General features: G+C 67.1%; 100 protein-coding genes, 2 tRNA genes and 1 other RNA gene (1 of these 103 running past the window's edge). 48 read left to right on the top strand and 55 right to left on the bottom strand.

Annotated features, from left to right (window positions below; genetic code table 11):
- Positions 1-114: 114 nt before the first annotated feature.
- Positions 115-1,203, bottom strand: coding sequence for an NADH:flavin oxidoreductase/NADH oxidase (locus ACYQ6W_RS10825; RefSeq protein WP_459675273.1), 1,089 nt, complete (start codon positions 1,201-1,203; stop codon positions 115-117).
- Positions 1,204-1,396: 193 nt separating this feature from the next.
- Between ACYQ6W_RS10825 and pdxY the strand changes: the two genes are divergently transcribed.
- The 5 genes from pdxY to ACYQ6W_RS10850 all read left to right on the top strand — a co-directional run bounded on the left by pdxY (position 1,397) and on the right by ACYQ6W_RS10850 (position 5,327).
- Positions 1,397-2,245: a pyridoxal kinase PdxY gene (gene pdxY / locus ACYQ6W_RS10830; protein ID WP_459675274.1), complete on the top strand. Its 849-nt coding sequence runs from the start codon at positions 1,397-1,399 to the stop codon at positions 2,243-2,245.
- Between the two features lie 101 nt (positions 2,246-2,346).
- Positions 2,347-2,697, top strand: a complete 351-nt coding sequence (locus tag ACYQ6W_RS10835; RefSeq protein ID WP_459675275.1) for a RidA family protein — start codon at positions 2,347-2,349, stop codon at positions 2,695-2,697.
- Between the two features lie 556 nt (positions 2,698-3,253).
- On the top strand, positions 3,254-3,901 hold the full coding sequence (locus tag ACYQ6W_RS10840) for a CHAP domain-containing protein (RefSeq protein ID WP_459675276.1): 648 nt from the start codon (positions 3,254-3,256) through the stop codon (positions 3,899-3,901).
- A 175-nt stretch (positions 3,902-4,076) separates the two neighbouring features.
- Positions 4,077-4,541: a TspO/MBR family protein gene (locus ACYQ6W_RS10845; RefSeq protein WP_459675550.1), complete on the top strand. Its 465-nt coding sequence runs from the start codon at positions 4,077-4,079 to the stop codon at positions 4,539-4,541.
- A gap of 84 nt (positions 4,542-4,625) precedes the next feature.
- Positions 4,626-5,327 carry a hypothetical protein gene (locus tag ACYQ6W_RS10850; protein WP_459675277.1) on the top strand — a complete coding sequence of 234 codons (702 nt, stop codon included), beginning with the start codon at positions 4,626-4,628 and terminating at the stop codon, positions 5,325-5,327.
- 51 nt (positions 5,328-5,378) lie between these two features.
- Here the strand turns inward: ACYQ6W_RS10850 and mscL are convergent, their stop codons facing one another.
- Positions 5,379-5,876 (bottom strand): large-conductance mechanosensitive channel protein MscL, encoded by a 498-nt coding sequence (gene mscL / locus ACYQ6W_RS10855; protein WP_459675278.1) that lies wholly within the window; start codon positions 5,874-5,876, stop codon positions 5,379-5,381.
- A gap of 137 nt (positions 5,877-6,013) precedes the next feature.
- Here mscL and ACYQ6W_RS10860 point away from each other — a divergent pair, with 137 nt between their 5' ends.
- Positions 6,014-6,553, top strand: coding sequence for a hypothetical protein (locus ACYQ6W_RS10860; RefSeq protein WP_459675279.1), 540 nt, complete (start codon positions 6,014-6,016; stop codon positions 6,551-6,553).
- Positions 6,554-6,557: 4 nt separating this feature from the next.
- Here the strand turns inward: ACYQ6W_RS10860 and ACYQ6W_RS10865 are convergent, their stop codons facing one another.
- The 6 genes from ACYQ6W_RS10865 to thyX form a co-directional block, all read right to left on the bottom strand.
- Positions 6,558-7,010 carry a hypothetical protein gene (locus tag ACYQ6W_RS10865; RefSeq protein WP_459675280.1) on the bottom strand — a complete coding sequence of 151 codons (453 nt, stop codon included), beginning with the start codon at positions 7,008-7,010 and terminating at the stop codon, positions 6,558-6,560.
- Complete coding sequence (locus ACYQ6W_RS10870; protein WP_459675281.1) at positions 7,007-7,609, bottom strand: hypothetical protein; 603 nt, start codon at positions 7,607-7,609, stop codon at positions 7,007-7,009. The genes ACYQ6W_RS10865 and ACYQ6W_RS10870 overlap by 4 nt, the downstream gene beginning before the upstream one ends.
- A 2-nt stretch (positions 7,610-7,611) precedes the next feature.
- A complete protein-coding gene (locus ACYQ6W_RS10875) occupies positions 7,612-8,490 on the bottom strand; it encodes a transglutaminase family protein (protein WP_459675282.1) in 879 nt (292 codons plus the stop codon).
- 12 nt (positions 8,491-8,502) lie between these two features.
- Positions 8,503-11,007 (bottom strand): circularly permuted type 2 ATP-grasp protein, encoded by a 2,505-nt coding sequence (locus tag ACYQ6W_RS10880; RefSeq protein WP_459675283.1) that lies wholly within the window; start codon positions 11,005-11,007, stop codon positions 8,503-8,505.
- A gap of 38 nt (positions 11,008-11,045) precedes the next feature.
- Positions 11,046-14,408 carry a transglutaminase family protein gene (locus ACYQ6W_RS10885; protein ID WP_459675284.1) on the bottom strand — a complete coding sequence of 1,121 codons (3,363 nt, stop codon included), beginning with the start codon at positions 14,406-14,408 and terminating at the stop codon, positions 11,046-11,048.
- 135 nt (positions 14,409-14,543) lie between these two features.
- Positions 14,544-15,482, bottom strand: coding sequence for an FAD-dependent thymidylate synthase (thyX, locus tag ACYQ6W_RS10890; RefSeq protein ID WP_459675285.1), 939 nt, complete (start codon positions 15,480-15,482; stop codon positions 14,544-14,546).
- A gap of 6 nt (positions 15,483-15,488) precedes the next feature.
- On the opposite strand from thyX, the gene ssrA reads away from it, so the two are divergent.
- From ssrA to ACYQ6W_RS10905, 3 genes are all read left to right on the top strand, one after another.
- Positions 15,489-15,814, top strand: a transfer-messenger RNA (tmRNA) gene (gene ssrA / locus ACYQ6W_RS10895).
- A gap of 143 nt (positions 15,815-15,957) precedes the next feature.
- Positions 15,958-16,482: an SspB family protein gene (locus ACYQ6W_RS10900; protein WP_459675286.1), complete on the top strand. Its 525-nt coding sequence runs from the start codon at positions 15,958-15,960 to the stop codon at positions 16,480-16,482.
- A gap of 70 nt (positions 16,483-16,552) precedes the next feature.
- Positions 16,553-17,224, top strand: coding sequence for a DUF4396 domain-containing protein (locus ACYQ6W_RS10905; protein WP_459675287.1), 672 nt, complete (start codon positions 16,553-16,555; stop codon positions 17,222-17,224).
- A 27-nt stretch (positions 17,225-17,251) separates the two neighbouring features.
- Here ACYQ6W_RS10905 and ACYQ6W_RS10910 read toward each other — a convergent pair whose 3' ends face one another.
- Positions 17,252-17,584, bottom strand: coding sequence for a BrnA antitoxin family protein (locus ACYQ6W_RS10910; RefSeq protein WP_459675289.1), 333 nt, complete (start codon positions 17,582-17,584; stop codon positions 17,252-17,254).
- Positions 17,585-17,765: 181 nt separating this feature from the next.
- Here ACYQ6W_RS10910 and ACYQ6W_RS10915 point away from each other — a divergent pair, with 181 nt between their 5' ends.
- From ACYQ6W_RS10915 to queG, 5 genes are read left to right on the top strand one after another with little or no spacing between them, the layout of a single operon-like run.
- Entirely contained in the window at positions 17,766-18,161 is a 396-nt protein-coding gene (locus ACYQ6W_RS10915) for a VOC family protein (protein ID WP_459675290.1), read from the top strand.
- Positions 18,161-19,198: a tRNA preQ1(34) S-adenosylmethionine ribosyltransferase-isomerase QueA gene (gene queA / locus ACYQ6W_RS10920; RefSeq protein ID WP_459675291.1), complete on the top strand. Its 1,038-nt coding sequence runs from the start codon at positions 18,161-18,163 to the stop codon at positions 19,196-19,198. The genes ACYQ6W_RS10915 and queA overlap by 1 nt, the downstream gene beginning before the upstream one ends.
- The gene (tgt, locus tag ACYQ6W_RS10925; protein WP_459675293.1) at positions 19,195-20,316 is read left to right on the top strand and encodes a tRNA guanosine(34) transglycosylase Tgt; all 1,122 of its coding nucleotides are present in this window, start codon (positions 19,195-19,197) and stop codon (positions 20,314-20,316) included. The genes queA and tgt overlap by 4 nt, the downstream gene beginning before the upstream one ends.
- The gene (queF, locus tag ACYQ6W_RS10930) at positions 20,309-20,791 is read left to right on the top strand and encodes a preQ(1) synthase (RefSeq protein WP_459675295.1); all 483 of its coding nucleotides are present in this window, start codon (positions 20,309-20,311) and stop codon (positions 20,789-20,791) included. Before tgt ends, queF begins: the two co-directional genes overlap by 8 nt.
- Positions 20,788-21,852, top strand: a complete 1,065-nt coding sequence (gene queG / locus ACYQ6W_RS10935; protein WP_459675296.1) for a tRNA epoxyqueuosine(34) reductase QueG — start codon at positions 20,788-20,790, stop codon at positions 21,850-21,852. The genes queF and queG overlap by 4 nt, the downstream gene beginning before the upstream one ends.
- Here queG and ACYQ6W_RS10940 read toward each other — a convergent pair.
- The 6 genes from ACYQ6W_RS10940 to ACYQ6W_RS10965 all read right to left on the bottom strand — a co-directional run bounded on the left by ACYQ6W_RS10940 (position 21,828) and on the right by ACYQ6W_RS10965 (position 28,875).
- Positions 21,828-22,943, bottom strand: coding sequence for a Rieske 2Fe-2S domain-containing protein (locus ACYQ6W_RS10940; RefSeq protein WP_459675297.1), 1,116 nt, complete (start codon positions 22,941-22,943; stop codon positions 21,828-21,830). The genes queG and ACYQ6W_RS10940 overlap by 25 nt on opposite strands.
- Before the next feature lie 159 nt (positions 22,944-23,102).
- A complete protein-coding gene (locus ACYQ6W_RS10945) occupies positions 23,103-24,794 on the bottom strand; it encodes a flavin monoamine oxidase family protein (protein ID WP_459675298.1) in 1,692 nt (563 codons plus the stop codon).
- 29 nt (positions 24,795-24,823) lie between these two features.
- On the bottom strand, positions 24,824-25,117 hold the full coding sequence (minE, locus tag ACYQ6W_RS10950; protein WP_459675299.1) for a cell division topological specificity factor MinE: 294 nt from the start codon (positions 25,115-25,117) through the stop codon (positions 24,824-24,826).
- Entirely contained in the window at positions 25,114-25,929 is an 816-nt protein-coding gene (minD, locus tag ACYQ6W_RS10955) for a septum site-determining protein MinD (RefSeq protein WP_459675300.1), read from the bottom strand. Before minD ends, minE begins: the two co-directional genes overlap by 4 nt.
- A gap of 37 nt (positions 25,930-25,966) precedes the next feature.
- Positions 25,967-26,662, bottom strand: a complete 696-nt coding sequence (gene minC, locus ACYQ6W_RS10960; protein ID WP_459675301.1) for a septum site-determining protein MinC — start codon at positions 26,660-26,662, stop codon at positions 25,967-25,969.
- A 269-nt stretch (positions 26,663-26,931) separates the two neighbouring features.
- Entirely contained in the window at positions 26,932-28,875 is a 1,944-nt protein-coding gene (locus tag ACYQ6W_RS10965) for a transglycosylase domain-containing protein (protein ID WP_459675303.1), read from the bottom strand.
- A 202-nt stretch (positions 28,876-29,077) separates the two neighbouring features.
- Here ACYQ6W_RS10965 and ACYQ6W_RS10970 point away from each other — a divergent pair, with 202 nt between their 5' ends.
- Both ACYQ6W_RS10970 and ACYQ6W_RS10975 read left to right on the top strand, forming a co-directional pair.
- Positions 29,078-29,989 (top strand): NAD(P)-dependent oxidoreductase, encoded by a 912-nt coding sequence (locus ACYQ6W_RS10970; RefSeq protein ID WP_459675305.1) that lies wholly within the window; start codon positions 29,078-29,080, stop codon positions 29,987-29,989.
- A 43-nt stretch (positions 29,990-30,032) separates the two neighbouring features.
- Positions 30,033-30,119: transfer RNA gene (locus ACYQ6W_RS10975), tRNA-Leu, on the top strand.
- A 15-nt stretch (positions 30,120-30,134) separates the two neighbouring features.
- Here the strand turns inward: ACYQ6W_RS10975 and ACYQ6W_RS10980 are convergent.
- The 3 genes from ACYQ6W_RS10980 to ACYQ6W_RS10990 all read right to left on the bottom strand — a co-directional run bounded on the left by ACYQ6W_RS10980 (position 30,135) and on the right by ACYQ6W_RS10990 (position 33,992).
- A complete protein-coding gene (locus ACYQ6W_RS10980) occupies positions 30,135-31,487 on the bottom strand; it encodes an APC family permease (protein ID WP_459675307.1) in 1,353 nt (450 codons plus the stop codon).
- 19 nt (positions 31,488-31,506) lie between these two features.
- On the bottom strand, positions 31,507-32,391 hold the full coding sequence (locus ACYQ6W_RS10985; protein ID WP_459675308.1) for a sugar phosphate isomerase/epimerase family protein: 885 nt from the start codon (positions 32,389-32,391) through the stop codon (positions 31,507-31,509).
- A 119-nt stretch (positions 32,392-32,510) separates the two neighbouring features.
- Positions 32,511-33,992, bottom strand: coding sequence for a mannitol dehydrogenase family protein (locus ACYQ6W_RS10990; RefSeq protein ID WP_459675309.1), 1,482 nt, complete (start codon positions 33,990-33,992; stop codon positions 32,511-32,513).
- Between the two features lie 118 nt (positions 33,993-34,110).
- On the opposite strand from ACYQ6W_RS10990, the gene ACYQ6W_RS10995 reads away from it, so the two are divergent.
- Entirely contained in the window at positions 34,111-34,893 is a 783-nt protein-coding gene (locus tag ACYQ6W_RS10995; RefSeq protein ID WP_459675310.1) for an SDR family oxidoreductase, read from the top strand.
- A gap of 39 nt (positions 34,894-34,932) precedes the next feature.
- Here ACYQ6W_RS10995 and ACYQ6W_RS11000 read toward each other — a convergent pair whose 3' ends face one another.
- From ACYQ6W_RS11000 to ACYQ6W_RS11010, 3 genes are all read right to left on the bottom strand, one after another.
- Positions 34,933-35,142, bottom strand: coding sequence for a DUF2934 domain-containing protein (locus ACYQ6W_RS11000; protein ID WP_459675311.1), 210 nt, complete (start codon positions 35,140-35,142; stop codon positions 34,933-34,935).
- Positions 35,143-35,203: 61 nt separating this feature from the next.
- On the bottom strand, positions 35,204-36,406 hold the full coding sequence (locus tag ACYQ6W_RS11005) for a multidrug effflux MFS transporter (protein ID WP_459675313.1): 1,203 nt from the start codon (positions 36,404-36,406) through the stop codon (positions 35,204-35,206).
- A gap of 81 nt (positions 36,407-36,487) precedes the next feature.
- On the bottom strand, positions 36,488-37,381 hold the full coding sequence (locus ACYQ6W_RS11010) for an SMP-30/gluconolactonase/LRE family protein (RefSeq protein WP_459675314.1): 894 nt from the start codon (positions 37,379-37,381) through the stop codon (positions 36,488-36,490).
- A 131-nt stretch (positions 37,382-37,512) separates the two neighbouring features.
- Here ACYQ6W_RS11010 and ACYQ6W_RS11015 point away from each other — a divergent pair, with 131 nt between their 5' ends.
- Positions 37,513-40,152 (top strand): MGH1-like glycoside hydrolase domain-containing protein, encoded by a 2,640-nt coding sequence (locus ACYQ6W_RS11015; RefSeq protein ID WP_459675315.1) that lies wholly within the window; start codon positions 37,513-37,515, stop codon positions 40,150-40,152.
- The gene (locus tag ACYQ6W_RS11020; RefSeq protein WP_459675317.1) at positions 40,149-40,502 is read left to right on the top strand and encodes a hypothetical protein; all 354 of its coding nucleotides are present in this window, start codon (positions 40,149-40,151) and stop codon (positions 40,500-40,502) included. The genes ACYQ6W_RS11015 and ACYQ6W_RS11020 overlap by 4 nt, the downstream gene beginning before the upstream one ends.
- Positions 40,503-40,509: 7 nt before the next feature.
- Here ACYQ6W_RS11020 and ACYQ6W_RS11025 read toward each other — a convergent pair whose 3' ends face one another.
- Both ACYQ6W_RS11025 and ACYQ6W_RS11030 read right to left on the bottom strand, forming a co-directional pair.
- Positions 40,510-43,227: a bifunctional diguanylate cyclase/phosphodiesterase gene (locus ACYQ6W_RS11025; RefSeq protein ID WP_459675319.1), complete on the bottom strand. Its 2,718-nt coding sequence runs from the start codon at positions 43,225-43,227 to the stop codon at positions 40,510-40,512.
- Between the two features lie 839 nt (positions 43,228-44,066).
- Positions 44,067-44,297, bottom strand: coding sequence for a DUF1902 domain-containing protein (locus ACYQ6W_RS11030; protein ID WP_459675322.1), 231 nt, complete (start codon positions 44,295-44,297; stop codon positions 44,067-44,069).
- Positions 44,298-44,523: 226 nt separating this feature from the next.
- Here ACYQ6W_RS11030 and ACYQ6W_RS11035 point away from each other — a divergent pair, with 226 nt between their 5' ends.
- Positions 44,524-45,213 (top strand): hypothetical protein, encoded by a 690-nt coding sequence (locus tag ACYQ6W_RS11035; RefSeq protein WP_459675323.1) that lies wholly within the window; start codon positions 44,524-44,526, stop codon positions 45,211-45,213.
- Between the two features lie 84 nt (positions 45,214-45,297).
- On the opposite strand, the gene ACYQ6W_RS11040 is transcribed toward ACYQ6W_RS11035, so the two are convergent.
- The 10 genes from ACYQ6W_RS11040 to ACYQ6W_RS11085 form a co-directional block, all read right to left on the bottom strand.
- Positions 45,298-45,374 (bottom strand) — tRNA-Arg (locus ACYQ6W_RS11040).
- Between the two features lie 83 nt (positions 45,375-45,457).
- Positions 45,458-46,570 carry a 3-isopropylmalate dehydrogenase gene (gene leuB / locus ACYQ6W_RS11045; RefSeq protein WP_459675325.1) on the bottom strand — a complete coding sequence of 371 codons (1,113 nt, stop codon included), beginning with the start codon at positions 46,568-46,570 and terminating at the stop codon, positions 45,458-45,460.
- A gap of 104 nt (positions 46,571-46,674) precedes the next feature.
- Entirely contained in the window at positions 46,675-47,295 is a 621-nt protein-coding gene (gene leuD / locus ACYQ6W_RS11050) for a 3-isopropylmalate dehydratase small subunit (RefSeq protein WP_459675327.1), read from the bottom strand.
- 2 nt (positions 47,296-47,297) lie between these two features.
- Positions 47,298-48,710: a 3-isopropylmalate dehydratase large subunit gene (gene leuC / locus ACYQ6W_RS11055; protein ID WP_459675328.1), complete on the bottom strand. Its 1,413-nt coding sequence runs from the start codon at positions 48,708-48,710 to the stop codon at positions 47,298-47,300.
- Positions 48,711-48,859: 149 nt separating this feature from the next.
- Entirely contained in the window at positions 48,860-49,264 is a 405-nt protein-coding gene (rplS, locus tag ACYQ6W_RS11060; RefSeq protein WP_459675330.1) for a 50S ribosomal protein L19, read from the bottom strand.
- 26 nt (positions 49,265-49,290) lie between these two features.
- On the bottom strand, positions 49,291-50,052 hold the full coding sequence (gene trmD, locus ACYQ6W_RS11065) for a tRNA (guanosine(37)-N1)-methyltransferase TrmD (protein ID WP_459675332.1): 762 nt from the start codon (positions 50,050-50,052) through the stop codon (positions 49,291-49,293).
- The gene (rimM, locus tag ACYQ6W_RS11070) at positions 50,049-50,621 is read right to left on the bottom strand and encodes a ribosome maturation factor RimM (protein WP_459675334.1); all 573 of its coding nucleotides are present in this window, start codon (positions 50,619-50,621) and stop codon (positions 50,049-50,051) included. Before rimM ends, trmD begins: the two co-directional genes overlap by 4 nt.
- A 27-nt stretch (positions 50,622-50,648) precedes the next feature.
- The gene (rpsP, locus tag ACYQ6W_RS11075) at positions 50,649-50,996 is read right to left on the bottom strand and encodes a 30S ribosomal protein S16 (RefSeq protein WP_459675335.1); all 348 of its coding nucleotides are present in this window, start codon (positions 50,994-50,996) and stop codon (positions 50,649-50,651) included.
- A gap of 71 nt (positions 50,997-51,067) precedes the next feature.
- The gene (ffh, locus tag ACYQ6W_RS11080; RefSeq protein ID WP_459675336.1) at positions 51,068-52,471 is read right to left on the bottom strand and encodes a signal recognition particle protein; all 1,404 of its coding nucleotides are present in this window, start codon (positions 52,469-52,471) and stop codon (positions 51,068-51,070) included.
- 316 nt (positions 52,472-52,787) lie between these two features.
- Positions 52,788-53,735 carry an aldo/keto reductase gene (locus tag ACYQ6W_RS11085; protein WP_459675338.1) on the bottom strand — a complete coding sequence of 316 codons (948 nt, stop codon included), beginning with the start codon at positions 53,733-53,735 and terminating at the stop codon, positions 52,788-52,790.
- Positions 53,736-53,961: 226 nt separating this feature from the next.
- On the opposite strand from ACYQ6W_RS11085, the gene ACYQ6W_RS11090 reads away from it, so the two are divergent.
- The 9 genes from ACYQ6W_RS11090 (at position 53,962) to ACYQ6W_RS11130 (ending at position 62,885) form a co-directional block, all read left to right on the top strand.
- Positions 53,962-54,855 carry a proline iminopeptidase-family hydrolase gene (locus tag ACYQ6W_RS11090; protein ID WP_459675339.1) on the top strand — a complete coding sequence of 298 codons (894 nt, stop codon included), beginning with the start codon at positions 53,962-53,964 and terminating at the stop codon, positions 54,853-54,855.
- A gap of 40 nt (positions 54,856-54,895) precedes the next feature.
- Complete coding sequence (locus ACYQ6W_RS11095; RefSeq protein ID WP_459675341.1) at positions 54,896-56,560, top strand: ABC transporter substrate-binding protein; 1,665 nt, start codon at positions 54,896-54,898, stop codon at positions 56,558-56,560.
- A gap of 151 nt (positions 56,561-56,711) precedes the next feature.
- Positions 56,712-57,752, top strand: a complete 1,041-nt coding sequence (locus tag ACYQ6W_RS11100) for an ABC transporter permease (RefSeq protein WP_459675342.1) — start codon at positions 56,712-56,714, stop codon at positions 57,750-57,752.
- A gap of 6 nt (positions 57,753-57,758) precedes the next feature.
- Positions 57,759-58,733 (top strand): ABC transporter permease, encoded by a 975-nt coding sequence (locus ACYQ6W_RS11105; RefSeq protein WP_459675344.1) that lies wholly within the window; start codon positions 57,759-57,761, stop codon positions 58,731-58,733.
- Positions 58,723-59,766: an ABC transporter ATP-binding protein gene (locus ACYQ6W_RS11110; RefSeq protein WP_459675346.1), complete on the top strand. Its 1,044-nt coding sequence runs from the start codon at positions 58,723-58,725 to the stop codon at positions 59,764-59,766. The genes ACYQ6W_RS11105 and ACYQ6W_RS11110 overlap by 11 nt, the downstream gene beginning before the upstream one ends.
- Positions 59,763-60,761 carry an ABC transporter ATP-binding protein gene (locus tag ACYQ6W_RS11115; RefSeq protein ID WP_459675348.1) on the top strand — a complete coding sequence of 333 codons (999 nt, stop codon included), beginning with the start codon at positions 59,763-59,765 and terminating at the stop codon, positions 60,759-60,761. Before ACYQ6W_RS11110 ends, ACYQ6W_RS11115 begins: the two co-directional genes overlap by 4 nt.
- Positions 60,762-60,771: 10 nt before the next feature.
- Complete coding sequence (locus tag ACYQ6W_RS11120) at positions 60,772-61,701, top strand: heme-dependent oxidative N-demethylase family protein (RefSeq protein ID WP_459675349.1); 930 nt, start codon at positions 60,772-60,774, stop codon at positions 61,699-61,701.
- Positions 61,637-62,509: a nitrilase-related carbon-nitrogen hydrolase gene (locus ACYQ6W_RS11125; protein WP_459675350.1), complete on the top strand. Its 873-nt coding sequence runs from the start codon at positions 61,637-61,639 to the stop codon at positions 62,507-62,509. The genes ACYQ6W_RS11120 and ACYQ6W_RS11125 overlap by 65 nt, the downstream gene beginning before the upstream one ends.
- A 76-nt stretch (positions 62,510-62,585) precedes the next feature.
- A complete protein-coding gene (locus ACYQ6W_RS11130) occupies positions 62,586-62,885 on the top strand; it encodes a putative quinol monooxygenase (RefSeq protein ID WP_459675352.1) in 300 nt (99 codons plus the stop codon).
- A 13-nt stretch (positions 62,886-62,898) separates the two neighbouring features.
- Here ACYQ6W_RS11130 and ACYQ6W_RS11135 read toward each other — a convergent pair whose 3' ends face one another.
- Genes ACYQ6W_RS11135 through ACYQ6W_RS11145 form a run of 3 tightly spaced genes read right to left on the bottom strand, consistent with a single transcriptional unit; the run spans position 62,899 to position 65,843 of the window.
- Positions 62,899-63,402, bottom strand: a complete 504-nt coding sequence (locus ACYQ6W_RS11135) for a CinA family protein (protein ID WP_459675353.1) — start codon at positions 63,400-63,402, stop codon at positions 62,899-62,901.
- A gap of 16 nt (positions 63,403-63,418) precedes the next feature.
- Entirely contained in the window at positions 63,419-63,874 is a 456-nt protein-coding gene (locus ACYQ6W_RS11140; protein ID WP_459675354.1) for a phosphatidylglycerophosphatase A family protein, read from the bottom strand.
- Between the two features lies 1 nt (position 63,875).
- Positions 63,876-65,843 (bottom strand): lytic transglycosylase domain-containing protein, encoded by a 1,968-nt coding sequence (locus ACYQ6W_RS11145; RefSeq protein ID WP_459675355.1) that lies wholly within the window; start codon positions 65,841-65,843, stop codon positions 63,876-63,878.
- A gap of 198 nt (positions 65,844-66,041) precedes the next feature.
- Here ACYQ6W_RS11145 and dapA point away from each other — a divergent pair, with 198 nt between their 5' ends.
- The 7 genes from dapA (at position 66,042) to folD (ending at position 71,784) form a co-directional block, all read left to right on the top strand.
- Complete coding sequence (gene dapA, locus ACYQ6W_RS11150; RefSeq protein WP_459675356.1) at positions 66,042-66,920, top strand: 4-hydroxy-tetrahydrodipicolinate synthase; 879 nt, start codon at positions 66,042-66,044, stop codon at positions 66,918-66,920.
- Between the two features lie 4 nt (positions 66,921-66,924).
- Positions 66,925-67,419 (top strand): SsrA-binding protein SmpB, encoded by a 495-nt coding sequence (smpB, locus tag ACYQ6W_RS11155; RefSeq protein ID WP_459675357.1) that lies wholly within the window; start codon positions 66,925-66,927, stop codon positions 67,417-67,419.
- Entirely contained in the window at positions 67,416-68,072 is a 657-nt protein-coding gene (locus ACYQ6W_RS11160) for a phosphatase PAP2 family protein (protein WP_459675358.1), read from the top strand. Before smpB ends, ACYQ6W_RS11160 begins: the two co-directional genes overlap by 4 nt.
- Positions 68,069-69,250 (top strand): bifunctional diaminohydroxyphosphoribosylaminopyrimidine deaminase/5-amino-6-(5-phosphoribosylamino)uracil reductase RibD, encoded by a 1,182-nt coding sequence (gene ribD, locus ACYQ6W_RS11165; RefSeq protein ID WP_459675359.1) that lies wholly within the window; start codon positions 68,069-68,071, stop codon positions 69,248-69,250. Before ACYQ6W_RS11160 ends, ribD begins: the two co-directional genes overlap by 4 nt.
- Positions 69,247-69,921, top strand: coding sequence for a GTP cyclohydrolase II (locus ACYQ6W_RS11170; RefSeq protein ID WP_459675360.1), 675 nt, complete (start codon positions 69,247-69,249; stop codon positions 69,919-69,921). The genes ribD and ACYQ6W_RS11170 overlap by 4 nt, the downstream gene beginning before the upstream one ends.
- Positions 69,922-70,030: 109 nt before the next feature.
- The gene (purU, locus tag ACYQ6W_RS11175; protein WP_459675361.1) at positions 70,031-70,903 is read left to right on the top strand and encodes a formyltetrahydrofolate deformylase; all 873 of its coding nucleotides are present in this window, start codon (positions 70,031-70,033) and stop codon (positions 70,901-70,903) included.
- A 14-nt stretch (positions 70,904-70,917) separates the two neighbouring features.
- The gene (folD, locus tag ACYQ6W_RS11180; RefSeq protein ID WP_459675362.1) at positions 70,918-71,784 is read left to right on the top strand and encodes a bifunctional methylenetetrahydrofolate dehydrogenase/methenyltetrahydrofolate cyclohydrolase FolD; all 867 of its coding nucleotides are present in this window, start codon (positions 70,918-70,920) and stop codon (positions 71,782-71,784) included.
- 6 nt (positions 71,785-71,790) lie between these two features.
- On the opposite strand, the gene ACYQ6W_RS11185 is transcribed toward folD, so the two are convergent.
- The 6 genes from ACYQ6W_RS11185 to ACYQ6W_RS11210 all read right to left on the bottom strand — a co-directional run bounded on the left by ACYQ6W_RS11185 (position 71,791) and on the right by ACYQ6W_RS11210 (position 79,854).
- Positions 71,791-73,032, bottom strand: coding sequence for an arsenic transporter (locus ACYQ6W_RS11185; protein WP_459675363.1), 1,242 nt, complete (start codon positions 73,030-73,032; stop codon positions 71,791-71,793).
- 84 nt (positions 73,033-73,116) lie between these two features.
- Positions 73,117-74,850 carry an NADPH-dependent assimilatory sulfite reductase hemoprotein subunit gene (locus ACYQ6W_RS11190; RefSeq protein ID WP_459675364.1) on the bottom strand — a complete coding sequence of 578 codons (1,734 nt, stop codon included), beginning with the start codon at positions 74,848-74,850 and terminating at the stop codon, positions 73,117-73,119.
- A gap of 12 nt (positions 74,851-74,862) precedes the next feature.
- The gene (locus ACYQ6W_RS11195; RefSeq protein WP_459675366.1) at positions 74,863-76,671 is read right to left on the bottom strand and encodes a diflavin oxidoreductase; all 1,809 of its coding nucleotides are present in this window, start codon (positions 76,669-76,671) and stop codon (positions 74,863-74,865) included.
- Positions 76,668-77,258 carry a precorrin-2 dehydrogenase/sirohydrochlorin ferrochelatase family protein gene (locus tag ACYQ6W_RS11200; RefSeq protein WP_459675367.1) on the bottom strand — a complete coding sequence of 197 codons (591 nt, stop codon included), beginning with the start codon at positions 77,256-77,258 and terminating at the stop codon, positions 76,668-76,670. Before ACYQ6W_RS11200 ends, ACYQ6W_RS11195 begins: the two co-directional genes overlap by 4 nt.
- A gap of 125 nt (positions 77,259-77,383) precedes the next feature.
- Positions 77,384-78,394 (bottom strand): alpha-E domain-containing protein, encoded by a 1,011-nt coding sequence (locus ACYQ6W_RS11205; protein WP_459675368.1) that lies wholly within the window; start codon positions 78,392-78,394, stop codon positions 77,384-77,386.
- Entirely contained in the window at positions 78,391-79,854 is a 1,464-nt protein-coding gene (locus ACYQ6W_RS11210) for a circularly permuted type 2 ATP-grasp protein (protein WP_459675369.1), read from the bottom strand. The genes ACYQ6W_RS11205 and ACYQ6W_RS11210 overlap by 4 nt, the downstream gene beginning before the upstream one ends.
- Before the next feature lie 224 nt (positions 79,855-80,078).
- Here ACYQ6W_RS11210 and ACYQ6W_RS11215 point away from each other — a divergent pair, with 224 nt between their 5' ends.
- Positions 80,079-80,705, top strand: coding sequence for a hypothetical protein (locus ACYQ6W_RS11215; RefSeq protein ID WP_459675370.1), 627 nt, complete (start codon positions 80,079-80,081; stop codon positions 80,703-80,705).
- A 160-nt stretch (positions 80,706-80,865) separates the two neighbouring features.
- The gene (locus ACYQ6W_RS11220; RefSeq protein ID WP_459675371.1) at positions 80,866-83,340 is read left to right on the top strand and encodes a DNA translocase FtsK; all 2,475 of its coding nucleotides are present in this window, start codon (positions 80,866-80,868) and stop codon (positions 83,338-83,340) included.
- Between the two features lie 41 nt (positions 83,341-83,381).
- On the opposite strand, the gene ACYQ6W_RS11225 is transcribed toward ACYQ6W_RS11220, so the two are convergent.
- Genes ACYQ6W_RS11225 through ACYQ6W_RS11235 form a run of 3 tightly spaced genes read right to left on the bottom strand, consistent with a single transcriptional unit; the run spans position 83,382 to position 87,782 of the window.
- Complete coding sequence (locus ACYQ6W_RS11225; RefSeq protein ID WP_459675372.1) at positions 83,382-83,762, bottom strand: response regulator; 381 nt, start codon at positions 83,760-83,762, stop codon at positions 83,382-83,384.
- Between the two features lie 26 nt (positions 83,763-83,788).
- Positions 83,789-85,861 (bottom strand): NAD(+) synthase, encoded by a 2,073-nt coding sequence (locus tag ACYQ6W_RS11230; RefSeq protein WP_459675373.1) that lies wholly within the window; start codon positions 85,859-85,861, stop codon positions 83,789-83,791.
- A 49-nt stretch (positions 85,862-85,910) separates the two neighbouring features.
- Complete coding sequence (locus ACYQ6W_RS11235; protein WP_459675374.1) at positions 85,911-87,782, bottom strand: ABC-F family ATP-binding cassette domain-containing protein; 1,872 nt, start codon at positions 87,780-87,782, stop codon at positions 85,911-85,913.
- Positions 87,783-87,902: 120 nt separating this feature from the next.
- Between ACYQ6W_RS11235 and ndk the strand changes: the two genes are divergently transcribed.
- The gene (gene ndk, locus ACYQ6W_RS11240) at positions 87,903-88,325 is read left to right on the top strand and encodes a nucleoside-diphosphate kinase (protein ID WP_459675375.1); all 423 of its coding nucleotides are present in this window, start codon (positions 87,903-87,905) and stop codon (positions 88,323-88,325) included.
- A 60-nt stretch (positions 88,326-88,385) separates the two neighbouring features.
- Here the strand turns inward: ndk and purN are convergent, their stop codons facing one another.
- Both purN and purM read right to left on the bottom strand, forming a co-directional pair.
- Positions 88,386-88,970 (bottom strand): phosphoribosylglycinamide formyltransferase, encoded by a 585-nt coding sequence (gene purN, locus ACYQ6W_RS11245; protein WP_459675376.1) that lies wholly within the window; start codon positions 88,968-88,970, stop codon positions 88,386-88,388.
- Complete coding sequence (gene purM, locus ACYQ6W_RS11250; protein WP_459675377.1) at positions 88,970-90,046, bottom strand: phosphoribosylformylglycinamidine cyclo-ligase; 1,077 nt, start codon at positions 90,044-90,046, stop codon at positions 88,970-88,972. Before purM ends, purN begins: the two co-directional genes overlap by 1 nt.
- A gap of 180 nt (positions 90,047-90,226) precedes the next feature.
- Between purM and ACYQ6W_RS11255 the strand changes: the two genes are divergently transcribed.
- From ACYQ6W_RS11255 to ACYQ6W_RS11275, 5 genes are read left to right on the top strand one after another with little or no spacing between them, the layout of a single operon-like run.
- Positions 90,227-91,333: an AI-2E family transporter gene (locus ACYQ6W_RS11255; protein WP_459675378.1), complete on the top strand. Its 1,107-nt coding sequence runs from the start codon at positions 90,227-90,229 to the stop codon at positions 91,331-91,333.
- An 8-nt stretch (positions 91,334-91,341) separates the two neighbouring features.
- A complete protein-coding gene (locus ACYQ6W_RS11260) occupies positions 91,342-92,085 on the top strand; it encodes a P-loop NTPase family protein (RefSeq protein ID WP_459675380.1) in 744 nt (247 codons plus the stop codon).
- 9 nt (positions 92,086-92,094) lie between these two features.
- The gene (locus tag ACYQ6W_RS11265) at positions 92,095-94,329 is read left to right on the top strand and encodes an RNA degradosome polyphosphate kinase (RefSeq protein ID WP_459675382.1); all 2,235 of its coding nucleotides are present in this window, start codon (positions 92,095-92,097) and stop codon (positions 94,327-94,329) included.
- Entirely contained in the window at positions 94,326-95,822 is a 1,497-nt protein-coding gene (locus tag ACYQ6W_RS11270; RefSeq protein WP_459675551.1) for a Ppx/GppA phosphatase family protein, read from the top strand. The genes ACYQ6W_RS11265 and ACYQ6W_RS11270 overlap by 4 nt, the downstream gene beginning before the upstream one ends.
- 36 nt (positions 95,823-95,858) lie before the next feature.
- Complete coding sequence (locus ACYQ6W_RS11275; protein WP_459675383.1) at positions 95,859-97,283, top strand: FAD-binding oxidoreductase; 1,425 nt, start codon at positions 95,859-95,861, stop codon at positions 97,281-97,283.
- Between the two features lie 23 nt (positions 97,284-97,306).
- Here the strand turns inward: ACYQ6W_RS11275 and ACYQ6W_RS11280 are convergent, their stop codons facing one another.
- On the bottom strand, positions 97,307-98,521 hold the full coding sequence (locus ACYQ6W_RS11280) for a D-alanyl-D-alanine carboxypeptidase family protein (protein WP_459675384.1): 1,215 nt from the start codon (positions 98,519-98,521) through the stop codon (positions 97,307-97,309).
- 416 nt (positions 98,522-98,937) lie between these two features.
- On the opposite strand from ACYQ6W_RS11280, the gene ACYQ6W_RS11285 reads away from it, so the two are divergent.
- From ACYQ6W_RS11285 to ACYQ6W_RS11300, 4 genes are all read left to right on the top strand, one after another.
- Entirely contained in the window at positions 98,938-99,462 is a 525-nt protein-coding gene (locus ACYQ6W_RS11285) for a phasin family protein (protein WP_459675385.1), read from the top strand.
- A gap of 299 nt (positions 99,463-99,761) precedes the next feature.
- Complete coding sequence (gene clpS, locus ACYQ6W_RS11290) at positions 99,762-100,094, top strand: ATP-dependent Clp protease adapter ClpS (protein WP_459675386.1); 333 nt, start codon at positions 99,762-99,764, stop codon at positions 100,092-100,094.
- Positions 100,095-100,268: 174 nt separating this feature from the next.
- Positions 100,269-102,599, top strand: a complete 2,331-nt coding sequence (clpA, locus tag ACYQ6W_RS11295) for an ATP-dependent Clp protease ATP-binding subunit ClpA (RefSeq protein WP_459675387.1) — start codon at positions 100,269-100,271, stop codon at positions 102,597-102,599.
- Positions 102,600-102,704: 105 nt separating this feature from the next.
- A complete protein-coding gene (locus ACYQ6W_RS11300) occupies positions 102,705-103,253 on the top strand; it encodes a hypothetical protein (protein ID WP_459675388.1) in 549 nt (182 codons plus the stop codon).
- A gap of 86 nt (positions 103,254-103,339) precedes the next feature.
- Here ACYQ6W_RS11300 and ssuD read toward each other — a convergent pair whose 3' ends face one another.
- The 7 genes from ssuD to ACYQ6W_RS11335 form a co-directional block, all read right to left on the bottom strand.
- On the bottom strand, positions 103,340-104,524 hold the full coding sequence (gene ssuD / locus ACYQ6W_RS11305; RefSeq protein ID WP_459675389.1) for an FMNH2-dependent alkanesulfonate monooxygenase: 1,185 nt from the start codon (positions 104,522-104,524) through the stop codon (positions 103,340-103,342).
- Between the two features lie 100 nt (positions 104,525-104,624).
- Complete coding sequence (locus tag ACYQ6W_RS11310) at positions 104,625-105,200, bottom strand: HdeD family acid-resistance protein (protein ID WP_459675390.1); 576 nt, start codon at positions 105,198-105,200, stop codon at positions 104,625-104,627.
- 335 nt (positions 105,201-105,535) lie between these two features.
- Positions 105,536-106,462 carry a Tim44 domain-containing protein gene (locus ACYQ6W_RS11315; protein WP_459675391.1) on the bottom strand — a complete coding sequence of 309 codons (927 nt, stop codon included), beginning with the start codon at positions 106,460-106,462 and terminating at the stop codon, positions 105,536-105,538.
- 61 nt (positions 106,463-106,523) lie between these two features.
- Positions 106,524-107,852 (bottom strand): TldD/PmbA family protein, encoded by a 1,329-nt coding sequence (locus ACYQ6W_RS11320; RefSeq protein WP_459675392.1) that lies wholly within the window; start codon positions 107,850-107,852, stop codon positions 106,524-106,526.
- Complete coding sequence (locus ACYQ6W_RS11325) at positions 107,849-109,114, bottom strand: M16 family metallopeptidase (protein WP_459675393.1); 1,266 nt, start codon at positions 109,112-109,114, stop codon at positions 107,849-107,851. Before ACYQ6W_RS11325 ends, ACYQ6W_RS11320 begins: the two co-directional genes overlap by 4 nt.
- 11 nt (positions 109,115-109,125) lie before the next feature.
- The gene (gene thrC / locus ACYQ6W_RS11330) at positions 109,126-110,532 is read right to left on the bottom strand and encodes a threonine synthase (RefSeq protein WP_459675394.1); all 1,407 of its coding nucleotides are present in this window, start codon (positions 110,530-110,532) and stop codon (positions 109,126-109,128) included.
- Between the two features lie 81 nt (positions 110,533-110,613).
- Positions 110,614-111,210: the 3' portion of a phosphodiesterase gene (locus tag ACYQ6W_RS11335; RefSeq protein WP_459675395.1), read on the bottom strand. It continues 198 nt past the right edge of the window; only the last 597 of its 795 coding nucleotides appear in the window; its start codon lies off the right edge, out of view; it ends in the stop codon at positions 110,614-110,616.

Consider the following 111,210-nt stretch of genomic DNA (forward strand, 5'->3'; position numbering starts at 1 on the left):
AGCGCCAGGCGCGGCGGCGTCAGCGTGCGGATCGTCGTTCTGGTCCTCATGGTCTCAATCCTTGATGCAGCCCCGTGGCAGATAATTGCAGTTTGTTAATGAATTGTCACGGGGCTATTCGTGGAGAATGGCCCGGCCATAGGGCGCGGGCAGGCTCACCTCGACGCCGAGGCGATGGGCGGCACGCAGCGGCCAGCCGGGATCGGCCAGCACTGCGCGGGCGAGCAGCACGATGTCCGCTCGTCCATTGGCCAGGATTTCCGCGGCGAGGCTGGGCTGATCGATCAGCCCGACCGCACCCGTCGGGATGCCGGCCTCGCGCCGAAGCAACTCGGCGAAAGGCACCTGGTAACCGGCATGAAGGGATGGGATTTTCTGCTCGGGGGCGATGCCGCCGGCCGAGCAATCGATGAGGTCGACATCCCCGCGCGCAGCGAGCAGACGGGCGATGGCGAGGACGTCGCCCTCCGGGGTTAGCCCGCCGGGGATGAAGTCGGAGCAGGAGAGCCGCACGAAGAGCGGAAGTTCTGCTGGCCATTCGGCACGCACCGCGTCCAGCACCTCCATCAGCATGCGCGCGCGGTTCTCGAGCGAGCCGCCGTAGCCGTCTGTGCGCTGATTGGTGATGGGGGACAGGAAGGAATGGAGCAGATAGCCGTGCGCCGCGTGGATTTCGGCGATCTTGAAGCCCGCAGTCCGCGCGCGGCGGGCGGTCGCCGCGAAGGCGCCGACGATGGTGGCGATGTCGGTGGGGCTCATGGCCTGAGGCGCGGGGTCCTTGCCGGCGAAGGCGAGGCTGCTCGGCGCCTGGGTGTGCCAGCCGCCTTCCTCCAGCGGAATGTAGCGGTCCCCTTCCCAGGGGCGGGTGCAGCTCGCCTTGCGGCCGGCATGGGCGATCTGGATGCCGGGCACCGCGCCGCATTGGGTGATGAGCGTGGCGAGGCGGGCGAAGGCGGCCTGCTGCGTCTCATTATAGAGACCGAGGTCGGCCGGGGTGATCCGCCCTTCGGGCACCACCGCACTCGCTTCCGTAAAGACGATGCCGGCGCCGCCTGCTGCCCGTGCCCCGAGATGCTGGACGTGCCAGTCGTTGGGTACGCCCTCTGTCGCCGAATACTGACACATCGGCGAGACGGCGATGCGGTTGCGGGCAGTGACGGAACGCCAGGTGATCGGCTGAAACAGCAGCGGTGTGCGGGGCATGCTTTCCTCCAGAGACCGCCCCGACAACCGGGCGGCCCCCGCCATATGGGCGCCGGGTTCTCTGTGTCATGCCCCTGCGCGGCAAAGCTGAGACGGTCGTGAGGCCTCTTCATGGCGAAGGGTGGCGCCTCTAAGGTGCGGCGCCCGCCGGCACCCGCTCTCTGCCGCGCCAGGCACAGTCGAGGCACGCTGCATGAACATTCTTTCGATCCAGTCCTGGGTCTCCTATGGCCACGTTGGCAACGCCGCGGCGGTCTTTCCCATGCAGCGGCTGGGCGCCGAGGTCTGGGCGGTGAATACGGTGCAGTTCTCCAATCACACGGGCTACGGCGCCTGGCGCGGCGCCGTGACGCCGCCCGAGACGATCCGCGAACTCGTGGCGGGCGTCGAAGAGCGCGGCGCCTTGTCCCGGTGCGATGCCCTGCTGTCGGGCTATCTCGGCGATCCCGCCGTCGCCGAGGCGGTGCTGGAGGCGCAGACGCGCGTGAAAGCAGCTAATCCTGCAGCCCTCTACTGCGCTGATCCCGTGATCGGCGACGAGGACCGTGGTGTCTACGTCCGGCCCGGCATCGTCGATCTCATGCGCGACAGGATTGTCCCGGCCGCCGACATCCTGACTCCCAATCTCTTCGAGTTGAAGCAGCTGACCGGCCTGCCCTGCGGCACGTTGGAGGAGGTGAGGGCCGCGATCCGGACGTTGCAGGCGCGGGGGCCGCGCCGCATCCTGGTGACCAGCCTGCGTTGCGCCGAAACTCCAGGCGACGCGCTCGACATGCTGGCCGCCGACGGGGCGGATCTCTACAGGCTGCGAGCGCCGCTACTGCCTCTGGCGGTCAATGGCGCGGGCGATGCAGTGGCGGCCCTCTTCCTCGTCCACTGCCTCAAGACCGGGTCCGTGGCCGAGGCCCTGGGCGCCGCAGGCTCGGCGATCTTCGGGATCCTCAAGCGGACGCTTGAACTCGGCCAGCGCGAGATCGCGCTGATCACGGGCCAGGATGAACTGGTGAGCCCGACCCAGGTCTTCCGCCCGGAGCGCGTGTGACGGAGCGGCAGGGGCCGCTTCGCGCTACCGCCCCTTCGGGGCTATAGGTCGGGCGCCTGGCCAATCTCGGCCACGAGCCGTCTCAGTCGAGGATTTTCCCCATGAGCAAGATCATCCGCACCAATCCTGGCCTCATTCTCGCGGCCGCCGTCGAGTTCCATGGCTTCGTCTACCTGCAGGGTTGCACTGCCCAGGACCTGGACAAGGACGTGACCGGCCAGACCGAAGAGGTTCTCGCGCAGATCGACGACCTCCTCGAGCAGCACGGCACCGACAAGACCCGCCTGCTCACGGCCCAGATCTGGCTGAAGCACATCAGTGACCGCCCGGCGATGAACGCGGTGTGGCAGGCTTGGCTGCCGGAAGGCATGGCCCCCGCCCGCGCCTGTGTCGAGGCGAACATGGCGGACGAGAAGCACCTCGTCGAAATCATGGTCACGGCCTGCAAGTAACCCTGGCGGCGGGGCGGGTGCGCCCGCTCCGCCCGCGGCCCCCGGAGCCGCGACCGCGGCCCAGGCCGCCTGCCCCTCTCGCGCGAGATGTCGAATCGCCACGCTCTCGCGTCCCCGGCCTCGCGCACTTCTAGGATTTCTGTCCTAAAAACGCTGCACCTCCATGGCACAATTCGACGAATTTGCGCCTTGACATGCATTTTTCTCGTTGGGCGGTTGTGTTGCCGGCAAAGCTCGGGTAGCCCCAGATCACGAACTGCTGATTGCGCTCTTCGAATTGGTACGGAACCAGATGCAGAACATCGCCCGCAAAGTATGTGTTTTTGCATCATTTCTTGTTGCGAGCACGACCCTCGTTTCCATCTCCGCCGAAGCCAGCACGCATAAAGTCCAGCACCACAGCCATGTTGCCGCCGCGCACAAGACGAGCGGCAAGAAAGTCGCCAGCACCCAACACACGAAGGCCACGCACAACCGTGTCGCTTCGGTGACTCATCATACGGCGTCGGCAAAGAAGGAACGCGTCTCGTCCGCCAGCAATCGTCACGGCAAGACGTTGATCCACACGGTGTGGCGGACGCGCAGCCACGGGCATGGCACGCGGATCAGCAGCGGGGTCTATCGCAACTATCTCGAATGCGTGCCCTATGCGCGCCAGGTGTCCGGCATCCAGCTGTCGGGTGATGCCCGCTACTGGTGGAACGAGGCGCCGGGGCGCTATGACCGTGGCCAGGCGCCGCAGCCGGGCGCGGTGCTGAACTTCCGCGCCAATGGCCGCATGCCCCGTGGCCATGTCGCCGTGGTGCAGCAGGTGGTGAACCGCCGCGAAATCCTGATCACCCAGGCCAACTGGGGCGGCCCCGGCTTCACCCGCGGTGGCGTCTCATCGGACATCTCCGTCGTCGACGTTTCGCCCCGCAACGACTGGACGGCGGTGCGCGTCGCCCTTGGCCACTCCTCGACTTATGGTTCGGTCTATCCGACCTACGGCTTCATCTATCGCGACTCCGCGCCGGCTCTGCGGATGGCGGAAGCGGGCCCCGCGCCCATGCTGAACCTCGGCAACCAGCCGCCTGCTGATCTGCGCAATGCGGCCGACCGGCACCGGGCCAAATCCCTTGCCGGCACCATCCAATACGCCTCCGCCCCGTCCTTCGACGGACCGGCGATTGCGACGAGCGCGCCTGACCGCAACCTGCGCTGAGCGATGCCCCGCCCGGCGGCCTGCCGGGCACTTCCCTCTTTCCGGCGTCTTTCCCCAGCCCCGGCTGCGGCTTAAGCTTCCCCTCGCATGAGAGGGGAGCCGAAGGGGATGTGTCTTCCAGAATCTCCGTGATCCGGGTCGGGACCACCGCAGCGGCGCCCAGTTTCTGGCGCTTATCGGCTTTCTCGGTCTCGCCCTTCTGGTCCAGTTCGCGGGTTCCGGCGTCGCCGCCCAGGGTGCCGATCACTGGTATCTGTCTCTGCAGCGCCCTCCCTTCACCCTGTCCTCCGCTCTGTTCTCGAGCCTTTGGGCGATTGCCGATCTAAGCTTGGGCTTCGCCGCCTGGCTGGTCTGGCGGCGGGTCGATCCCTGGCGGCTGAGCGCGCGCCCGGCCCTTCGTCTCTGGGGCTGGCAGATCGCCCTGATTGCCCTGTGGGCGCCGGTCTTCTTCGGCTTGCGCACGCCGGGTGGGGCGCTGCTGGTCGCGCTGGTCCTGGCGATGGTGTCCGGCGCGACGCTGCACGCTTTTTGGCGGCGGGACAGGCTGGCGGGCGTATTGTTACTCCCGTCGCTCGCCTGGCTCTGCTATGGAGCCTACCTCAATATCGGTTTTTGGTGGCTGAACGCTGGGAGTAGCTAAGAAAAGGCTGCGCCGCGCCGGCCACACAACTCGGGAGGAGCCGCCACGTGCGGCACCCTCCGGCACGGAGCGAACGACGGAATTATGAGCAGTCGGATCATCCTGCGGGCGGTGCCCGGCCTGATCGCGGGTCTCGTCGCGGCCATCGCCCTGCCTGGTCACGCGGCGCACGCGCAGTCCGCCCTGCCTCAGCCGACTGCCATGGGCCCGGTGGTCCAGGGCGGCAATGGCGGCCAGCAGGCCCAGCCTTCGGCGGCCGGCCTGCCGGGCGCACGCAACTCCGGCCCGGTTAAGCAAGGCAACATCGACACCAGCCTCCTGTCCCCGGACGATGAGCTCTTCGACGCGATCAACCGCGGCGACATCAATGCCGCGCGGGACGCGCTAGCGCGCGGTGCCGATCTTCAGGCCCAGGATGCGGTGGGACAGACCCCGGTGGACGTGTCCATCGCCCTTGGCCGCAACAACATCACCTTCCTTCTCGTGACCATGCTAAAGGCCGGAGGCGGCGATCTGTCGGAGCCGCAAGGGCCGATGGCACAGCCGCCCGCCAGCACGCTCGGCATGAGCGCCAAGGAGCAGAAGGCAATCTCGACGCCCGTGTCCTTCTTCAACCCGGCGCCGGCGGCAGCCGCGAAGGCGAAGCAGAAGAGCCGCTACGGAGTGGCGCCAAAGGCGCCCGGTTCGTCTTCCGCCGCGGAGTCCGCGACGAGCTATGGTGCTGGTGGCAGCGGCGCGCCCGTCCCCTCGGCGGGCTTCGTGGGCTTCGGCAACTCGGCCCAGTAAGGCCGAGGCCATCCAAGCCGGGCCAGATATGGCCCGGCATCCCTCCGATCGTCAGTCGGCATTCCCACCGGCAGGCGGCAGCGTCGGCAGCCCCTGCTGCCCGCGCAGAAGATCGCGGATCTCGGTGAGCAGCACTTCGGTCTGGCTCGGCGCCGGCGGCGCCGCCGGGGCCGCTTCCTGCTTGCGGTAGAGCTTCTGGATCATCCGCACCAGCCAGAAGACCGCGAAGGCGACGATCAGGAAATTGATCACGGCATTGATGAAGACGCCGACGTTGATCGTCACGGCGCCGGCCTTCTGTGCCTCGGCCAGCGTCGGCGCGTGCGGCCCCTTCAGCGTGATGAAGATGTTGGTGAAGTCGATTCCGCCCACCAGCAGGCCAAGGATCGGATTCAGGATGTCCTTGACCAAACTGCTGACGATCCCCGTGAAGGCGGCGCCGATGATGATACCGACGGCAAGGTCGATCACGTTGCCGCGCATGATGAAGGCCTGGAAGTCCTTGATCCAGGCGGGCTTGGCGGCGCTGCGAAGATCGAATTGGGCCATGCTATCCTCCATGTTGGGCGCGCGCGGCGCTATCGCTCCAAGGTCACACTCCGGCCATGCTGTGGCCGGCATTCCTGGACAAAAGGGGGTATGACGCCCAAAGGGAAGGGGCTGCTCCCAGTTTTCTAAAGGTGAACATGATAAAAAAGATCACGCACTGGTCCCTCCTGACGATGGCAAGCGCGGTGCTTCTCACCGGCTGCGGCAGCAGCCAGCCCGGTCGAACATCGGGCGGCGTCGCGACCGGCGCCGGTACGGGGGCTGCCATCGGGATCATCGGCGGGCCGATCGGCGTGGTCGTGGGTGCGGCCGTGGGCGCGGGGGCAGGCGCGCTGACCGCCACGAACACGACCCCGCAGCAGGTGAATCTCGGTGACCCGCTCTGGCAACGGAACGAGGGCGTGACCTCGAACTCGTCGCTCGCCACGCCGCAGCCGACGGGCAGCCTGCCGCCTCCGCAGCCGCTTACCCAGCCCGTCTACACGCCGCCGGGGGGCGCCCCCAGTCCGGGCGCGCAGCCGATGCCGCAGAGCGCACCGATCCAGAGCCAGGATCTGTCACCCGCGCAGCCGCAGGCCGCCTATCGCCCGGCGGTTCCGGTCCAGAACGGCGGGCAGAGCCCGACGCCGCTCACCCCGCCACCGCCGGCCCAGAACTACCAGTATCAGGCGCAGTAAGGTTTTACTGGCTGGGCGTCGTCAGGATCGGCGGCTTGGTGAGATCGCTGCCGGAAGGGCCGGCGAGGTCGGCCGGCGGCGGCGGCACCGGCTGGCTCGCGACGGGCGCCGCCGGCGTCGCGGAGACGATGCCGGTATTCGGCGCCGAAGAATCGTAGTGCCGCATGCAGTCGGACATGAGGTCCTGGCGCTGATGCTCGATGGAGAGCTTCGTCGTCTGATTGGTCAGCACCGAGGTTCCGCCGAAGGGCGAGCTGGTCGGATCGGCCTGCGCCAGGGCATCGACATTGGCTTGCTGCACCACCCGATCGGCCATGCGGTGGCAGGCGTCGTAGAGCGCCTGTTCGCTGCGGCTCTGCTGCGGCGCCTCGGTGCAGGCACCGAGCAAGACGAGCGGCAGCAGCAGCAGCGGAAGGCCGCCGAGGGGGCGAAGGCGAGCAGGCGGGGAGAGGCTCATGCGGAAGCTCCAGTGAAGGCCGTGCGCGCGGCGCAACCTGCGGCCGAGGACGGAAGATTGCGGCGGAAGGAGGCTTCGTCGAACCTCGCCTCCTCGGTGAGGTCGGCGCGTGCCGCGGCCCGCAGCAGGCGCTGGTCGATGCGCGCCCCCCGATCGCGGGTGACGTAGCGACGGGCCCAGGGCGCGGTCGTCAGCAGATGCACGAGCGCCAGCAGCCGCAGGCAGAGGGAGAGGCCGCCGAGCGTCCCGAGGTCAGCGCGGCGATCCACCGCCGCTGCCCAGATTCGGGCATCCCGGTCGTCGATGTCGAAATCAGCGACCGCACCATCGGCACTCAGGAAGCGGAAGCTGCGGCGCCTCTCCTCGCCATCGGCGAGGGCCGCGGCGCGCGCGGCATCGAGTGCGCCTTCGAGCGCGCGGACCGGCACCGGCGGCATCGCGGCAGGGGCCATGGTGACGCGGTAGAGTAGGCGGCCGCCGCCATGCTCCATGACCTCGACACACGGGGATGTTTCATGAGCCATGGCCAAGAATGCACCGCGCGCGCCCAGGGCGCCAGCGCGGGACATGTCCGGCATTGCCGCGATGCGCTGGCGCATGGTCAGGGCTCCAGCGGCGCGAGGTCGACGGAGACGGACAGGCCGTGGGCGCCGCCGCCGAGGATGATGCCGCGGAGCGGCGAGACGTCGCCGAATTCGCGGCCCCAGCCCAGGACCACATGCTCTTCCGTGACCACCAGGTTGTTGGTGGGGTCGAGATCGACCCAGCCGTGCTCCTCGCCGAGCCAGGCGCCGACCCAGGCATGGGAGACGTCCGCGCCGACCCGGCGCGCCTGCCCCGCCGGGGGATAGGTTCGGATATAGCCCGAGGTGTAGCGGGCCGGGATGCCAAGCGCGCGCAGCCCCGCGATCATGAGATGCGCGAAATCCTGGCAGACGCCGGCACGCTGCGCCATGACGCGCGCTACCGAGGTGGTGATGGTCGTACTCAGCGGGCGGAAGGCGAAGTCGCGCTTGATGCGGCCGTTGAGGTCGATGAGCCCGGCGAGAATCGGCCGGCCCGCCGGAAAGGACGCGGCGACATAGGGGCCGGCGCCCTGGTCGTTCGGCACCATGGGACCGGGAAAGACGAACTCGGCTGCCGCCCAGGCGCGCGGCCCGGCGGCGCGCGCCTGGGCCACCACCGTTTCCCAAGGCGGCGTCGCTTCCGGCGCAGGCGCGGGCGGAAAGACCACGTCAACCGTCGATTCCGCCGTCACTTCCAGCACGTCATGCGGCTGGTCGATGAAGATCCAGTGGACCTCGTTGCCGAAATGGTCGGTGGCGACACTGGTGCGGTTCGGCTCCGGGTCGCAGAGGATGCGGAGGTCGGAGACCTGCTGCCAGGGCAGCCGCCGCGGCGACAGGTGCAGCATGTGGCTGGCGAGATCGACCTGCTCGGCATAGCGATAGGTGGTCGTGTGACGGAGCTGGAAGCGCATGGGCGGCCCGGATCAGGCGGCGCCGCGCAGCGGCGCAGCCTCGTCTTCCTGCTCGATGCCGACGGCGCGCGGCATGGGCAGCAGGGCGAAGTAACGTCGGAACAGCAGGTCGGAAAGGCCGCGCACGCCCTCTGCGAGGCTCCGCAGCCGGGCAGGCACCTCGATGAGCGCGCTGCCACTTTCGCGTGCCGCCACCACTTCGGCGACGATCTCCTGGGCGAGGCGCTGCAAGCTCTCGGTCTGCGCCATCAGCCGGTCGTCGCCGCCTTCGCCGATGTCGCGCAGCAGCCGCGCGAGGGTCGCGAGTTGGAAAGCGACGGCGCGGGGATTGCCTTCGTCGGCGATCACGAGGTCGAGCACGGGGCCGGCCTGCAAGGTGGTGAAGTAGCGGCTGCGATAGGTGATGGCGGAATCGCAGAGTTCGAGCGCGAGGCGCAGGCCCAGTTCCCAGCGCGGTTCCGGCTGGTCGAGGACGACGGCGAGATTGTCCGCCGTCAATGCCGCCCGCTCCATCCGTCGCCCCATGTCGAGGAAGAGCCAGCTGCCGCCGCGCACCATGTTCTCGGCGGCGAGGCCGGAGACGACGGTGGAGAAGCGCTGGATGCTCGCCATCACCTGGGCCAGACCGTCCAGGCTACCACCCGCATCCGCAATCTCGTCCGCTGCCGTGCGCAGCATATGAGTGAAGGCGGCATACATCTCGCCCGTCAGGCGGTCCCGCACGAGGTCCGTCAGGCGGCCGGCCTGGGCCAGCAGGCGGCCGATCGGCCCATTGTCGCGCAGGCTGGCCGTAATGGTGAGCGCCGAGGGCATGCTGGTGGCGGCGCTATCAGCCGTGCCGAGATGGGAGGCGGCCAGACAGTCGTCGAGCAGTTGCAGCTCCAACTGCTCGCGCGGCATCGGCTGGTTGCGGCCGAGGCGAAGGATGAGCGCCCGCGTCAGGCGCGCCGCGGTCTCCAGACGTTCGATGTAGCGGCCGAGCCAGAACATGTTGTCGGCCGTGCGGCTCGGCAATTCGCCGATGGTGCGCCGGATGGGCAGAGGCGCCTGGCGGGCGGCGGGCGGTCCCACGATGTGCTCACTGCCTTCGGCCAGCACCCAGACATCCTTCGAGATGCCACGAGCCGGCAGTTGCCCGGTGAGCTGGCCCGGTTCCAGGTGCCGGGCGAGGCCGCCCGGCATGGCGTGCCAACCGCGGCCGTTGCGAACCAGGAACATGCGCAGCACGATCGCCTGCGGCACCAAGGTGCTGCCGCGCGCGCAGGGGGCGAGGGAGGGGGACACCGCCGCAAGGGCCGCGAAATCGCTGGGCGCTGCGGCGATCTTTTCAAAGAGTCGGCTGCGCGCCTCGGGCTCCATCTCCGGCGTGTGCCAGGTGCGGCCGGCGCTTTCCGTCGCCGGCTGGATCATCCAGCCGGCGGGATCGGCCAGCACGCGGGCGCGGTCGGCGGCATCCCCCAGCCACAGCGTCTCGACGCTTGGCAGCAACAAAGCCTCGCCCAGCAGATGGGCTGCAATTCCGGGCAGGAAGCGCGGCAGAGCCGGTGCCTCGGTTAGCCCCGAGCCCGGATCGTTGACGACGCGCACGGCCCCCGCGCGCAAGGCATCCATGAGACCCGGCACGCCGAGCAGGCTGTTCGCGTTCAGCTCCAGCGGGTCCAGCATGCGGCCGTCGAGGCGGCGATGCAGTACATCGATCCGGTGCAGCCCGTTGAGCATCTTGAGATAGACGGCGCCGCCGCGGATGGTGAGGTCACCGCCTTCCACGAGCTGGCAGGACAGCTCCTGGGCGAGCAGCATGTGTTCCAGCCAGTGCGGGCTGCCCGGGCCCGGCGTCAGCAGGGCCACGTTGGGATAGGGGCGGCTCGGCGGGGCCGCTTCGGTCAGCGAATCCTGCCACAGGTCGAAGAAGGGGCGCAGTGCGCGCATCTGCACCGAACGAAACATCTCCGGCACGACGCGGGCCAGGATGCGGCGGTTCTCACGTGCCATGCCCGCACCTGCCGCGCCCGACGTACGGTCGCTCAGCACATGCCAGCGCCCGTCCGGCGCGCGGATCAGGTCGGCCGCATAGAAGGTCAGGCGCGGCTGGCGGATGCCGGGGATGGTGTGGCAGGCGCGCAGGAAGCCCGGATTGGCGAAGACGAGATGCGGCGGCAGCAGGCCTTGGGCCAGGCAGTCCTGTGGGCCGTAAAGATCGTCCAGCAGGTCTTCGAGCAGGCGGGCGCGCTGGGCGAGACCCAGCTCGAGACTGGCGAATTCCTCGGCCGAAATGGCGAGCGGAATGGGGTCGCAGCGCCAGAGGTTTTCATGATCCCCGCGCCCGGCGCCGTCCGCGCCAGGCAGGATGCTGCGCACCCCTTCGTCCTCAAAGGCTTGGTCCAACCGCCGCTGGCGGGCGGCCAGACTGTCCGAGAGCATCGAGAGACCGCCGAGCACGCCACGCCAATGAGGGCGGACATGGCGCGCGCCATCCACCATCTCATCGACGCCGCCCTGCAGCCCCAGCGAATTCATCTCGTACCGGTCATGATTCGGTGTCGCTTATGGCCCGATCAGGTGAAGCGGCGCAAATCCAGACTCCGCGGATGTTCGGGCCCTGCGGCGCCCCGCGGTTCGGCCATCGGCCCCGGGTGATGCCGGTTGACGCTGAAGCGCGACCGCCGGCGTGCCTCGGCCTCGTTCGCGTTGACCGGGAAACGGTCGTAGCTGAGCCCGCCCGGATGCGAGACGTGATGGGTGAGGCCGCCGAGGGAGCGGCCGCTCCAGCGATCGTAGATGTCGAAGACCAGCGGCGATTGCGCCCGGATCGTCGGATGCAGGGCGGAGGGTGGGTTCCAAGCCTTGAAGCGCACGGCGCCGACATATTCGCCCAGGGTCTCGGTGGGCATCAGCGGCACGGCGACACCGTTGCAGGCAAGGATGAAGCGCTCCGCCACCCAGCCGGTGACGCGTGCTTGCAGGCGTTCCGCGGAACTGTCGACATAGCGCACCGTGCCGCCGGCCGCCGGATCCTCACCCAGAACGTGCCAGGGTTCCAGCGCATGGGACAGTTCCAGCTCCGTGCCATGCACCCCCACCGAGCCGATGACCGGGAAGCGGAACTCGATGTGCGGCGCGAACCAGTCCGGCGGGATGGAGAAGCCGAGCTGGGCGAGATCGAAGAGCGCGTCTTCCAAATCCTGCGTCACGTAATGGCGCAGCATGAAATCGTCGTGCAGCCGGGCGCCCCAGCGGATCAGCGGCCGCTCATAAGGCTTCTGCCAGAAGGCGGCGATGGCCGAGCGCATGAGCAGCACCTGGGTGAGCGACATCTGCGCATGCGGCGGCATCTCGAAGGCGCGGAATTCGACGAGGCCGCGGCGGCCGCCGATCGCCTCCGGCGCGTAGAGCTTGTCGATCGAGAATTCGGTCCGATGCGTGTTGCCCGTCATGTCCGCCAGGATGTTGCGGAACAGCCGATCGGTCAGCCAGGGCGGCGTCTCTTTGAAGGGGCTGATCTGGCTGAAGGCGATATCGAGTTCGTTCAGGCTGTCCATCCGCGCCTCGTCGATGCGCGGATGCTGCGAGGAGGGGCCGATGAAGAGGCCGCTGAAGAGGTAGGACAGGCTCGGATGGTTCTGCCAGAAGCCGAGGAGGGATTTCAGCAGATCCGGCCGGCGGAGGAAGGGGCTGTCGGCCACCTCCATGCCACCCATCACCACGTGGTTGCCGCCGCCGGTGCCGACATGGCGGCCGTCGAGCATGAACTTCTCCGTGGCGAGGCCTTCCTCACGGGCCACCTCATAGAGCTGCTCGGTGCGTTCCACCTGCTCCGCCCAACTTGCGGCCGGATGGACGTTGACTTCGATCACGCCGGGATCGGGGGTGACGGAGAAGCTCTGCAGCCGGGAATCGGAGGGCGGTTGATAGCCTTCCAGGAAGACCTTGCGGCCGAGTTCCGCGGCCGTCGCTTCGATGGCGGCGGCGAGGTCGATCCAATCTTCCGCCTCGTAAAGCGGCGGGAAGAAGACGTGGATGAGGCCACCGCGGGCTTCGACTGCCATGGCGGTGCGCACTAGGCCGGGCTCCTCCTGCCCGGGCCGCGGACGGCCGCTCTCCCAGTCGGGGTCCTGCGACACTGGCTGGTCCGGTGTTCCATAGCCCGAACGCCAATCGCCGGCAGTGCCTGCGTTGAGACCGGACGTGCCATAGAGGCGCGCCTGGCGGTCCGCATGGGGGTGGGGCGGCAGGGCCGGGCGCGGGCTGAAGGGGTCGCGCTCCGTCTCGTAGGGAAGATGGGCAGGGTCGGCCCAGGGCAGGCTTTCCAGCGGCAGGCGGAAGCCGACGGGGCTGTCGCCCGGAATGAGGAACATCGGCCCATCACGGAAGAACCACTTGCCGCTTTCCCAGATGCGACCGTCGCCCTGGGCGACGCGGCGCAACGGCAAGACGGAGCCGACGACCGAGCCCAATCCCTGGCCGAAGACGCGGGCGAGACGTGCCCGCTCCAACGGGTCGCGCAGCTTCGCATCCTCGACGATGACGTTGGCGGGCAGCCGGTTCTCCCGCCACAGAAAGTAGTGGATGTCCTCATAGGCCGGGATGACGAAGGCGGGGTCGAGGCCCAGCCGCTCGGCCAGCAAGGCCGCGAACTGAGCGGCATCCGCCGGCGTCGCATTGTCGGTATCGTCGTCGGAGGCAAGGAGGGCAGGGTCGAGCCAGATGGGCTCGCCATCACGCCGCCAGTGGCAATGCAGCGCCCAGCGCGGCAGCTGCTCGCCCGGATAGTGCTTGCCGAGGCCGTATTGCAGTGCCGCCCCCGGCGCCCAGAGCGGGGCAAGGCGGCGGAGCAGGCGGCCAGCCATGCGGCGCTTGGTGGGGCCCAGCGCCTCCGTCGTCCATTCCGGCGAATCGAAATCATGCGCCGAGACGAAGGTCGGCTCGCCACCCATCGAGAGGCGCACTTCGGAGGCCAGCAGCGCGCGGTCGACGCGGGCGCCGGCGCGCAGGATCTCGTTCCAGGTTTCCGGCGTATAGGGCTTGGTGGTGCGCGGTGTCTCGCTGATGCGGACGACCTTCATGTCGAAGTCGAAGGTGGTCTCGCATTCATCCACGGCGCCGGAGATGGGCGCGGCAGAGGCAGGTTCGGGCGTTGCCGCGAGCGGAATATGGCCCTCGCCGGCAAGCAGGCCGGAGGTGGCATCGAGTCCGATCCAGCCCGCACCCGGCAGATAGACCTCTGCCCAGGCGTGCAGATCTGTGAAATCCGCCGTGGGGCCTTCGGGGCCGGTGACCGGCTTCTGGTCGGCGACGAGCTGGATGAGGTAGCCCGAGACGAAGCGGGCGGCGAAGCCCAGATGGCGCAGCAGGTTCACCAGCACCCAGGCGCTGTCACGGCAGGAGCCGGTGGCGCGCGCCAGCGTCTCCTCCGGCGTCCAGACGCCGGGCTCCATGCGCACGATGTAGGCGATGCGGTTCGCCAGCATCTGGTTGATCTCGACCAGCAGATCGACCGTCTTCCGGGGCGTGCGCGGAATCGCGGCCAGCACGCGTTCCAGTTCGGGGCCGAGCGGCATCAGCCGGCGGAAGGGTGCCAGCTCCTCATGCAGCACCGGGTCATAGGCGAAGGGGAAGAACTCTGCCTGCGGCTCCAGAAAGAAATCGAAAGGATTGATCGTCGCCATGTCGGCCACGAGGTCGACCGTGACGTCGAAATGCGTCACCCGCTCGGGGAAGACCACGCGGGCCTGGAAATTGCCCTGCGGGTCCTGTTGCCAGTTCAGGAAATGCGGCTCAGGCGTGATCTTCAGGGCGTAGGAGAGGATCGGGGTACGGGCATGCGGCGCTGGGCGCAGCCGGATGGTTTGAGGACCGAGATTGACCAGGCGGTCGTAGCGGTAGCTGGTGCGATGCGTGAGGGCGGCGTGGATCGACATTGGGCGGGATCTTCCTCGCTATCGGACGGGGCGGGGCAAGGTCGGGCGGAACATTTGTGATGCTGCCCGACATCGCGCCCCGGGTCGATAACCGGATGAACCGCGTGCGAAAATTTCTCCGAAGCGGCGGCCGGATCAGTCCGCGCAGCCGAGGCTGGCCATCATCTCCCGCCATTCGCGCAGAGAAAGACCGCTGTTTTCCTGGGTGACCGCCTCGCCCGCCAGCATGCGGCGGAGGATCGCCATCATGGGCGCGGAGAAGGTGACGGCGCCCATGCGATAGTCCCGGAAGGCTTCCGCCGCGATCGGCACCCAGGCATCGACGATGTCGAGCATCGCTTCCGCGTAAATGCGGATCTCGTATTGGGCGTGGCTGTCGGCGCGCAGCGCCAGGAAGTGGAAGAGGTTGTGCAGATCCGTCTTCCAGTACCACTGCGTGTAGGTGTTCAGGGTCAGGTTCATGCGTGCGAGTTCGCGCGCCAGGCCCTGCCGCGCCGGATCGGCAGGCATCTCCTCCGTACCCTCGTTCAGCATCCAGGCGTAATCCCGGTAGCAGCGTTCGGCGTCACCCCGCAGCAGGTCGAGGACCTGGGCGGCTTCCGCCCCTTCCAGCACCGCCTCCCGGCCCTGGCGGTTGAGGGTGGACTGCGCCGCGAGCTGGGCCGGGGCGGGGATGTAGAACTCCCGGTCCATCACCGAATAGCGCGCCGAATATTCGTTGACGCTCGCCATGCGGTGCCGGATCCACTGCCGCGCCACGAAGATGGGCAGCTTCACGTGGAACTTGATCTCGCACATCTCGAACGGCGTCGTGTGGCGGTGGCGCATCAGATAGCGGATCAGGCCGCGATCCTCGCTCACCTTGCGGGTGCCGCGCCCGTAGGAAACGCGGGCCGCCTGAACGATCGCCTGGTCGTCGCCCATATAGTCGATGACGCGGACGAAGCCGTGGTCGAGCAGCGGAACCGCTTGATACAGACGGTCCTCGAGGGCCGGAACGGTGGCCCGCAAGGTGGTCTCGCCGGCCTCCTCAGCCGCGGGAATCGCGTTGGTCTGGTCTTCGCTCAGGCTCACGCCATGCCCCTTCTCTTCGTCATGCCCAGGCCCTATATTCGACCTGCCGGCCTTCTGGCCAGCTATGGCGATAAACGGTGTTCGGAATAAACGTAGTGGACCCGGGGGCAGTACCCGGCGCCTCCACCAATTCTCTCAGGTTCATAATCCTGAGGCGCTTGGGGGCGAAACAGGCTCGACACGCGTGGTAAAGGTGCATCTTTCGCTCGGCATGATTCCGCCGTTATCGGGTCATTTTACAAATGCCAATGACAATCATGAGGCATTCGCTATCGCTGCGTAAGCAGTGACAAGCGCGGTTCGGGGGGCACCGGGCAACAGAAGCCCCCTATAATCTTTCCCGTCGTCACCATAGATTTGCCTTTCTGGTTCCAGACGATCTGGCCCGGAGAGTTGTGACGCGCTATGCCGGCGCGCATCGCGTCGCTTGACGACCACTGCGAGACCGCGCCGAGGCGTGCCAACGGAGACCTGCGTGACCGAAGAGCCGACCGAACTGCCCCCGAGCCTCCTGCCCTACGAAACCTGGCTGGAAGAGGCGCAGCGGCAGGTCGCCGTTCGCGCCCTGGCCTATGCCGCGGAGCACGGGCTGCCGGGCGAACATCACTTCTACCTGACCTTTCGCACCGACTATCCGGGCGTTCACATCCCCTCCCGCCTGACGGCGCAGTATCCGGAGGAGATGACCATCGTCCTGCAGCACCAGTTCTGGGATCTGAAGGTGGACGAGGACGAAGTGCTGACGGTGGGCCTCTCCTTCTCCGGCATCCCAGCGACCCTGGTGATTCCGGCGGGGGCCATCACCGGCTTCGCCGATCCGCATGTGCGCTTCGGGCTGCGCATGCAGCCGCGCCCCTACGAGCACGAGATGCTGGACAGCGAAGAGGCCGAGGAGGACGTGTCGGCTCCGACAGAGGAGGGGACTGCCCCCGCGGTCTCCGAGACGCCTCAGGTCGTCAGCCTGGACGCTTTCCGCCGGCGCACGCCGCCGAAGGAGTGATCTCGGCACAGGTTGGCGGCGGCTGACCACGTCCCGATCTGTAACGGCGTTCCTGCAGAAGGATCGCCGCATGCCGCCGCATTGGTTCCAGAGCCTTGCCGCCGTCTACGGGCCGCTGTCCATCCTCGGCGCCCTGGCCATACTCGCTGACATCGTTCTTCTCGGCCGCCGGCAGCCCATGGCCATCATGAATGCCGTCTGGCCGCTGACGCTGCTCTATTGGGGGCCGATTGGCCTTCTCTTCTATGGTTGGTTCGGCCGTCCGGCGGCCGCGGGCCGGCAGGGCCATCATCACCACGAGCGTCCGATGTGGCAGGCGACTTTCAACGGTGCCACCCATTGCGGCGCCGGCTGCGCGCTGGGCGATTTCCTCGGGGACTGGCTGGTCGTGGCTGCGGCTTTCACGCTGTTCGGCTCCGATGTCGGCGCCAAGATCGTCCTGGGCTTCATCCTCGCCTATCTCTTCGGCATCCTCTTCCAGTATTTTTCCGTGGCGCCGATGCGCAAGCTCGGGGTGAGAGAGGGTATTCTCGCAGCCATCAAGATCGATACGCTGTCGCTCCTCGCCTATGAGATCGGCATGTTCGTCGTCATGCTGGGGCGGGCCTGGCTGTGGCCACACCTCTCGGCGAGCGAATGGAGCTACTGGCTCTCCATGCAGATCGCGATGGTGGTGGGTTTCTGCACCACCTATCCCGTGAATTGGTGGCTGATCCGTCAGGGTATCAAAGAAAAGATGTAGGCCGCCGCGTCGACCACGCGCGGCGGCTCAGGCACGACGCTGGGTTTGCTCCTGCACGAAGGCGCGCAGCACGGCATTGATGCGCGTCTGGTACCCTGGCCCCTGGTCACGGAACCACTGCACCACGTCGTGATCGAGCCGAAGTGAGAGCAGCTGCGTCTGGCCAGGCATGATCTGTTCAGCGTTCTTCCGCCAATCGCGCGGGATTTCCGCCCAATCGGGGTCGAATGCGATATCGCGTTCCAGCTCGTCCTCGGTCTTCGCGCTGACGCGCGCGACATCGGTTTTGCTAGCGCCGCGCTCGCGCATGGCGCGAAGCTCCGCGGCTGAATAGCGGACACTCTCCTCTTCACGCGTCATGGTGATCTCCCGCCGAGCGCTAAGATGTCACTCGTCGCGTAGCGACAACCAGCGATGAAGCGCAACGCCGATCCGCGAGGTGGAACCAGCCCCGCAGCCAGAACGTTTCCTCCCGCAGCGTATTCCGCTATGGGCCGCCCTTCGGCCGCTTTGCCGGCACCGCAAGGAGAGGCTTCGAGGCATGCGTTTCACCATCGACCGGCTGGACCACATCTCGCTCACCTGCAGCGACGTCGAAAAGACGGCGTCCTGGTTCCAGCGCGTGCTGGGCATGGAGCGCGAGGAATTCGGCCAGGAAGGGCGGACGGCGCTGAAATTCGGCGGCCAGAAGATCAACCTCTACACCACCTCCGAAGACCCCACGAACATCGGCGCCTCCGCCGGTGCGGGCTCGGCCTCCCTCTGCTTCGTCACCGGCCTCGGCACCGAAGACATCATCAAGCATCTCAAGGAATGCGGACTGAAGGTGGAGAAGGGGCCGGTGCCGCGCCTCGGCGCCCTCGGCCCGATGAGTTCCGTCTATTGCCGTGACCCGGACGGCAATCTCATCGAGATCGCGACCTACCTCGAAGACTGATGCGCCTCTCCGATTTCGATTTCGATCTGCCGGACGGGGCGATCGCCCACCATCCGGTGAAGCCGCGCGATGCCGCGAAGCTGCTGCATGTGACGGCAACGCGCCTCACGGACCTCATCGTTCGTGATTTGCCCACGCTGCTGCAGCCGGGGGACATCCTCGTCGCGAACGATACGCGCGTCATCCCGGCGCAGCTTTCGGCGAAACGCGGGGAGGCGCGCATCGGCCTCACGCTGGACCGGCCGCTGCCCGACGGTTCCTGGCAGGCGCTGGCGCGCAACGCCAAGCGGCTGCGCCAGGGGGACCGGCTGGACATCGACGGTGCGGACCTCACCGCCACTGTCGTGGAACGCCGGGCCGATGGCAGCGTGGCCCTGCGTTTCGACCGCGAGGGGGATGCCTTCGCGGCCGCGCTGGAGCAGGCGGGCGCTCTTGCCCTGCCGCCCTATATCGAACGCCCGCAGGGCCCGACGGCGGAGGATGCGGCGGATTACCAGACGGTTTTCGCCAACCCGAAGGGCGCGGTCGCCGCGCCCACCGCCGGCCTGCACTTCACGCCGGCGCTGCTCGCCGCACTCGATGCCCGCGGGGTGAGCCGTGCCACCGTTACGCTGCATGTCGGCTTCGGCACCTTCCTGCCGGTTCGGGTGGACGACATCTCCGAGCATCGCATGCATGCCGAGCGCGGGATCGTGACGGCGGATACCGCCGCCCGCATCAATGCCGCCCGTGCGGCCGGTGGACGGGTCGTCGCCGTCGGCACCACCAGCCTCCGTCTGCTCGAGAGTGCCGCCGCCGCGGATGGCACCTTGCAGCCCTTCACGGGGGATACGGATATCTTCATCACCCCGGGCTACCAGTTCCGCATCGTCGATCGGCTCATGACCAATTTCCACCTGCCCAAATCCACCCTCTTCATGCTCGTCTCGGCCTTCATGGGGCTCGACCGGATGCGCGAGGCCTATGCCCACGCCATCGCCCATGGCTATCGCTTCTTCTCCTACGGCGATGCCTCCCTGCTGGAGCGCGCGGCATGAGCCTGACCTGGCAGCCCGAAGCGACCGATGGCTATGCCCGCGCCGGCACGCTGAAGACGGCGCATGGGTGTGTGCCGACCCCGACCTTCATGCCGGTCGGCACGGCGGCCACCGTGAAGGGCATGACGGCGGATGCCGTCCGCTCCACGGGGGCGGGCATCGTGCTCGGCAACACCTATCACCTCATGCTGCGGCCCGGCGCGGACAAGGTGGCTGCCTTCGGCGGCCTGCATAAGCTCATGGACTGGGCGGGACCGATCCTGACGGACAGCGGCGGCTTCCAGGTCATGTCGCTCGCGGGCCTGCGCAAGCTCGACGCCGATGGCGTCACCTTCCAGTCCCATATCGACGGGTCGAAGCACCGGCTGACCCCCGCGATCTCCGTACAGATCCAGCACAAGCTGGATGCGACCATCACGATGGTTTTGGACGAATGCCCGCCCTTCCCGGTGACGGAGGAACAGGCGAAGTCTTCCATGGAAATGTCCATGCGCTGGGCCGGTCTGTCGCGCGAGGCCTTCGTGCCGCGTGACGGCTACGGGCTCTTCGGGATCGTCCAGGGTTCGGTCTTCCCGGATCTGCGTCGCCGCTCGATCGACGCGCTGATGCAGATCGGTTTCGAGGGCTATGCGCTGGGCGGCCTCGCGGTGGGCGAGGGGCAGGAGACCATGTTCGCCATGATCGAGGCGACCTGGGACCATATGCCGAAGGACAAGCCGCGCTATCTCATGGGCGTCGGCACGCCGGACGACCTGCTGGGCTCCATCGCGCGCGGCATCGACATGTTCGATTGCGTCATGCCGACGCGCGCCGGCCGCACCGGGCGCGCCTTTACCTCGCGCGGCATCCTCAACATGCGCAATGCCCGCTTCGCGGATGACGGCCGGCCGCTCGACCCCGGATGCACCTGCCTCGGCTGCCAGCGCCATGTGCGCGGCTATCTGCATCACCTCTTCCGTGCCGAGGAGATGCTGGGGCCGATGCTGCTGACCTGGCATAACCTCACCTATTACCAGACACTGGTGGCCGGCGCCCGCGCGGCCATCCTCGACGGCCGGCTCGAGGCGTATAGTGCCGCCGTGCGCGCCCGCTGGGCGGAAGGAGACGTCGATGACTGAGCAGCCGTCCGCAACCGATAACCCCTATGCCGGCCTGACGCAGCTCGGCTCCGAAGCGCGCCCGGCCGCCCGGCCCGAAGATGCGGTGCTGGAACGGGTGCCCGCGCCGAACCAGGGGCAGGATTACGTCGTGCGCTTCACCGCGCCGGAATTCACCTCCCTCTGCCCGATGACCGGCCAGCCCGATTTCGCCCATATCGTGATCGACTACATTCCCGGTGAATGGCTGGTGGAGAGCAAGTCGCTCAAGCTCTTCCTCACCAGCTTCCGCAACCACGGCGCCTTCCATGAAGCCTGTAGTATGATGATCGCGCAACGCTTGGTGGATCTGCTCAGCCCACGCTGGCTGCGCATCGGCGCCTATTGGTATCCGCGCGGCGGCATTCCGATCGACGTCTTCTGGCAGACCGGTGCGCCGCCCGCGGGCGTGTTCCTGCCCGATCAGGGTGTTCCGACTTATCGCGGCCGGGGATGAGCCCGCCTGCCGCCATTGAAGCCGAGATCCGCGCCAAGGCGGAGGTGCTCGGCTTCGATGCGGTGGGTTTCGCGCGGGCCGAATTGCCGCCGGAGGCCGGGGCGCGGCTGCGTTCCCTGGTGGAGGCAGGCCATCACGGCGAGATGGCCTGGATGGCAGAGCGCCTGGAGCAGCGGGCCGATCCGCGCGGCCTCTGGGCGGAGGTCCGCTCCGTCATCTCCCTCGGCATCTCCTACGCGCCGCCTAGTGATGCGCTGGCAACGCTCGCCCGGCCGGAGCGGGGCAATCTTTCGGTCTATGCCCGGAATCGGGATTATCACGATGTCATCAAGGGAAAGCTGAAACACCTCGCGCAGTTCATCGGCAGCCGCGCAGCGGCGGATCGCCCGCAGGTCAAGGTATTCGTGGATACCGCGCCGGTCATGGAAAAGCCGCTCGCGGCACAGGCCGGGCTCGGTTGGCAGGGCAAGCACAGCAATCTCGTCTCCCGCCGCCACGGCTCCTGGCTCTTCCTCGGCGAGATTTTCACGACACTCGATCTCACCCCCGATGCGCCGCATGCCGATCGCTGCGGCAGCTGCACCCGTTGCATGGTCGCCTGCCCCACGGCGGCGATCACCGCGCCCTACCGGCTACAGCCGACGCGCTGCATCTCCTACCTCACCATCGAGCATAAGGGGGCGATCCCCGAGGAATTCCGGGAAGCGATGGGCAACCGGATCTATGGCTGTGACGATTGCCTCGCCGTCTGTCCCTGGAATCGATTTGCCGAAGCCGCCAGGGAGGCGAAGCTCGCGGCGCGGGCCGATTTGGAAGCGCCGGCCTTGCGCGATCTCGCCCGGTTGGACGATGCCGCCTTTCGTGCACTGTTCGCGGGCTCGCCCGTCAAGCGCATCGGGCGGAACCGGTTCCTGCGCAACGTCGCCATCGCTATCGGCAACAGCGGCGATCCCTCGCTTCTTCCCGAAGTCGAACGCCTGTCCGCCGAGCCCGACGCTGTCCTCGCCGAGGCCGCCGCCTGGGCGGCCGCACGCCTTCAGGCCAGCACGGCGTCCGGCTGAAGCTGCGGCACGTCCTGCAACGTGCCGCGCGCCGCCAGCAGCGCCCGCAGGGTGCGGATGACGGGAAAGACCTCCTGGTTGCGGTCGCAGCCTTGCGCATCATGCGCCGCCTGCTCCATCTCCACGATCTCGCGGTCTTCCTTGAAGATGCGCTCGGTGAACAGGATCAGCAGCGGCCAGGCGAGGTCGAGGAGCAGAGGAATCTTGGGCCGGTGCACGGACAGCAGGCCGAAGGTCCGGTTCGTCCGCTGCGCCCGGTCCTGCGGCACATAGGCGATCCACAGGTCCATCACCGGCGTCTCGTCCTTCATGCGGATCTTCAGCGTCTGATACGGATATTCCGTGCGGATGGTCATCACGTCTTTGTCCGCGAACTCGGCGCCCGCGCCGCGCTTCTGGCCGAAGATCGCGGCCTCGCCCCAGGGCTGCTTGCCACCGGTGCGGGCGAAGCTGTAGCGCGCCTCTACCCAGTCCTCGCCCTGCGCCTGGCCCAGGAAGCGCGGCCGCATCTGGCCCATCTGCTTGCGGTGCAAGAACTGGTGGTTCATGTCCATCAGGTTCTCATGCATGAAGCTGTAGTGGCAGCCCACGACCTGGCCGAAGCGCCGGGTCTTGTAGGCGGGGTTCGCGACCGAGCCCAAGGCCGGCAACGGCGTTTCGCCGGCCAGCGCCGGGTCGCCCGGAAACACCAGGATCACGCCGTCCTTTTCGACACAAGGATAGGCGCGGACCCCGTTTGGTAGGCGGCCCTTGCCGAGATAGGGCACGTCGGTGCAGTTGCCGGATTGGTCATAGGCCCAGCCGTGATAGCCGCAGCGGATGGCGCAGCCTTCGACGAGGCCGCGGCTCAAGGGTACTTGCCGATGGGCGCAGCGATCTTCCAGCGCGAAGACGGGCCTCCCCGGCTCCTTCGGCCGGGCTAGCACGATGGGTTCTCCGGCGAAGGTCACGGCGAGGGTCTTGCCCGGCTTCAGCTCGGGAGCCCAGGCGAGTGGGTACCAATGGTCAGGATGGGCGCCGACACGCCGAAGATCCCGCCCAGGAGCGGCCTGCATCGGCACCTCCTCGGTGGGCAGATAGCTTTGGTCCATCGGCACGCCTCAGCCTTCGGTTGCCGCGGCAGCATAGGGCCTACGGCTTCAGGCTCTAAGTAAACTTACAATTCGAGAGGACATGGTTTCCGCAGCTTCGGGCGGCCAGTCTTCACCAACTCATTCCAAAGCAGTACGTGCCCTCTTTTTCAGGGATACCTATCCTGGAAGCGCCACGGGGGCGATGGCGTCGAACGCGTCGCCCGGGCCGGGATTTTCCGCCGTCGTCTGGCCGCCGAACTGGTGCATCACCCCCCAGACGGTATTGAGCGCCGTCTGCACCGCACCTTCGGCCCAGCCCGGGGTGAAGGAGATGCCGTCCCCCGCCAGGAACAGCCCGCGCTCGCCGGGCGGCATCGCGTCCTGCATGAAGTGGCAGAACATCTGCCGGTTGTAGCGGTAGTGCCCGGGCAGCGCGCCCTTGAAGGCGCCGAGGAAATTCGGGTCGCTTTCCCAGGACACGGTGATCGGCTCGCCGATGATGTGGGAGGCGATGTCCACGTCGGGATAGACCTTCTGAAGCGCGGCCAGCATCAGCCGCACGCGCCGCTCAGCGTCCAGCGGCAGCACCTTCATCGCGTCCGACATCCAGGAATAGGACAGGCACATGACCGAAGGCTTGTCCGGCCCGTTGTCGAAGAGATAGGTGCCGCGGGTGATGCGGTCGGTGAGCGTCATGCTCATCTTGTAGCGGCCGGTCTCGGCGTCGCGTTCCGTCCAGAAGGGCCGGTCCACCATCACGAAGGTCTTGGAGGACTGCATGTAGCGGGTGCGGTCCAGCGCCATCCAAAGCTTCTGGGAGAAGAGGCTCTCGTCGCAGTCGATATGCGTGGTCAGCAGCCAGGACTGGCAGGTGACGATCGCGGCCTTGTAGCTGCGCGTGTCGCCCCAGCGGTCGGTGATGGCGATGCGCCCGTCATCCGCCCGGGCGATGCGAGTGACACCAGGGCGCGGGGCGCCAGCATGAAGGCTGGCAAGGGAGGTGCCCGCCGGCCAATGGGCGAGGGCAGTGGGCGCCAATTGCCATAGCCGGCGCGGCAGTTGCTCGGCGCCGCCGACCATCATGCGCTGCCCCTCGTCCTGCGCGGTCACGACCACGCGCAGAATCTCCAGCATCGAATTGGGGAAATCGCTGTCCCAGCCGCCGGTGCCGAAGCCGACCTGGCCGAAGACCTCGCGATGGCGGAAGGAGAGTTTCTGGAAAGCCGGGGAGGAGGCGACGAAATCATAGAAGGTGCGCTCGTCCCACAGCGGCACCAGCCGGTTCCAGATCTCCTTCAGCCGTGCGACGTCCCGATTCCGGACGGCGCCCTGCAATGCGGAGAACTCCGCGCCCAGCTCCAGGGCTTCCGACCAGGCGTCCGAGACCTCTTGCAGCAGCGGCGGCAGCCGGCCGCCGCCATCGCCTTCGACGTAGAACTGTTCACTTTCGAGGTCGATCAGGGTGGAGGGCGTCACCGCGTCGAGCGGATTGGGAAAAGCCCGCGTCTCGATCCCGCTCTGGCCGATGTAATGGTAAAGGCCGGTCGAGGAGACCGGGAAGCGCATGCCGCCGAGTTCGGCGACGACGCCCTCCGTGCCGCTGAAGGGTTCGGAGCGGAGACGCCCGCCCATGCGGGAAGATTCGTAGATGACCGGCTTGAAGCCGAGTTTCATGAGTTCGTGCGCGGCGACGATTCCGGCGAGCCCGGCGCCGATGACGGCGACTTCCTGGCCGAAGGCCTCGGGGGGCAAGCGGCCGAGACCCGCAGGATGCGAAATCCAGCGATCGTAGGCGAAGGGAAAGTCAGGGCCGAAGGTCGTGACCGGCGCTCGGCCGCTCTCGTCCTCCGCGTCTCGCTGCAACGACATTGGTAAGCCTCCCTGCGCCGTCCCGGGTGTCAGGCCCCGAGGGCAGCCTTCTTTACGCCAGCCTGCTTTTCGGCGAGACCGGGTGGGATCTCGACGCCGATTTCGAGCGTCGAGAAGCTGTCGCCGCGGTCCAGCTTGACCTGCACCTTTTCCCGCTCAACCGAGACGTGCTTGGCGATGACGGCAAGAATCTCTTCTTGCAACACGGCGACCAGATCGGCGTTGCCGCCGAAGGTCGCCCGCTCATGCGCAAGCAGGATCTGCAGCCGGTCACGCGCGACGTTGGCGGTCGGCTTCCGGCTCAGAAAGCTGAAGAAGCTCATGCGACCCTCCTGCCGAACAGCTTGCCGAGCAGGCTGGTCTTCTCACCGGGCACGGTCATCGGCACCTGCTCGCCGAGCAGCCGCTTCGCCGCGTCGAGATAGGCGCGGGCCGGCGCTGCCTCGGGGTTCGCGAGGGTGACGGGGGTGCCGAGGTTGGAGGCGCGCAGCACTTCCGGGCTTTCGGGAATGATGCCGAGCAGCGGGATCGAGAGGATCTCCAGCACGTCCTCGGTCTTCAGCATGTCGCCCCGCGCGGCGCGCGCCGGGTCGTAGCGGGTCAGTAGCAGGTGCTTCTCGATCCGCTCACCCTTGGCCGCGCGTTCGGTCTTGCTGTCGAGCAGGCCGATGATGCGGTCGCTGTCGCGCACCGAGGAAACTTCCGGGTTGGTGACGATCAGCGCGACGTCCGCATGATGCATGGCAAGTGTCGCGCCGCGCTCGATGCCGGCAGGGCTGTCGCAGATCACCCAGTCGAACTTCTCGCGCAGCTCGGCGATCACCTGCGCCACGCCTTCGCTGGTCAGCGAATCCTTGTCCCGGGTCTGGGAGGCGGGGAGGATCGACAGCGTCTCGACCCGCTTGTCCCGGATCAGCGCCTGGGCCAGCTTCGCATCGCCCTGGATCACGTTGATCATGTCGAAGACGACGCGGCGTTCGGCCCCCATGACGATATCAAGGTTGCGCAGACCGACGTCGAAATCGACGACGACGACGTTCTTGCCCATCTTCGCGAGAGCGGCGCCGATGGCAGCCGTCGATGTCGTCTTGCCAACGCCGCCCTTGCCGGAGGTCACCACGAGAACTTTGGCCATGCCTTTACCCCTGTCGTCGTAAGCGCCGAGCCGGCCGTCAGCTGATCTCGGTGATGATGATGGATGAGCCTTCGAGCCGCGCCATGATGGACTTGCCCCGGAACGCCTCCATGTCCTCGGCCGTCATGTAGAGGCCGTCGATGGAAATCAGTTCCGCGTCGAGCTTCTTGCAGAAGATGCGCGCCTGCGGATTGCCGGTCACGCCCGCGATCGCGCGGCCCCGCAGCACGCCGTAAACGTGAATGGACCCGCCGGCCATGATCTCGGCGCCCGAAGCGACGGAGCCGCTCACGGTGAGATCGCCTTGCGGAAAGAGAATGGTCTGGCCCGAGCGCACGGGCTCGTCGAGCACCATGGAGGTGGGCTCGGGTGCCGCGGGTTCGTCCGGCGGGTCGTCCGGCACTTCGTAGAGGCCGAGCGGCCGGCCGCCGATCAAGGGGCCGCCCACGGACTGGATGGCCGGCGTCAGCCCATCCGCACCCTCGGCCCCGATGACGCGAATGCCGCGTGCGCGCAGCTCGTCGAACAGCGTGTCGAGATCAGGATCGGTCTGCGGAATGCCGGAAAGATCGACCACGATGGGCCGCCCGGCGAAGAAGGTCGCCGATCGTTCGATTTGCGCGTCGAGCTCGGCCATCCAGGCGCGCAGAGGCGCATCGGGCGAGAGCACGAAGGCCATGAAGGACCGGCCTCGGACGCGTAGATTAGGGCGGGTTCTGGAAAGCGTTGTCACACTGGACGGGTACCGCTGGCCTCCGCAAAGGTCAACGACTTTTCGAAACTTCCACTAGATGATGGGTGGGTTCTGCAAGATGCCCGCCATATCTTGGGTGTCGCAGCCGAGTCGCGGTGGCCTCTTGGGAAAGTCTTCGCGCTTGCCAAGCGAAAAAGCGACCGCCCACTCAATCGTCGGGATCCGTGGTGACGGTCTGTCCTGCGCCGAGGGTCGCGCTCGTCCCGCGACTCGACTCCGGGATGCGCTTCCCCACGGCTGCGGCCGGATCAGGGCCGCGTGACCGCCAGGGCGACCGTGTGGAAGAGCGCGGCAGGCAAGGTGCCGCCGGTCACGGCCTTTCCCATGGCGGTGTTGTCGTCATTGCCGACCCAGACGCCGATCACCATGCCGTCCACCCCGCCGATGAACCAGGCGTCCCGGCTCGATTGCGTCGTCCCCGTCTTGCCGCCGACGAAGTAGCCGGACACCGCCGCATCGCGGCCGGTGCCATAGGCCACCACCGCCCCCAGCATCTGCCGCATGGCCGCGGCATTGGCCTGAGAGATGACCGGCACCGGCGCGGGCGGCGGCGCGATGAGATCGTGCCCGCCGGCATAGAGCGCGGTGATGCCGTGGGGCGTCACCCTGCGGCCGCCGTTGAAGAAGGTGGCATAGGCGCCGGTCATCTCGAGCAGGCCGACGCTCGGCGTGCCGAGGGCGATGGTCGCGTTGTTGGGGATGGGATCGGTGATGCCGAGCCGGCGGGCGACGGCCGTGACCTTCTGCGGGCCACCAGCCTGCATCAGCAGCCGGGCGGAGACGGTATTGAGCGAATAGGCGAGACCCTGGGTGATCGTCACCTGGCCCATGTAGCGGCGCTCGAAGTCCCGCGGCTCCCACTGGCCGATGCGGACGGGCGCATCCATCACCTCGCTTTGCGGAGTCATCCCGGCTTCGAGGGCGGCGAGCCAGACAAAGGCCTTGAAGGAGGAGCCGGCCTGCCGCCGCGCGAGCACGGCACGATTGAAGAAATCATGCCCGGTGTCCGAGCCGCCGACCATGGCGCGCACGGCGCCGGTGGCGGCGTCTATCACCACGATCGCGCCCTGATGAGCGTTGGCGGCCGCGCCCGGCCCTGCCAGCATGGTGGTGAGCGCTGTCTGGGCGGCTGCCTGCAGCCGCGGGTCGAAGGTGGTGGCGAGGCGGGAATCGGTATCGGCCGGGATGAGCGGCCCCGCCTGCTGCGCCGCCCAGGAGGAAAACCAGTAGTCGCCGCCGGCGGCCTTGGGGGTGAGGTCGATCGCGCCGATCGCGGCCGCCGCCTGATCCTGCGTGATGTATTGCGAGCGCACCATGGCGGCCAGCACCTCCTTGGTGCGGGCGATGGCGGCGGACGGATCGGCGAGCGGGTTGAAGCGGGAGGGCGCGCGCGGCAGCCCGGCCAGCATTGCCGCCTGCCACAGGCTCAGCTGGCTGGCCGGCACGCCGAAATAGGTTTCGGCCGCCGCATCCATGCCCCAGGCGCCAGCGCCGAGATAGACGCGGTTGAGATAGATTTCGAGGATTTGCGCCGGGGTGAAGTGGTGGGTGAGCCACAGTGTCAGCAGCAGTTCCTGCGCCTTGCGCCGGAAGGTGCGGGCATTGCTGAGGAAAAGCGTCTTCGCCACCTGCTGGGTGAGGGTCGAGCCCCCCTGGACGACGTGCCCGGCCATGAGATCGACGACGCCGGCGCGGCCCATGCCCAGCAGATCGAGGCCGCCATGCTCCCAGAAGCGGCGATCCTCCACCGCGACCAGCGCTTCCGGCAGATAGGCCGGCACCGTCTTGAGCGTCAGGATCTGGCCGGAATAGTCGCCGAAATGGGTGAAGGGGCGGCCGTGACTATCGGTGAGCACGAGGGCCGGGCGGCGCATTGCGGCGACGCCGGCCGAGGGACGCGGCATGTCCCAGGTGAACCAGAGCAGCAGGAGCGCGACGGCGAGGCCGCCCCAGACAGAGAGCAGGATGGACCATTTGAGAATACGCAGGAGGAGCCGCCGGCGCGGGCGGCGGGTCGCCTTTGCAACAGAGCGGGATTTCGCGCGCGGCGGCAGCACCGCCTCGGCCGGCGCCTCGTAGAACGCGTCCTCGTCGAGCGGGTCCGCCTCCTCGTCGGGGTCGAATGTGTCATAGCGCGGCGGGACGTAGGGCGTGTCCGGGCGCGGGGCATGGCCGAAGGTCCGGCGCTCCAAGGGCACCGCGCCGGCTGGGTCTAAGGCTCCCGACTTAATACGGAACATGAAGGAAGCGCGCTATCACCCGGAGAATGAGCGCGAGCTTTGCGACAAGCGCCTTGGCCAGTCAAGAAAAGACCGCGCGCGCGACGGGGCAGGGGCCTTGCCGAAATCGACGCGAGACCGCAGCCTGTCCCCGCATGCTGGAGGAGAGTGGCTGATGAAGGGCATCTATGCAGATGCGAGCGGCGGTCTGGCCGAAGTCTTTGCGCGGGTCCATCGGCCGGATGACCCGCCGGTGACGGTGCACGAGATCGACGTCATCACGCCCGAACAGATGCCCGGCCTCTATTCCGGCTACGACTTCATGCTCAACGACCACACCTTCCTGGTGACCGAGGCCATGGCGAAGGTCACCGGCCTGAAGCACGTCATCTTCCTCGGCACTGGCGCGCGCTCCTACATGAACGTGGAGGAGATCGAGGCGCTCGGCATCCAGGTCCATACCATCCGCGGCTATGGCGATACGGCGGTCGCCGAGCACACCATGGCGCTCATCTGGGCGGCGGCGCGCAACATCGCCTTCCTCGATCGCAGCGTGCGGGCCGGCGGCTGGCCCCGCGGCGGTGGCATCGAACTGAAAGGCAAGACGCTCGGCCTCTGGGGCTTCGGTGGCATCGCGGCCGAGGTCGCCCGCATTGCGCTTGGCGCGGGCATGCGGGTGATCGCCAGCAACCGCACGCCGAAGAGCTATCCCGGCGTGGATTTCGTCGACCTGCCGACGCTCTTGCGCGAGAGCGACGTGCTCTCCCTCCATCTCCTGCTGACCGACGAGACCCGTGGCGTGCTGGATGCCGGGTGTTTCGCTGCGATGAAGCCGGGGGCCATTCTGGTCAATACGGCCCGCGCGGGCCTCGTGGAGACGGAGGCCATGGTGGCGGCGCTGCAAAGCGGCCATCTGCGCCACGCGGCGATCGACGTCTTCGACGTGGAACCTCTGCCGGCGGGCGATGTGTTGACCACGCTGCCGAACGTGACGCTGACCTCGCATGACGGTTTCAACACGCCCGAGGCCTCGGAGAATCTGATCCGGATGGGGCTGGACATCGCGAAGCGCCTCGCCCAAGGGTAACCCGCCAGACGGGGCGGCTCTTTCAGCCTCGCCCCGCGCCGGTGCGGACGTGGCGGAACTGGCAGACGCAGCAGACTTAAAATCTGCCTCCCGGACGGGAGTGCGGGTTCGATCCCCGCCGTCCGCACCAATAGCGGCGCCCGCTCTACTCCGCCTCGACCAGAGGCGCCCGCGCGAGCGATGGGCGCAGCAGCAGCAGACCCGCGCCGACGGCAAGATCGATCGCGACGACGTATGGCCAGAGATTTCCCGGAAAGGCCGGCACGGGATAGATTGAATTGTAGAGCGGCCAAAGCATGGCGATGGCGCCCGCGGCGCCGAAGCAGGCCCAGAGCGCATCGCGACGGCGGATCGCATAGACGGCGGCCGCCATCGTCACCCCGACATAGACCAGGATCAGAGACAGCACGCCGATCGTGCCCATGGCGCCGTAATAGTCGTTGGCGCCGACCTGTGGCGCCCAGAGCAGGGCACCGGCCAGCATCAGCCCGCCCACGGCGAGGGTGGCCCGCCCCGGCGTTCCGCCGGTCGAGACCGTGCCGAAGGCGGGGGCAAGCCCCGCGCGACCCAGCGCGAAGAGCATCCGCGCCGCCGCACTGACGGCCGCGAGGACGCAGGAGAAGGAGGAGATGGCGGTCGCCACGTCGAGCAGCGTCGCGAAATCGCGCGAGCCGTAGCGCAGCGCCAGGGTGTTCAACGGCGCCGCGGCGGAGGCCAAATCCTTCACATGGTCGAGGCCGAAGCCGACGACCTGCGTATAGGCGGCGAAGACGAAGAATACACCGGCGCCGAGCACGGTGCCGATCAGGGCGACGGCAATGGCGATACGGGGATTGGCCGCTTCCTCACCCAGCGTCGCGCCGCTTTCGAAGCCCGCGAAGGAGAGGATGGCGAAGACCAATGCATAGCCGATGCCGGACCAGCCGAAGGCCTTATCCGGCAGGAAGGGTGAGAGCGGCAGGCCGGAGGTTTTCGAGGTGGCCACGAGAATGGCGATGCCGAGGACGATGATCGCGAGCACTGAGACTGCTTCCAGCACCAGCATCAGCCGGGTGGCGAGCTTCATATCCCGCGCGGTCAGCACCATGCCGAGCAGGATCGCCAAGGTTCCGTGCAGGATCCAGAACTTCGGCAGGCCGAGGTGATAGTTGCTGAGCGCCGCGTCGAGAAAGCTGCCGATCAGCACCGAAATGCCGGCGCCGAAGGTAACGTAGGTGAGCAGCAGGGCCCAGCCGGCGATGAAGCCGGCCCCGGCGCCGAACTCCGCCGTGATATAGGCGTAAGCCGATCCTGCGCTTGCCACGCGCCGGCTGAAGCTCACGAAGGAGAGGCTGACGACGAGCAGGATCGCCGTGCTGAGCAGGAAGGCGAGCGGGGCCGCGACACCTGCGGCGCCTGCGGCCAGGGTGACGTTGAAAGCCATGGCGGAGGTCGGCGCCATCATGGAGAGCGAGAGGCCAACGACCTCCATCAAACCAAGATTGCGACGCAGCGCCATGGCGGCTCCTTCGTGGCGGTTAGGGCGTACGCGTGATCGTACGGCGCCGCTGCGCGCTTTCCAAGTGATCGGAAATGAAACGACGGGCGTGGTGCGCGAGCGCCACGTTGTCGTCCCAGGTGTTGCGCCAGATCCCGGTGATGATGGAGAGGTCCCGGTCCACCACCGCCGAGGAGAAGGATTCGAAGGTGATGGTATCGGCGTAGCCGTTGTCCAGCAGGGCATCGAAGATCGGCGCATAGTCGATCGTGCCGGCACCGAGATAGCCGCGGTTGCTCTCGCCCACATGGAAATAGCCGAGCCGGTCACCCGCGGCGCGGATGGCATCCGCCGGATTCGCCTCCTCGATGTTCATGTGGAAGGTGTCGAGATGGAGGTAGACGTTGGGCTCGCCGATCTCCTCGATGAAGGCCAATCCCTGCGCGGTGGTGTTGAGCAGGTTGCTCTCGAAGCGATTGACGATTTCGAGGTTGATGGTGACGCCGGCTTCCGCGCCGTAGCGGGCCACCTTCCGCAGCGTGTCGATGCTGTTGCGGCGTCCCGCGGCGCTCGGCATCGACATGTATTTGCCGTGGGCGGAGAAGAGGATGCCGCCGAGTTTCGTGGCGCCGAGATCGCGCGCGACAGAGACGGCCTCGCGCAGCACCGCTTCGCCGCGGGCGACCGTCTCGGCATCCTCGCTCGAAATGTCCGAGCCCGGCTGCAGCCCCATGGTGACGGCGATGCCCATCTTCTGCGCCGCCAGTGCGCGGGCGAAGGCCGGCACGTCGAATTTCTTCGGATCGAGGCGCGGAAATTCGATGAGGCTGTAGCCGGTCTCGACGGAACGATCGAGCGCGCGGCTCAGGTCATCGGGCGTCGATCCGCCGGACCAGACGAAGGCATGGATGCCCAAGGGGTTCATGGACGCGATCTCCCAATGCCGCGGCGGTCGCGCGGACAGTTTTCATGCGGATGAGGGAGACGGCGGGCTGAAGGATGGGCCCGGTATCGTCCCCGAGCCCATCCTGAAACGATCCGTCGTCAGCCGGCAAGGAGGTCTTTCAGCGTTGCCAGCGTCCCCCGCGCTGCGATCTGCTCCCGGTAGCCCTGGAAGGCCGCCACGAAGTCCGCATTCTTCTCGATGCCGAGGCCGGCGAAGATCGGCAGCGACAGGAAGGCGAGCGGATTGGGGTCGGCGGCCGTTGCCCGGTCGGCCGCGCTCAGCCGCGGTTCGGGCGTATGGAAGGTCTCGCCCTTGTCGTCCACGCCGCCCAGGCAGCGGGCGAAGGTTGCGAGAAGGAAGGCGCAGCGACGGAAATCCCCGCCCCGTTCCAGGATGGTGCGGATCGTGTCGCCCGAGAAGATCGGAATGCGCGAGGCGCCATCGGTCGCGATCCGGATGGTCTGGTCACGGGTCGCCGGGTTTGAATAGCGCTCCATCAGCTTGTCCCGGTAGCCTTCGAGCGACATGCCGGGCGGCGCCTTGAGCAGCGGGATCACGTCCTTGTTCCAGAAATCCATCAGCAGTTGCGCGATCAGTGGATCGGCGACCGTTTCATGCACCAGGCGGTAGCCGGCAATGGTGCCGGGGAAGGCCAGCATGCTGTGGGAGGAGTTGAGCATGCGCAGCTTGATCTGCTCATAGGCCCAGACGTCCTCGGTCACCTGCACGCCCGCCTTCTCCCAGGCTGGGCGCCCCAGGCGGAAATGGTCCTGCACCACCCACTGGATGAAATCTTCGCAGAAGACCGGAATCTCGTCCGCGACGCCGCTTGCGGCGTTCAGGCGCGCGCGGTCGGCGTCGGTCGTCGCCGGCGTGATGCGATCCACCATGCTGTTGGGGAAATCGACCTCCGCTTCCATCCAGGCGGCAAGCTCCGGGTCCCGCGCCCGGGCGAAGCCGACGAAGGCGGTCTTCGCGACATGGCCGTTGTGGCGAAGATTGTCGCAGGACTGCACGGTGAAAGCGGGCAGGCCGGCTACGCGGCGGCGGGCCAGAGCTTCGGCGACGTAGCCGAAGGCCGTGCGCGGCGCCGCCGGATGCGCGAGATCATGCACGACGTCGGGCGTGTCCAGTTTGAACTGCTGCGTCTCGTCGTCGATGTTGTAGCCGCCTTCGGTCAGCGTCATCGTCACGATGCGGATCGCCGGGTCGCACAGCTTGCGCAGCACCGCTTCCGGGTCGTCGGGCGCGAAGAGATACTCGACGATGGAGCCGATGACCCGGATTTCGGGCGCGCCCTGCGGCGGGCAGATGGTGAGGGTGTAGAGACAGTCCTGCGCCGGAAAGGCCGCCGCCTTGGCGCGCTCGCGCGGGTCGTCCATCAGCCCCACACCGCAGAGCGCCCAGTCGTCATGGCCGCCCTGGGCGATCAGCTGATCGAGATAGACCGCTTGATGCGCGCGATGGAAGTTGCCGACGCTGAAGTGCACGATGCCGGCGCGGAGCCGGCTGCGGTCATAGCCCGCCCAGACGACGCCGGGCGGCAAGGCGCCGAGCGTCGCGTTGCTCAGTTGGACCATGGGGCTCCCTTCCCTTCGATAGCATGTACTTTGGCGGGCAGGCGCGTTCGGACGTCTTTCACTTGCCCTCCCTGGGCCAAGCAATACCTTCTGTCGCAGCGTTAGAGAAGGATCTCCGATGGATTTAGGGCTCAAAGGGCGGCGGGCGATTGTCTGTGCCGCGAGCAAAGGCCTAGGGCGTGGATGCGCCATGGCCCTTGCCAAGGAAGGCGTGATGGTGACGATCACCGGGCGCGATCCCGAAGCGCTGGCTCAGGCGGCACGAGCAATTGCCCATGAAACGGGCGGCCGCGTCGAGATTGCGCCGGGGGACATCGCAACGCCGGAGGGTCGTGCGGCGGCCCTCGCGGTTTGTCCCGAGCCGGACATTCTGGTCAACAATGCGGGGGGTCCGCCCCCTGGCGACTTTCGCAATTGGGAGCGCGAGGACTGGCTGCGGGCGATCGACGCCAACATGCTGGCGCCGATCGCCATGATCAAAGCGGTGGTTGACGGCATGACGGCGCGGCACTTCGGCCGCATCGTCAACATCACCTCGGCTTCGGTGAAGTCGCCGATCCCGAACCTCGGGCTGAGCAACGGCGCCCGCGCCGGCCTCACCGGCTTCGTCGGCGGTCTCGCCCGCCAAGTGGCGCGGCACAATGTGACGATCAACAATCTGCTGCCCGGGCCTTTCGAGACGGCACGTCTCGGCAAGACCATGGAAGATGCGGCGAAGAAGAATGGTCGCAGTCTGGAGGAGGAGATGGCGGCCCGGGCGCAACAGAATCCGACCGGCCGCTTCGGCCAGCCGGAAGAATTCGGCCATGCCTGCGCCTTCCTGTGCTCGGCCCATGCCGGCTACATCGTCGGTCAGAACCTCCTGCTCGACGGCGGCGCCTTCGTCTCGACGATGGGGTGAGGCGACGAGGCGGGCCGGTTATGCCGGCCCGCGCTCTGCTTACGGATTGAACGAGGGCGGGTCGCTCGCGGGGAAGCTTTCCTCGCTCTCGCGATCGACCACCGTATCGTCGTCGTCGCCGTCGACGATCTTTTCTGCCTGAAGCCAGAAATCGTGATCCCGGCCCTCGGGGCGGCCTTCCTGCTCCCAAAGGTCGTAGGCGGTTTCACGAATTCGCTGCAGGCGCCCCTCACTCGTTGTGTCAGACACGGCGTCTTCCTTTCCCGATGGCATCAATGCCACCCCGGACATCGCATGCCGCGGGTCAGGTTCAAGAGTGAGCGGCGGGCACCCGCACGGTTTTGACGAAGAGCAGCCAGATGGCGAAGCCGAGGCAGGCGGCGATGGCCATGAGACCGGTCATAGGCCGGGCCGTCCCGTCCGCGCTCAGTCCCATCACCGCGGTCAGCGCGGAACTCATGGTGAATTCGAGCCCAACGCCGAGGGCGGCCGCGGCGCCGGCGGTGGCGCCGAAGGGCTCCATCGCGGTGAGAAAAGCCGGTCCCATGATGAGACCGAGGAAGAAGAAGGTGGTGATGGTCAGCACGATGAAGGGCCAGAACGCCGCCATGCCGCTCCATACGAGGAGCGCGAGCACAAGTGCCGCGGCTGCAGCCCCGGCCGTGGTGACGCCGAGCAGCCGACGGGCGCCGAAACGGCGCATGAGGTTTGCCGTGAGCTGGCTGATCCCGATCAGCGCGATGGCATGAAGCGCGAAGAGCAGGCCGTAGGTCGTGGGTGGCACGCGATGCAGCGTGACGAAGACGAAGGGCGAGCCCGAGATGAAACAGAAGAGCACGGCCTGTGCTGAAGCCGCGATCAAGATGGGCAGGATGAAGATCCGCTGGCTGATCAGCCGGCCGTAGGTTGCGAGGATGGCGAGTGGCCGGCCGCTCACCCGCCGCTCCGGCGGCAGCGTCTCGGGCAGCATGCGGGCGATCATCAGCACGACGAGCAGCGTGATGGCGATGAGGACCAGGAAGATCAGTCGCCAGGATGCGTATTGCACGATCAGCCCGCCCAGCACCGGCGCCAGGATAGGTGAGACGCTGAGCGCCAGCATGGCGAGCGACAGCAGCCGGGCCGCGGCCGGCCCGGTATGTTCGTCGCGCACGATCGCCATGGGGATCACCGCCGTCGCGGCCGCCCCGAGCCCCTGGAAAAAGCGGGAGAGGATGAGGATGTCGATGCTGGGCGCGAAGGCGGCGCCCACGGAGGCGAGCGCGAAAAGGCCGAGCCCGACATAGCTCGGCAGCTTGCGGCCGAAGGTGTCCGAGACCGGGCCGTAGATGATCTGGCCGATGGCCAGCGCCACGAAGAAGCTCGTCATGCTGAGCTGCACGGTGCCCGGATCGGTCTTGAGATCGCGCGCGATCGCCGCGAAACCCGGGATGTACATGTCGATGGCGAAGGCGCCGACCGCGATGGTCAGCCCGAGCACGATCGCGCGTCGGTAGAGGGCAGGGCCCGCCATCGGTTTTCCTTGTCTTGATTGTCGTGGGTGAGAAGGCAACGCGGCCGGCTCGGCCGCGTGCGGCAGACTAGAATGTTTCGTTCAGAGCGCCAAGCGTGCGGCATGCGGGGCAAGGCCGCGTACCCCCGGTCGGGTCAGGAACAGGGCCCCGGCCAGCGCCTCCTCCGCGCGCCCATGGGCTGCGGTGGTGATGGCGAGCTGGTCGAGCCCGGGGCCGCAGAAGACGCAGGAGGTCACGCGCGAGACGGGCAGGGTGATGGCCCGGTCTCGCGCGCCGTCCGCGGTGAAGCGGGTGACGCGCCCGCCATCCCAGTGGCAGACCCAGAGACCACCATCGGCATCGGTGGTCATGCCGTCCGGATAGCCGTCGGCCTCGGTGAAGCGGATGTGCACGCGCTTGCCGGTCAGGCTGCCATCGGCGGCCCGATCGAAGGCGTAGACGGTGCGGGCCGGGCTGTCCGCATGGTAGAGCGTGCGCCCGTCGGCGCTGATCGCCGGGCCGTTGGTGACCGTGTAGTCGCGGTCGAGAACCTCCACCGCGCCCTGCACCCCGAGCAGATGCAGCCCACCGGTCGCCGCCACCTCGGCATCGTCCATGACGCCGAAATAGACGCGGCCATCGGCATCGGCCTTGGCATCGTTCAGCCGCATGCCGGCGGGAACCACGGTAGCCTCCGTCACCCGATGGCGAATCTCGGCGGGCCTTTCCGCTTCCAGCCGCATGACGACCACGCCATGGTCGAGCCCCACCAGGAACTCCTCGCGCCCGGCCAGTTCGATGATCCAGCAGGGCCGGTGCTCCAGCCGCCATTCGGCCCGGTCTTCGCCGGTGAGACCGCAGGAGAGGATGCGGCGGCCGAGAATGTCGACGAAGAAGAGCCGCTTGCGCGCAGCGGACCAGAGGGGCCCTTCGCCGAGCGTCGCACGCGCCTCCCAAAGCGGTTTGGCGTCCTGGGTGGATGGGATGTCGCTCATGCAAAGGTCCTCGATGCTGGGGCGCGGGCGGCCCCTGTTTCGTGATCGGCGCAGGACGGATATAGCTCAGGATCAAGGATGATGCGCGCCGGCCGCGGCACAGCATCCGCGATCAGATTGGAGTGCTGCCGATGTCTTCCTCTCCTGCCGCGCTCTTCGCCACCGCCGAGGGCAAGCGGCTGGTGGCGGCCCGTGCCTCCACGACCTGGCGCGACTGGGGGCCTTATCTCAGCGAGCGGCAATGGGGCACGGTGCGGGAGGACTACAGCCCGGACGGCGATTCCTGGTCCTACATCACCCATGACCAGGCGCGGAGCCGGGCCTATCGCTGGGGGGAGGACGGCCTGGCGGGCTTTGGGGAGCGACATCTGCGCTGGTGCCTCGGCCTTGCCCTGTGGAATGGGCAGGACGCGATCCTCAAAGAACGGCTCTTCGGTCTCGCCAACCAGGAAGGGAATCATGGCGAGGACGTGAAGGAGCTGTACTACTACCTCGACGGCCTGCCGACGCATTCCTACATGCGGATGCTCTACAAATACCCGCAGGCGGCCTTTCCCTATGAACGCCTGCTGACCGAAAACCGGGCGCGCGGCTACGACGATCGCGAATTCGAACTCGTCGATACCGGCATCTTCGACGAGAGCCGCTACCACGACGTTTTCGTCGACTATGCCAAGGCCGCGCCGGACGACATTCTGATGCGCGTCACCATCGTCAATCGCGGGCCGGAGGCGGCCGAGTTGCACGTGCTGCCGCAACTCTGGGCGCGCAACATCTGGGATTGGGCCGGCCGCACCGACCTGCCCGAGATCCGCGCGATCGGCCCGCGCGAGGCGCGGGCGGTCCATCCTGAACTGCCCGAAATGCGGCTCTTTGTCGGGCAGGAGAGCGAGCTCCTGTTCTGTGACAACGAAACCAACCGGCGCCGCTTCTATGGCGAGGCGGAAGCGCCCGGCCCCTTCAAGGACGGGATCGACAGCTACGTCGTGAACGGGGAACGGGCAGCGCTGCGTGCCGAAGGCTATGGCACGAAATGCGCGGCGCATCACCGCGTCACGGTGCCGGCGGGCGGCGAAGTGGTGCTGCGCCTGCGCTTCCGCGCGGCCACGACGGCGGGGGACCCTTTCGCCGATTTCGATGCAGTCTTTGCCGCCCGCGTCGCCGACGCGGATGAATTCTACGCCGCAGTGCAGACCGGTGTGACGGACCCCGATGCTCGGTTGGTGCAGCGCCAGTCCTATGCCGGCATGCTGTGGTCCAAGCAGCTCTACGACTACGACGTGCGTACCTGGCTGATGGGCGATCCTGCCGAGCCGCCGCCGCCCGCCAGCCGCTGGAACGGCCGCAACGTCGACTGGACGCATATGCGCAATGCCGACATCGTCTCGATGCCGGATACCTGGGAATATCCCTGGTACGCCTCCTGGGATCTCGCCTTTCACAGTCTGCCGCTGGTCGAAATCGACCCGGCCTATGCGAAGGATCAGTTGCTGCTGCTGACGGGCGACAACTACATGCACCCGAACGGCCAGCTCCCTGCATACGAATACCAGTTCAGCGATGCCAATCCACCGGTGCACGCCTGGGCGGCTTGGCGGGTTTTCGAGCGCGACCGCGACCTCACCGGCACGCCGGACCATGATTTCCTCAAGCGCATGCTGCACAAGCTATCGCTCAATTTCACCTGGTGGGTGAACCGGCGGGATGCCGGCGGCCGCAACATCTTTCAGGGCGGATTCCTCGGGCTCGACAATGTCGGCATCTTCGACCGCTCGGCCCCCGTGCCGATGGGCGGCACGCTCAGCCAGTCCGACGCGACGGCCTGGATGGCGATGTATGCGCTGAACCTCACGCGCATCTCGATCGAGCTCGCGTTGATCGATCCCGTCTATCAAGACATGGCGGTCAAGTTCTTCGAGCACTTTCTCTATATCGCCGAAGCCGCCGCCAAGCATGGTGGGCTGTGGGACGAGCAGGACGAATTCTTCTATGACCGGCTGGAACTGCCGGACGGGCAGAAGATTCCCATCCGGGCGCGCACCATCGTTGGTCTCATTCCGCTTTTCGCGGTCGAGGTGCTGCGCCAGTTCGATCGGCCGCGCCTGCCGGACATGGTGGCGCGCATGCGTTGGTTCGTCGAGAATCGTCCCGATCTCGGCGCGCTCGTGTCGAATTGGGAGATGCCTGGCGTCCATCACATCGCGCTGCTCTCGATGTTGCGCGGGCATCGCATGAAATGCCTGCTGCACCGCATGCTGGACGAGAACGAATTCCTCTCGCCTTACGGGGTGCGCTCCGTCTCCAAGACACACGAACATGCGCCCTATGTCTTTTCCTGGGCGGGACAGGAATTCACCTTGCCGTACTGGCCGGCGGAGTCCCATTCCGGCGTCTTCGGCGGCAATTCCAACTGGCGCGGGCCGATCTGGGTGCAGATGAACTATCTGTTCATCGACAGCCTGCGGCGCTTCCATTCCTATTACGGGGAGGATTTCCGGGTGGAATGCCCGGTCGGCTCCGGCACCATGCTGACGCTGGCGGAGATTGCGGACGAACTCGCCCGCCGCGTCACTCGGCTATTCCTCAAGGATGCCTCTGGTCGACGGCCGATCCATGGTGATTGTTCGCTCATCCAGAACGATCCACAGTTCCGCGAACTGCCGCTCTTCTACGAGTATTTCGACGGCGATACCGGGCGCGGGCTCGGTGCGTCTCATCAGACGGGCTGGACCGGCCTCGTCGCCTTGCTGATCAGAGATACCGCGCGATGACCCAGCATCCTACCGCCTTGCCCTTCACCCCGGCGGAGCGCAGCTTTCTCCGGCAGGAACTGGCGGCGGCCTTCGGCCTGCGGCCACGCCTCGCCGACGGCATTCGCCTCAATCTGTGGACCACGGGGCAGCGCCGCGGCGAGCCGAAGATTCCGCCGGTGCTCGCCGGCCTCATCGAGCGCGGGCTGATGGATCTTCCGGCGGAGGATCTCGGACGGCGCGCCTACTTCACGCAAACGGGCCTTGCCGCGCTGCGGGCCTTGTACGAGGACGGCCGCTACCTCGATCCCGATCGCTACGGTCATCTGCGGCCGGAGCTGGGCCTGCCGGAGCCGCCCGTCGGCCGCTGAACCGGCCTCAGGAAAAAACCGGTGCGGCCCAGGGCTTCAGGGTGAAGAGCCGCATCTCCCCATAGGGAAGCGGCCGGCTCACGAAATAGCCTTGGGCATAGGGGCAGCGGCGCAGGTGCAGCATCTCGAGCTGGGCTGCGGTTTCGACGCCTTCCGCGACGACCGCGAGCCCCAGTTCGGCGCTGACCGCGAGCAGGGCATTGACGATGGAGGCGGCATCGGGATCGTCCACCATGTCCTGCACGAAGAGCTTGTCGATCTTGATGGCGTCGAAGGGGAACCGGCGCAGGTAGCCGAGGCCGGAGTGGCCGGTCCCGAAATCGTCGAGGCTGAAGCGCACGCCGAGGCCGCGCAGCGCGTGCATGGTGCGCAGCACCGTCGGGTTCTGTTCGAGCAACAGCCCTTCGGTCACTTCCAGCGTCAGGCGATGGGGCGCCAGGCCCGTGCGTTCGAGGATCTGCTGCACCTCCGCCACCAGGCTCTCGCTGTTCACCTGCAGGGGCGAGAGATTGACGGCGACACTGGTTTCGGCGGGCCAGTGAGCGGCTTCCCTACAGGCCGTCTCGAGAACCCAGAGACCCAGCGGCACGATCAGGCCCAGCCGCTCCGCCAGCATGATGAAATCGGCGGGTGGCACCAGCCCCTCGGTCGGATGGTGCCAACGCAACAGCGCTTCGGCCCCGGACACCAGGTTGCGCTCCAGGTTGAGGATGGGCTGGTAGACGACCTCGAACTGGCCAAGGGCGAAGGCCGAGCGGAGATCCTGCTCACGCTGGAACAGGCGCTGCTGCCGTGCCTGCATGCCGGCATCGAAGATGCGAATGATCCCGGTGCCGTCGTTCTTCGCTTCATAGAGTGCGATGTCGGCATTGCGCAGAAGGTCGCTCGCGCTTTTCGCATGGTCCGGATAATGCGCGATGCCCACGGACAGACTGACGCGCAGGGAGGCGCCGGCCGCGAGGATGGGCTGCTGAATCGCGGCGAGGATGGCCCGGGCGAGGCACCGCGCATCCTGCTTGGGGTCGTCCAGCGGCATCAGGATCGCGAATTCGTCTCCCCCTGTGCGGGCGATGGTGAGGTCCGGCCCGACGGTCTCTTTCAGCAACTCGCCGAGCTTGACCAGCAGCGCATCGCCCACGCCGTGCCCATTGCTGTCGTTCACGTATTTGAATCGATCGAGATCGAGATAGAGCAAGGCGAGGCGATGGGGGCCGGTATCCGCACGGGCGATTTCCTCTTCCAGCCGCAGCGTGAACAGCGTGCGATTGGCGAGCTGCGTCAGCGGATCGTGATGCGCGAGGTAGCGGATGCGTTCATCCGCGCGGCGCCGTTCGGTGATGTCGCTATAGGTGCGGACGGAGCCGCCATCCGGCATGGGCCGGATCTGCACCTCCAGCACGCGCCCATTGGGCCGCCACCGCTCATAGGTCATGGGTTCGGTGACCGAGAGGGACTGTCGATAGACGGCGAGCTTGGCGGGGTCGGGAAACTCTCCGGCGGTAACCTCGTAGTCGAGCACCGCGGTGCCGAGCGGACGGGTCGCGATCAGGCCGGGGGGAAGATCGAGCATGGCGATCGCCTGCCGATTGCAGACGGCGACCCGCCCTTCGCGATCCATCATCACGATGCCCTGGCTGATATGGTCGAGCGTCGTGGAGAGGGTCTGTGCGTTCAGGGCGAGTTCCGCTTCCGACTGTTCGAGCCTGCGGAACTGCAGGACGATGGCGCGCAGCAGCAGGATCATGCAGAGCACGGCGCAGGCCGAGCCGACCAGGATGAGGGCCGATTGATGCCGCCAGTCGGCAAGCGCGCCCCACGCTGAAATGCTGACGTTGACGACGACGGGATAGTCCGTGAGCGGATGGACCGAAACGATGCGCGGGTCGTTATCGACAAGGCCTCGTCCAACCATCACGCCGGTACCCGGCTTCTGCGCAAGAAGCCGGTCCCAGGCGGCAGATAGGCGGGCAGGGCGCTCACCCGGGCGCAGGTCGTAAGGATAACTGGTCATCACCAGGCCGCGACGGTTGAAGAGCGTCACCGCCAAATTGTCGTCCTGTGCGAGCTCGCGGTAGAAATCGCGGAAATAGCCGAGGTTGAGCAGGCCGATGACGATGCCGAGACAGGTGCCGCTCGGGCTGTCGATGCGCCGGGCCAGGACGCTGGTCCAGACGCCGGTCACGCGATTGATGATCGGGTCGCTGAGGAAGAGATCGCGGTCGTCCTGACTAAGAAGATGCCGGACATAGGGACGGTCCGAAAAATCCACCTGCGGGGTGGGCCACCGCCGGGAGGTGACGAGAAGATGGCCGGTCGCGTCGATGAAGGCGAAGGCGTCGGCTTGCGGCAGCAGATCCGCCTGGCGGGCCAATTCCTTTTGCGTCTGCGGGGTGCGAAGGGCGGCGGTCAAGGCAGCGGGGGTTGTGAAATGCTGGCTTTCGGCTTCGTCACGAAAGGCAGTGACGACGATGTCAACGGCCTGCAGGGCCGTGGCCGTTTGTTCGGCCAGAGCCTGCGACAGGCGCAGGCTCTCCATCTGGGCCGAATGCAAGGCGTTACGGTGTGTATTGCTGATGGCGAGCGCGACGGCGAGGGCCATCCCGAGAAGCAGGGCCACGCCGGCCACAACCAGACGCTGGCTGCCGCGTGACAGGCCGCGCGCACGGGGCCGCACTTCTGCAGCCCGGCTTTCCTCTGCCGTGCCGGGGAAGCCAGACTCCGGCATCGTCCTAGCGTCCAAGCCTGTGCGGCGGGCTCATCACCGTCCTTCCAGGGCGTCTGCAGTCATCTCTATCATGGATACGAGCGGCGCGGAGCTTGCCTTGTGAGTGAACGCTCGCCTGCGCGATGCATCACGATCCCGTCATGTTTTTGGCCGCGACGATCCTCCTTCCTCTTAAGGACGCACAAAAGCCAAAACGATTCAACGGCCTAGGCGCAGGTGCGTCAGCTTGTCGCATGGATGTTATTCACCCAATTTGCTTGCTGAGGCGTTACGCGCGGGACAAAGGGTTAGCCACTCTCGGGAGAGGCCATTCCTCCAGTTTGGGCTGGGCGGCCCAACACAAGGCGATCCTCCCTAACCGCGTCGGTCCGAAGAGCTTACGCACGGCGCGGCATGGGCAAAGTCAGGTCTCCGAAGATAAAGTGTCTAAGGATCGCCACCGCCCGATCCTCCGCGAGCCAGGGCTCGGCCGTGGTGGCGGTGCTCCGGCCACGCCCGGCATCCATGCAAAGGATGCGGGTTCTCCTCGACCCCGGCGGCGCTAGATAGCGGTCTCCAAGAGCGCGCCGCTGCATGCTGGCGAGACGGACGGGACCTCGACCATGGATACGCGGACGATCATTCTCCTGACGCCGCTCGCCGTCTTTCTTCTGTCTGCCCTGGTGTGGGTCTGGTTCAACAAGCTGTGAGGCGACGGTTATGCGAGCGTTCAAGCGATGGGTCTACATCACGTCCCTCGCGGCCGTGAGCGGAATGATCCTCTTCCTCTTGCTGCACATGAACGGGGTGTCCGTCTGACGGACGGCACCTTCGCCAAAAGGGTGGGCGAGTCGCGGTGCTCAATAGGGCCGGGCGATCTGCTCAGAGCGGCTGGCGATGAAAGAAATGGAAATCGGCGGCGGTGCGCTGCCCCAGTATCCTTCCGGCGGCACGAGGTCGAGCACACGGTCGCGAACGTCGGCGATCAGATCTTCCATCGTCGGCGCCTGCACGGAGAGGCCGGGCAGGTCTCCGCTGTCGCCGTGCCACATCCGCGCTTCGGGGTCCCAATAAGCCTTTACAACATACATGGCGTTCTCCGTCGTTCCTCGGCCTCTGCGGGCCGATGGCATGATGCAGGATGCGGTGTGCGCGGGACCGGGGCAAGTTAACTCGACAACGATATGACCGGACGGCGGTCACATTGCGCGGAAACGCCGGCGCGGCCCGACCCCTTCGGGCGATGGGTGCACAGCTCTAAACTTTTCTTAATCCCATCCCGACGAAACTCGGCCCGCGGCAGCATGGATTACGAGCATGGCGGGTTGGTTTTGGGCTGGAGGCGGGCTCCCTTCGACCAGGGATAGAGCCATCCCGTGGCTCGCCCTGGCGCTCACGCTCTGCCTCGCCGGCTGCGCCCAACAGGTGGCCATCCGTCAGCAGCCGCTGCCGCCCCTGCCGGACCTGCGGGACCGCACGGCCAGCAATGCCGAGGCGGTCTCCGCCTTCCTCTCTGCCGATGCAGGATGGCAGGCTTGGCTGCAGGCGATGCTGGCATCCCAGGCGGCGGATGATGCCTTGGTCGACGCATCAACGCAGGACGTTCCCGCCTGGCAACTGGATGCCGCGCTGACGCTTGCCAAGGATCGCTACCGCCGGGCAACGAGCTTCTATCTGGTGCCCGTGATGATGCAGTCGAGCTGTCTCAACCTGCCGAGCGAGACCAACAATTCCGTGCGCCTGCCGTCCGGCCTGCTGGTCCGCTACCGGATGTATGCGAATGAGGAGCATCATTTCCCAAACGGTTCGAGCTGTTTGCGCAGCACTGGCTTTGTCAGCGAAGTAGACAGCAGCCGCGGGATGCCGATCGCGGTTGCGGCCGATCCGCGGGAGATCGACTGGCAGAGCAACTTCGCCCGCAGCTTGGCGTGGGGAAAACCCTTCGCCCAAATCTCGCGCAGCGATGCTTATTCCGTAGATGAACTGATCGCGATCGTTCGGCGCTGATGCGGCAGGCTCAACACGAGGCCGGCCGAAGCCGCGGAGGGTCACGTCCTCGCAGCCAATGTCGTTCAGCGATGTCGGGAAAGGTGGCGCACCCGTGAGGACTCGAACCTCAAACCCCCAGATTCGTAGTCTGGTGCTCTATCCAATTGAGCTACGGGTGCAGCGCGTCGGTGGCGGGGGTTTACCCAAAGCAGGGGGGCGCCGCAAGCCCCACTGTCACGATGAGCTCCCCGCCTGACGCAGATCAGGCCGCCAGCCGCTCTAGCTCGCGCATGACGGCGGCGCCCATCTCTGCCGTGGTCACCCGGGTCTTGCCCTCCTGCATGATGTCGGGTGTCCGCAGTCCCTGTTCGAGGACGGCGGTGACCGCGTTTTCCACCAGCGCGGCTTCCTCCTTCATGTCGAAGGAGTAGCGGAGCAGCATCGCGAGGCTGAGCGTCTGCGCCAGCGGATTGGCAATGCCCTTTCCGGCGATGTCGGGAGCCGAGCCGTGGATCGGTTCGTAGAGAGCAAGCCGGCGGCCCGAGGCATCGGGCGCGCCGAGGGTCGCGGAGGGCAGCATGCCGAGGGAGCCCGTGCACATCGAGGCGAGATCGGACAGCAGGTCGCCGAAGAGATTGCCCGTCACGATGACGTCGAACTGCCGCGGGTTGCGCACCAGCTGCATGGCGCAATTATCGGCATACATGTGGCTGAGGGCGACGTCCGGATATTCCGCGGCGCCCAGCGCCGTCACCGTCTGGCGCCACAGCAGGCCGCTTTCCATGACATTCGCCTTCTCGACCGAGCACACGCGGCCCTGGCGCTGGCGCGCCAGATCGAACGCGACCCGGGCCACGCGCTCGATCTCGCCCGTGGTGTAGACTTCGGTATTGATGCCGCGCTTCTGGCCATCGGGCAGCGTCTCGACACCGCGCGGCTCGCCGAAATAGATGCCGCCCGTGCTCTCCCGCACGATCATGAGGTCGAGCCCGCGCACCACCTCGGGCTTCAGCGTCGAGGCCTCGATCAGCGGCTCGAAGACTGGTGCAGGGCGAAGATTGGCGAAAAGGCCGAGCTCGCGACGCAGCGTGAGGATCGCGATCTCGGGCCGCATGTCGAAGCCGAGCTTGTCCCATTTCGGCCCGCCGACGGCACCGAAGAGCACCGCATCGGCCGCCTTCGCCCGCGCCACGACGTCCGGCGTGATCGGCGTGCCTTCCGCATCGATCGAAGCGCCGCCCACCAGCCCCTCGGTCACGTCGAAGCTCGCAATGCGCTTGCGGTCGAGCCATTCGAGCATGGCGGAGACTTCCCGCATCACTTCGGGGCCGATCCCGTCTCCGGGCAGCATGAGCAGTTTCTTGTTGGCGGGCATTGTGCGCCTCTCCGACTGGCTGTGAGGGGGCTGATGCGGGCACGCGGCCCGGCTCAAAAGGAAAACCCCTGGCGGGGCAGGCGGCCGGGGGTTTCGGCAGGCGATCAGGCGGTGATTTCAGGCATCCAGGGCTTGGCCGCGCTGCGCGCCGCCTCGTACTGCGCGATGGTGCCGACGCGGGCGAGGGTCTGGCCGATCTCGTCCAGCCCTTCCAGCAGCATGTGGCGGCGGAAGGGGTCGACCGTGAAGGGGATTTCCTCGCCCGAGGGGCGCACCACCACCTGGCGGGCCAGGTCGACCGTGATGCGGGCATTGCCCCCCATCTTCGCGTCTTCCATCAGCTGGTCGCAGACGGCACGCGGCAGCACCACGGGTAGGATGCCGTTCTTGAAGCAGTTGCCGTGAAAGATGTCGGCAAAGCTCGGCGCGATGACGGCACGGATACCGAAATCGAGCAGCGCCCAGGGAGCATGCTCGCGCGAGGACCCACAGCCGAAATTCTCATGCGCGATGAGGATCTCGGCCTTCCGGAAGGGTTCCTGGTTCAACACGAAGTCCGGTCGCTCGGCGCCCGTGTCGTCATAGCGGTGACCGGAGAGCAGATGCTTGCCGAGCCCGGAGCGCTTGATGGTCTTGAGGAAGCGCGCCGGGATGATCTGGTCGGTATCGACATTGGCCATCGGCAGCGGGGCGGCGATGGCGCTGAGGACGGTGAAAGCCTGCATGATCAGACGAGCTCCCGGATGTCGGTCAGGTGCCCGGTCACGGCGGCCGCCGCCGCCATGGCGGGGGAGAGCAGGTGGGTGCGACCACCCTTGCCCTGACGCCCCTCGAAATTGCGATTCGAGGTGCTGGCGCAGCGCTGGCCGGGCTGCAGCTTGTCCGGATTCATCGCCAAGCACATGGAGCAACCGGGCTCGCGCCATTCGAAGCCGGCCTCGGTGAAGATCTGCGCCAGGCCTTCCTCTTCGGCCTGTTTCTTGACCAGACCGGAGCCCGGCACCACCAGGGCGCGGACATTGGGGGCCACCTTGCGGCCACGGGCGATGGCGGCGGCCGCCCGCATGTCTTCGATCCGGGCGTTGGTGCAGCTGCCGATGAAGACGACGTCGACCGGGATCTCGGACAGCTTCTGCCCGGCCTGGAGGCCCATGTAGTCGAGCGCGCGCTGCATCTGGGCGCGTTCCGCCTCGTCCCTCGCCTGTGCCGGATCGGGCACGATGCCGGTGATGGGCAGCACGGCTTCGGGGTTGGTGCCCCAGGTGACCATGGGGGCGATCTCGGACCCATCCAGGCGGACGACGGTGTCGTACTGCGCGCCCGGATCGGAGGGCAGAGTCTTCCAATAGGCGACGGCGCGGTCGAAATCCTCGCCCTTCGGCGCAAAGGGACGGCCCTTGATATAGGCGAAGGTCGTCTCGTCCGGAGCGATCAGCCCGGCGCGGGCGCCCGCTTCGATGGACATGTTGCAGACGGTCAGGCGCCCCGCCATGTCCAGGTTGCGGATGACGTCGCCGGCATATTCGATGACGTGGCCATTGCCGCCGGCGGTGCCGATCTTGCCGATGATGGCGAGGACGACGTCCTTCGCGGTGCAGCCGGCCGGTAGGGTGCCGTTCACCTCCACCAGCATGTTCTTGGCGGGGCGCAGCTGCAGCGTCTGCGTTGCCAGGACATGCTCGACTTCCGAGGTGCCGATGCCGAAGGCGAGGGCCCCCATGGCGCCGTGGGTCGAGGTGTGGCTGTCGCCGCAGACGATCGTCATGCCGGGCAGGCTGATCCCCTGCTCAGGCCCGACGATGTGGACGATGCCCTGACGTTCATCCAGCACGTCGAAGAAGGGTACGCCGAACTCGCGCACGTTCTCCTGCAGGGTCTCCACCTGCAGGCGGCTCTCCGGCTCCTTGATGCCTTCGCGGCGGTCGCTCGTCGGCACGTTGTGGTCGACGGTTGCGATCGTCGCATGCGGCGCGTGGACACGGCGCCTCGCCACACGCAGGCCTTCGAAGGCCTGGGGGCTGGTCACTTCATGGACGAGATGGCGGTCGATGTAGAGGAGGGCGGTGCCATCCGTGAGCTGTTCGACGACGTGATCTTCCCAGATCTTGTCGAATAGCGTGCGGGGACGGGTGGCGGACATTCTGGCTCTCCTTCATGCCGGTTCTTGGACAGAACCGAACACGCCGATAGGCGCGCCCGGTAATTTATGGGTCAGCGCGCCCCTGTCTGCCAGAACCCTGTTAGTCAAAGCCGGCCTGCTCTGAGAACAGACCGGCCTCAGCTTTCGGCTCAGCTGGCCTCGGCGGCCGTCTCGGTCTTGCCTTCGGTCGGCAGGTCGCGCGGGCGCTCGGCGATGCGCGCCGACTTGCCGCGACGATCGCGCAGGTAATAGAGCTTCGCGCGGCGGACCTTGCCGCGGCGGACCACGGCGATTTCCGCGATGGTGGGGGAGTAGAGCGGGAAGACGCGCTCCACGCCCTCACCGTAGCTGATCTTGCGCACGGTGAAGTTGCTGTTCAGGCCCTTGTTCGAACGCGCGATGCAGACGCCTTCGAAAGCCTGGGTACGGGTGCGCTCACCTTCGACGACGCGAACGGAGACGCGGAGCGTGTCACCGGCTTCGAATTCGGGAACGGCGCGGTCGGCGACGAGGCGAGCGACCTGCTCGGCCTCGATGGTCTGAATGATGTTCATCGAAAATTCCTCTCGTGAAGCGGCTTTTAGGGTCCGGCCGGGACGGTTGCAACAGATCCGGTCATGTCCTGGGGCGATGGGCGCCCCGCCATGGCCCGGGAAAGATGGGCCGCCCAAAGGTCCGGGCGGCGCAGGCGGGTGGCTTCCTCCGCCTGGGCGCGGCGCCAGGCGCGGATCGCGCCGTGATCGCCCGATAGCAGGACGGGGGGAACGGGGCGGCCATCCCAGTCGGCCGGCCGCGTGTAGTGCGGGTATTCCAGGAGCCCGTCGGCGAAGCTTTCTTCCTCGGCGCTCGTCTCCCCGCCCATGACGCCGGGCAGCAGGCGAAGACAGGCGTCGAGCAGGATGAGCGCTGCGGGCTCGCCGCCGGAGAGCACGTAGTCGCCGACGCTGATTTCCTCGGCGCCCGAGGCGTCGATGATCCGCTGGTCCAGCCCCTCATACCGCCCGCAGAGCAGCATGAGGCCGGGACCCGCGGCGAAACGCTCGGCATCCTTCTGGGTGAAGAGCCGGCCGCGCGGCGTGAGATAGACGAGCGGGCGGGCATCATCGGCTGGGCGGTGGGCGGCGATTGCCGCCGCCATTACGTCCGGCCGCATCACCATGCCGGCACCACCGCCGAAAGGCGTGTCGTCGATATTGCGATGGCGGCCGAGGCCGAAGCCTCGCAGATCCTGGGCTTCGAGTGACCAGAGTCCATCCTGCAGGGCGCGGCCGGCCAGTGACAGGCCGAGCGGCCCCGGGAACATCTCGGGGAAGAGGGTGAGGACGGTCGCGCGCCAGCTCATGCGTGGCGCTCCGCCCGTTCGGCAGCGATCGCCTGTGCTTCCGCGCCTTGCGGCTCGCCGTCCACCGTTTCGGGTGGCACGGCGACGATGCGTCCGCCCGCGATGTCCACCACCGGCACGGCCTGCTCCGTGAAGGGCAGAAGCAGCGGCGGTCCCTTGGCCTGGGTGATCTCGAGACTGGTCCCTGCGCCATAGTCATGCACCAGGGCGACGGTGCCGATCACGGCACCCGTCTCATCCTCCACCCGCAGGCCAATGAGGTCGGCGAGGTAATACTCGTCCTCATCGGCCTGCGGCAGAGCGCTGCGCGGCACGTAGAGGCGCGTATTGGTCAGCGCGGCCGCCGCTTCCCGGTCCCGCACCGGCACATCCCGGCCCTCCACACGCTCGGCGATACGGGCAATACCCTCCCGCTCCCAGCGTAGAACGAAGGCGCGGCCGCGATCGTCCGTCAGCACGCCATAATCGGCGAGGGCGTCCGGATCAGCGGTGTAGCTGTGGACGTGGACGAGCCCCCGCACACCGTGCGGCCGGCCGATCACGCCCATCAGGATGCGCGGTTCAGACAAGGATCAAGCCCCGTCAGATGCTTTGCCTCAGGCCTCGGCGGCCGCGGCGGCAGCGGCCTTGGCGCGCTCCTGCGCCTTCTTCTTCGGCGCGGACTGCTGCGGCTGCTCGCGCCAAGCCGGCATCGGGGCGAGACCCGCCTTGCCGAGGAAGCGAGCGACGCGGTCGGTCGCGACGGCGCCATTCTTAATCCAATGGGTGATGCGCTCGTCCTTCAGACGCACGCGGTCTTCGTGCTCGGCCGGAAGCATCGGGTTGTAGCTGCCCACCTTCTCGATGAAGCGGCCGTCGCGCGGGCTGCGGCTGTCGGCGATCACGATGTGGTAGAAGGGGCGCTTGTGGGCGCCCGCGCGGGCCAGCCGGATCTTGAGGGACATGGTCGGTTAGTCTCCGTTGGTGGTTGAGGCTGCCGGGCAGCGCGCGCCGCCCGGCAAAGGGGTTGAAGGGGTCAGAAGGGCCTGCGTCCGCCGGGCTTGCCGAGGCCACCCATGCCGCCGCCCATGCCGCCCATCAGGGCGCCGAGGCCGCCGCGCATCAGGCCTTTCTGGCCGAGCTTGTTCATGCGCTTCATCATCGTCGTCATCTGGTCGAACTGCTTGAGCAGTTGGTTGACCTCTTGCACGCTGGCGCCGGCGCCGGCGGCGATGCGCTTCTTGCGGCTCGCCTTGATGATGTCCGGATCGCGCCGCTCCTTGACCGTCATGGAGCTGATGATCGCCGCCTGACGCTTGAGGATGGTGGTGTCGAGATTGGCGCCGGCGAGCTGTTCCTTGATTTTGCCCATGCCCGGCAGCATGCCCATGATGCCGGAGAGCGAGCCCATCTTGCCGATCTGCTTGAGCTGGTTCGCATAATCCTCGAGGTCGAACTTGCCCTTCGCCATTTTGGCGGCGAGCTTTTCGGCCTCTTCCTTGTCGATGGTCTCGGCGGCCTTTTCGACCAGGCTGACGATGTCGCCCATGCCGAGGATGCGGCCGGCGACACGCTCCGGATGGAAGGGTTCCAGCGCATCGAGCTTTTCGCCCGAGCCGGTGAGCTTGATCGGCGCGCCGGTGATGGCACGCATGGAAAGTGCCGCGCCGCCGCGCGCGTCGCCATCCATGCGGGTCATGACGATGCCGGTGACGCCAACCGCCTCGTTGAAGGCGCGGGCGGTGTTCACCGCATCCTGGCCGGTCATGGCATCGACGACGAGCAGCGTTTCGGCCGGATTCGTGGCGGCGCGGATCGCCCGCACCTCGTCCATCAGCTCCTCGTCGATCGACAGGCGGCCGGCGGTATCGAGGATGACGACGTCGAAGCCCTCGCGCCGCCCGGTATCCATGGCGCGCGCCGCGATCTCTACCGGCGTCTGCCCCTGGATGATGGGGAGCGAGGTGACCTCTGCCCGTTCGGCGAGCTGGGCGAGCTGCAGCTGGGCGGCGGGACGCTGGGTGTCGAGGCTCGCGAGCAGGATGCGCCGGCGCTCCTTGGTGCGGAGCATGAGGGCGATCTTGCCGGCCGTCGTCGTCTTACCGGAGCCCTGAAGGCCGACCATGAGAACGGGAACGGGCGCGGAAACGTTGAGGTTGAGCGGGACCGCGCCTTCGCCGCCGAGCTGCTCGATCAGGACGTCGTTGACGATCTTGACGACCTGCTGCCCGGGGGTGACGGAGCGCAGCACTTCCTGCCCGACCGCACGCTCCCGCACCTTGGTGATGAAGTCCTTCACCACCGGCAGGGCGACGTCGGCCTCCAGCAGCGCCAGGCGCACTTCGCGCATGGCCTCCAGCACGTCCGTCTCGCTCAGCGCGCCCCGGCCGCGCAGGCGGTCGAAGACGGAGGAGAGTCGATTGGAGAGGCTTTCGAACATCCGACTTCCCAAAAGAATACGCGCCGCTGCGCGAACCCTCGCGGAGCGACGTATTAGTCCGCGGGACTTCTGCGCTCGGCTACTCTAGGAGTCAAGGATGGGGTGCTGGGGACAGCTATTCGCCCCGGCGGGGCTCGAGGCGGTGAGACGAAGCCCGTCTGCGGTTCAGGATGCTCGTGATAACCTTATCCTGGTCATCTTGGCGATCGCTGCATTCGGAGCCTGGACGAGGACCCCGCCTGTTGCATCAGGCGGGGTCTTAAAGGAGGCAATGGGCGGATGCCCGGTGTGTCGGTATTCCAGAAAATCTGGCGCCTCAGGCACTCGCATGGTCGAGGGTCGCGATCTGCGCCGGGTTCAGCGACAGGTCGCAGGCGGCGACGAGATCGCCCATCTGCTCGGGCCGGGAGGCGCTGGCGATGGGCGCGGTGATGGAAGGGCGCGCCATCAGCCAGGCGAGCGCTACCTGCGCGGGCGTTGCACCCGTCTCGCCCGCCACCGCATCGAGGGCTGCGAGCACGCGCGCCCCCCGCCCTTCGAGATACTGCGCCACGCCGTCGCCCCGCGCGGCGCTTTTGCCGAGATCGGCTTCGCTGCGGTACTTGCCGGTGAGGAAGCCCGCGGCCAGGGAGAAGTACGGGATCACGCCGAGCTTCTCCTTCAGGCAGAGATCTTCGAGCGCGCCTTCGAAGAGCGGTCGCTCGACAAGATTATAATGCGGCTGGAGGGACACGTAGCGAGGCAGACCGTTGGCGTCCGAGACCTTGAGAGCTTCGGCCAGCCGTGGCGCTGTATAGTTGGAGGCGCCGATGGCGCGGACCTTTCCGGCGCGGATGAGATCGGCGAAGGCGCCGAGCGTCTCTTCCAGTGGCGTTTCCGCATCGTCCTGATGGGCTTGATAGAGATCGATGACGTCGGTCTGCAGCCGCTTCAGCGAACGGTCCACCGACGTCTTGATCCAAGCGGCGGAGAGGCCTTTGCCATCCGGCATTTCCATGCCGACCTTGGTCATGATTTGCAGCTTGTCGCGCCCGCCGCGGGAAGCGATCCAGCGGCCGATGACCGTTTCCGATTCGCCACCCTGATGGCCGGGCGCCCAGACCGAATACATGTCGGCGGTATCGATGGCGGTCAGACCCGCCTCGGCCAGCTGATCCAGCAGGCGGAAGGACGTCGCCTCATCGGCCGACCAGCCGAAGACGTTTCCGCCGAAGACCAGCGGCGGGAGGGTGATGCCGGATTGCCCAAGCTGCCTGTTTTTCATCACTTCGTCCTTCTCTGATCGGCGGCGATCGACCCTCGCACATCGGAGCTGAGCTGCCCATGGGCCAGGCTCGTCCTGATGGGAGGCGGGCCTGCCAAAATCGACCAGCTTGTGGAACGGCTCTTGCTTCCGCCCCCGCAGCGCGTGCATAGACCCTGTCCGGACGTCCGCAGCCGGGCGCCCGATAGACGCCGGGAAGGCGCCGCCCCGCTTGGATAGAGGTCCCATGAGTTCCACTGAAGGTTTTATGGAAGGCCCGCACGGCCGCACCTGGTATCGCGTGACCGGTGATCTGAAGGCGGCCAAGACCCCGCTGGTCATTCTCCATGGCGGGCCTGGTTGCACCCATGACTATGTTGACAGCTTCAAGGATCTGTCCGCGACCGGCCGTGCCGTCATCCATTACGATCAGCTCGGCAACGGCCGCTCGACGCATCTGCCGGAAAAGGCGGGTGACGGCAGCTTCTGGACGGTCGAGCTGTTCAACGATGAATTGAACCGTCTCGTTGCGCATCTGGGGATCCAGGACCGGTACGATGTCCTCGGCCAGTCCTGGGGCGGCATGCTGGGCGCCGAACATGCCGTCCGCCAGCCGAAGGGGCTGCGCCGGCTCGTCATCGCCAATTCCCCGGCCTCTCTCAAGACCTGGGTCGAAGAGGCCAACCGTCTGCGGCGCGACATGCCGCAGGACATTCAGGACGCGCTGACCCGTCACGAGGAAGCCGGCACCATCGACAGCGAGGAATATCAGAAGGCTTCCGCCGCCTTCTACGCGCTGCACGTCTGCCGGATCCAGCCGATGCCGCCGGAAGTGCAGCGCACCTTCGATGCGATCGCGGCCGATCCCACCGTCTATCACACCATGAACGGGCCGACGGAGTTCCACGTCATCGGCTCGATGAAGGATTGGACGATCGAGAGCCGGCTGCACCTGATCACCGTGCCCACCCTGCTCATCTCCGGCCGGTATGATGAGGCAACGCCGCTCTGCGTGCAGCCTTACGCCGACCACATCCCCGATGTTCGCTGGCGTATCTTCGAACACTCCAGCCACATGCCGCATGTCGAGGAAAAGGAGGCGTGCCTCGCTGCCGTCGCCGAATTCCTCGACGCGGCCTGACTTCCGCGTCCAACCCTCGACCGAGAATCCGGAGAGACCGATGACACTGCGACGATGGCTTCAGGGCTCCGCCCTTGCGCTGACGGCGGCGGCAGGCCTGGCCCTGGGCGGCACCGCCCAGGCGGCCGATCACATGGGCGGCACCTTGCGCCTGACCGGCGCCGCGGCGGCGGGCACGATCGATCCCCAGATCAACTACACCAGCCAGTTCTGGTCCGTTCTCTTCATCACGAATGACGGCCTCGTCGCCTTCAAGCACGTGAACGGCGCCGCTTCGAACGACGTCGTGGCCGACCTCGCGACCGAGGTTCCGAAGCCCGAGGACGGCGGCAAGACCTATGTCTTCCACATCCGCAAGGGCGTGAAGTTCTCCAACGGCCAGGATGTGACGCCGGCCGACGTGGTTGCCACCTTCCAGCGCATCTTCAAGGTGAGCAACCCGAATGCGGGTTCCTGGTACAACGTCATCGTGGGTGCCGATGCCTGCTTGAAGACGCCGGCGACCTGCACGCTTGCGGGCGGTGTCGTGGCCGATGACGCGGCCGGGACCGTCACCTTCCATCTGACGCAGCCGGATTCCGAATTCTTCTACAAGCTGGCGACGCCCTTCGCGGACATCGTGCCGGCCAATACGCCCGCGAAGGACCTCGGCACCACCGCGGCGGCCGCCACCGGCCCCTACATGATCACCAGCTACGATCCGCAGAAGAACATGGTTCTGAAGCGGAACCCGTATTTCAAGGAATGGAGCAAGCTGGCGCAGCCGGCCGGCTACGTGGACGAGATCGACTACACCTTCGGTCCGAAGCCGGAAGACGAGGTGACGGCAGTCGAGAACGGCCAGCAGGACTGGATGTTCGACAGCCCGCCGTCCGACCGTCTGCCGGAAATGGCGTCGAAGTTCCCGAACCAGATCCACATCAACCCGCTCTTCGCGATCTACTACGCGCCGATGAACGTCAACATCGCGCCGTTCAACAACAAGGATGCGCGTCTCGCGGTGAACTACGCGGTCAACCGCCGCTCCACCGTGAACATCTATGGTGGCCCGCGCCTTGCGGTGCCGAACTGCCAGATCCTGCCGCCGGGCTTCCCTGGCTACAAGGCCTATTGCCCGTACACCAAGAACCCGGGCACCAAGTGGACCGCGCCTGACATGGCGAAGGCCAAGGAACTGATGCAGAAGTCCGGCCAGATCGGCCAGAAGGTGACGGTGATCGCCGACGACCAGAACGTCGATCCGGCGCTCGGCACCTACCTCGTCAGCGTGCTGAACGAACTCGGCTTCAAGGCGACGCTCAAGGTGATTTCGGCGAACATCCAGTTCACCTACATCCAGAACACCAAGAACAACGTGCAGATCAGCATCAGCCAGTGGTATCAGGATTATCCGGCCGCCTCTGACTTCATCAACGTGCTGCTCTCCTGCGGCGCCTTCCATCCGGGCTCCGACGCCTCGATCAACATCTCGGGCTTCTGCGACAAGGGGATCGACGCCGAGATCAACAAGAACCTGATCACCGCGGTGACGGACCAGAAGGCCGCGAATGCCGAATGGGCCAAGCTCGATGAGGAGCTGACCGACCAGGCACCGTGGGCGACGCTGTTCACGCCGAAGCAGCTGGACTTCGTGTCCAAGCGTCTCGGCAACTTCACCTACAGCGAACAGTTCCACATGATCTACAGCCAGGTCTGGGTGCAGTAAGCTCCCGACCTGCTGACGAGAATGGCATCCCTTTCCGGATGCAAGACGAAGGGCAGGGCGGCCTCGGCCGCCCTGCCGGCTTCGGCCAGCCGCAAGAGGCCCCTTTCCATGCAGTTTCCGATCGTTCCCGCTCTGCGGGAGGCCAGTGCCCATGTCTGATACGACCACCGATGTAGTCGCTGCCGCGCCCGGTCCGGCGCCACATAGGGCCGAAGGGCCATGGGCAACCGGCTTCCGCCGCCTGCGCCAGGACCGCACGGCAATGGGCGCCATTCTGGTGCTCGTCCTCATCGTGCTCGCCTGCTGCGCGGCGCCGCTCTATGCCCAGTACGTATCGCAGAGCAATCCATTCCAATCCAATCTCGACGGGACGATCACCCTCGGCGGCCAGGACGTGGAAATCATGCAGGCGGACACCGCGGGCCTCGGCCTCGGCGTCACGCCCATCGGCCCCACCTGGCGCGGCCAATACTTCCTCGGCGCCGACAATCAGGGTCGTGACGTCGCTGCCCGCATGCTCTACGGCGGTCAGAATTCGCTGATCATCTCCTTCTTCGCGACCATCGTCACGCTGGTGCTCGCAGCCCTCGTCGGCACGGTCGCGGGCTTTATCGGCGGCTGGACGGATACGATCCTGGCCCGCCTGCTCGACGTGCTCTGGGCCTTTCCCATCTACCTGCTCGCGATCTCGCTCTCCATCGTGCTGATCAGCAAGGGTCTGCAGATCGGGCCCTTCAACATCCCCTCGAACAGTCTGCTGCTGCCCGTCCTGATCATCGGCATCGTCTACGTGCCCTATGTCGCGCGTCCCATCCGCGGCCAGGTGATGTCGCTGACGCGCAGTGATTTCGTGCTCGCCGCCCGCTGCCTCGGCGTGCCGGCGCCGCGCATCCTGTTCCGCGACATCCTGCCGAACGTGACGACGACGCTGATCGTCTTCGCTCCGCTCATGATGGCGCTGAACATGCTGACGGAATCGGCGCTCTCCTTCCTTTCGATCGGCGTGCAGCCCCCGGCTGCGAGCTGGGGCACGATCATCCAGGACGGCGAGGATCTGCTCTATACCCAGCCGATGGTGGCGATCGCGCCCGGTCTCGCCATCATCATCACCGTGCTGGCGCTGAACTTCCTGGGCGACGGCATCCGTGACGCCTTCGATCCGCGCGCCAAGCTGCGCGTGAAGAAGGGATAAGAGACCATGCTGCTCCCCATCATCCGCCGTCTGGGCGAGATGCTGTTCGTCATGTTCGGTATCAGCGTCGTCGTCTTCCTCATCTTCTTCGCGACACCGGGTGCTGACCCCGCCGCGCGCATCGCCGGCCGCAACGCGACGCCGGAAGTGCTGGCCCAGGTCCGCCACTCCTTCGGCTTCGACCAGCCGCTGCCGGTGCAATACGTGAAGGTGATGGAGAAGCTCTTCGTCACGCGCGATCTCACCTCCTTCGTCAATCGCGGCGAGCGGGTGATTCCCGCCGTGGTCGAAGCGGCCCCCGTGACGCTCTCCCTCGTCTTCGGTGCCGCCATCATCTGGGTCGTCTTCGGCATCTGGGTCGGCGTGACCGCGGCCGCGACACGCGGCAGCATCGTCGACCGGGCGCTGATGTTCGCGGGGCTCGTCGGCATCTCCATGCCGGTCTTCTGGGTGGGGTCGGTCGCCAACCTCTTCACCCAATCCCGCTGGCACAACACCTGGCTGTTTCACTGGGTGCCCGGGCTCGGCTACACGCCACTGACCCAGGACCCGTGGCTTTGGTTCAAGGGGCTCGTGATCCCCTGGGTCACGCTCGCCATCCTCTATATCGGCCTCTATGGCCGCGTGCTGCGGGCCAATCTGGTGGAAGCCTATCAGGAGGATTTCATCCGCACGGCGCGGGCCAAGGGCCTGTCAGAATCGCGCATCATGTTCCGCCATGCGCTGCGCACCTCGCTCATCACCTTCGTCTCGATGTTCGGGCTGGATTTCGGCGCCCTCGTCGGCGGCGGCGCGCTGCTGACCGAGGTGGTCTTCAACCTGCCCGGCGTCGGCCGCCTCACCTATATGGCGCTGCAGAGCCTCGACCTGCCCTTCATCATGGCGACCGTCATGTATTCCTCCTTCTTCGTCGTCGTGGCCAACGCGGTGGTCGACATCGCCTATGCCTGGCTGGACCCGAGAGTGCGCGATGCCCGTTGATCAGACACCCGTGACGACGGAGGCCCTGCTCGACGTGCGGGACCTCTGCGTTTCCTTCCGTTCCGAGCGCGGCCCGGTCCGCATTCTGGAGAACGTCTCCTTCACCGTCGGCCAGCGCGAGATCGTGGCGATCGTGGGTGAGTCGGGCTCGGGCAAGAGCATGACCTCGCTCGCCGTCATGCGGCTCATCACCGATCCGAACGCCGTCGTCACCGGCTCCATCCGCTACAAGGGGCGTGAACTGCTCGCGCTGTCGCCGCGCGAAATGCGTGACCTGCGCGGGCGGGAGATCGCCATGATCTTCCAGGACCCGATGACGGCGATGACGCCGGTCTACACCATCGGCTGGCAGATCGAAGAGCAGTTGCGCGCGCATCAGAAGCTGTCGCGCCGCGCGGCGCGGGCGCGCGCCGTGGAGCTGCTGGGCGAGATGGGCATTCCCTCTCCCGCCAAGGCGGCCGATCGCTATCCGCATCAGCTTTCCGGCGGTCTCCGCCAGCGCGCGATGATCGCGATGGCGCTCTCCTGCAATCCCTCGCTGCTCATCGCCGACGAGCCGACGACGGCGCTCGACGTCACCGTCCAGGCGCAGATCCTGGAACTCGTCCAACGGCTGCGCGCGGATTTCGGCTCCTCCGTCATCTTCATCACCCACGATATGGGCGTGGTCGCGACCGTCTCCGACCGCGTGATGGTCATGTATTCCGGCATCATCGCCGAACGCGGGCCGAAGCCTGCCGTTCTCGGCGCTCCGCAGCACCCCTATACGCTGGGTCTGCTCGATTCCATTCCGCCCATGCATGGGGAACGGCCGCGCCGTCTGCCCTCCATTCCGGGAAGCCCGCCGGCGCCCTTGGGTCGGCCGCAGGGCTGCCCCTTTCAGCCGCGCTGCGACTTCAGGATGGACATCTGCACGACGCGCCCGCCCCTCTTCCACAACGGGGTTCAGGAAGCCTCCTGCTGGCTCGCCGAGAAGGGCGCCCCGGATTGGGCTCATGAGCGGGCTGTCCGCGCCGCGGGAGACGCCGCATGAGCGCCCAGACCATGAGCCGCGCCAAGCCCATGTTGGAGGCCGCCGGCGTCTCCAAGACCTTCAAGCTCGGCAGTCGTTTCCGTAGCGGCGGCATCCAGCATCTGCAGGCGCTGAAGGATGTTTCCGTCAGCGTCGAAGCGGGTGAGATCCTCGGTCTCGTCGGCGAGTCTGGTTGCGGCAAATCCACGCTCGGCCGCTGCCTGCTGCGGCTCTACGACATCGACGGCGGGCGCATCACCTTCAAGGACCGGGACATCTCCCGCCTGAGCCAGCGCGAGTTGCGGCCCATGCGGTCCGACATGCAGATGGTCTTCCAGGACCCCTATTCCTCCCTCAACCCGCGCCGGCGGGTGGGGGATCTCATCGCCGAACCGCTGCGTGTCCATGGCAAGATGAGCGAGCGCGACATCCAGGCGCGGCTTCGCGAATTGATGGATCTGGTCAATCTGTCGGCCGATTTCCTCAGCCGCTTCCCGCACGAGTTCTCGGGCGGCCAGCGGCAGCGCATCGGCATTGCCCGGGCCATCGCGCTCTCGCCCAGCCTGATCGTGGCGGACGAGCCCGTCTCCGCGCTCGACGTGTCGGTGCAGGCGCAGATCGTCAACCTCTTCATGGACCTGCAGGAGAAGCTCGGCCTCACCTACGTCTTCATTGCGCATGACCTCTCGGTCGTGCGGCAGATCGCGACGCGGACGGCGGTGATGTATCTCGGCGGGATCGTGGAACTGGGCGAAACCGATCGCGTGCTGCACAGCCCGGCGCATCCCTACACGGCAGCTCTGATTTCGGCAGTGCCGGAGCCGAGCCCGGACGGCACGCGCCGCGCCCGCACCGTTCTCAAGGGCGAGCCGCCGAGCCCGATCAATCCGCCGTCCGGCTGCCGCTTCCATACGCGTTGCCCGATCGCGCAGGACCGTTGCCGGACCGAGGTGCCGCGTCTGATGCCCTTGGGAGACGGCCGCGCTGCGGCCTGTCATTTCCCGCTGCAGGGCTGACGGGTCTCGAATGCTGGATCGTCCGCCCCCGCCCGTGCTGCACCTGCCTTATGAGGACGGACCCTATCGCATGGCGATGGGCCTGACGGCGATCCAGGCACCGCAATGGCTGGAATGGGATGCGCGGGTGCCGGCCCAGCGGGCGGAGCGCGCCCGTCTCCTTGCCGAACGGCCGGGGGATGTGCTGGCGGACACGCCGGGCGCGGCGGCCGCCTGCGCCGAACTGCGCACCGTTCTCGCCGATTGGCTGACGGAGCATCGGCCGGGGACAGTTACGCCTTGGCCGGCGCAGGAGCATCCGCTCGCCACCATCGCCCCCTGGGTTGCGGAAGACTTCTGTCTCATGCGGCCTGGGCCGGAGGGGGCGGTGCTCATTGCCGCCATCCTCTGCTTTCCCAGCCGGTGGCGGCTCTCCGAGAAGATCGGCCGGCCAATGCAGGCGATTCACACGACGGTGCCAGGCTATGGCGAGACGCTGGGCCGACCGGTGGACCGCTTTCTCGGCGCGCTGCGGGAAGGGCGGCTCGCCGCCCGGTTCAACTGGTCGATCCATGAGGACGCAACGCTCTTCCAGCCGACCGGCCATGGCCTCGTCGAGCACGATCCGTCGATCACCGCGGAAAATGCGGGTGACACGCTGTGGCTGCGCGTCGAACGCCAGACATTCCGCCTGCTGCCTGAGAGCGGCGTCGTCGTCTTCGGCATCGGCACGCATGTCACGCCGCTCGCCGCGGTCGCGGCGGCGCCCGGGGAGGCCGCCCGTCTCGCCGGCGCCATCCGTGCCTTGCCGCCGGAGATGGAGCGCTACAAAAGCCTCCGTCCCTATCGCACCGCTCTGCTAGACTATCTCGACCGGGCAACGACGGAGAGAGCGGGTGAAGCAGGTCACAGTGGCCGCCGTGCAGATGGCCTCCAGCTGGGATCTCACGGCCAATCTTGATCGCGCCGAGGGCCTCATCCGCCGGGCGGCAGGGCAGGGCGCACAGATCGTCCTCCTCGGTGAACTCTTCGCGACCCCGCATTTCCCCCAGGATGAACTGGCCGGCCATTTCGACCTCGCCCAGCGCTTCCAGGACAATCCAATGCTGCGGCGCTTCGCGGATCTCGCCCGTGCGCTCGGCGTCGTCCTGCCCATCAGCTTCTTCGAACGCTCGGGGCCTACCTTCTACAATTCGGTGACGGTGATCGATGCAGACGGCGCCTTGCTCGGCATCTACCGCGAAAGCCACATCCCGGACGGGCCAGGCTATGCCGGCAAGTTCTATTTTTCCCCAGGCGATACGGGCTTCCAGGCTTGGGATACGGCGGTTGGGCGCATCGGTGTCGGCATCGGCTGGGACCAGTGGTTCACCGAGAGTGCGCGCGCCATGGCACTGAAAGGCGCGCAGATCCTGCTCTATCCGACCGCGCTCAGCGCGGCGGCCTCTGACGGTGTCGCAGACCGTCTCGCGCATTGGCGCCGTGTGCTGCAGGGGCAGGCGGCGGCGAACATGATGCCGGTGGTGGTCGCCAATCGCATCGGCATCGAGCAGGGACGCGGGGGCGGCAGCCGCGCCTTCTGCGGCGGCTCCTTCATTGCCAGCCCCTATGGAGAGGTTCTGGCCGAGACGGATACGGAGAGCGAGGTCGTGGTGCTGGCGCAACTCGACCTCGAAGCCTGGCACATCCAGCGATCGGGCTGGGGTCTGTTCCGCGACCGCCGGCCGGATCTCTACCGCAGCCTGCTCACCCTCGACGGGCGGGAATAGCGGCGTCCGGCCTGGGCTGCTTGCCTCCGCGCGGGAATTGGTTTCGTCTGCGCGGACCAGACGAGGAGCCCCGACCATGATCCACATCATCGCCGTCTTGACCGCGAAGATCGGCCATCGCGCCTCGCTTCTCGCCGCCTTCCAGGAGATCGTGCCGGCGGTGCGGGAGGAACCCGGCTGCCTCGAATATCAGCCGGTCGTGGACATGGCCACCTCGCCCGTGAAATTCGGTGCGGACACGCTGGTGGTCATCGAGAAATGGCGGGATCAGGCGGCGCTCGACGCCCACAATGCGGGGCCGGCGCTGCGTGGCTTCATGGACCGGGCCAAGCACCTCATCGCCCAGGCCGACATCTATCTGATGCAGGACGCCTAGAGCGGCTGTCGGCTCAGACGAAGCGCCGGCCGGTATCCAACGCGCGTCCGATCAGCGTGAGCGCATGGCGCACGGTCGCGAGACGCACCGCCGTCCGGTCACCCGGAAAGATCTGCGCCTCGGCCTGAAGGCCGGCGGGCGTCGCCAGACCGAACCAGACGAGGCCGACGGGCTTCTCGGCCGTACCGCCGCCGGGGCCGGCGATGCCCGTGACCGCGATGGCGATCTCGACGCCCGCCGTCTGCTGCGCGCCGGCCGCCATGGCACGCGCCACCTCTTCGCTGACCGCGCCATGGGCCGCGATCAGCGCGGGCGGGACGCCCAGCATCCGGCTCTTGGCCGCGTTGGAATAGGTCACGGCGCCGCCATCGACCACGTCGGACGAGCCGCCGATGGCGGTGAGCAGCCCGGCGATCAGCCCGCCGGTGCAGCTTTCCGCCGTGGTGATGTGAAAGCCGCGCGCCCGTGCGGCGTTCAGGAGCGATTCGGCTTCGGCCAGCAGATCCTGGGGGAACATGGGATGTCTCTCGCTCCTATCCGAAGAGGCCGGGATGCCACAGGAGCAACAGGCGCAGCAGGACGGCGCCGATCACGCCCGCGATCACGTCATCCGCCATGATCCCGCCGGGGCTGTTCATCCGGTCGGCCCAGCCGATGGGCCCAGGCTTTGTGATGTCGAGCAGGCGAAACAGCCCGAAGGCGACGAGCGCGCCGATCCAGGTGAGGTGCAGCAGGCCAAGCAGGGTCAGCCACATGCCTGCCACCTCGTCGATCACCACCCAGCCCGGATCGTCCTTCGCCTCGGCTGCGCGGATGGCCCAGAGACCAAGGCCCCAGGCGAGGAGGGCCACGATGAGCAGCAGCCCGTGGCCGCCCCAAGCGAAGAGCCCGGCGCCGAGCGCGAGGGCCACGACCGATCCCGCCGTCCCCGGCGCCCAGGGAAAGAACCCGACGCCGCCGGCGCTCGCGATCAGGCGGCCGAGAGTCATCTCAATGCAGCCAGGGTTGCAGAGGATAAGGCTGGGTCACGCCTTCTTCCGCACGATAGATGGCAATGCCTTCCACCACGCGCTGGACGTAGTTCCGGGTCTCGTTGAAGGGGATCAGCTCCAGCCAGTCCAGCACGTCGGGGCCTCCGGGCGTGCGGAAGTCTCCATTCTGCGCCAGCCATTGGTCGACGCGCCGTGGGCCCGCATTATAGGCGGCGATGGCGAGCGGCAGACAGCCGTCGAAATGCGCGAGCACGCCGGCGAAATAGCCGGTGCCCAGCGTCATGTTCACCTCGGGCTGGCTCGTCAGCGCCCAAGGGGAGCTGAGCGCCACGCCCTGCTTCTTGGCCTGCAGCCGGGCCGTCGCCGGCATCAGCTGCATAAGTCCGAGCGCGCCCGCCGGGCTCACCGCCTGCTCGTCGAAGCTGCTTTCCTGGCGCATCAGGCCGAGGGCAACTGCAGGCTCCACCCCGGCATCAGTCGGCGGCTGCACCGGCATCGGCCAGCCTGCGCGCAGCAGCATGGTGCCGTGCAGCCCTGCGACCCGAGCCAGGCCCACCGCTGCCTGTGGCACGCCGAAGCTCAGGCCCAGCTGGGCGGCCATGGCATAGTCGGCCGGGTCGGGCGCGATCTGCCCGATGTCGAGCAGGAAGCCCGAGGCGCGGCGCGGCTGGTTCCAGGCAACCAGCATCGCGGCGGCGCGCGCCACCTCCCGGCTCGCAAAGGCCAGTGCGTCGCTTGCCGTCCAGCCGGGCGTAGGTGTCGCCAGGATGCGGGCATTGAGCTGCGCGGGACTGTCGCCGAGGGCGAGGGCCGCGAGCTGGCCGTAGAAGCTGGTCGGAAAACCGGCGGCGATCTTGTATTCCGCCGTCGCCTGCATGGTGCGGCCGTCGGCGGCGAGCGTCCGTCCTAGCCAGTAATGCGCGCGGGACTGGGTGATGACCGCCGAGGACAGGGCGGCGAGGTCGCGGAAATGCGGCTCGGCGCGCTCCGGGTCGTGCATCAGGCGAAGTGCCACGAAGCCGGCGAGGAAGGCCCTGTCGGCCCGGTCCGTGTCGGCGACCGGCGTGACGCTGTTGACCAGCCGGTAGGCGTTCCGGGGATCGCCATCGGTGATCAGCGCGCGGGCAAGATAGGTCTCCTCCTGCCACAGCGCATGCTGCTGCACGGGCAGCCCAGCCTGCATCGCGGCCTGGCCATGGGCGAGCCAGAAGGCCAGCGCATCCTGGTCCGTCACCTGATGGCGCAGGAAGCGGGCGCCGGAGAGGAAGAGGCCCGGGTTCTCCTGGTCGGAGGCCGGCAGGGCCGCGAGCTGCGCCTGGGCGTTGGGCTGGTTGGTTTCGAGGGCGAGCCAGACGCCCGCGGCCTGCTGACGACCGGCGGGCAGGCGCGCGAGTTGCGCCGCGGCCGCCGGGGATTCGGCGCGGGCGAGGGATGTGAAGCGCGCCCATTCGTCGTCCGGCTGCAGCAGGCTGCCATATTGCGTGAGGAAGGCCGCGACCTCGGCGGGGTCGGTGATGCCCGTGCTGGTCCAGGTGCGGCGGACAGCCTCGGTCAGATCCTTCTGGTCGTTCGCGGCTTGGAAGGCGGCGGCGCAGCGGAGCAGGGCCTTGGTTCCCGTCGGCCACAACGCCTGGCATTGTGCGAGGGCCGCCGTCTGATTCGGCTCGTTGGCGAGCGCGTCTTCCCAGCGGGCTTCGAGCAGGGATTGCTGCGGCCAGTCCGGGTTCTGCTGCATGAAGGCGGCGATCTCGGCGGCCGAGGCCTGGCCGCGTGTCAGCATGCGGTAATAGGTGACGAGCTTGCCGGCCACCGGGTCCGCATAGCGGGCGGCGAGTGCGGCCGCCGTCGTCCAATCGTGATTCGCTGCCGCATCCAAGGGCGTTTGGGCTGCCGCGGTCTGGGCGTGGGCCGGTACCTGCAGTGCCAGAAGGCTTGCGCAGGTCAGAGCGAGAAGGCGTCGAATCACGGGCGGCCGGACCTCATCATGCCGCACCATCATTGCCGAAGCGGCGCCGCTTCGCAAAGCCGGGATTGGTGCCGAGCCGCATCTGCCGTGCGCGCATGTCGCAGCCGAGGTGGCTGCGGCTTGCGGGCGCGGGGCGTGCGCCCTACCTTCCCGGCCTCGCTTCACTGCCGGCCGCCGTGCTCAGCCAAGGATCGCACCATGTTCAAGGGCTCTCTCGTTGCCCTCATTACGCCTATGCATGCCGATGGCGCGGTCGACGAGAAAACGCTCGAACGCTTCGTCGATTGGCAGATCCGGGAAGGCACGCACGGCTTGGTGCCCGTGGGCACCACGGGCGAATCGCCGACGCTGAGCCATGAAGAGCATCGTCGTGTGGTCGAGATCACCATTGCGGTCGCCCGCGGCCGCGTGCCGGTGATCGCCGGCGCCGGCTCGAACAGCACGGCGGAAGCGGTGAGCCTGGCCCAGCATGCGAAGAAGGCCGGCGCGGATGCCGTGCTCGTCGTGACGCCCTATTACAACAAGCCGACTCAGCAGGGTCTCTTCCTGCATTTCCGCACCATCGCCGATCAGGCGGATCTACCGATCATCATCTACAACATTCCGGGCCGCAGCGTGATCGACATGAGCGTCGAGACCATGGCGCGCCTCGCCGAGCATCCCAATATCGTCGGTGTGAAGGACGCGACGGCCAATCTCACGCGGCCGCAGCATACGCGCCGGGCGATCGGCCCCGATTTCTGCCAGCTCTCGGGTGAGGATCACACGGCGCTCGCCCATCTCGCCTCGGGTGGCGTCGGCTGCATTTCGGTCTCGGCCAACGTCGCCCCGCGGCTCCTTGCCGAGATGCACACCGCCTGGCAGGAGGGCAACGTCGCCCGCGCCATGCAGATCCAGGAGCGGCTGGTGCCGCTGCACGACGCGATGTTCGTCGAGACCAATCCCGGCCCGGTGAAATATGCGGCACATCTGCTCGGCTTCGGCGCTGCCGATTGCCGCCTGCCGCTGGCCCCCATTGCCGACACGACCCGCGCCCAGGTGCAAGCCGCGATGGTCGAGGTCGGTCTCCTGAACTGACGCGATGTCCGACAGCAAGACGAAATCGAAGTCCGGCCTCATCTCCCACGGCATCGCCTCGCAGAATCGCAAGGCGCGCTTTGACTACGCTATCAAGGAAACGGTGGAGGCCGGCATCGTGCTCAAGGGCGCGGAGGTGAAGTCGCTGCGCCATGGCCGTGCGACCCTCACCGAGGCCTGGGCCGGCGAGCGCGACGGCGAGATGTGGCTGTTCAACGCCTATATCCCGGAATACCAGGCGGGCGTCCTTTCCCGCTTCGAGCCACGCGCGCCGCGCAAGCTGCTGCTGAAGCACAAGCAGATCAACCAGCTCGCGGGCGCCATCGCGCGCAACGGCATCACCCTCGTGCCGCTCGACATCCATTTCAACGAGCGTGGCCGCGCCAAGGTCCTGCTGGGCGTGGGCGAGGGTAAGCAGAAGGCGGACAAGCGGCAGGCCGTGGCGCAGCGCGATTGGCAGCGCGACAAGGCGCGGCTGCTGCGCAACCGCGGCGGGTGATCCGCGCCCCCGTCCCGGGCTGGACTCCGCGTATCCTGGCCTGGGCGGCGCTGTCCTGCGGCGGCCTGCTGCTGGTCTCGGTGCTGTTCCTCGACCGGCCTATCGCCTTCGCCATGCACCGGGCCTTCCACCATAGTTCCTGGTTTCTCGGTCTCGCAGCCATCGGCCAGGTGCCGCTGTCGGGGGCCTTGCCGGCGCTGGTGGCGGCCTGTGTCGCTGGCAGCTTCGGCTGGCGCCCCCGCCGCCGGGGCTGGACCGCGATCATGGCGGCGGTGGCGACCGTGCTGACCATCGGCATCAAGAGCGAACTCAAGGAGATCTTCGGCCGCACCTGGCCCGAGACTTGGAGCCACGGCAACCCGTCACTGATCCGCGACGGGGTCTTTGGCTTCTTTCCCTTCCATGGCGGGGAGGGCTGGTCCTCCTTCCCCTCCGGCCACACGGCGGCAATCGCCGCCGTCGCCGGCGTGCTGTGGTGGCGGGAGTCCGGCCTGCGTCCGCTCTGGGCCGGTCTCGTCCTCCTCACCGCGGCGGGGCTGCTCTGTGGCAATATCCACTTCCTGGCCGACATCATCGCCGGTGCCTATCTCGGTTTCGCCATCGGCACGGCAACGCTCGTTCTGCCCTTTCCGACCAAGGACCGCCCTGCATGACGATCGCCTGGAGCGCGCTTGACCGGCGGATGATGTTGGCAGCCTTGGCCGAGGCGCGCGGCGCGCTCGGGACCACGGCGCCCAATCCCGCCGTCGGCTGCATCATAGCGGACGGCGAGACGATCCTCGGCCGCGGACGCACCCAGCCGGGCGGGCGGCCGCATGCCGAGGTGATGGCGCTGCGCGAAGCGGGGGAGGCAGCGCGCGGAGCGACGGCCTATGTTACCCTCGAGCCCTGTTCGCATCACGGCCGCACGCCGCCTTGTGCCGAGGCGCTGATCGCTGCCGGCCTCGCCCGTGTCGTGGTCGCCTTCGCGCATGACCCGGACCCGCGCGTGCAGGGACGGGGCATCGCCATGCTGCGGGCAGCCGGCATCACGGTCGACACCGGGCTGATGGAAAGGGACGCCGAAGAGATCCTGCGCGGCTTCTTGAAGGCACAACGCAAGAGTCTGCCCTGGGTGACCGTGAAGCTCGGCGTCAGCCTCGACGGCTGCATCGCCATGAAGAGCGGAGAGAGTCGCTGGATCACGGGCCCAGGCGCGCGCGGCGTGGTCCAGCGCATGCGGGCCGAGCATGATGCGGTGATGGTCGGCATTGGCACGGTGCTCGCCGACGATCCCGGCCTGCGCTGCGCGCTTCCGGGCCTCGAAGACCGTCCGCGCTGGCGCATCGTCGTCGACAGCCAGCTGCGCACGCCCCTCGGCAGCCAGATCGTGCGCCATGCCGGCAGCCACCCGCTCATCCTGTTGACCGCGCCCGAGGCCGATCCCGAACGGGTGGCTGATCTTCAGGCCCTCGGCGTGACCCTGCTGCGGGTGCCGCGCGGTGCAGATGGCGCGCTCGACCTGCGGGCGGCGCTCCATGCCTTGCACACCGCAGGCGTCACCTCCATCCTCAACGAAGGCGGCGCCCGGCTGGCCGGCGGCCTGCTGCGTGTCGGCCTGGTCGATCGATTGGCCTGGCATCGCGCGCCCATTCTGCTGGGCGACAGCGGCCTGCCGGCCTTTCAAGGCCTCGGCCTCGAAAGGCTGGCAGACGCAATACGCCTGCGTCTTTTAGCGCGGCAGGAGTATGAAGATGACGTGCTGGAAACGTATGATATCAAAATCCCCGTTTCTGGCCGTGAAATAGCAGCTGAAAGTCCGTCCGCCGTGTCGCCTGGATCGCCTGCATGACCCATCTCAAGCCCATCTCCCGACCGGTCGAGACGGCGGCGGAGTGCCGGCCACGCACGCCCGTGACCATCCCGCTCGGCCCCGGCGGCGAACCGGCGGAGTTCGTCGGCTTCGACGGGCTAGATGGGCTGGAGCACGTCGCCATCCGCTTCGCCGGCCACAAGCCGGACCCGGAGAAGCCGGTGCTGGTGCGGCTGCATTCCGAATGCCTGACCGGGGACATCTTCTCCTCCAACCGCTGCGACTGCGGCGAGCAGCTGCATGAGGCGATCGGCCTGCTCTCCGAAGAGGGTGGGATTCTTCTGTATCTCCGCCAGGAAGGGCGGGGCATCGGCCTCTATGCCAAGCTTGACGCCTATCGGCTGCAGGATCAGGGGATCGACACCTACGAGGCCAACCGCTGGCTCAACCTGCCGGAGGATGCGCGCAACTACACGATTGGTGCCCGCATGCTGCAGGCGCTCGGCGTGACCCGCATCCGGCTGTTGACCAACAACCCCGACAAGGTGGCGCAGCTTGAAGCGGCGGGGATCGACATTGCCGAGGTGCGGCGCACCGGTGTCTACGTCTCGGACGCCAACCGCGCCTATCTGCAGGCCAAGGCCCGTCACCGGCATACGATCGATCCGCTCGTCCTCCTCGCGGGCGCGGCCGATCCGCCCGGCCGCTGAGCCGGGCGCAAACAGCCAAGGCGCAGGTCGCAAGCGTCCGCCTCCGGCCGGGGCCGATGGCGCATCCTGCACTCTCCTTTCCGGCCCCTCTTGCACTGGAAGACGTCCCATGGCCCCGCCATCCAGCCTTCAGCAGCCGCATTATGTGCTGACCCTCGCCTGCCCCGACCGCCCCGGCATCGTCGCCGCCGTGACCACCTTCCTGTTCGAGCAGGGCGGCAACATTCTCGAGGCGCAGCAGTTCGACGACACGCAGACCGGCCGCTTCTTCATGCGCGTGGTCTTCATGGCCGAGATCGTGGACGAGAGCTTCCGCGCGGCCTTTGGGGAGATCGGCGAACGTTTCGGCATGGAATGGAGCCTGCGCGATCGGCTCGAACGGCGCCGGGTGATGATCCTGGTGTCCAAGTTCGACCATTGCATGGTCGACCTTCTGTATCGCTGGCGAAATGGCGAGCTTCCCATGGAGATCACCGCGATCGTCGCCAACCATCCGCGCGAAACCTACGAAGGCGTCGATTTCTCCGGCATCCGCTTCCACCACCTGCCGATCACCAAACAGACCAAGATGGAGCAGGAAGCCCAGCTGTGGGACCTGGTCCGCGAGACCAAGACCGACCTCGTCGTCCTCGCCCGCTACATGCAGGTGCTGTCCGATGGACTGACGGCCAAGCTCAACGGCCGCTGCATCAATATCCATCACTCCTTCCTGCCGGGCTTCAAGGGCGCCAAGCCCTATCACCAGGCGCATGAGCGCGGGGTGAAGCTGATTGGCGCGACGGCGCATTACGTGACGAGCGATCTCGACGAAGGGCCGATCATCGAGCAAGACGTGGAGCGGATCAGCCATGGCGACACGCCCGACGATCTCGTCCGCAAGGGGCGGGACATCGAGCGCCGGGTACTTGCCCGCGCCGTGCGCTATCATCTGGATGGACGAGTGATCCTCAACGGCGGCAAAACGGTCGTCTTCACGGAGTGAGCAGAGAGAGCGGCATGGCGGCGAAGATCATCGACGGGAAGGCCTTCGCGGCCGGGATCGTGGCAGAGGTGGCGGCAGAGGTTGCCGCCATCCGGGCGGCAGGTGGCCGGGTTCCTGGTCTCGCCGTGGTTCTGGTGGGGGAAGATCCCGCCAGCCAGGTCTATGTTCGCAACAAGGCGCGCACGACGAAGGATTCCGGTATGGAGTCCTTCGAATACAAGCTGGCCGCCGACACCAGTGAGGCCGCGCTCCTCTCCCTCGTCGCCGAGCTCAACGACGATCCGCGCGTGGACGGCATCCTCGTCCAACTGCCCTTGCCGAAGCATATCGACAGCGCCCGCGTGCTGGATGCGATTTCACCGGACAAGGATGTGGACGGCTTTCACGTCACCAATGCCGGCCGGCTGGCCGTGGGTCTTCAGGGCCTCGTGCCCTGCACGCCGCTTGGCTGCCTGCTCATGCTGAAATCCGAACTCGGCGATCTTTCGGGCCTGCGCGCCGTCGTGCTCGGCCGCTCCAACATCGTCGGCAAGCCGATGGCGGCGCTGCTGCTGGGCGAAAGCTGCACCGTGACGATTGCCCATTCCCGTACGAAGGACATCGAGGCGGTTTGCCGGGAAGCGGACATCCTCGTCGCCGCTGTCGGCCGGCCGGAGATGGTGCGCGGCAGCTGGATCAAGCCGGGCGCGACCGTCATCGACGTCGGCATCAACCGCGTGGCGGGGGCCGAGGGCAAGACGCGCCTGGTGGGCGACGTCGCCTTCGGAGAAGCCGTGGAGGTCGCCGGCCGCATCACCCCCGTGCCGGGGGGCGTCGGGCCGATGACCATCGCCTGTCTGTTGCGCAACACGCTGACGGCGGCGAAGCGCCGCCCCGGCTGAGCGCGTCTACCGCAGCAGCAGCCCCGCGAGCGCCAGCAGCAGTGCCGGCGGCATGACGAGCACGCCGCGCGCGAGGAAGGTGCGGAAGGTCACGTCCTCGCCCTCGCGCCGGATCGCCGTCAGCCACAGGATGGTGGCGAGTGAGCCGGTGATGGAGAGGTTCGGGCCGAGATCGACACCGATGAGCAGCGCATCCGTGACTTGGCGGGGCAGGTGGTCGGCGGCGATGGTGGAACTCGCGATCAGCCCGGCAGGCAGGTTGTTCGTCAGGTTGCAGCCGAAGGCGATGACGAGGCCGGCTCCCCAGGCTGCGGCTTGCACCGAGTGCTGCGCCGTCTGATCGAGGAAATGGGCGAGGGCGGCAAGTGCACCGGTCTGCCGCAACCCCTCCACCAGCACGAAGAGCCCGGCGACCAGCGGCAAGACGGCCCAGGAGACGCCGCGCAGCGTCTCCCACGGGGCTTCACCCTTCCGCCAGAGAACGAAGGCGGTGGTGAGGCCGCCGGCGACGGCCGTAGGCAGGCCGAGCTGCATGTCTGCGGCCGAGGCGGCCAGCAGTAGCACGGCCGTCGCGACGATGCCGAGCGCCGCCGCGGCGCCGCCCGCCGGCAGAGACGGCTGGGCGATGCTGCTGTCCACCGGCGCCGTCAGATGCCGTCGTTCGACGAGCAGGAGCATGCCCAAGGTTGCCCCCACCGCGAGCAGGGAGGGGACCAGAAAATGGGCGAGCCAGGCGAAGAGCGGCGGCACGTGGTTGCCGTAGAGCACGAGATTGGCCGGGTTCGAAATCGGCAGCAGGAAGCTCGCGGCATTGGCGATGAAGGCGCAGACGAAGAGATAGGGCAGCGGCTCGGCCTTCGCATGTTTTGCTGCCGCAAAGACGGCGGGCGTCATCACCACCGCCGTCGCGTCGTTCGAGAGGAAGGCGGTGACGACGGTGCCCACGGCATAGATGAGCAGGAAGAGCCGGCGGGAGGAGCCGCGGGCCTGGCGGACGGCGAAGACCGCCAGCCAGTCGAACAGACCTTCGCGCCGCGCCACTTCCGACAGCAGCATCATGCCGATGAGGAAGAGATAGACGTCCGTGCCGCGCCCGATGGCGGAGACCGCGTCCCGCCAGGGTACCAGGCCGAGGATGACGAGAATGAATGCGCCCAGCACCGCCCAGATCGCTTCGGGCAGACGCCAGGGCCGAATAATGACACAGGCCGTCGCCAGGATGACGACGGGCCAGATCATCCACGCCATGCGGACCTCCAGGCAGGAAAAAGGCCGCCCGAGAACCGGGCGGCCGTCCCATAGCTAGGGCATGTTCACGAAAACGGAAGCCCGTCAGACGAGGCGCAGATTCTCGTGGAAATTGTTGCCCGCGGTGGTCGCGGCGACATGGCCGGTGCGAATGACGAAGTCACCGAACCGCTCGCCCTCCGTCCGCTCCTTGGCATATTGGATGAAGAGCGGGCCGAGTTTGTCGAGGATTGCTGCTTCGCCGACGTCCTGGGCGTAGAGCTTGTTCAGCCGTTCGCCCGAGAAATTGCCGCCGAGATAGAGGTTGTAGGTGCCGGGCCCACGGCCGACGAAGGCGATCTCGGCGAGATAGGGACGCGCGCAGCCATTCGGGCAGCCGGTCATGCGGATGACGATGTCATCCTGGTCGAGGCCCGCCTTCGCCAACTGCGCCTCGAGCTCCGAAAGGAGGTGCGGCATGTAGCGCTCGCTCTCGGCAAGCGCGAGCCCGCAGGTCGGCAGGGCGACGCAGGCCATGGAGTTGCGGCGCAGGCCGGTATCGGCCGTGATGTCCATGTTGTGCTCGGCGAGCAGCGCCTCCACCGCCGCCTTCTGCGCGGGCGCGATATTGGCGATGGTGAGGTTCTGGTTCGGCGTCAGGATGATCACCGCGCGGCCGTCCAGCATGCGCGCGATTTCGCGCATGCCGGTCTGCAGCTTCTTCTCCGGCCAGTCCTTCACGCGCCCGCTTTCGAGGAAGAGGGTGACGTGCCAGTTGCCGTCATCGCCCTGCACCCAGCCGTATCGGTCACCGCGCGCGGCGAAGACCGGCGTGTGCACGGGTCCGAGCGCGTAGCCCAGACGCTTCTCGACCTCCGCTCGGAACCAGTCGATCCCGCCGCGCTCGATGGTGTATTTCAGCCGCGCGTGCTTGCGCACGGACCGGTCGCCGAAATCGCGCTGCACGATCACCACCTTCTCGGCGACGTCGATCGCCTGTTCGGGCGTGCAGAAGCCGAGCACGTCGGCGGTGCGCGGAAAGGTGTCGGTCTCGCCATGGGTCATGCCCATGCCGCCGCCCACCAAAACGTCCCAGCCGATGATCTTGCCGTCCTCCAGCCGCGCGACGAAGGACAGGTCGTGGGCATAGACGTCCACGTCGTTCTGCGGCGGCACGGCGACCGTCGCCTTGAACTTCCGCGGCAGGTAGGTCTTGCCGTAGATCGGCTCTTCGTCTTCGCCGGCGTCGCGCGATGCGTCGACCACCTTCTCGCCGTCGATCCAGATCTCATGATAGGCGGTGGTACGAGGCGAGAGATGATCGCTCATATCCTGAGCGAGCTTCAGCGCCTGGGCGTGGACCGCGCTTTCATAAGGGTTGACCGCGCACATGACGTTGCGGTTGACGTCGCCGCAGGCGGCGAGCGTATCCATCAGCGCCTTGTTGATGCTGGCGATGGCGGGCTGCAGGTTGCTCTTGATGATGCCGTGGAACTGGATCGCCTGACGCGTCGTAACGCGCAGCGAGCCGCTGGTGCGCTCCTCGGCGATGTCGTCCAACGCCAGCCACTGCGCCGGCGTCATCTGCCCGCCCGGCACGCGGACGCGCGCCATGAAGCTGAAGGCCTTCTCCATCTTCTTGCGGCCGCGCTCGGCGCGCACGTCCCGGTCATCCTGCTGATAGATGCCGTGGAACTTGGTCAGCTGCGTATCGTCTTCGTCCAGCTGGCCGGTGATGACGTCGCGCAGGCCCTCGGCAATGCCGCCGCGCAAGCCACGGCTGGCGGCCTTGATGCCTTCGTTGCGGGAGAGCGGCTTCTTCTCGGTGTCGTCCGTCATGTCTCAGAGCTTTCAGTAGACGTCGCGCAGGTAGCGGCCTTCGCGGCGGATGGCGTCGAGCTTCGCGGAAGCGGCAGTTTCGTCGATCCCGGCCTGATCGGCGATGACGCGGATCAGCGCGTGGTTCACGTCACGCGCCATGGCGTTCGCGTCACCGCAGACATAGATGGCGGCACCTTCCTCGATCCAGGCGTAGAGTTCTTGCCGCTGCTCCCAGATGCGGTTCTGGACATAGACCTTCTGGCGCTGGTCGCGCGAGAAGGCGGTGTCGATCCGGGTGAGCAGGCCGCTCTTCTTCCACTCCTGCCATTCGAGCTGGTACAGGAAGTCGTGCGTGAAGTGGCGGTTGCCGAAGAAGAGCCAGTTCTTTCCGCCGGCACCGATCGCTTCGCGCTCCTGCATGAAGGCACGGAAGGGTGCGACGCCGGTGCCTGGGCCGATCATGATCACCGCGCGGTCGGGATCGGCTGGCAGGCGGAAGTGCGGGTTCGGCTTGAGATAGACCTTGAGCGGGCCGCCCTTGCGACGGCGCTCGGCGATGTCGACGGAGGCGACGCCGGAGCGGCGGCGGCCATGCGTCTCATAGCGAACGGCGGAAATCAGCAGATGGATTTCGTCCTCCGCTGCCTTGGCGCTGGAGGCGATGGAATAGAGCCGGCCAGGCAGCGGCCGCAGCAGGCTGGTCAGCGTGCTCGCGTCCAGCTTTACCGGTGCCGCTTCCAAAAGGTCGATGACCTGCCGCCCCGGCAGCCAGTCGCGCAGCGCGTCGGCGTCGGCAGCAAGCGTCTTCAGCGCCGTGCTGTCGGTGAGCTTCGCATAGGCTTCGACCTGCGGGCGCGTGAGCGTCGTGATGTCCTGCGCTTCCGTCAGCGCCTGGCGTACCGTCTCGTCGCCCGACAGCCCGGTGAGGGACAGGATTTCCTCCACCAGCTTCGGGTCGTTCTCCGGCACGATGCCGAGCGCATCCCCCGGTGCATGCAGAAGGCCCGAGCCCGCAACCGAGAGTTCGGTGTGCCAGGTCTCGGCCGAGGAGCCGGTGCCGTTGAGGTTGATCAGTTCGCTGATCTCGGCCGTGAAGGGGTTGTTGCGGGTATAGAGGGGCTCGGCGTCTTCTTCCATCGCCGCCTCGGCGGGCTGGGCGCGGGCGAAATCGACGTGGATGACCGCGCCTTCGTCCGCGGTCTCCTTCTGCAGCGCCTTCAGCGTCGTCTCGATCCAGCTCTTCGCCGGCGTCTCGAAATCGACGTCGCATTCGACGATGGGAGCGAAGCGCTTGGCGCCGAGTTCGGCCAGGCGGTCGTCGATCTGGTGGCCAGTCTGGCAGAAGTTCACATAGGCGCGGTCGCCGAGGGCGAGCACGCTGAAGCGCGTCTTCTCGAACCGGGGCGCATCGGCCGCCATCAGGCTCGTCATGAAATCCTGCGCGCGCTGCGGCGGGTCACCCTCGCCCCAGGTGCTGGCGATGACGAGCAGGTTTTCCGTTTTCGAAAGGTCGGCGATCGACACATCCGCGGCATCCGCCACCTTGGGCGCGAAGCCGAGCTTCTGCGCGGCCTTGCGCGTCTGCGCTGCCAAGGTTTCGGCATTGCCGGATTCGGTCGCGAAGACGATCAGTAGCGGCACCTTGCGGGCCGGGGCCTGTGGCGCCGCGGCCGTGGCGCCGCCGCTCGCCGCCTGAAATCCTGCCAGGAAGCCGGACAGCCAGGCCCGCTGCTCGGGCGTGCTCTTGGTGATGATGCCGTTGAGGGCGGCGATCTCCTCGGGCCGGAACGGCGCCGAGTTCGGCAGGATGGGCAGGCTGGCCATGGTCTTCTGGGTCACTTTCGCTGCGGCTGGGCGAAGGCAAGCCAGCCGGTCTGCTTCAAAAAAGCCTCTGTACGCGCGGCGAGTTCCGGGATGTCGCAGCCCTCCACGCGCCATGCCTCCCGCTGCGCGGTCAGCAGCGTCAACCGTTCCGCCCATTCCGCGCCGAAGGTCTCGGCAAGGTGGGCGCGGATGCGCTGGGCGAGCCCCGGGCTGCGGCCATTGGTCGAGACCGTCAGCAGCAGGTCGCCCCGCCGCACCTCGGCCGTGTTGTGGAACAGGCATTGGTCGCGCCGGTCCTCCACGTTGACCAGCACCTTGTGCGCCCGCGCCGCCTCTGCAAGCCGTGCCGCCGCCTCGTCCGCCATGCCGACGATCCAGAGCACGTCGAGCCGGGCCAGCGCCGCGTCATCCGGCAGGCCGTCGCGATAGCGCGCCTCGGCCGCCGCCGCGAGTGCCGGATCGGGCACGTCGGCGAAGCACAGCGCACGGGCCGCTCCACCTTCGGCGAGCAGGCGCCAGCGGCGCAGCGCCGCCGCGCCGTGGCCGGCAAGGGCGAGGTTGAGGGCCCCGGGATCGAGGGAGACGGGGATCATGCGGGCCATAAAAAGGATTTTCCCCGAAGCGACAAGGCAATTCCCCGATCGGAGAAAGTTGTTCTCCGATCGGCTCCGAGAATCCCGTAGATCTGTCTTTCGCAGCCTGCAAGTCGCGGCGATCCCGCGACCCGTCAGAGTTGCGCGGTCACCTGGCTCTGCGACTGGGAAGCCAAGGCGCTAGGCCGCCAATCGCGAAAAAAGGCATCGCCGATGGCGCCGGCCAGCGCGATGAGGTCGCGCTGCATGCCGTCGAGAAAATCATGCAGGCTGATCGATATGATCTGTTCTGCAGATCGGTCCAGAAGGGCCGCCCGCATGTCTTCGATCTGCTCCAGTGGCGCGCGCGTGCCGCGCAGCCCATAGCTGGTGCGGAGCTTCGAGAGATGCCACTCGGTCTGGCTGAGGCAGAGCAGGACGCTGCGGGGGAAGCTCGCATCAGCCAGCATGAAGGCGACGACGTCGCGCGGCGTGAATTCCACCGGCGCGATGCGGCGGAAGGCGTGGTAGCCGGCGACGGCGCGCAGCATGGCGCTCCATTGCGTCCGCTCTTCATGCCGTTTGTCCTGGGAACTGCGGGGCGCCAGGCGGTGGAACTTGATGTCGAGCAGGCGGGTCGTCTGGTCCGCGCGCTCGATGAGGCGTCCCATCTCATAGAAATGCCAGCCCTGGTCGCGGAATAGCGTGCCTTCCGTGATGCCGGTATGGGCCTGCACCGATTCCTTGAGGCGGGAGCAGAGGCGGGACAGATGGTCGCCTTCCACGTCGGCTTCGCTGAGCCGCAGAAGATCGCGGTGGAAGTCGTTGAGGTGCTTCCACATTTCGGTGCTGATGAGCGGCCGCAGGGTGCGGGCGTTCATGCGCGCCGCCTCGATCGAGGAAATGATGGAATTCGGGTTGCTGCGGTCGAGCAGGTAGTAGCGCTTGACCGCGTCTGGGTCGACCGCGCCGTGGTTCTCGGCGAAATGTGCCTCGTCCGCATGGATGCGGACGAGGGAATCCCACGCCTCGGCTTCCAGGCCTGGGCTTTCATAGGTCTGGGTCACGTCGATGAGCCGGGCGAGATTCTCGAGGCGCTCCATGTAGCGCGCCATCCAGAACAGGCTTTCCGCATAGCGTGCGAGCAGCGGGGCTTGCTCTCTCATCGCCGCACCTCCTCGGCCAGCACCCAGGTATCCTTGGAACCGCCGCCCTGGGAGGAATTGACGATCAGGCTGCCTTCCTTGAGGGCGACCCGGGTCAGCCCGCCGGGCAGAACCCAGGTGCTGCGACCGGTCACCGCGAAGGGGCGCAGGTCGAGATGGCGCGGCCGGATGCCTTCATCGGTCAGGGTCGGGCAGGTGGAGAGCCCGATCACCGGCTGGCTGATCCAGTTGGCGGGATTGGCGAGCAGGGCGCCGCGGGCGGCCTCCAGCTCCTCCTTCGTCGCCCGAGGCCCGATGGTGATGCCGTAGCCCCCCGATTCGCCGACGGGCTTCGTCACCAGCTCGTCGAGATGCGCGAGTGTATAGGCCAGCCCCTCCGGCTCGCGGCAGATATGGGTCTCGACATTCGCGATGATCGGATCCTGGTCCAGGTAGTAGCGGATGATCCGGGGCATGTAGGCGTAGACGGCCTTGTCGTCCGCGACGCCCGTGCCGACCGCATTGGCCAGCGCCACGTTCCCCTTCCGCCAGGCGCGGATGAGGCCGGGCACGCCGAGCAGGCTTTCCGGCCGGAAGACGGTCGGGTCGAGGAAATCGTCCCCGAGGCGGCGGTAGATGGAATGGACGGCGCGCAGGCCCGCCGTCGTCTTCATGAAGACGCGGTCGTCCTCGACGGTGAGGTCCGCCCCTTCCACCAACGGCACGCCCATCTCGCGCGCCAGGAAGACGTGCTCGAAATAGGCGGAATTGTAGATGCCGGGGGAGAGCAGGACGACCTGCGGGTCCTCCACCCCTTCGGGTGCGATCTCGGTCAGCGCCTCGCGCAGCCGGCGGCCGTAATCATCCACCGGCATCAGGTTCATGCCGGCCAGAAGATCGGGAAAGGCGCGGCGCATGAGATGGCGATTCTCGACGACGTAGGAGACGCCGGAGGGTGTGCGGGCATTATCCTCCAGCACGCGGAAGTCACCCTGCTGGTCGCGGATGATGTCGATGCCGCAGATGTGAACATAGGTCCCGAAGCGGACGGGAAAGCCCTCCATCTCGGGCCGGTAGTTGGCGTTGCCCAGGACCAGATCCGATGGAACCACGCCGTCCTTCAGGATGCGCTGCTCATGATAGATGTCGTGCAGGAAGGCATTCAGGGCGGCGACCCGCTGCTGCACGCCGGTCTCGAGCTTGCGCCATTCGCCGGCGGTGATGATGCGGGGAATACAGTCGAAGGGAAGGATGCGGTCGATGGCCGTGGCGTCGGAATAGACCGTGAAGGTGATGCCGAGGCTCATCAGGTCGTTCTCGGCGGCGCGGGCCCGGGCACGAAGCCCTTCCAGGCCGATGGCGCTGATGCGGTCGCGCAGCATTTGGGCGGCGCCGTTGTCTCCTGGTCGGCCGGGTGCGAGTTCGCACACATAGGGGCCGGGGTCGCAATTTTGAAAGAGATCCTCTGGAATCTTCGCCACCCCTGCGTTAATGGAGCCCACTTCGCCTATAGGCAATTTGATGCCGTCCTGCCAGTCCTCCGATGGGCTGGGCCTGAGCAAAATTTGTGCTCCGAGACCAATGCAATCTGCCGGCTGTGTCGCACAAATTTATTTGCAAATCTGAGGAATACAGGCTTTACCTCACACGTCTTATCGGTTCCGTGATCCTGAAAAGACTGGTTCCAATGCCCCGGAGTTTCCCCATGCGTCGGCTCATCGCTTCCCTGATGGCTACCGCCTTCCTCGCGCCCGGCGTCGCCTCGGCAGCGTGTCTCAAGCCCACCGACGGGACGGCGATGAACGTCGCCGGCCTGAAGAGCCAGTTGATGGTGACCGCGCTCGCCTGCGACACGCGCGATCGCTACAATAGCTTTGTCATGAATTTCCGCCCGATCCTCCAGAAGGAGGACACGGCCCTGAACAGCTATTTCTCGCATCACTATGGCCGCAACTGGCGGACCGAGCATGATGCCTACATCACCCAGCTGGCGAACGTTCAGTCGGAGGCGACGATCCGCGAAGGCACCCTGTTCTGCCAGCAGAACGTGGCGCTCTTCGACCAGGTTCTGGCGCTGAAGAGCTCCAAGGAGCTGATGGACTTCGCCAATGACAAGCCGATGCTGCAGCCGGTGAACTACGACATCTGCGGCACGCCGCACCGCCCGATCTACAAGCCGATGCTGGTGAACGCGACGGTTCCGGCCGCGAGCGGCAGCGGCACCACCACGGCGACCGCGTCCAACAAGGTTGCCGAGCAGAGCGGCTCGGGCAACACCGGCAAGCGCGGCTTCTTCGGCAACGTCGCCCACGGTATCGCCAGCATCTTCTGACCTTTGGTCGCCCTCGGTGGAGGGCGGCGGAACGGCCGGGCAGGGCGGTCCGGCTGTCTCCAGGGTGGAAGAACAAGCGTCTTCCACCGACTTTGCTAATATGGCCCGGCGTCGATTCGCGATCGTCCGGTGACCACCGGGATCGATGGAAAGGATACCGATGGCCGCAATCGCCGAAGCGCGCCGGCTTCTCTCGCCGAACCTGATGGCGCTGGTGCGCCGCAGGCTCGCATCTCTCGCCGGTATTCTGCTCGGTTTCCTCGGCATCGCGCTTGGCATCGCCCTGGTCTCCTATCATCCCGCCGATGCCTCCTTCGACACGGCCGGCACCGTGGTGCGCAATCTGGCGGGGCCGACGGGTGCGGTCATCGCCGACCTGTCCTGGCAGGGCTTTGGCGTGGTCGGGACCTTGCCCGTCTGGATCATGTTGCTCTGGGGCTGGCGCATCGCCGAGCAGCGCCGGTTCACCCATCTCTCCTTCCGCATCCTGGCTCTGGTCGCGGCCATGCCGTTTCTCGCCGGCACTTTCGCGCGCCTGCCTGTGCCGGGTGGGGATGCCTCCTGGCTCGCCGCGGGCTGGGGCGGCGCGGTGGGCTATGGCGTCAGCCACATCATCGTCGATTCCGGCATCGCCCTGCTCGGCCCGCTGGGCGGCGCCGTCGGCTGGGTGATCCAGCTGCTGATCGGCCTTGCGCTCGCGGCCTTCGGTCTTGGCCTCACCGCCATGGAATGGCGCGCCGTCGGCTCGCACGCACGCCTGAGCGCGGCCAATACCGCGGCCTTGTCCATGCGCGGCAGCCGCAGCTTCGCCTTCGGCCTCGGCGGTCTTGGCCGCAGCGCCGGCGGCCTCTTTTCGCGCCTGCCAGACTGGGGCAGCCGGTCCGGCCAGGAGGCCGATGCGCATGAGCCGCATCCGATCTTCAAGCTGCCGCCGATGGACCCGGAGACGGAAGCGCCGGAACCCGGCCGTCGCGAACCCGCCCTGAAAGCCGCGCGCACGGCGCCCGCAGCAGCCCCGGCGCCCGCGGCCAAGGCCGCGGCACCTGGCGACACCCGCATTCGGGCGCGCGAGCGGAGTCGCGTCGCCCGGGACGAACCCCTGCCGATGCCGAGCCACGCGAATTGGCAGTTCCCCTCGCTCGACCTGCTGAAGGAGCCGCCGGCGCAGCATGAGGTCGGCATCTCGCCCGAGGCGATGCAGGCCAATGCCCGCCTGCTGGAAACGGTGCTTTCCGACTACGGCGTGCAGGGTTCGATTGTCGAGATCCGCCCCGGCCCTGTCGTCACCCTTTACGAACTCGAACCGGCCCCTGGCATCCGCTCTGCCCGCGTCATCGGCCTCGCCGACGACGTGGCGCGCAGCCTTTCCGTCACCGCCGTGCGCATCGCGACGGTGCCCGGCCGCAACGTCATCGGCATCGAAGTACCGAACGCCAAGCGCGAGACGGTCTTCCTGCGCGAGCTTCTATCGGTCGAGGAATGGGGCTCCCATGCCGGCCGTCTGCCTCTGGCGCTCGGCAAGGACATCGGCGGCGCGCCCGTCATCGTCGATCTGGCTCGCATGCCCCATCTGCTCGTCGCCGGCACAACCGGTTCGGGCAAGTCCGTCGGCATCAATGCGATGATCCTGTCGCTGCTCTTCCGCCTCTCGCCGGAAGACTGCCGCCTCATCCTCATTGATCCGAAAATGCTCGAACTCTCCGTCTATGACGGTATCCCGCATCTCATGGCGCCCGTGGTGACGGAGCCTGCGAAAGCGGTGACGGCGCTGAAATGGACGGTGCGGGAGATGGAGCGTCGCTACCGCGCCATGAGCCAGCTCTCGGTGCGCAACATCGGCGGCTACAACGAGCGCGTGGCGGAAGCCCGCGCCCGCGGCGAGGTGGTGACGCGCCGCGTGCAGACCGGATTCGACGCCGAAACCGGCCGGCCGATCTTCGAGGAGCAGCCGCTGGCTCTCGAACCGCTGCCCTTCCTCGTCGTCGTCATCGACGAAATGGCTGATCTCATGATGGTCGCCGGCAAGGAGATCGAAGCCGCGGTCCAGCGCCTGGCGCAGATGGCGCGCGCCGCCGGCATTCACGTCATCATGGCGACGCAGCGGCCGTCGGTGGACGTCATCACCGGCACGATCAAGGCGAACTTCCCGACCCGCATCAGCTTCCAGGTGATCAGCAAGTTCGACAGCCGCACCATCCTGGGTGAGCAGGGCGCCGAGCAGCTGCTAGGCCAGGGCGACATGCTCTATATGGCGGGCGGCGGGCGCATCACCCGCGTGCATGGCCCCTTCGTCACCGACCGCGAGGTGGAGGATGCCGTCGCCTTCCTGCGCGAGCAGGGCGAGCCGAATTACCTCGAAGAAGTCACGGAAGCGCAGGAAGAACCTGCGGGCGGCGGGGCTGCCGCGATGCCGGGCGCCGGCGAGGGGGAGAAGGGGCTCTTCGACCAGGCGGTGGCGCTCGTCGCCCGCGAAGGCAAGGCGAGCACCAGCTTCATCCAGCGCCATCTTCAGATCGGCTACAACCGCGCCGCCCGCCTCATCGAGCAGATGGAGAAAGAAGGGATCGTCGGCCCCGCCAATCACGTCGGCAAGCGCGAGGTGCTGGTTCGCCGCACCAGCGACGACGACGACTGAGCCTGCTAGCCTGTTTGGCTCGCGGGGCTGCTGCCCCCGGCCTAGCGGACGGGCAGGGCCTGGTGCAGCAGCCGTTCCAGATCCGCTGCGCGGAAGGGCTTGCGCAGGCTCGGCTTGTTGCGCCAGCGCGCGTCGAGTGCCGAGCCATCATACCCGGTGCTGAAGACGAACGGCAGGCTTAGGCGATCGAAGGCTTCGGCCACGCCGTCACTCCGCTGCCCGGCGACGTTCACGTCCAGAATGCCGATGTCGCAGCCGTTCGGCCGTTCGGCCAGGAAGGCAAGCGCGTCCTCGCATTTGGCAAAAGGGCCCACCACGGTGCAGCCCAACTCGATCAGCACGTCCTCGAGCAGCATCGCGAGAAGCGCCTCGTCCTCCAGGATGAGAACACGGCGGCCGGCGAGGGAGGAAGAAGCGTCCATGACTGGTTTCGACCAGACTGTGATGCCTATGACAAGGGGGCGGAGGCGTGCTCGGCCTGATCCGGCACGCGGGTCTCCAATTCGTGTAGCCAGGCGCGGGCATTGCCATCCGACGGCGCGCGCCAGTCCCCCCGCGGCGACAGGCTGCCCCCGGCGGAGACTTTCGGGCCGTTCGGCATGGCCGAGCGCTTGAACTGGCTGAAGGCGAAGAAGCGCTGCAGGAAGACGCGCATCCAGTGCTTGATCTCAGCCAGGCTATAGGCCTGCCGGCGCTCCTCTGGAAAGCCGGGCGGCCAGTGGCCGCGTGCGGCGTCTTCCCAGGCCATGAGCGCCAGATAGGCGATCTTGGAGGGCCGGAAACCGTAGCGCAGCACGTGGAACAGGGTGAAGTCCTGCAGCGCGTAGGGGCCGATCTTGGCCTCCGTGCTCTGCGGCTTCTCGCCTGGTGCCGCGGGCACCAGCTCGGGCGAGATTTCGGTGTTGAGGATGGCTTCCAGCACGGCGCCGACCTCGGGCGCGAACTGGCCGGAGCGGATCACCCAGCGGATGAGGTGCTGGATGAGCGTCTTCGGGATGCCGCCATTGACGTTGTAGTGCGACATCTGGTCGCCCACGCCATAGGTGCACCAGCCGAGCGCGAGTTCGGACAGATCGCCGGTGCCGAGCACGATGGCGCCCTGATGGTTGGCGAGCCGGAACAGGTAATCCGTCCGCAGGCCTGCCTGCACGTTTTCGAAGGTGATGTCGTAGACTGGTTCGCCCTTGCCGAAGGGATGGCCCATGTCGCGCAGCATCTGGGTCGCGGCCGGGCGGATGTCGAGTTCCGACCAGGTGACGCCGAGGCTGTCCATCAGGCGGATCGCATTGCCCTTGGTGGCATCGCCGGTGGCGAAGCCCGGCATGGTATAGGCGAGAATGTGGGAGCGGGGCAGGCCGAGCTGGTCCGCTGCCCGCGCCCCCACGATCAGCGCATGCGTCGAATCGAGGCCGCCAGAAACGCCGATGACCATTTTCGGCAGGCCGATGCCGCGCAGCCGCTGGATGAGGCCGCTAATCTGGATGTTGTAGCCTTCGTAGCAATCCTGATCGAGGCGGGCCGGGTCGGCCGGCACGAAGGGGAAGCGCTGCGTCGGCCGCCTGAAGCCGAGATCGCGCGTCGGCGGATCGAGCCGCAGCGCGATGCGCCGGAAGCTTGCGGCATCGAGGCCAAGGCTGCGGCCGTTGTCGTCGAAACTGCCCATGCGCAGGCGTTCCTGGCGCAGCCGGTCGAGATCGACGTCCGCGATGGCGCGCTGGGCCGCGAGCGGAAAACGCTCCGTCTCTGCGAGCGTCTCGCCCAATTCGAAGATGGAGGCCTGGCCGTCCCAGGCGAGGTCGGTGGTGGACTCGCCGGCGCCGGCGGCGGCATAGAGGTAGGCGGCAAGGCACCGGGCGGATTGGCTCGCCGAAAGCTGCGTCCGCGTCTCCGCCTTGCCGATGGTGATGTTGCTGGCGGAGAGATTGGCGAGGATCGTGGCGCCCGCGAGCGCGCCCTGGGCGGAGGGCGGCACCGGCACCCACACGTCCTCGCAGATTTCGACATGCAGGACGAAGCCCGGGATGTCTTCGGCTTCGAAAAGCAGATCGGGGCCGAAGGGTACCTCCTGGTCCGCGAGGGTGATGAAGAGCCCCTCTGTTCCCATGCCGGAGGCGAAATGGCGTTTTTCGTAGAATTCCCGGTAGTTGGGCAGGTGCACCTTCGGCACCACGCCGAGAATCTGCCCCCCATGGATCGCCACGGCGCAGTTGTAGAGCCGGGAACCCTGCCGCAGCGGGGCGCCGACCAGCAGGATGGGCATCAGATCCTGGCTGCCTTCGGCGATCGCCTGAAGCGCCGCGAGAACACCGTCGAGCAGCACGTCTTGCAGCAGCAGATCGTCGATGGCATAGGCAGAGACAGAGAGTTCCGGGAAGACGCAGAGCGCGACGCCCTCTGCGTGGCACAGGCGGGCTTCTGCCAGAATGGCCGCGGCATTGGCCGCCGGGTCGCCCGGGCTGCTCGCGATGGTGCAGGCCGCGACCCGGGCAAAGCCGTGCGCATAGAGAGAGCGAAATTCCATGGCCGGGAGTCTAGCAGAGGTCCGGCCCGGCCGTTAATCGCCCCTCAACTTACTGTGCTGCTTCCAGCGCGCTTGAGGCTTCGAGCCACGCTTCCTCGGCGGCTTCGATCTCGCGGGCGATGGCGGCGAGCTTCTGCTGCCCGCGGGTGATCTCGGCGGCGCCGTATTTCTCGTAGAAGCCGGGGTCGGCCAGGATGCTCTCGATGCGTTCGCGGTCGGCGGTGAGCTTGGCGATCTTCTTCTCTGCGTCTTGCGCGGTCTTGCGGAGCGGGGCGAGCGCGGCACGGGCTTCGGCGCGCTCCCGCCGGTCATCCTGACGGGTGGGGGCGGCGTCGAGCTTCGCCGGGCCGCCGGTGCTGCCCGCGATGCGTTGGCGGTAGTCATCCATGTCGCCGTCGAACTGCACCGCCGTGCCGTCCGCCACCAGCCACAGACGGTCGGCCACCAGTTCCACCAGATGCGGGTCGTGGGTGATCAGCAGCACGGCGCCGGTGTAGTCGGCCAGCGCCCGGATCAACGCTTCCTTGGCGTCGATGTCGAGATGGTTGGTCGGCTCGTCGAGGATGAGCAGATGCGGCGCGTCGCGCGTGGCGAGTGCCAGCAGCAGGCGGCCCTTCTCACCGCCGGACAGTTCGCCGACCTTCGTCTCGGCGCGGTCGGCATCCAGGCCGAAGCGGGCGAGTTGGGCGCGCACCTGTGCGGGCAGCGCCTTCGGCAGAGCGCGCGCCATATGGTCGATCGGGCTTTCGGAGAGCACCAGCGCCTCCGCCTGATCCTGCGCGAAATAGCCGACCTTCAACCCCGGTGCCCGCCGCGCCTCGCCGGAGAGCGGTGCGAGAGAGCCCGCGATGAGCTTGGCGAGCGTCGACTTGCCGTTGCCGTTGGCGCCCAGCAGCGCCACCCGATCGTCCGTATCGAGGCTCAGCGAGATGTTCCGCAGCACCGGCTTCCCGCCATAGCCGATGGAGACGCGGTCCAGTGTCAGGATGGGCGGGGCGATGCGGCTGGGATCGGGGAAGGAGAAGCGGGTCGGTGCGTCCTCGATCACGTTTTCCACCGCCGGCAGGCGTTCCAGGGCCTTGAGGCGGCTCTGCGCCTGCCGCGCTTTCGTCGCCTTGGCGCGGAACCGGTCGACGAAGGCCTGAATGCGCTCGCGCTCAGCGGAGACTTTCTCGGCCATGCGCTTCTGCTGCGCCGCGCGCTCTGCGCGGATGCGCAGGAACTCGGCGAAACCCCCGGAGGTCAGCGCAATCTTGCCGCGGTCGAGATGGGCAATGGCCTCGACCGACCGGTCGAGCAGGCCGCGATCATGCGAGACGATGAGGGCGGCGCCTGGGAATTTGGCGAGCCAGCCTTCGAGCCAGAGCGAGGCTTCGAGGTCGAGATGGTTGGTCGGCTCGTCCAGCAGCAGCAGGTCGGGGTTGCCGAAGAGGGCGGAGGCGAGGGCTACGCGCATGCGCCAGCCGCCGGAGAGCGCGCTCATGGGTCCCTGCTGCTTTTCGAGGGAGAAGCCGAGGCCGGAGAGGATGGCGCCGGCGCGGGCCGGCGCGCTGTCGCTCTCGATGGTGCGCAGCCGCTCGTGGACTTCGGCGAGGCGATGCGGGTCGGTGCCCGGCGCTTCTGCCTCGGCCAGTAGAGCGGTGCGTTCCTTGTCGGCCGCCAGCACCACCTCGAGCGGGGTGATGCTGCCGCCCGGCGCCTCCTGCGCGACGGCGCCCATCTTGGCCCGGGCGGCGAGGCGGATGTCCCCGCCATCGGGGACGAGATCGCCCGAGATCGCGCGCATCAGGGTGGACTTGCCGGCGCCGTTACGGCCGACGAGGCCGATGCGCCGGCCAGGATCGACCGTCAGATCGGCGTTCTCGAGCAGCGGGCGGCCCTTGATGGAAATCGACAGGTTGCGAATGGTGAGGAGGCTCATGGCGCCCGATTTAGCGACATTTGGCGGAAGCTGGAACGGTGCGGCTTGCGGGTCTCTCCACGAAGCTCTAAAGCCGCGCGCACCGACTTCCTTATTCTACAGGCAAGAAAGACCAGTCCCATGGCTATCGAGCGCACCTTTTCCATCCTGAAGCCCGACGCGACCCGCCGCAACCTGACCGGTGCGATCAACGCGGTCTTCGAGAAGAACGGCCTTTCCATCGTTGCCCAGAAGCGCGTGCAGCTGACGAAGGCCCAGGCCGAAGGCTTCTACGCGGTGCACAAGGAGCGCCCCTTCTTCAACGACCTGGTGGGCTTCATGATCTCCGGCCCGGTCGTGCTGCAGGTTCTGCAGGGTGAGAACGCGGTGGCGAAGAACCGTGAGCTGATGGGCGCGACCGACCCGAAGAAGGCGGATGCCGGCACCATCCGCGCCGACTTCGCCGAGAGCATCGAAGCCAATTCCGTGCACGGTTCCGACAGCGCCGAGAACGCGAAGATCGAGATCGCCTATTTCTTCGCCGAGACCGAAATCGTCGGCTGAGTCCAGCCTTCGTGTGGTTGAACGAAGAGGGCGGGTGCTGCGGCACCCGCCCTCTTCATTTCAGCTAAGCGTCTCCGCAAAGCGCCGCAGCGCCTCCGGATAGAGCGTGTGCTCCTCCACCAGCACGCGGGCGGCGAGGGTGTCCGGCGTGTCGCCGGGCAGGACAGGCACGCGCGCCTGTGCCACGATCGGCCCGGCATCGAGATCTTCCGTCACCAGATGCACCGTGCAGCCGTGCGCGACATGGCCCGCTTCGATCGCGCGTTCATGCGTGTGCAGACCTTTGAGCTCGGGGAGCAGGCTGGGATGGATGTTGAGCATCCGGCCCGCCCAGCGGCTGACGAGATAGGGGGTCAGCAGCCGCATATAGCCGGCAAGGCAGACGATCTCGACCTCCGCCGCGCGCAGCGCCGCGTCGATCTGGGCTTCATGCGCCTCACGATCCTTACCAAACGGCCGATGGTCGATGGCGACCGCGGGAATGCCGGCGGCGCGGGCGGTCTCGAGCCCTCCGGCATCCGGGTTGTTCGACAGCACCAGCACGATCTCGGCCGGAAAATCCGGGGCGCGGGCGGCCTTGATCAGCGCCACCATGTTGGAGCCACGGCCGCTGATCAGCACGGCCGTGCGGCGGCGCCCGGCCATCAGGCCGGCCAGCCGGCGGGAATGGCGATCTCGGTGCGCGGCTCACCTTCGGCCGCTTCGATGGTGCCGATCGCGAAGACGGTCTCCCCCGCCGTTTCCAGCAAAGCGCGGGCCTCGGCGGCATGCTCCGCCGCCACCACAGCCACCATGCCGATGCCGCAGTTGAAGACGCGCAGCATCTCTTCGGCGGCGATGCCGCCGGCGCGGGCGAGCCAGGGGAAGACGGGCGGAAGGGTCCACGAGCCGGCGTCGATGCGGGCGAGGGTGCCTTCGGGCAGGGCGCGCGGCAGATTGCCGGGCAGCCCGCCGCCGGTGATATGGGCGGCCGCCTTGAGCAGGCCCTTCTTGTGCAAGGCGAGCAGGGACAGGACGTAGAGCTTCGTCGGCGCCATCAGCGCCTGCGCCAGGGTCTGGCCTTCGGCGAAGGGGCAGGGGCCGTTCATGTCCGCGCCCGCAAGCTCCACCACGCGGCGGACGAGCGAAAAGCCGTTGGAATGGACGCCGGAACTCGCGAGGCCGAGCAGCACGTCGCCGGGCGCGACGCCACGGGGCAGCAGCGCCTCGCGCTCCGCGGCGCCGACGGTGAAGCCGGCCAGATCGTAGTCGCCCGACTGATACATGCCCGGCATTTCGGCCGTCTCGCCACCCACTAGGGCGCAGCCGGAGAGGCGGCAGCCCTCCGCAATACCGGTGATCACGCGCTTGGCGGAGGCGACGTCGAGTGCACCGGTCGCGAAATAGTCGAGGAAAAACAGCGGCTCGGCGCCCTGCACCACGAGATCGTTCACGCACATCGCGACGAGGTCGATGCCCACCGTGTCGTGCAGGTCATGGTCGATGGCGATCTTGAGCTTGGTGCCAACCCCATCGGTCGAGGAGATGAGCACGGGGTCGCGGAAACCCGCGGCCTTGAGATCAAAGAGCGCGCCAAAGCCGCCCAGGCCGCCCATCACCCCAGGGCGGTTCGTGCCCTTCGCCAGCGGCTTGATGGCATCGACCAGAGCATCGCCCGCTTCGATGTCGACGCCCGCTTCCGCGTAGGTGACCCCGGTGCCGGGTGTTGCCGCTCTGGTCATTCAGGCCCTCGATGCGCTAGGCGTGGAGGCTCGGGACAAGCCACGCCGGGTGGCCCGCGCCCGAGCAAATCGGGAAGCTCGTTTGGCGAGGCGCGGAAACAATCACAGCCCTCTTCGTGGCGCAACCGCCGGTCCGTGCGCAACCGCCATGGTCACCGGTTCTGCCATGATTCCGTGCCGATGACCGAGATCGAGGCGCCGCCCGCACGGCAGGCGAGCCGGGGCCAGCGCATCGCCCTGGTGCTGGGTCTTATCCTTGTCCTCCTGCTCTTCTTTTATCTCTTCTCGTCGATCCTGCTGCCCTTCGTCGCGGCCGGGGGCGTCGCCTATTTCCTGGACCCCGTGGCGGTCCGGCTGAATCGGGCCGGCATGCCGCGGTGGGCGGCCGCCTTGCTGCTCGTCATCGGCCTCGTCGCGGTGGTGCTCACCTTCGTGCTGCTGCTCTATCCGATCATCCTGTCGCAGATCGGCCTGCTGCTGCAGCGGGTGCCGGAATACGTCGTGAAGGTGCAGGCTTGGGCAAACGGCACGCTGTCCCATCTGCAGCAGCATCTCGGCGCCGATTTCGTCGACAGCAAACTGCGCGAGATCGTGGCGACCCATGCCGGCGCCATGATCCCCTATCTCGTCGGGGCTTTGACCCATGTGGTCGGCAGCGGCTTCGCCATCGTCAATGCCATCACCCTGATCGTGGTGACGCCGATCGTCGCCTTCTATCTGCTGCGGGACTGGCCGAAGCTGGTGGGCAAGGTCGATGCCGTTTTGCCGCTGCGCTATGCCGAGCTCATCCGTGCCCAGGTCTACGAGGTGGACCGCATCCTCTCCGCCTGGCTGCGCGGGCAGCTGCTGTGCTGCCTGCTGCTGGCCGCCTTCTATTCCATTGGGCTCACCCTCGTCGGGCTTGATCTCGGCCTCATCGTCGGCCTCACGGCAGGACTGATCTCCTTCATCCCCTATGTTGGCACGATCACGGGGGCGGTGACCTCCATCGGTCTCGCCATCGCCCAGTTTCCGACCTGGACCGGCGTGTTCTGGGTCGCGGCCGTCTTCATGCTGGGCCAGATTCTGGAAGGCTACGTCATCTATCCCCGCCTGCTCGGCAACCGTGTCGAGCTGCACGACGTGCTGGTGATCTTCGCCCTGCTTGCGGGTGGCGCCGCATTCGGCTTCTTAGGGGTTCTGCTGGCGGTGCCGGTCACGGCGGCCCTCGGCGTGCTCGTGCGGTTCTGGCTGCGGCGCTACCTGCAGAGTCCGCTTTATCTCGACCCGCCGCCGCGCGGCCAATAGGGTTCAATATGACCGCCGAGGCCGACGGTTCCATCCGGCAACTCGCTTTGCCCTTCGCCCATGTGCCCCGCTTCCGGGTGGAGGATTTCATCGCTGCCCCCTCGAACGAGGAGGCGCGGGCCTGGCTCGGCCGTACCGCCGGCTGGCCCGCTGGGCGGCTCGCGCTCTATGGCGAGGCCGGCTGCGGCAAGACCCATCTTCTTCAGCTCTGGGCCGAACGTCATGGCGCCTTGCTGCTGGACGGCGCCACGCTGCGTCGCCTGCCGGAGATCGGCAGCGCGCCCACCATCGCCGTGGACGACGCCGATGCGGTGCCCGAGGAAACCGCCTTGCTCCATCTCGTCAACCTGGCGGCGGAAATGCGGCGGCCGCTCTTGCTGGTCGGCCGCGCGGCACCCGCCCGCTGGCGTGTGAAGCTGCCCGATCTCGCAAGCCGGCTGCGCGCTATGACCGCCGTCGCCGTGCGGCCGGCCGAGGACCCGCTGCTGCGCGCCCTCCTCGCGCGGCTGCTGTCGGAACGCCAGCTCGTGCTCGGGGAAAGCCTGCAGGACTGGTTGCTCGCCCGGCTACCCCGCCATCCGGCGGCGATGCGTGAGGCAGCGGCCCGGCTCGACCGATGGGCGCTGGCCGCAGGCGGCCGCGTGACTCGGGCCATGGCCGCGGAGCTGGTGGTGGCCATGGGCGAGGGGGCCTGTGAATTTTCGGATAACACCGCCGGTGAACCCTCCCCAAAGGAGCAGGCTCTCATCTAGACTGGGGGGATGAGCGCAGCAGACATGATCGCCGCCGCAGCGGCGGATGAGCACACCGCGGCGGAGACCGCGGCCTCTTCCTCTGAGCCCGCCGCCGAATCCATCCCGCACGACAGCCCTCAGCGTTTCATCAACCGCGAGCTGTCTTGGCTCGACTTCAACCATCGCGTGGTGGAGGAGGCGGAGAACCGCCACCACCCGCTGCTCGAGCGGCTCCGCTTCATTTCAATCAGCGGCTCCAATCTGGACGAGTTTTATTCCGTCCGCGTCGCCGGGCTGGTCGGCCAGGCCAAGGCGGGCGTGCTCGCCACCTCCCCCGACGGGCTGACGCCGGCCCAGCAACTGGCCCAGATCAATACGCGCGCACGACGGTTGATCGCCGACCAGCAGCGCGCCTGGACGAAGGTGCGCGCCGAGCTGGCGGCGGCCGGACTCGTCGTCGCCGAGATCGACAGCCTGACGGACGCCGAGCGCGAATGGCTCGACGCATTCTTCATGGACCGCATCTTTCCGGTTCTCACGCCGCTCGCGATCGACCCGGCGCATCCCTTCCCCTTCATTCCGAACATGGGCCTGGTTCTGGCGCTGCTGCTGGTCTCCAACCACGACCGGCACGTAATGCGGGCGCTGATCCCGCTGCCCGGCCAGGTCGAGCGCTTCATCCGCCTGCCGGCCGCCGAGCCGGGGGGCGCCATCCGTTTCGTCATGCTGGAGGAGGTCGTCAGCCTCTTCCTCGAGCATCTCTTCCCCGGCTATGCGCGTGACGCCCAGGGCCTGTTCCGCGTCATCCGCGACACCGACGTCGAATTCGAGGACGAAGCGGCCGATCTCGTGCTGTCCTACGAGACGGCGCTTAAGCGTCGGCGCCGCGGGGTTGCGATCAACCTCACCGTTCAGGCCTCCATGCCGGAGGAGCTGAAGCAGATCGTACGCGATGCGGTCGCGGCGCCCGAGGAAGAGGTGTTCGAGGAGGCCGGCATCCTCGGCACCGTCGATCTCAAGCAGCTCATCGTCGATGACCGGCCGGACCTGCTGTTCAGCCCCTATACGCCCCGCTTCCCCGAGCGCATCCGCGATTTCGGCGGCGATTGCTTCGCGGCCATCCGCGCGAAGGACATCCTCGTCCACCATCCCTTCGAGAGCTTCGACGTCGTCGTCCAGTTCCTGCGCCAGGCGGCGCAGGACCCGGCGGTGGTTGCGGTGAAGCAGACGCTGTATCGCACCAGCAAGGACAGCCCGATCGTCAAGGCGCTGATCGAGGCGGCGGAAGCGGGCAAGACCGTCACCGCGATGGTGGAGCTGCGGGCCCGCTTCGACGAGGAGGCGAACATCCGGCTCTCCCGCGCGCTGGAAGCGGCGGGCGTGCAGGTCGTCTTCGGCTTTACCGAGCTCAAGACCCACGCGAAGCTCTCACTCGTCGTCCGGCGCGAAGGGGGCGGCGTGCGCTCCTACGCGCATTTCGGTACCGGCAATTACCATCCGATCACCGCGCGCATCTATACCGACCTCAGCTTCTTCACCTGCGATCCGGAGCTGACGCGGGATGCGGCCAGGCTGTTCAACTTCATGACCGGCTACGCCAAGCCCGAGAAGATGGACGCCATCGCCTTCAGCCCGCTGACCACCCGCAAGACCCTGAAGCACCTGATTCAGGACGAGATCACTGCAGCCCGCGAAGGCCGCCCCTCCGGCATTTGGCTCAAGGTCAATTCCTTGGTCGATGAGCGGATGATCGACCAGCTGTATGAAGCTTCCTGCGCCGGCGTGCCGGTGAAATGCGTGGTGCGCGGCATCTGCTGCCTGCGGCCGGGCATTCCGGGCCTGTCCGAGAACATCCGGGTGAAGTCGATCGTCGGGCGCTTCCTCGAGCACGCCCGGATTGTCGCCTTCGCCAACGGCCACAACCTGCCCAGCCGCCATGCCAAGGTCTTCATCTCCAGCGCAGACTGGATGGCGCGTAATCTGGACATGCGGGTGGAGACGCTGGTGCCGATCCGCAACCCGACGGTGCATGCCCAGGTGCTGGACCAGATCATGGTCGTCGACCTCAAGGACAATATGCAGTCCTGGGAGTTGGGGGGTGACGGCACCTGGCGGCGCGTCCAGGGCGGGCGCAAACCGATCTCGGCCCATAATTATTTCATGACCAACCCGTCGCTCTCGGGCCGTGGCTCTGCCCTTCACGGCCCCTCCCTGCTACAGCATGTCGGACGGAAGCCGCATGAAAAAGGGATAGACCGCTGACGCTCCCCCGCTGTGCCGTCGTCGATTTGGGGTCGAACTCGGTTCGCCTCGTCGTCTTCGAGGGCGAATCCCGCAATCCCGTGGCCATCTTCAACGAGAAGGCCGTGCTGCGGCTCGGCCGCGGCCTGCAGCAGACCGGGCGGTTGAACGAGGATGGCGTTCAACAGGCGCTGACGGTGATGACGCGCTACCACGCCGTGGCGCGCGCCATGAATGCCGATCCTTTCGAGGTTCTGGCGACGGCTGCCGTGCGCGATGCCGAGAATGGCGCCGAATTCGTGGCAGGTCTCCGCGAGCGTCTGCCCGGCGTGCCGATCCGCATCCTCTCCGGCAAGGAGGAAGCCGAGTTTTCGGCGGCTGGCGTGCTCTGCGGCATTCCTCATGCCGAGGGCATCCTGCTCGACATCGGCGGCGGCTCGCTGGAGGCGGTGCGCCTCGTCGGCGGTCATGCCGTGCGCAGCGAGACGATGCGGCTCGGCGTCATTCGGCTCGCCGACCGCGCGGGCGGCGACGTCATCCGCGCGCGCACCATCGTCGAAGAGGATACCGCCAAGGTGCCCTGGCTCGGCGAAGGCGCGGGGCAGGATCTCTACCTCGTCGGTGGCGCCTTCCGGGCGCTGGCCCGTATCCACATGGCGCAGACGAGCTACCCGCTCAACATGCTGCACCACTACACCATCGAGCGGGACGAGGCGCGGGATCTCGCGGGCGTCGTCGCTGGCGCCAGCCGCCGCGCCTTGGAACGGCTGCCCGGCCTGCCGCGCCGGCGCATCGAGGATCTGCCCTTCGCCGCCGTGGTGCTGCGCCGTCTGCTGCGCATCACCGGCGCCGCCCGCGTCGTCTTCAGCGCCAATGGTCTGCGCGAGGGCTGGCTGATGCATGTCATGCCCCCCTCCGTGCGTGCGGCCGAACCGGTGACCGCCGCCGCCCGTGACATGGCGATGGTCTTCAGCCGCGATCCCAGCCTGCCGCCCGCGCTGATGAACTGGACGGCGGCCCTGCACCTGCGCGAGACGACGGAGCAGCGCCTGCTGCGCGAGGCCGCCTGCTGGTTCTCGGACGTCGCGAGCCACGATCATCCTGAGTACCGGGCCGAACAGGGTTTTCTCCGGGTGCTGCGCCAGTCCGGCACCGGCATCGACCATCATGCTCGCGCCTTCCTCGCTCTGACCATCGCGATGCGTTACGAGGCGGAAGTGGACGCGCCGTTCCTGGCGCCGGCGCGCATGCTGCTGGACATGGCCTCCGTGCAACGAGCCGAATCCCTCGGCGCGGCCCTGCAACTGGCCTACACCCTGTCGGGCGGCACGCCGCAACTCCTCGCCAATACGGCGCTCAGCATCACCGACGGCCGGCTGGTGCTGGATCTGCGAGAGGATTCCGGCGTGTTCGCTGGGGAGAGCGTCATTCGCCGGCTGACCCGCCTGGCCGGGGCGCTCGGCCTCGAACCCTATGCCGGTGAGCAGCGATTGAACGGCGACCAGCCCGACTGAGCCGGCTGCGCCCGGGATGACGGACAGGAGACGGGGATGACGGAGGTCCTGCTCCAGCAACTGACGGGTCGTCTGGGCGAGGGGGCGGTGTTGACCGCCCCGGCAGAGATGGCGGGCTATGCCAGCGATTGGCGCCACCTCTACGAAGGTCGCCCCCGCGCCGTGCTGCGGCCCAGTTCCACTGAAGAGGTGGCCGAGATCGTCCGGCTCTGCGCCGCGGCGGGGGTGCCGATCGTGCCGCAGGGCGGCAATACCTCCATGGTCGGCGGTGCCACGCCGGCGGCAGACGGCCGGATGATCGTCCTTTCGCTGGAGCGCTTGCGGCGGCTCCGTGCGATCGACCCCGTGGAAATGACCATGACGGTGGAAGCCGGCGTCACCTTGGCGGCGGCGCAGGCGATGGCCGCGGCTGAGGGCATGCTGCTGCCGCTCTCGATCAGCTCCGAAGGCAGCGCCCAGATCGGCGGGATTCTCGCCACCAATGCCGGCGGCAACAACACGCTGCGCTTCGGCAATGCACGGGATCTCGTGCTCGGGCTGGAGGTGGTGCTGGCCGATGGCGCGGTGTGGAACGGGCTGCGCCGTCTGCACAAGGACAATACCGGCTACGCGCTGCGCCAGCTCTTCGTCGGCTCCGAAGGCACGCTCGGCATCATCACCGCCGCCGTCCTGCGCCTGCAGCCTGGCGTTTCGGCCCGCACCTCGGCCTTCTGCGCCATGGCCTCGGTGGATCAGGCGCTCGCCTTGCTGTCGCGCTTGCGCCGGCGCGACGGCGGTGCCCTCTACGCCTTCGAATATATGAGCGCGCAATCGGTCGATCTGGTGCTGCGCCATGTGCCGGGCATCGCGCTGCCGGTCGCGGCGGCGCCGCATTACGTCCTGGTCGATTATGCCTCCACCGGACAGGGGGAGGCACAGCGCCTGCTGGACGAGACGCTGGAGGAGGTGCTGGGGGCGGCGCTCGAAGCCGGCGATCTGGAAGACGCGGCCCTCTCCCAAAGCGAGACGCAGCGGGCGGCCTTCTGGAAGCTGCGTGAAGAGCATGCCGAAGCGCAGAAGCGCGCGGGCGCCTCGGTCAAGAACGACGTCTCGGTGCCGCTCGCTGCCCTGCCGGCCTTTCTCGCGGAGGCGGCCGCGGCGGTGGAGGCGGTGGTGCCCGAGCTCCGCATCGCCCCCTTCGGCCATCTCGGCGACGGCAACATCCACTTCAATCTGGTGCAGCCCGAGGCCATGGACGGCGCCGCCTTCCTGGCCCGTTCGGAGGTGCTGATGACGGCGGTCAACGCCGTGGTGCAGCGTTTCGAGGGTAGCTTCTCGGCGGAGCACGGCGTCGGCCGTCTCAAGACGGGGCTGATGGAGAGCTGGCGCGGCGGGGTGGAGTTGGAGACCATGCGCCGGATCAAGGCGGCGCTCGACCCTTCGGGCCTGCTCAATCCCGGGGTGCTCTTCCCGCCCGGCTGAGCGAGGCTGCGCCCGTCAGGCGATCAGCGCTCGGCGAGTTCGCGGTTGCGGCGGCCGGCCTGCGGCTTCAGCGCGACGCAGGTGCGGCCGTAATGGTTCATCGCGGCACAGGTGGCGCGGGCATGGGTTTCGCTGACCGAGGCGAGCCAGGCGTGCCAGGTGGGCTTCCGGGTCTTGGTGCGGAGCGCCACGAGGTGGGCGACACCGCCCGCGGCTTCGCGTTGGGCGATCCGCAGCGCGGTCGAGGCGGCCCGCTTGTCGGTATAGTTCCCGAGATCGAGGTTCCAGTCGGCCCCGCGCGCCGGGGTCGCACGGGCGACCTGGACGCGGGCGCGACCGGCCGCCGGGTCCGTCGCCGGCACCACCGGTGTCGCCTGGGCCTGCGCCTGGCGGGCGGCGGCCGCGGCGTTGACCATGGCGATGCGGGCATTGCCGCCGAGTTCCTGCGCGAAGCCGTCATCCAGCATCATCGCCATCTCGTGGTCGCGATAGGCGTTCGAGGGCGCGGCCATGACGACGCCAATCAGGCGCACGCCGTCCCGCATGGCGCTCGTCACGAGGTTATGGCCGGCGGCATTGGTGTAGCCTGTCTTCATGCCGTCCGCGCCAGGATAGGACTTCAGCAGATGATCGTGGTTGCTGATGAGCCGGCCGTGGAAGACGAAGCTTGGCGTCGAGAAATAGTGGTAGTCTTCCGGGAAATCCTCGACCAGACGGCGCGCCAGGATGGCGAGGTCGTGCGCCGTCGTCACCTGCGCCGGGTCAGGCAGGCCGGAGGCGTTGCGGAAGACCGTCTGAGTCATGCCCAGGCTGTGGGCCTTCAGCGTCATCAAAGCGCCGAAGCGGGTCTCGTCGCCGCCGGCCAGAAACTCGCCGGCAGCCGTCGCCGCGTCATTGGCGGAGAGGGTGAGCATGCCCAGGATCGCTTCTTGCACCGTCAGCCGCGCGCCGGGGCGCACGCCGAGCTTCACGGGTTCGACCGAGGCAGCGTGGACGGAGACGGGCATCAGGGTGTCGAGGGTGATGCGATGGTCGCGCAGCGCCTCGAACAGCAGATAGAGCGTCATCAGCTTGGTGAGGCTGGCGGGGTAGCGCGGCGCGTTGGCGTTCTGCGCGTAGAGCGTTTGCCCCGTCTTGGCATCAATCATGACGGCGCTCATCGGGGGTAGGGCAGCATGGCCGGCGGTGGGCAGGAGGCTCAGGCTCAGGATGCCGAGAGCGCAGACCACCACGGTCATTTTCGCAAGGCCTGCTCTCAAAATCCCGTGTTTACGAGCCATCCGATCATCCTGCCGCTGTCCAGCCGGCACCGTCACCGCCCGGCGCCCACCCTGCTTTGACGCAAGTCTGTCGGATTTGCAATTACTTAGACAGGGAATTTCACATGAGACTCGATCACGATCGCGACGCCGTGAAATTTTGGTGCGAAATTGTAATGTTGTGCGCCGCACAATAAGCCTTGAACTTCGAGAATCACGCGCGTAGAACCCGATTGCTGCATCGCAACAGAAGCGGTCAGGCCGTCGCCGTTCCCGCCTTGAGGGCGCAGAGGCGAAAGGGCTCGGCCGTCGCCGGAGGAGTTTATGGCATGGCGAGAGCGAGAACGACCGCAGGTGGGCCCGTCGCGACGATTGTCGAGACGGCGGAGACCGCGGTGAGCGAGACGATGAGCGAGGCGCAGGCTGCGATGTCCGAGGCTGTAGGTGAGGCCACGCAGGCCGCCGAGGCGGCCGCTGGGGACGCGGTGGCGGCGACTGAAGCTGGCGTGACCAAGGCGACCTCGACGATCGAGGCGTCGCAACTGCAATTCCAGGAAGGGATGACCAAAACCATGAAGACCGCCGAAGAAGTCGTGGCGTTCAGCCAGGGTAACGTGGAAGCGATGATCAAGTCCGGCCAGATCTGGTCGGCGGGGCTGCAGGACCTGTCGAAGCAGATGGCGGCCTCCGCTCAGGCTTCTTACGAAGAGGCGATGGCCGCGTTCAAGGCGATGACCTCGGTCAAGTCGCTCAAGGAAGCGGTGGACCTGCAGGTCGGCTTCGCCCGCTCGGCGCTCGAGAAGGGCATGTCCGAGTCCAGCAAGTACACCGACGCCTCCTTCAAGCTGGCCGAGCAGGCGATCGCGCCGATCTCGAGCCGTATGACCATGGTTGTCGAGAAGTTCGGCAAGGCCGTCTGAGCCTTCCGCTTCCGACGCGTGAGACGAAGGGGCCCGGGCGCAAGTCCGGGCCCCTTTTTCGTGCGGCCGGCGCGTGGCGCAGCCGGGCAGCCTTGACCGGGACGCATTGCATGCGCGGCGTGCAGAGAGCAGCCTTCACAAGCGACCGGCCAGGGCAATCTACTCTTTTCGCGAAGCACCGCATGCTTCTATGGTTTGGTGTGAACCTGCCAGGATCGCGCTGTCGGCGCAGGCTGCGCGGCCTCGGGCACGGCGGCATTAAAGGTTCTTTTTCTTGAGATGGGATAGACGGTAGCGCGATGAGCGACAGCGACAGGCGCAATGGCGGGCGAGACGGGCCGGGAACCGGCGTCGTCGTCAAGAGCAGGACCAAGACTCGCAAGCCGGCGATGTACAAAGTTCTGATGCTGAACGACGACTACACCCCGATGGAATTCGTGGTGCACGTTCTCGAACGATTTTTCCAGAAGTCCCGCGACGAGGCGACGCGTATCATGTTGCATGTCCATCGCCGCGGGGTCGGGGTTTGCGGCGTCTTCACCTACGAAGTCGCCGAAACGAAGGTGACGCAGGTGATGGATCTGGCCCGCCAGAACCAGCATCCGCTCCAATGCACCATCGAAAAAGAATGACCCTGAGCAAAAGTTAATGCCCCGGCACATAATCTTAGTGCAGGATATCTCGTCGACTGGTTCGCCAAGTTCGCAAGCTAGACCGACGCATTAGGTGACAGGCATTCGCTGGCTTCAGCAGGACTGCCCGATCAGCGGTCGGAGGCCAGCGACGAGTAACAAAGGAGCGTCGGCATGTTGTCCCGTAACCTCGAGCAGACTCTCCACCGCGCGCTGTCCCTCGCCAGCGAGCGCAAGCATGAATACGCCACCCTCGAACATCTGCTGCTCGGCCTGACCGAGGACAGCGACGCAGCCACCGTGCTGCGCGCCTGCGGCGTCGACCTCGACAAGCTGCGCGGCGATCTCACCGAATTTCTCGACAAGGATCTCGCGGGCCTCGCGACGGACCGCCCGGGCGATCCGAAGCCCACGGCCGGCTTCCAGCGCGTCGTGCAGCGCGCCGCGATCCATGTGCAATCCTCCGGCCGGGACGAAGTGACCGGCGCCAACGTCCTGGTCGCGCTGTTCAGCGAGCGGGAGAGTCATGCCGTCTACTTCCTGCAGCTGCAGGACATGACGCGGCTCGACGCGGTCAATTTCATCAGCCACGGCATCGCCAAGTCCCCGGGCAAGAACGCGCCGCGGCAGGAGAAGGCCTCCTCCGCCGAAACGCCCGATCAGGAAGAAAAGAGCAGCCGCCGCAGCCAGGACGCGCTGAGCAACTACTGCGTCAACCTCAACAAGAAGGCGCAGACTGGTAAGATCGACCCGCTGATCGGCCGCGAGACCGAGATCGAGCGGACCATCCAGATCCTTTGCCGCCGCACCAAGAACAACCCGCTCTATGTGGGTGACCCGGGCGTCGGCAAGACGGCGATCGCCGAAGGCCTGGCCAAGCGCATCGTCGAAGGCGACGTGCCGGAAGTGCTGGCCAAGTCGACGATCTATTCGCTCGACATGGGCGCGCTGCTCGCGGGCACGCGCTATCGCGGCGATTTCGAGGAGCGGCTGAAGGCCGTGGTGACCGAGCTTGAGAACCAGCCAGGCGCCGTGCTCTTCATTGACGAGATCCACACCGTGATCGGCGCGGGTGCGACGAGCGGTGGCGCGATGGACGCTTCCAACCTGCTGAAGCCGGCGCTGGCCGCCGGCACGCTGCGCTGTATCGGCAGTACGACCTACAAGGAGTTCCGCAACTACTTCGAGAAGGACCGTGCCCTGGTGCGGCGCTTCCAGAAGATCGACGTTCCGGAGCCGACCTCGGACGATGCGGTGCGCATCCTACGCGGGCTCAAGACGGTCTACGAGAAGCATCACAAGGTGCGCTACACGGACGAGGCGATCCGCGCGGCCGTCGACCTCTCGGCGAAATACATCCATGACCGCAAGTTGCCGGACAAGGCGATCGACGTGATCGACGAAGTCGGTGCGAGCCGGATGCTGCTGCCCGAGCACAAGCGCCGCAAGACCGTGACGCTCAGGGACGTGGAGGAGATCGTCGCCAAGATCGCCCGCATCCCGCCCAAATCCGTCTCGGCCGATGACAAGGAGACGCTGCGTCACCTGGAGCGGGACCTGCGCTCCATGGTCTTCGGGCAGGATCAGGCGATCGACGCGCTGGCGGCGGCCATCAAGCTGTCCCGCGCCGGGCTGCGCGACCAGGAGAAGCCGATCGGCAACTACCTGTTCAGCGGCCCGACGGGCGTCGGCAAGACGGAAGTCGCGCGCCAGCTGGCGAGCGTGCTCGGCATCGAGCTGATCCGCTTCGACATGAGCGAATACATGGAGCGGCATTCCGTCTCGCGCCTCATTGGCGCGCCGCCGGGCTATGTCGGCTTTGATCAGGGCGGCATGCTGACGGACAGCATCGACCAGCATCCGCACTGCGTGCTGCTGCTGGACGAGATCGAGAAGGCGCATCCCGATCTCTTCAACATCCTGCTGCAGGTGATGGACCACGGGAAGCTGACCGATCACAACGGCAAGACGGTCGACTTCCGCAATGTCATCTTGATCATGACGACGAATGCCGGTGCCGCCGACATGGCGAAGGCCGCCATCGGCTTCGGCCGCGAGGTGCGGGTGGGCGAGGACGAGGATGCGATCAAGCGCATGTTCACCCCCGAGTTCCGCAACCGCCTCGATGCCGTCATCCCCTTCGCGGCGCTGAGCCAGGAGGTGGTCGCCCGCGTCGTCGAGAAGTTCGTCATGCAGTTGGAAGCGCAGCTCGCCGACCGCAACGTGACGATCGAACTCTCTTCCGCCGCCAAGGAGTGGCTGGCCGAGCGTGGCTACGACAAGCTCTATGGCGCGCGGCCGCTGGGCCGCGTGATCCAGGAGACCATCAAGAAGCCGCTGGCCGAGGAACTGCTCTTTGGCAAGCTGGCCAAGGGCGGATCGGTGAAGGTTGGCCTGAAGGACGGGAAGCTCGATTTCGAGATCACCGAGGCGCCGTCGCCCTCCGCGAGCCGACCTGGTAGCGAGGAAGGTGGGGCCGAGAAAGAGCCGGAGGAGGTGGAGTAATCCTCCTTTCCACCGTTTCCCGTGAGTCAAAAAGGGCTGCCGGGGTAACCCGGCAGCCCTTTTTGCAGCGTGACACGTGAAACATGAAGGCAGAGGCGCACGACGATGAAAATGTCTCTGTGGCATGATTGGAGCTGGCGCCTTGCCTTCTCCGTCGTCGGCGCCGTGGTCATGGGCCTGGTCTCAGTCTCTGCGAGAGCGCAGCCAACCATCCCTAATCCAGTCCCGGCAATACCGTTCAGCCGGTTTCCCGTAGGGCAAGAAGCATATCGTGTTTCCCCTTTGCAGCTGCGGACAAAGGACGACTGGAGCTTTCGGACAAGATTGCGTCAGGCCTACGCGACGCCGACAAATTTTGCGGGCCATTTCGTGCTTGCGACCTGGGGCTGCGGGACAGACTGCGAGATGGGGGCGGCTCTCGACAAGCGCGATGGCCGGGTTATCTGGCTGCCCGGCAGCGTGTGTTGTGCCTCCATCGACTTCAACTATGACGTCGACAGGTTCGGATTCCGTCTGGACAGCAGCCTGCTCATTCTGCGCGGACGGCTAGACGAACGAGAAGGGACCGACGCTGAGCATTACTATCGCATCGAGGGCGATCATCTAGTGCACCTTGGCGACTTTAAACTTCCCTCCGCTCTGCCTGGGGACTGATAGCCCCTCTGAGGCAGTGCTGACACCGGCCAGGCTCTCTCAGGTTAGTGTCAGATCTTACCTTTGTCAGCCGCGGGCCGAGCCCATTATCCCGCCGCCGTCAAGCGGGAGGGCGCCGCGACATTGGCGATGACCTCGCCGAAAGGCCCGGCATTGCGGGCCGCCGCCGCGGCGTTGCCCGTCGTCTTCTTCAGTGGCAGCAGCGGGAAGACGAGTTCGGCGAAGCGATAGCATTCCTCGAGATGCGGATAGCCGGAGAGGATGAAGCGGTCGATGCCGAGCGCCATGTATTCCTTCATGCGGTCGGCCACCTGCTGCGGATTGCCGACGAGCGCCGTGCCGGCACCGCCGCGCACGAGGCCGACACCGGCCCAGAGATTGGGGCTGATGACGAGATTGTCCTTCCGGCCCTTGTGCAGTTGCGCCATCCGCTGCTGTCCGACGGAATCGAAGCGGGCGAAGGCTTTCTGGGCCGTCTCGATCGCGCGGTCATCGACATAGCGGATGAGGTCGGCTGCCGCAGACCAAGCCTCTTCCTCGGTCTCGCGGACGATGGCGTGCAGGCGGATGCCGAAACTCATCGTCCGGCCCTGCTGCGCGGCGGCCCCGCGGGCGGCGGCGATCTTGTCAGCAACGTCGGCCGGCGGTTCGCCCCAAGTGAGGTAGACGTCCGCATGCTTCGCGGCGACGGCCTGGCCCGTCCCAGAGGAGCCGCCGAAATAGAGCGGCGGATGCGGCTGCTGCACGGGCGGGAAGAGCAGCTTCGCGCCCTCCACCTTGATGTGCTTGCCGGTAAAATCGAAGGTCTCGCCCGCGAGCATCCGGCGCCACACCGTCAGATATTCATCGGTCGCCTCGTAGCGTTCGGTATGGTCGAGCCAGACGCCGTCCCCCTTGAGTTCGCTGGGATCTCCGCCCGCCACGACGTTGACGAGCAGCCGGCCGCCGGACATGCGGTCTAAGGTCGCCGCCATGCGGGCGGTCATCGAGGGCTCGGACAGGCCGGGGCGTACCGCCACGAGATAGCGCAGCCGCTCGGTCAGCGGGATCATGGCGGAGGCGACGACCCAGGAATCCTCGCAGGACCGGCCGGTCGGGATCAGAACGCCGAAATAGCCCAGTTCGTCGGCCGAGCGGGCGATCTGGCTCAGATAGTTGAGGGTGACGTGCCGCGCGCCGATATCCGAGGCGAGGTAGCGGCCGTCGCCATGCGTCGGGAGAAACCAAAGAATATCCGCCGCCTCTGCAGGCTGGCCGACGGTGGTGACCATGCGAGAATGCTCCTGAGCCTCATCTTTGGAGGCAGTATAGGGGCATCCCCGCAGTCTAAAAGTAAATAATGCTATATACGAAATTTGATCGTGATTACCATCACACTGGGCGATGAAGCTTTTTGAGGGCGAGTCCGAACTGCACCCAGGCGATACCATGGAAAACAAGCTCGATCGCGATGAGCGTGCCGAGCACCCAGAGGCTGGACCACGGCAGGCTTGCGTACAGGAGTACGCCGACGATGAAGCTCACGATGCCGCTGAGCACAACCAGCCAGAGACCGGGCATGTGGCGGTGGGTCACTGCTACGATCAGCCGGGCGATGCCGCTGATGATCAGCAGGACGGCGATGACGACGGTGATGATCAGGGAGCCCTGCACCGGCTCCGCCATCAGCAGGAAGCCACCGAGCACGTAGAGAATGCCGATCAGCACGTAGAGCAGAAAACCGCTCCAGCCGCGCATGGCAAAGGCATGGGCGATCTGGAAGATGCCCCCCACGACCAGAAGGGCGCCGATGAGGAGGACGCCCGCGAGGCTCGCGGCGACCACGTCGATCCAGCAGAAGAGGCCGATGAGGATCTGGACGATTCCAAGGGTCACGAACCAGCCCCAGCGGTGGGCGGGGGCGCTTCCCGGACCCGGCAGACCCGGGGTTAGACCAAGACCGGACATGCAGCAGGCTCCGTTGATTGCGAAGCCGATTCTTATGGCAGATCCCGCGCGCACGCCATTGGGCAGGCGCGGATTTCGCGCAAAGGTCTCGCCCACTCAGCCCGGCAGGCGAGACCCTGAGTGCGGTCAGCGGCTCGGGTGGATCAGCTCGATGATGCCCAGAAGAAACGGAATGCCAACGATCGCGAAGAAGATCCAGTCGAAGGTCTGATGCATGGCGACGCGCTCCCTTTGGGGTTCGACCCAGGCGCAGACATCGTAAGGACGTGCCTCGCTGGCAAATCACGTCTCTGCGCCTGTTCGCCCCGTAACGCGCTCCGCGCCGTCAGGTCGGGCTACTGTGTCTGCTGGATGGCCGCGAGGATCCAGTGGCTGCCCCGCCTCCGGGTGAAAGTCCAGATTTCGCTCACCAGGGCGCGGACGTTCGGATCGCCATCGACGACGCGACCAGCCATATCTTCCGTGACGTCTATCATCGAGAAGCGCATGGCGACGGTTGCAAAATCAGTATCGCCCTCGCTCCAGGCTTCCGAGAGCTCCATCGCCTCCACCTGGACATCCGAGACGCGGTTGCGCCAGCCCTGGCGCGCCAGGGTCCGCGCCTGCTCCTCGAAATAGCGCATCAGTTCCGGCGTTGCCGCCTGGGAGATGGCGCGCAGGTCGCCCGCGCCCCAGGCCTGCTGGACGTAGGTCAGGCATTGGGCGAAGGCCTGGCGGTCGGCAGCGGTTAGCTGCAGCGGGGCGACGCTGGGGCCCACGGCCTCCTGCGCCGGGCCAAGGCCGCCGAAGGCGCGGCCCGGCCGCGCCCCTGGGCCAGGGCCATAGATCGAGGGCTGCATCCCGCCCCGCCGGCCGGCGAAGAGGCGGATCAGCCAGCGGACGAGGAAGAAGATCAGCACCAGTTGGATCAGCAGGCCGAAGAGACCGCCGAAGCCGAGCCCCATATGCATGAAGCTGCCGCCGAAGAGCAGGCCGAAGAGGCCGGCGCCAAGGAAGCCGCCGAGCAGTCCCGTCATGAACGGCCGACGCGCGGCGAAGGAGCCGCCGGGCGCGCCAAAGCCACGATTGCTGTAGCTCGGCGTCTGGCTGCGCTCGAAGGGTGCGGCGCCGGGCGCGATCTGCGTCGGCCGCGGCGGGCGATAGGTGAAGCTGCCGCGGCTGCCCATCGAATGCCCGCCGCCGAGGCGGGCCTCCGCCTGGTCGATACCGACACTTCCGAGCAGCGGAAGAACGGCGGCCGCGATGATCAGATACCGGCGCATGACGCGCACACACTCCTTCAATGGTTCGTCGTCACGATATGGTGAGGCGGAGCCAGATTTTTTAGGCCCCGGCCATCGTCATGTCGTCGATTCGGATCGTGGGCGCATCGGTCCCGCGGATGAAGCGCAGGTCGTTCGCCGCCACCATCCGCGCGAACATGCCGATCAGGTTGTCGGCGATGGTGATTTCCGCCACCGGCTCGGCCAACTGGCCGTCGCGGATCATGAAGCCGGCCGCACCCCGGCTGTAGTCGCCCGTGATGCCGTTGATGCCGGAGCCGATGAGCTCCGTGACGTAGAGCCCTTCCCGGATGTCGGCTATCAGCTCTTCGGGGCTGAGGCTGCCCGCGGCGAGATAGAGGTTGGAGGTGGCGGGGCCGGGGGGGCCGGAGGTGCCGCGGGCGGCATGGCCGGTCGTCTTCAGGCCGAGCTGCTTCGCGCTCCGCCCGTCCAGCACCCAGCTCTGCAGCACGCCATCGGCGATGATGTCGAGCGGTGCGGTGGCTTGGCCTTCGCCATCGAAGGGACGGGAGCGCAGGCCGCGCCTGCGATGCGGATCGTCCCGGATCAGCGTGCCCGGCGCGAAGAGCCGCGCGCCCATCTTCTCCTTGAGGAAGCTGGTTCCGCGCGCGATGGAAGCGCCGTTCACGGCGCCGGCGAGATGGCCGACCAGGCTCGCGGAGACGCGCGGGTCATAGACCACCGGCAGTGTCCCGGTTTTCGGGCGCGTGGGGTTGAGACGCGCCAGTGCCCGTTCAGCGGCGCGGCGGCCAATCCCTGCCGGGTCGTCGAGATCGGCTTGGTGCACGGCACTCGTATAGTCGTAGTCGCGCTGCATGCCCGTGCCGGTGCCGGCCAGCGCAGTCGCGGAGAGAGAGTAGCCGGTGCGCCGATAGCTGCCGGCGAAGCCGCGGCTCGTCACCAGCACGGCTTCTGTGCGGCTGTAGCCGGCATCCGCGCCTTCGCTGTTGGTGATGCCGGCGACCGCAAGTGCCGCGTCCTCGGCTGCCCCCGCCCGCGCGGCGAGCGTTTCCACATCCGGCTCGGCACTGTCCTCCATGTCGAGGTCGAGGGCTGGAAAGGCCGTGATATCGAGCAGACCGCTCAAGGGGTCGGGCGGAACCAACCGGGCCATGGCCACCGCACGTTCCGCGATATCGGCGAATTGCGCCGGGTCGAGGCCCGGCGCCGAGACGATGGCCGAGCGCTCACCCACGAAGACGCGGAGGCCGAGATCACGCCCTTCCGACCGTTCGACATGCTCGATCTGCCCCAGACGGCGGCTGACCGAGAGCGAGGTGCCGGCGAAATAGACGGCATCCGCCTCATCAGCACCGGCGCGGCGCGCGGCTGTCAGAAGATCGGCGAGCGTCTCGGCGTCCTGGGTCATGCGGCGAGCGTCTCCGTAATGGTGGCGAGGCCAGGCACCTTGCTGCAGGGGCCGAGCACGGCAAGGGTCGGGGTCTGCCGGAAGATGCCGGCGGCAGTGCGGCAGACATCCTCGGTGCGCACGGCTTCGATCTGGGCCACCATCTCTTCCACCGGCACGATGCGGCCATAGACCTGAAGCTGGCGGGCCAACTGCTCGCAGCGGCTGCCGGTGCTTTCCAGGGACATGAGGATGCTGGCCTTGGCCTGGGCGCGGGCGCGCTGCAGTTCGGTCTCCGTCACGTCGAGCTGGACGCGGCGCAGCTCTTCCAGGGTGACGGGCATCAGCTCGGCCGCCTCGCTCTCGCCGGTGCCGGCATAGATGCCGAAGAGGCCGGAATCCATCGCAGGCGCGGTGAAGGCGTAGATGGAATAGACGAGGCCGCGCTTCTCGCGGATTTCCTGGAACAGACGGGAGGACATGCCCCCGCCGAGCAGGGTGGAGAGCATCATCGCCGCGTAGAAATCGGGATGGCTATAGGAGACCGAGGGGAAGCCGAGGACGATGTGGACCTGGTCGAGATCGCGCGCCTCGCGGAACTCGCCGCCGCAATAGTCCGAGGGGATCGCGTCAGGAACCGCCGAGGTCGGCAGGTCGGCGAAGTGGCGCTCGGCGAGCCGCACGACCTCCTCGTGCTTGAGCTTGCCGGTCGCTGCGACGACGACGTTCCGGGTGCCGTAATGGGCCCGCATGTAGTTGGTCAGCGCATGCCGGGGCATGCCGCGGATGACCTCTTCCGTGCCGAGCGTCGGGCGGCCCATCGGCTGATTGGGGAAGGCCGCTTCCTGGAAATGGTCAAAGATGATGTCGTCCGGCGTGTCGTTCGCCTGGCCGATTTCCTGCAGGATGACACCGCGCTCGCGTTCCAGCTCCTCCGGCTCGAAGCTCGAATGGGTCAGGATGTCGCCGATGATGTCGGCGCCGAGGGCGATGTCCTCCTTCAGCAGCTTGACGTAATAGGCGGTCTGCTCGCGGGCCGTATAGGCGTTGATGTGGCCGCCCACGGCCTCGATCTCCTCGGCGATGGCGACTGCCGAGCGGGTCTCCGTGCCTTTGAAGGCCATATGTTCGAGGAAATGGGAGACGCCGTTTTCCGCCGCCTGCTCATGCCGCGTGCCGGCCGCCACATAGGCGCCGAAGGAGACGGTCTCGACCCGGGGCATCTCTTCGGTGACGACGGTGAGGCCGGAGGGCAGGGTCTCCACGCGGATGGCATCGCTCATGCGGACGTCCTTCAAGAATGGTCGTTGCGGCCGACGAAGCCGCGCAGCAGCGTCTCGACGGCGGCGAGGTCGTTCGGCGCCGTGGTGTAGCGTTCCTCGCCCGTCATGAGATGGGCGAGCCGGGGCGGCAGGGAAGGGCGGATGCCCGTCGCCGCCTTCACCGCATCGGGGAATTTGGCGGGATGGGCGGTCGCCATGGCAATGACGGGCACTGGCCGGGTGAGGTGGGCCTGCTGCGCGGCCGCGATGCCGATCGCCGTATGGGGATCGGCGAGGTAGCCGGTTTCGCCATGGATGTGGCGGATGGCGGCCGTGGTTTCGGCATCGCTCAGCGCCAGGCCCTGGAAAAGCGCGGTAGCCTGCTTCCAGGCCGCATCAGGCACGGGCATGCGGCCGGTCTTGCGGAAATCCTGCATCAGCTGCGCCGTCACCGCGGGATCACGATCCACCAGCTCGAAGAGCAGCCGCTCGAAATTCGAACTGACCTGGATGTCCATGCTGGGGGACAGGCTGGGCTCCACCCCCCGCACCGTCATGTCGTTGGCGGCGAGGAAGCGGCTGAGGATGTCGTTGCGGTTGGAACCGATGACGAGCTTGGAGATCGGCAGGCCCATCCGGCGCGCGGCCCAAGCGGCCAGCACATTGCCGAAATTCCCGGTGGGTACGGCGAAGGCGACCTCGCGATCCGGCGCACCGAGGGCGAGGGCCGAGGCGACGTAGTAGGGGATCTGTGCTGCGATGCGCGCCCAGTTGATGGAATTGACCGCCGTCAGCTTCATCTCGCCGCGGAAGGCTTCATTCGCGAAGAGGCCCTTCACCATGTCCTGGCAGTCGTCGAAGGTGCCGTCGATCGCGATGTTGAAGACGTTGTCGGCATCGACCGTCGTCATCTGCCGCCGCTGCACCTCGCTGGTGCGGCCTTCGGGATGGAGGATCGCGATCTTGATGCGCGCGCGGCCGCGGCAGGCTTCGATCGCCGCCGAGCCGGTGTCGCCGGAGGTGGCGCCGACGATCGTGACCGTCTCGTCGCGCTCCGTCAGCACATGCTCGAAAAGCTGGCCGAGCAGCTGCAGCGCCATGTCCTTGAAGGCGAGGGTGGGGCCGTGGAACAGCTCCTGCACCCAGAGGTTATGGTCGAGCTGGACCAGGGGCACCCGCGCCGGATGGTCGAAATGCGCATAGGCCCGGTCGCACAGCATGCGCAGGGTCTCGAGGCTCATGGTCTCGCCCACGAAGGGGTGGATCACCTGGGCCGCGAGCTCGGCATAGGGCAGGTCGCGCAGGGCCCGCCATTCGGCGGCGGAGCGCTCCGGCCAGGTTTCGGGCATGAAGAGCCCGCCATCCTCGGCGAGACCCGCCAGGAGAACACCGCCGAAATCTCGCGGCTCGGCCTGACCGCGTGTGGAGAGGTAGCGCATCCGCCTGAGCTAACCCAAAGACCGGCACTTCGCCAGCGTCCGAGAAGCATGGCGCAGGTGAGTTTCAGCGGCAGGGGCGGCTCAGAAGAAGTCGAAGGGGCCGGGGAAGCTGCCGATCGGGCTGTAATGGGTCACGAGACCGAGGCCCGGCTGCCATTGGTGCAGAAGCAGGGCGGGGGGTTCGAGGAAGGATGCGGGTTCGGCGCCGGGCGCCAGCCGCAAGGCGATGGCCGTGGTCGTGCTGGGCGCGGTCAGCAGCAGGGTGCCGCCGAAGCGGCATTGCATGAAGCGGTGGATGTGGCCGCAGAGCACGCGCTCCACCGCGGGATAGCGGGCGAGAATGGCGGCAAGGCGATCGCCATCGCGGCAGAAATAGTCGTCGATGAAGCCCATGCCGCTGGCCACCGGCGGCTGGTGCATCATGAGGAGGGTCGGCTGGTCCGGCGCTTCCGCGAGGCGCGCCTCCAGCCAGGCGCAGGCGGCCTCGTCCATCGCGCCGTGATGCTCACCCGGCACGGTGATGTCGAGGCCGAGGATGCGCAGGGGCCCCTGAGTCAGGTCGCAATGCAGCGGGCCACTGCCCGCCGTGTAGGGTTGGGCGGGAAAGGTGTTTTTGAATGCCTGCCGCTCGTCATGATTGCCAGGGATGGCGAGGACCGGCTGGGTGAGATCCGCCAT

It is taken from the genome of Acidisoma sp. 7E03, assembly GCF_054665075.1.

What these genes read in the sequence shown, in the direction of transcription:
- ACYQ6W_RS10825 (WP_459675273.1), bottom strand. Translation starts at nt 1,203, where the DNA reads ATGCCCCGCACACCGCTGCTGTTTCAGCCGATCACCTGGCGTTCCGTC.
- pdxY (WP_459675274.1), top strand. Translation starts at nt 1,397, where the DNA reads ATGAACATTCTTTCGATCCAGTCCTGGGTCTCCTATGGCCACGTTGGC.
- ACYQ6W_RS10835 (WP_459675275.1), top strand. Translation starts at nt 2,347, where the DNA reads ATGAGCAAGATCATCCGCACCAATCCTGGCCTCATTCTCGCGGCCGCC.
- ACYQ6W_RS10850 (WP_459675277.1), top strand. Translation starts at nt 4,626, where the DNA reads ATGAGCAGTCGGATCATCCTGCGGGCGGTGCCCGGCCTGATCGCGGGT.
- mscL (WP_459675278.1), bottom strand. Translation starts at nt 5,876, where the DNA reads ATGGCCCAATTCGATCTTCGCAGCGCCGCCAAGCCCGCCTGGATCAAG.
- ACYQ6W_RS10860 (WP_459675279.1), top strand. Translation starts at nt 6,014, where the DNA reads ATGATAAAAAAGATCACGCACTGGTCCCTCCTGACGATGGCAAGCGCG.
- ACYQ6W_RS10865 (WP_459675280.1), bottom strand. Translation starts at nt 7,010, where the DNA reads ATGAGCCTCTCCCCGCCTGCTCGCCTTCGCCCCCTCGGCGGCCTTCCG.
- ACYQ6W_RS10870 (WP_459675281.1), bottom strand. Translation starts at nt 7,609, where the DNA reads ATGCGCCAGCGCATCGCGGCAATGCCGGACATGTCCCGCGCTGGCGCC.
- ACYQ6W_RS10875 (WP_459675282.1), bottom strand. Translation starts at nt 8,490, where the DNA reads ATGCGCTTCCAGCTCCGTCACACGACCACCTATCGCTATGCCGAGCAG.
- ACYQ6W_RS10880 (WP_459675283.1), bottom strand. Translation starts at nt 11,007, where the DNA reads ATGAATTCGCTGGGGCTGCAGGGCGGCGTCGATGAGATGGTGGATGGC.
- ACYQ6W_RS10885 (WP_459675284.1), bottom strand. Translation starts at nt 14,408, where the DNA reads ATGTCGATCCACGCCGCCCTCACGCATCGCACCAGCTACCGCTACGAC.
- ACYQ6W_RS10905 (WP_459675287.1), top strand. Translation starts at nt 16,553, where the DNA reads ATGCCGCCGCATTGGTTCCAGAGCCTTGCCGCCGTCTACGGGCCGCTG.
- ACYQ6W_RS10910 (WP_459675289.1), bottom strand. Translation starts at nt 17,584, where the DNA reads ATGACGCGTGAAGAGGAGAGTGTCCGCTATTCAGCCGCGGAGCTTCGC.
- ACYQ6W_RS10915 (WP_459675290.1), top strand. Translation starts at nt 17,766, where the DNA reads ATGCGTTTCACCATCGACCGGCTGGACCACATCTCGCTCACCTGCAGC.
- queA (WP_459675291.1), top strand. Translation starts at nt 18,161, where the DNA reads ATGCGCCTCTCCGATTTCGATTTCGATCTGCCGGACGGGGCGATCGCC.
- tgt (WP_459675293.1), top strand. Translation starts at nt 19,195, where the DNA reads ATGAGCCTGACCTGGCAGCCCGAAGCGACCGATGGCTATGCCCGCGCC.
- queF (WP_459675295.1), top strand. Translation starts at nt 20,309, where the DNA reads ATGACTGAGCAGCCGTCCGCAACCGATAACCCCTATGCCGGCCTGACG.
- queG (WP_459675296.1), top strand. Translation starts at nt 20,788, where the DNA reads ATGAGCCCGCCTGCCGCCATTGAAGCCGAGATCCGCGCCAAGGCGGAG.
- ACYQ6W_RS10940 (WP_459675297.1), bottom strand. Translation starts at nt 22,943, where the DNA reads ATGGACCAAAGCTATCTGCCCACCGAGGAGGTGCCGATGCAGGCCGCT.
- ACYQ6W_RS10945 (WP_459675298.1), bottom strand. Translation starts at nt 24,794, where the DNA reads ATGTCGTTGCAGCGAGACGCGGAGGACGAGAGCGGCCGAGCGCCGGTC.
- minE (WP_459675299.1), bottom strand. Translation starts at nt 25,117, where the DNA reads ATGAGCTTCTTCAGCTTTCTGAGCCGGAAGCCGACCGCCAACGTCGCG.
- minD (WP_459675300.1), bottom strand. Translation starts at nt 25,929, where the DNA reads ATGGCCAAAGTTCTCGTGGTGACCTCCGGCAAGGGCGGCGTTGGCAAG.
- ACYQ6W_RS10970 (WP_459675305.1), top strand. Translation starts at nt 29,078, where the DNA reads ATGAAGGGCATCTATGCAGATGCGAGCGGCGGTCTGGCCGAAGTCTTT.
- ACYQ6W_RS10980 (WP_459675307.1), bottom strand. Translation starts at nt 31,487, where the DNA reads ATGGCGCTGCGTCGCAATCTTGGTTTGATGGAGGTCGTTGGCCTCTCG.
- ACYQ6W_RS10985 (WP_459675308.1), bottom strand. Translation starts at nt 32,391, where the DNA reads ATGAACCCCTTGGGCATCCATGCCTTCGTCTGGTCCGGCGGATCGACG.
- ACYQ6W_RS10990 (WP_459675309.1), bottom strand. Translation starts at nt 33,992, where the DNA reads ATGGTCCAACTGAGCAACGCGACGCTCGGCGCCTTGCCGCCCGGCGTC.
- ACYQ6W_RS10995 (WP_459675310.1), top strand. Translation starts at nt 34,111, where the DNA reads ATGGATTTAGGGCTCAAAGGGCGGCGGGCGATTGTCTGTGCCGCGAGC.
- ACYQ6W_RS11005 (WP_459675313.1), bottom strand. Translation starts at nt 36,406, where the DNA reads ATGGCGGGCCCTGCCCTCTACCGACGCGCGATCGTGCTCGGGCTGACC.
- ACYQ6W_RS11010 (WP_459675314.1), bottom strand. Translation starts at nt 37,381, where the DNA reads ATGAGCGACATCCCATCCACCCAGGACGCCAAACCGCTTTGGGAGGCG.
- ACYQ6W_RS11015 (WP_459675315.1), top strand. Translation starts at nt 37,513, where the DNA reads ATGTCTTCCTCTCCTGCCGCGCTCTTCGCCACCGCCGAGGGCAAGCGG.
- ACYQ6W_RS11020 (WP_459675317.1), top strand. Translation starts at nt 40,149, where the DNA reads ATGACCCAGCATCCTACCGCCTTGCCCTTCACCCCGGCGGAGCGCAGC.
- ACYQ6W_RS11025 (WP_459675319.1), bottom strand. Translation starts at nt 43,227, where the DNA reads ATGCCGGAGTCTGGCTTCCCCGGCACGGCAGAGGAAAGCCGGGCTGCA.
- ACYQ6W_RS11030 (WP_459675322.1), bottom strand. Translation starts at nt 44,297, where the DNA reads ATGTATGTTGTAAAGGCTTATTGGGACCCCGAAGCGCGGATGTGGCAC.
- ACYQ6W_RS11035 (WP_459675323.1), top strand. Translation starts at nt 44,524, where the DNA reads ATGGCGGGTTGGTTTTGGGCTGGAGGCGGGCTCCCTTCGACCAGGGAT.
- leuB (WP_459675325.1), bottom strand. Translation starts at nt 46,570, where the DNA reads ATGCCCGCCAACAAGAAACTGCTCATGCTGCCCGGAGACGGGATCGGC.
- leuD (WP_459675327.1), bottom strand. Translation starts at nt 47,295, where the DNA reads ATGCAGGCTTTCACCGTCCTCAGCGCCATCGCCGCCCCGCTGCCGATG.
- leuC (WP_459675328.1), bottom strand. Translation starts at nt 48,710, where the DNA reads ATGTCCGCCACCCGTCCCCGCACGCTATTCGACAAGATCTGGGAAGAT.
- rplS (WP_459675330.1), bottom strand. Translation starts at nt 49,264, where the DNA reads ATGAACATCATTCAGACCATCGAGGCCGAGCAGGTCGCTCGCCTCGTC.
- trmD (WP_459675332.1), bottom strand. Translation starts at nt 50,052, where the DNA reads ATGAGCTGGCGCGCGACCGTCCTCACCCTCTTCCCCGAGATGTTCCCG.
- rpsP (WP_459675335.1), bottom strand. Translation starts at nt 50,996, where the DNA reads ATGTCCCTCAAGATCCGGCTGGCCCGCGCGGGCGCCCACAAGCGCCCC.
- ffh (WP_459675336.1), bottom strand. Translation starts at nt 52,471, where the DNA reads ATGTTCGAAAGCCTCTCCAATCGACTCTCCTCCGTCTTCGACCGCCTG.
- ACYQ6W_RS11085 (WP_459675338.1), bottom strand. Translation starts at nt 53,735, where the DNA reads ATGAAAAACAGGCAGCTTGGGCAATCCGGCATCACCCTCCCGCCGCTG.
- ACYQ6W_RS11090 (WP_459675339.1), top strand. Translation starts at nt 53,962, where the DNA reads ATGAGTTCCACTGAAGGTTTTATGGAAGGCCCGCACGGCCGCACCTGG.
- ACYQ6W_RS11095 (WP_459675341.1), top strand. Translation starts at nt 54,896, where the DNA reads ATGACACTGCGACGATGGCTTCAGGGCTCCGCCCTTGCGCTGACGGCG.
- ACYQ6W_RS11100 (WP_459675342.1), top strand. Translation starts at nt 56,712, where the DNA reads ATGTCTGATACGACCACCGATGTAGTCGCTGCCGCGCCCGGTCCGGCG.
- ACYQ6W_RS11105 (WP_459675344.1), top strand. Translation starts at nt 57,759, where the DNA reads ATGCTGCTCCCCATCATCCGCCGTCTGGGCGAGATGCTGTTCGTCATG.
- ACYQ6W_RS11110 (WP_459675346.1), top strand. Translation starts at nt 58,723, where the DNA reads ATGCCCGTTGATCAGACACCCGTGACGACGGAGGCCCTGCTCGACGTG.
- ACYQ6W_RS11115 (WP_459675348.1), top strand. Translation starts at nt 59,763, where the DNA reads ATGAGCGCCCAGACCATGAGCCGCGCCAAGCCCATGTTGGAGGCCGCC.
- ACYQ6W_RS11120 (WP_459675349.1), top strand. Translation starts at nt 60,772, where the DNA reads ATGCTGGATCGTCCGCCCCCGCCCGTGCTGCACCTGCCTTATGAGGAC.
- ACYQ6W_RS11130 (WP_459675352.1), top strand. Translation starts at nt 62,586, where the DNA reads ATGATCCACATCATCGCCGTCTTGACCGCGAAGATCGGCCATCGCGCC.
- ACYQ6W_RS11135 (WP_459675353.1), bottom strand. Translation starts at nt 63,402, where the DNA reads ATGTTCCCCCAGGATCTGCTGGCCGAAGCCGAATCGCTCCTGAACGCC.
- ACYQ6W_RS11140 (WP_459675354.1), bottom strand. Translation starts at nt 63,874, where the DNA reads ATGACTCTCGGCCGCCTGATCGCGAGCGCCGGCGGCGTCGGGTTCTTT.
- dapA (WP_459675356.1), top strand. Translation starts at nt 66,042, where the DNA reads ATGTTCAAGGGCTCTCTCGTTGCCCTCATTACGCCTATGCATGCCGAT.
- smpB (WP_459675357.1), top strand. Translation starts at nt 66,925, where the DNA reads ATGTCCGACAGCAAGACGAAATCGAAGTCCGGCCTCATCTCCCACGGC.
- ribD (WP_459675359.1), top strand. Translation starts at nt 68,069, where the DNA reads ATGACGATCGCCTGGAGCGCGCTTGACCGGCGGATGATGTTGGCAGCC.
- ACYQ6W_RS11170 (WP_459675360.1), top strand. Translation starts at nt 69,247, where the DNA reads ATGACCCATCTCAAGCCCATCTCCCGACCGGTCGAGACGGCGGCGGAG.
- purU (WP_459675361.1), top strand. Translation starts at nt 70,031, where the DNA reads ATGGCCCCGCCATCCAGCCTTCAGCAGCCGCATTATGTGCTGACCCTC.
- folD (WP_459675362.1), top strand. Translation starts at nt 70,918, where the DNA reads ATGGCGGCGAAGATCATCGACGGGAAGGCCTTCGCGGCCGGGATCGTG.
- ACYQ6W_RS11185 (WP_459675363.1), bottom strand. Translation starts at nt 73,032, where the DNA reads ATGGCGTGGATGATCTGGCCCGTCGTCATCCTGGCGACGGCCTGTGTC.
- ACYQ6W_RS11190 (WP_459675364.1), bottom strand. Translation starts at nt 74,850, where the DNA reads ATGACGGACGACACCGAGAAGAAGCCGCTCTCCCGCAACGAAGGCATC.
- ACYQ6W_RS11200 (WP_459675367.1), bottom strand. Translation starts at nt 77,258, where the DNA reads ATGGCCCGCATGATCCCCGTCTCCCTCGATCCCGGGGCCCTCAACCTC.
- ACYQ6W_RS11205 (WP_459675368.1), bottom strand. Translation starts at nt 78,394, where the DNA reads ATGAGAGAGCAAGCCCCGCTGCTCGCACGCTATGCGGAAAGCCTGTTC.
- ACYQ6W_RS11215 (WP_459675370.1), top strand. Translation starts at nt 80,079, where the DNA reads ATGCGTCGGCTCATCGCTTCCCTGATGGCTACCGCCTTCCTCGCGCCC.
- ACYQ6W_RS11220 (WP_459675371.1), top strand. Translation starts at nt 80,866, where the DNA reads ATGGCCGCAATCGCCGAAGCGCGCCGGCTTCTCTCGCCGAACCTGATG.
- ACYQ6W_RS11225 (WP_459675372.1), bottom strand. Translation starts at nt 83,762, where the DNA reads ATGGACGCTTCTTCCTCCCTCGCCGGCCGCCGTGTTCTCATCCTGGAG.
- ACYQ6W_RS11230 (WP_459675373.1), bottom strand. Translation starts at nt 85,861, where the DNA reads ATGGAATTTCGCTCTCTCTATGCGCACGGCTTTGCCCGGGTCGCGGCC.
- ACYQ6W_RS11235 (WP_459675374.1), bottom strand. Translation starts at nt 87,782, where the DNA reads ATGAGCCTCCTCACCATTCGCAACCTGTCGATTTCCATCAAGGGCCGC.
- ndk (WP_459675375.1), top strand. Translation starts at nt 87,903, where the DNA reads ATGGCTATCGAGCGCACCTTTTCCATCCTGAAGCCCGACGCGACCCGC.
- purN (WP_459675376.1), bottom strand. Translation starts at nt 88,970, where the DNA reads ATGGCCGGGCGCCGCCGCACGGCCGTGCTGATCAGCGGCCGTGGCTCC.
- purM (WP_459675377.1), bottom strand. Translation starts at nt 90,046, where the DNA reads ATGACCAGAGCGGCAACACCCGGCACCGGGGTCACCTACGCGGAAGCG.
- ACYQ6W_RS11255 (WP_459675378.1), top strand. Translation starts at nt 90,227, where the DNA reads ATGACCGAGATCGAGGCGCCGCCCGCACGGCAGGCGAGCCGGGGCCAG.
- ACYQ6W_RS11260 (WP_459675380.1), top strand. Translation starts at nt 91,342, where the DNA reads ATGACCGCCGAGGCCGACGGTTCCATCCGGCAACTCGCTTTGCCCTTC.
- ACYQ6W_RS11265 (WP_459675382.1), top strand. Translation starts at nt 92,095, where the DNA reads ATGAGCGCAGCAGACATGATCGCCGCCGCAGCGGCGGATGAGCACACC.
- ACYQ6W_RS11275 (WP_459675383.1), top strand. Translation starts at nt 95,859, where the DNA reads ATGACGGAGGTCCTGCTCCAGCAACTGACGGGTCGTCTGGGCGAGGGG.
- ACYQ6W_RS11280 (WP_459675384.1), bottom strand. Translation starts at nt 98,521, where the DNA reads ATGACCGTGGTGGTCTGCGCTCTCGGCATCCTGAGCCTGAGCCTCCTG.
- clpS (WP_459675386.1), top strand. Translation starts at nt 99,762, where the DNA reads ATGAGCGACAGCGACAGGCGCAATGGCGGGCGAGACGGGCCGGGAACC.
- clpA (WP_459675387.1), top strand. Translation starts at nt 100,269, where the DNA reads ATGTTGTCCCGTAACCTCGAGCAGACTCTCCACCGCGCGCTGTCCCTC.
- ACYQ6W_RS11300 (WP_459675388.1), top strand. Translation starts at nt 102,705, where the DNA reads ATGAAAATGTCTCTGTGGCATGATTGGAGCTGGCGCCTTGCCTTCTCC.
- ssuD (WP_459675389.1), bottom strand. Translation starts at nt 104,524, where the DNA reads ATGGTCACCACCGTCGGCCAGCCTGCAGAGGCGGCGGATATTCTTTGG.
- ACYQ6W_RS11310 (WP_459675390.1), bottom strand. Translation starts at nt 105,200, where the DNA reads ATGTCCGGTCTTGGTCTAACCCCGGGTCTGCCGGGTCCGGGAAGCGCC.
- ACYQ6W_RS11315 (WP_459675391.1), bottom strand. Translation starts at nt 106,462, where the DNA reads ATGCGCCGGTATCTGATCATCGCGGCCGCCGTTCTTCCGCTGCTCGGA.
- ACYQ6W_RS11320 (WP_459675392.1), bottom strand. Translation starts at nt 107,852, where the DNA reads ATGACCCAGGACGCCGAGACGCTCGCCGATCTTCTGACAGCCGCGCGC.
- ACYQ6W_RS11325 (WP_459675393.1), bottom strand. Translation starts at nt 109,114, where the DNA reads ATGAGCGATGCCATCCGCGTGGAGACCCTGCCCTCCGGCCTCACCGTC.
- thrC (WP_459675394.1), bottom strand. Translation starts at nt 110,532, where the DNA reads ATGCGCTACCTCTCCACACGCGGTCAGGCCGAGCCGCGAGATTTCGGC.